This window comes from Candidatus Poriferisodalis sp., from assembly GCF_965203655.1.
Lineage (GTDB): Bacteria > Actinomycetota > Acidimicrobiia > Acidimicrobiales > Poriferisodalaceae > Poriferisodalis.
In genome coordinates this window covers 1-115,343 of the sequence record NZ_CBDBDD010000004.1, presented here as the reverse complement: position 1 = coordinate 115,343, position 115,343 = coordinate 1, and the positions used below count along the sequence as shown (strand labels likewise).

Here is a 115,343-nt window from a genome sequence, read left to right as displayed (position 1 = left end):
TGGAAGCCCGCCGGCATCACCTCCTGCGCACCGTCCTGGCCGACACTGCTCCAACCGATGACGCGCTTCAAGCGGCGGCTCAAGCTGCGAATTGGCGGCCCGCGCCCCGCATCCGGGTACTCGTCGCCCGTGGTCCCGGACGCGACCACTACCGTCGGCACCTCCCCTCAGGCAGCATCGCCGCCGACCTCGATGACGAACTCGTTGCGCTCATTCCCGCCGCTCACGCCACGACCATCCGCAATAGCCCTGCCGACGACGCTGTTGCGGCCCTCGGGCCGCGAACGGCTATCGGCAATTCCGCCTATTCCGCCCGCCTTGCGCGACGCGCAATCGCCCTGGCCCGCAGCAGCCGGCCCGAGTTCATCGACAGCACGAACTGCGAACTGGATCTCGTCGCGTTCGCCGACGTCGCGGCTGCAGAGGCATTCAGCCGCCGTCTCCTGCAACCGATCGAGGACAACCCCCAACTTGTCGAAACGCTCTACGCGTGGCTCTGCCACCATGGCCGGCCGCAGGCCACCGCCCACGCCCTCGGCATCCACCCCAACACCGTCAACTACCGCATGAACCAGATACGCGAGCGTGTCGGCTCGGCCATCGACAGCCCGGACCACCGTCTCGACCTCTACCTCGCAACGCATATCGCAGTCAGCGGCGCTACAGGCCTCAACGGTGAGACGCAATGAGCAACGCCGCCGCGAGCAGCTAGCTAATGTCCGCATGAGGTGCAACTTGCTGACAACTCAGCGGCGCCAAGAACGCCCGGCATGGGATCACCTCGGCCGATGGAGCGTGGCGCTATGCATCTGAGCGCATTCATTCAGGCATCCCCGAATCATCAGATCAAGGGGATGTGGAAGCACCCTTCCGACGAGACGTCGTGGGGGTACCGCACGCTGAACTGGTGGCAGGACTTGGTGCGCACCCTGGAGCGGGGCTGCTTCGACGGGATCTTCTTCGCCGACGTGCTGGGCACCTACGACGTGTACGGGGCGAGTCGCGAGGCTGCGTTGCGCGGCGCGGTCCAGATCCCCGGAATCGACCCCACGCTGCTGATCCCGGCGCTGGCGGCATGCACCGAGCACCTCGGCTTCGCCGTGACTTTCTCCACCAGCCACCACGCGCCGTACCACACGGCCCGGCTGTTCTCGACACTCGACCACCTCACCGGCGGCCGTGTCGGCTGGAACATCGTGACCTCGTACCTGTCCGACGCCGAACGTCAGGGGCTCGGCCAGATCCTCGCCCACGACACCCGGTACGACCGGGCCGACGAGTACGTGGACGTCTGCCTCAAGCTGTGGGAGCAGAGCTGGGACGAAGGGGCGATCGTGCTCGATGCCGAGGCCGACACATTCACCGACCCGGCCAAGGTGCACGAGATCGACCATGCCGGCGAGTGGTTCACGGTGGAAGGGCCGCACATGGTCGAGCCCTCGCCCCAGCGCACTCCGGTGCTGTATCAGGCGGGGAACTCGGCACGCGGCGTCGAGTTCGCGGCCAACACCGGCGAGGTCGTGTTCATGTCGGTACCGGGCAACGACAAGGGCGCTGCCGTGGTGGCGTCGCTGCGCGAGCAGGCGGCCGCAGCCGGCCGCGACCCCGAGCACATCAAGGCATTGCAGGTGGCGCGGGTGGTGGTTGCCGAGACCGACGCCGAGGCCCGGGCGATGCGCGACGAGTGGTCACGACTGTTCTCTGTGGACGGCTACCTGGCTCTGTTCTGCGGCTGGACAGGCATCGACTTGGGCGGTCACCCGCCTGACACGCCGATCGATGACATCGAGGCGAACGCGATCCGCACTCAAGTCGAGCGCTGGAAGCTGGAGGATCCCGACAAGGTCTGGACCGTCGGCGATGTCGCCCGGCGGCTGTCAGACACTGCCGGCGGCCTGGGGTTCGTGGGTTCGCCCACCACTGTCGCCGACCAGTTGGAGGCGTTCATCGAAACCACCGGAGTCGACGGGTTCAACGTGACGACGGCTCCCGTCCCCTGGGGTTTCTCCCAGATCGTCGACTATCTCGTGCCCGAGCTCCAACGACGAGGCCGGTTCCGCACCAGCTACGAGGGCACCACCTTCCGGGAGAACTTCTTCGGCCCCGGCCAGCGTCATCTGCACACCACCTACCCCCGCCTCCGCTGACGCGACTATGGGCACCGCCCCAGGTTCCGATTGGTGACCCCGTCCTCACGGAAAACGGCTACTGACCTCATCACACCCTGCGACATACTGATCCCGAACCGGCGTCCCGAACGACAATGTTCCCCATCTGGGGTACACTCGGGACACGGCGCAGGAGATCGCCCCATGGCCAAGACCGAGACGATCCGTGCTCGCGTTGAACCGGATCTGAAGATGCAAGCCGAGCGCGTCCTTCGCGAACTCGGATTGTCGGCCACTGAGGCGATCACGCTGTTCTATAGGCAGGTAGTGCTCCGGCAAGGCGTCCCGTTCGAAGTCAGCATCCCAAACGCCGAGACGGTCGAAGCGCTGCGCCAGGCCCGGGAACCCGACGAACTGACCGAATACTCAAGTCTCGACGAACTCAAAGCCACGCTGTAGCCCGCAGTGATCCTGCGGACCACAAGTCGCTTTGAGAAAGACCTCAAGCGCGCCAAGCGGCGCGGCAAGGACCTCAACAAGCTGTGGGCCATTCTCGAGGTGCTCGTAGCGGACGGCGAACTGCACTCCCGGCACCGGCCACATCGCTTGTCGGGACAGTGGTCGAACTCCTGGGAATGCCACATCGAGCCTGACTGGCTGCTGATCTGGGATCGTCAAGAGGACGCGCTGGTGCTCGTCCGAACAGGCACCCACAGCGATCTCTTCGGCTAGTCAGAGGTTCGGAGCGGGCCGCTCCGGCTACGTTCGCTTATCCGGGTGCTTTGGTGATGCCGACGCCAATGGACAATCCATGACACGACTCGAGGTCAACCCATGACGCCTGCCACTGAACCGTCGAACGGCTCGGCCCGCGTCAGAGCGCTGGTGGTCGAAGCTGTCGCCCAAGCAGCAGAACTCATTGCCACCCCCACCACAGCCAAGCGGTGGGACCAACCGTCCGCTCTTGGCGGCATGACGGTCGGGGCGCTCTCGGCCCACCTCGTACGCGCCGCTGGCGCCACGATCGCCTACCTCGACCGCACCCCGCCCGACCGGCGTTCCGACGGCGACCTGCTCACCGCGGTCACCTACTTCCATGCCGCGGTCGACTCCCCCATCCACGACCAGATCAAGGATGTCTCCGCCACCGAATCGGCCATCGGTCACGAAGCCACCGTGGCCAAATGCCGCCAACTGGCCGCCGACCTCGAAACACGGCTGGCCGAGGAACCCGACGACCGTCTCGTCGCCGCGCTGGGAGGCCGGCTGCTCACGCTCGACGACTTCTGCCGCACCAGGCTGATCGAAGTGCTCCTGCATCTCGACGACCTTGCCGTCAGCATCGGCGAGCCCCGCCCAGCCACCGACCCCGAAGGCGCAGCCATCATCATCGACATCTGCATCAACATCGCCCGAGACCGCAACGGCGACTGGGGCGTCCTCTACGCCCTGACCCGAGCCGAACGCTCCACGGGAACCGTCTTCCCCGTCTTCTAGCCCCCAACCGAAGGGAATACCCATGTCCACGGGCGACGCACCGACGCCAGGGTGGGACCCGCCGAAGCGGCCGCCCACGGGGGTGGCGGAGGTCGAGCTCGCGAACCAGTTGGCGGACCAACGAGCCTGATGAGCACCGCGAGGTTCAGCGCCGACGAGCTGTACGAGATCGTCGAGACCTACGCGAGCTTCGGCAATCACCACACCGGAACCCCGGCCGATACTCAGACCACCGCCTGGCTGACCGACGTCCTCCGAAGCCTTGGTGCCTCCGTGCACGAAGACCGGTTCGAGTTCGACCGGTTCGTCTGCACCTCCGTGCTGCGGGTCGCCGGCCAAGTGGTGCCTGCGCTGCCCGTTTTCTATTGCGCGGAAGGCAACTGGCAGACCAGGAACCTCTCCGTCGTCGACGTCGATGTCGGCATCGTGGGCAACCCGCGCGGGCTCGACCCCTACCTCAATGCTGACCCTGACGCGGCGGCGCTCGTTATGGCCATCGGTGGGCTCGACGACCATCCCGTGCAGTGCAACCGCGTGCCGCAGATGCCGGCAACTCCCGGGCGCCCTGCAGTGATCATTCCGGGTAACTGGGCCGACCGTGTCCGCGGCGCCGATGCCGAACTGACCTTTGGGGCGACAGTTGAGCCGGATCGCAGCGCCAACGTCATCGCCACATTGGGTGCAGCCGACGCGCCCGCGATCAACATCACCACGCCGCTGACCGGATGGACCCCCGCCGGCGGTGAACGCGGCACCGGTCTCGCTGTCGCGTTGGCGATGGCTGCCGATCTCGCCGCCGATCACCACGTCACGCTCTCGGTGTGCAGCGGCCACGAGATCGATCACATCGGTCTCAAGCACTATCTCGCCAGCCGCGATGTGGCCGGCTGGCCGGTTGTCCATCTCGGCGCATCGGTCGCAGCAATCGAGCCCGATTCGACGGGCCCCGCTGGGCTCGGTGATCAGCGGATGGTGCTCACCTCGGCCAGCGACGAGGTCCGCGACGAGATCGCCCGCCGGGTGCTCGCAGCCAATTGGCGCTTGAGCGAGGCGAATCCGTGGCCGGGCGAAGGCGGCACATGGTTCGAAGCCGGCGCATCGGTGCTGTCGTTCCTGGGCGGATCATCGCTGTTTCACACCACCGCCGACACGGCAGCCGCTGCGACGACGCCGCAGGCCATGGCGCTGGCCGCCGAGGTCGCGATCGACGCGGCCCGGCGCTTCCTCGATGCCCACCGGTAACCGTTCCCAAGAGGCCGCAGCGTCCCGAGTACCTTCACACCCGGCGTGATCGGCCGCCCTTCGATCAAGGTCGACGATCGGCCGTCGACTCGAGGAATCCAAGGCACTGCGACGCATGAACGTGAGCGAAGAAATCCCCACTGAGCTTCAGGCTGCTTCGGAGGCTGCGCTCGAGTGGATCAACGCAACGCAAGAGTCTCACTTCGAGATCACCGGAATCATCGACGTCGAAGACACCGTGGCACGAGCGCGAGCAGGGTCCTTCGAACTGGGCTTGGTGCTGTGCGACGGCAACATCTGTGCCCGCGAGCAGGTGATGGTCGAACAATCAGCCGAGGGCTTTCGAGTGTCGGCCGCCGACGTTGACGATCCGCTGATCCCGCCGCTGCTCGACCCGCCGATCGGAGTGCGCAGCGGATGGCTCAACGCCCAACTCGACAAGCACAAGTTTGTCGTGTTGGTGTTCTACCGCGGGTTGTGGTGACCTCCATGCCGCCACGAGTTGCGTGGCTTTGGAAGATCGGGAGTCGTCGAGGAGATCCGGGCTGCTGGAGGCGAGATCTTCGCCGTCACCAGTGAGCCCCAGAGTCTTGCGAGCGAAGCCCAGGACACATGGGAACTGGAGTATCAGGCGGTAGGCGACCCGCACCACGAGATCCTCGACGACTGCCGTGAGAATGACCGGTTCGATCTCTACATCGGCGACACCGGGGTACTGGAGCGACACTGGTCTTCGCACCCGAACGGCATCTTCCAGGCCGGGATTCTGGCCCTTAGCGAGGACCGACGGGTGCTGTACCGGTGGCACTGTCGCCCGACTCACCAGAACCGTGGCGGCGCCTCCGGTCGAGTCACCGCGTCGCATGTGTGGTCGAGCGTCCGAGACGGGCTAGCCGGCGACACCGACGCCCCATGGGATACCGATCCCCCACTCGACGCCCCAGAGGCCTTCTGGCCGTACTTCGTCGCTCAGCTGTTCGCCCATGGATGGTTCGTCAAGCCGAAGCGATTCCCGCTCGGCCGACCCGACGACAAGCCGTCCGCTCGCATATCCGCGATGAAGCCACGACTCATCGGCTTCGCGGCGGCCTGGGCCATCTGCTTCGTGCTCCTGCCGGCTCGCCGAGTCCTGCTCGCTCTGGTCGGCTACGCCGTAGCCATCACACCAGCAGTCCGCAGGGTGAACCGCGAGTTCCAGCACGTTCCCGCCGGCAGATCACCCGAGCCCGGCGGGCGAAGCCTCGGCACCGAGCCCCCGAAACCCCTCCCTCAACAGGCGGGCCGCTGAGACGAAGAGGCGAGTCGGGTTACTCGAAGGTGCGCCTGGCCGTTTCCCAAGCGTTGATCTTGTCCCAGTCGTACTGCACGCCGAGCCCTGGGCCGGTGGGCACCGCGACGCATCCATCGGCGCCCACATCGTCGAGGCCATCGCCGTACCCGTCGGCATAGATCGGCGGCTGCAGGCAGTTCTGCGATGTGTCGGGATTGACCAGGCCGAGCTCGTAGAACAGCGTGTTGGGAATGGCCGACATGCAGTGCCGGTGCATCGGGCCGGCCGTGTGGAGCTGCACCTCCATACCGATGGCGTCGCAGAAGTGGGCCAGCTTCATCGTGCCGGTGATGCCGCCGTCCAGCTCGGGATCGACGTGCATGATGTCGGTACCACGAGCCAGCACGAAGTCGGCCTTCTGCTCGAATCCCCTGATGTGCTCGGCAATGAGCATCGGCGTGCGGATGAATTCCCGCAGGCGCTGGTGTGCGGCGGCGCTCGACGAGGCATCGCGGTAGGGGTCTTCGTACCAAAAGAATCCCAAGTCATCACACGCCCGACCGACTTCCACGGCATCCATGAATGACCCCAAGGACGACGCAGGGTCGGTCATCAGCTTCATCGAGGACCCGACACGATCGCGAACCGCGGTCATGATGCCGATCTCATTGCTCACGCTGCCGTCGAAGAAGCCGTGGATCTTGTACGCCGGCAATCCGCGCTCCTGGCATTCCTCGGCGAAGTCTGCGTACTTCTCGATGCTGTCGAGGCCGCCGGGCGTCTGCTGTCCCGGAGTCGTGCTCGCATATGCCGGCAGCCGTTCGCGGTACCCGCCCAGCAGCTGGCTGATGGAGGCGCCGTACTTCTTGCCCGCGAGGTCCCACAGGGCGGTGTCGAGTGCTGCGATGCCGACCTTGTCGAAGTGCCGGAACTGGATCTTGAGCAGTTCGAAGATCCGTTCGCGCTGGGATGGGTCCCTGCCGATCAGCAGCGGCGCCATATCGCAGACCTGCGCCATTGCATGTTCGGTTGCGCCGTAGTGGGGTGCGTAGCTGCCCGTGAGACCGTCGTCGGACTCGATCGATACCATGAACTTTGAGACGCTCGTCTCCGCCCCAAGCGAGTACGTCCAGATCGTGGGACCGACATCGCGGAGCTGGTACGTGTAGGCCTGAACGACGATTCGGCTGATCTTGCTCATGATTCACCTCGGTGAGATTCCTGTCGCAGCAGGCGGCGAGCGGCCTCGACGACCACGCCGACGGCACGCTCCTCGGTGGCAGTGATGCGAGCCTCGTCGACGACGGACTCCGACTCGGTGCGCTGGGCGATCACCCCGGCGACGCACCCGGCCCGCCAGCCGTTGGCCGCGCACATCGTGAACAGCGTCGCCGACTCCATCTCGTAGTTGAGTACGCCGATGCGGCGCCACTCGGCCAGGCTGCCCCGCAGCCACCCGACGACATCGCCGGCCACCGTGTCGTAGCGCTCCTGGCCGGGGTAGAAGGTGTCGCTCGACGCTGTGATCCCCACCTGATGGGGAGCGTCGAGGGCGACCGCTGCATCGACCAAGGCCCGGGTGCACTCGAACGAGGAGGCAGCCGGGTACTCCAGCGGAGCGAAATGCCGGCTCGCGCCGTCGAGGCGCACCGCCGCCTGGGTGATGACCAGGTCACCAATCAGCAGATCAGGCTGGATCGAGCCGGTGGTGCCGACCCGCAGGAACGTCCGCACGCCGAGCTGGGCTAACTCCTCGACTGCGACCGAGGTCGACGGCCCGCCGACACCGGTCGAGCAGACCACCACCGGCTGGCCGTCGATCGACGCTCGATAGGTCGTGAATTCTCTCACGGAGGCCAGGTGCGCCGGCTCGTCCATCGTCTGGGCGATCCGCGCCACCCGCGCAGGGTCGCCCGGCACGATCGCGAGCGTTGCCCCGCCCAGATCGGCGGCGGACACGCCTAGGTGCATCACCCGCTCGTCACTCATCACCCGACCCTATTTCTCAGCCGCGCACGACACCGCCGCTGGGGTGTCGGAAGCCGATCCCGGCCGAGATGTCTCGCTGTCGGCGGTCTCTGCCGTTAGTCCACTGCGGCTGGTCGGATGGCTGAAGCCGGCCGGAACGCGTCGATGTATTCGGTCACCGTCGAGATGTACGGCCCGCCGATGAGGTCGACGCAGTACGGGACGGCGGCGAACACGGCGTCGAGGCACTCTGAGATCGCCTTGGGCTGACCCGGCAGGTTGATCACCAGGGCACCGTCGCAGATGCCCGCGGTCTGGCGGGACAGGATCGCAGTCGGCACTGCCTTCAGCGACGCGGTGCGCATCGCCTCGCCGAAGCCGTGCAGCATCTTGGAACAGGCTGCCTCGGTGGCCTCGGGGGTGACGTCGCGCAGCGCCGGACCGGTGCCGCCGGTGGTGAGGATGAGACAGCATCCCGTTGCCGCCAGCTCCCGGATCGCTTGGGCCACCTGGTCCTGCTCGTCGGGAACGAGCGCAGCCTGCGCAGACCATTCCGAGGCCATCACACGCTCGAGATAGTCATGAATCGCCGGTCCTCCCCGGTCTTCGTAGTCGCCGCGGCTGGCCCGGTCCGAGACCGTCACGATGCCGATCAGCGCGTGCGTCGAGAGGTTCTGCATTCCGTCGGAGGTGCTGTTCACGCCGGAACCGTACCGCCCGATTGGGAATAGGTGCCATTCCCATACTCGAAGGTTTGCAGTTGCCCGTCAAGTGCAGTCGGGGCAGATGCCGAAGACGTCGAGCCGGTGAGTGTTGGGCTGGAACCCGCTGGTGTCCAGCGCCTGGTCGAGTGATGTCTGGAGGCTGCGCTCGTCCGCGGCGGGCATGAAGAAGTCGTCGACCGTGCCGCACACGGTGCAGATGGTGTGGTGGTGACGGCCGATGATGTCCTCGGAGAACTCGTAGCGAGTCGGGTCATCGATCCCGACGACACGCCGGACGATGCCTACGCTCTCGAGGTCGGCCATGTTGCGGTAGAGCGAGCTTTGGGTGAGGCGCGGCCGCAGCTCGAGCATCTCGGGGATGGTCGCGGGCCGAGCGGCGCGAACGAGGAGTTCCACGAGTTCTCGCCGACCCTTGGTGTAGAGCTGCCCGGCTTCATTCAGGCGGGCCGACACCAGTTCGTGGGTCTCGGCGAGTCGCTCGCCCATCACTGCATTCTACCGAGGCCTGTTACGCCAGCTTGAAGGCATTGCGCGGCCGCTATGCGGTGACTCGGGCGACGAATGCGGCAATCTCATCGATCACCTCATCCCGGTTGGTCTCGTTCACGAGCTCGTGGCGGGCGCCCTCGTGGAGGCAGATGGTCTTGTCCTGGCTAGGCATCAACTGCACCGCCTCAAGCGAGGTGCGGTAGTCGACAAACGGATCGTCGGTGCCGTGGCAGAACAGCACAGCCATCGTGAGGGCGCTGACCTGGGCCCGGAATCGGTCCAGGGCGATGACCTCGGCTTCGAGCAAGGGCCGCTTGTACTTGCCTCGATAGATGAGCGGATCGGTGGCGTAGGCCTCGACAGCGGCCGTGTCACGGGACATGCCCGAGAAGTCGGTCGTGGCGGGAGGCAGCTCCGGCTGCGCCAAAACCTCCCGGGCCCAGTTCCAGTCGCCGATTACTGCGCCAAGCAGGACGATGCCGGCGACATCGTCGGGGTATTCCTGGGCGAATCTTGAAGCGAGCAGCCCGCCCATCGAGTGCCCGATCATCACCATCGGCAGCTCCGGATGCTCGGCCTGCGCGATGTCGACGAGCGTCCGGAGGTCGTCGACCACGTGTTCGAAGTCGGTGATGAGCGCCCGCTCGCCGTCGCTGCGACCGTGCCCCATGTGATCCTCGCCGTAAACCGCCGCGCCATCGGCCATCAGCCGCTCGGCCAGGTGGCCATAGCGGGCCGCGTACTCCGCGTAGCCGTGCACCACCACCACGATCCGGCGCGCCGGGCCGTCGGGGACCCATCGCTCGTAGTGAATCGACCCCTCTGACCCAACGAACCTCGGCACGGGTGCGGTTCTAGCACCCCCGCGCACCGGCGCCATTCGGCCCAGCCTCGTCCTCAGTCTCGTAGGAACGGTTCTCATTCTGGTTAGAGTTCCTGTCCGGCTTCCATCGTCGAAACACACCCTCATGAGCACGGCACCCGACGACACCCCGCACACCCTGGAACGGGTGGGTGAGGCCAAACTCCCGACGAAGCACGGCCTGTTCACGATCTTCGCCTACACCGGAGAGGGCGCAGGCGAACATGTGGCACTGGTCTTCGGCGATCCGCACTCGCGTCGCGGCGGGGTACCGGTGCGCATGCACTCCTCGTGCGTCACCGGCGACGTGTTCGGTTCGTTGCGGTGCGATTGCGGGCAGCAGCTTGAGCTCGCGATCCAACACGTGACCTCCGCAGGGGCCGGCGCGATCCTCTATCTCGATCAGGAGGGCCGCGGGATCGGTCTCGCCAACAAGATCCGGGCCTACGAATGCCAAGACGCCGGCTTCGACACCGTCGACGCCAACACGACGCTGGGCTTCGAAGCCGACCAACGTGACTACGCGCCTGCGGCCTGGATCCTCCGTGACCTCGGCATCGCTGACGTCGAGCTGCTCACGAACAACCCCCACAAGGCAGAGAGCCTCCGCGAGCACGGGATCGCCGTGGAGCGCGTGCCGCTCGCTGTCGTGCCGAACCTCTACAACCACCGATACCTCGAGACCAAGGCCCGCCGACTGGGCCATCAACTTCCCGCCACGAACGGGCACGACCCGGCGTGGTCACAGCAGCAGAGGAGTTTCCCGACAGATGAGCAGCTACACGCTTGAACCCATGCCGACCACCCTCGTGGGAGAGGGCAGCGTCGCCGATCTCGCCCAGCACGTACGGGCCCACGGCAGCCGCGCCTTCGTGGTGAGCGACCCGGGCGTGCGCGCCGCGGGCGTCCTCAACACCGTCATCGACGCCCTCACGAAAGACGCTCTCGAGTGGTCGGTCTTCGACGACGTCGACCCCAATCCGACCGATGCCAACGTCGCGGCTGGGGTGGAGTCGCTGCGAGGGTTCGGCACCGAGGACGTCGTGATGGTGCTCGTCGGCGGCGGGTCGGTGATGGACTGCGGCAAGTACATCGCCATGGCAGCACCGTCAGGCATCGAGGACTCGTCGCTTGCCTTCTCCCCCGAGCTCGACGACGCCGACCGGATCGACTTCGCCACCCTGGCGCCTCCGGCCCGGGCCAGTGCGCCGTGCGTGCCCACGGTCGCCGTGCCCACCACCTCTGGCACGGCATCGGAAACCAACGGCGGCGGGCTGATCACCCGGACAGAGGACCATCGCAAGCTGACGTTCAGCCACCCGGACGTTCGGCCGCGCGCTGTCGTGCTGGATCCGCTCCTGACCGTCGGGCTTCCGTCGGGTGCCACTGCGGTATGCGGCATGGATGTGCTGACGCACGCCATCGAGGCCTACACGTCCACCGCATCGAACCCCTACGCCGACGGCCTCGCGCTGCAGGCCATCCGGCTCACCGGGCAGTGGCTCCCCCAGGCCGTCGCCGTCGGCAGCGACGTGCAAGCCCGGGCGTCGATGCAGATCGCGTCCCACCTGGCCGGCCGTGCGTTCTCGTCGGGCCCGCTGCTGGGACTCGTCCATGCCACCGGTCATCCCGTCTCGGGCACCTTCGGCGCGGCCCACGGGCAGACGCTCGCCACCATGCTCCCCCACATCATGCGCTTCAACCTCGAGTCGGTCTCCGACCGCTACGCCGACGTGGGCCAAGCGCTCGGCGTTGCCCGCGACCCACTGGCGGCCATCGAGGCAGTCGAGACGCTGTCGGCAACCGTCGGTACCGACCGCAGCCTCAGCGACCTCGGCGCCACGGCGCAGGACATCGACGGGCTCACCACCGACGCGTTGCGCGACCTCATCATTCTGAATACGCCGCGCTACCCGAGCCGGGAAGAAGTCCATGCGCTGTACGAACAGGCGATGTAAGTGAGCCGGCACGACCGTCCTGCTTCTGGGGACCTCAGTAATCTCGCCGGCATGGACGCTGCCGATGCCAAGAACATCGTTCGTGCTGAGATCGACCGCCTGACGCCAGCGCTGCTGGATCTCTCGCACTCGATCCACGCCAACCCCGAACTCAACTTCGAAGAGCACCACGCCCACGAAGCCCTGACCGGCGTGTTGGAAGACAACGGGATCGACGTGACGCGGGGCGCCTACGACATGCCGACGGCGTTCGACGCCCGCGTCGGCGCCGCCGACGGACCCACGGTCGCGGTGCTGTGCGAGTACGACGCACTCCCTGGGATCGGCCATGCGTGCGGTCACAACATCATTGGCTCGGCGGGGCTCGGCGCAGGCATCGCAGTGGCGAAAGTCGCCGAGGCTCTTGGCGGCCGGGTCGCCATTCTCGGGACGCCCGCCGAAGAGGGCGGCGGCGGCAAGGAATTCATGATCCGCCGCGGCGCCTTCGACGATGTCGATCTGGCGATGATGGTGCATCCCGCCGATCGCGACCTCCGCACGTTTCACGCGATCGCCATCCAGCAGCTGCACGTGACCTACGACGGCCAGGCGGCCCACGCGGCTGCCTCACCGCACCGGGGCCGAAACGCTCTCGATGCAGCCGTGCTCGGCTACAACGCGGTCGCTGCGCTGCGCCAGCACATCCGGCCCGACGAGCGGATCCACGGCATTTTCACCGACGCGGGCGACAAGCCCAACATCGTGCCGTCGCGCGCTGCCGCGGAGTGGTACGTGCGCAGCCACAAGATGGCGAGCCTCGAAACGCTCAAGGAGCGGGTGCAGCGATGCCTGCAGGGAGGCGCCGACGCCTCTGGGTGCGAGATGCAGGCCGAATGGATCGACCCGCCCTTCTACGACATGATCGACAACCACCCCCTGCTCGACGTGTACGTGCGCAACGCCATGGACGTCGGGCGTCACCCGCTTCCCTCAGAGGAAGGGTCGATGGTGGTCGGATCGACCGACATGGGCAACGTCAGCTACGCCGTCCCGTCCATCCACCCGATGATCAAAGTCGCCCCCGAGGGCACCCCGATACACACACCGGAATTCGAGGTGTACACGGGTCGCGAGGAAGGCGACCAGGCAGTCATCGACGGCGCGCTCACCCTGGCGCTCACCATGGTCGACTGCCTGTCCAGCGCGGACACTCGCGAAGAGATCCGTGCGGCATTTTCCCCGAGCGCATAGCTTCACCGAACGAACAGCACAGGAGCGTTGCGTTCCATGTCATTGACCCAGTACCGGATTGACCGCGACGGCGCAGACCGTCTGCTCTTCCTCATGCACGGCTACACCGCCGAGCAGCACCACCTTGCGTCGTATGTACCGCTCGTCGACCCAGACGAACGCTTCACCGCGATCGCACCGCGGGGACCGATCGACATGCCCGACGGCGACGGTGCGGGCTGGTGGTCGATCGACCTCGAGACGTTCGAACAGGACATCTCGCGGTTCGTGCCCTCACTCGAGATGCTCGAGTCATTCATCGCTGACGAGGCCGGCAAGGCTGGCGTTCCGCTTGAGCGCTGCATCGTGGGCGGGTTCAGCCAGGGCGGCTATCTCTCGCTGGCGCTCGCCGGCAGGGCGGGTGCGCCCCGCTACGCCGGCGTGTGGGCCATCTGTTGCGGCCTGCCGAGCGCGCCCGGGCTCGACCTCGACCTGTCCAACGGCGACGGCCGGCCGGCGCTCTTCCAATGGGGCACCCGCGACATCTTCATCGGCCAGGAGCAGCCCAAAGAGGTGATCGCGGCCCTGGGCGACGGCGGGTGGAACCTGCGACACCACGCCTACGACATGGCTCACAGCCAGACCATCGAAATGATGGCCGACGCCCGCGAGTGGCTCGCCGGCGTCCTCTGAGCTGTCCTTCTAGACAGCCAGCTTGACCAGGCCTCCGTCGGCCCGACCGACCAGCAGGCTGTCCTCGCTGACCCACCGGAGTCGACTGGTCGCCGCATCGGACTCGAGTGCGGTCACCGGTGACAGGTCCTGGCCAGCACGGGTCGGGGCAGCCCACACGATGGTGCGGCCCTCTCCTCCCCCCGTGGCGACGGTGCTGCCGGACGGATCCCAATCGAGGTCCTCAATGTGGTTGTCATGACCGGAGGCCGCGGCCGGCGCGGTGCCGGCGGGTCCCTTGCCGCCAAAGTCCCACACGGTGATCTCGCCGAGGCACGCAACTGCCAGCCATCGGCTGTCGTGGCGGAACCTCAGCCGCTCGATCTTGGAGGGATAGCCGGACATCGAGAGGTCCTTGCCGCTCCAGAGCCGCCACAGATGCACGGTGGCGTCCTGGGCGCCGGCGCAGGCCCATGCTCCGTCGGGAGACATCGCCAGCGACAGCAGCGACCCCTTCCAGTCAAAGCGACGTCGACGGCCGGTCCGCGGTCCGACGACGTCGTGCCAGCCGATGCCGCCGTATGCGGTCGCACCGACGCGGCTGCCGTCGGCTGACCAGGCGACCGCCGTCACCGTCGAGGGCTGGTCGTCGAAGTCGTGGAGCAGCGCGCCGTCTTGGTCGGTGATGAGCAGGTGCCGGCCGGCGCCGACCGCAAGCACAGGTGCGTTCGGCGACCAGGCCAGTGCCGTCACCCAGGCCGACGCGTCAACGACGCCCTGCGCAGTTCCGGTGCGGTCGTAGATGCGCACGCATCCGTCCTGGCCCCCGACTGCCACGCGGCCGCCATCGGATGACCAGGCAGCGCTCAGCACTCCCATCTCGTGCCGTTCCAGCGCAGTGGCCGAGCCGTCATCGACGTCGATGAGGGAAGCCTCGCCGCGGAGCGACCCGACCACCGCCTGGCCGAGGTCCCGGCAGACCTCGAGCACCTGCACGTAGTCATCGACGTCCACCCGCCATAGCGCGATGGGTGTTGTCCTAGCGTCGGTCATACCAGGCAGGACCTGAAGCTGGCCTCCAATGACTCTCGGTCGAGGTTGCGTCCGATGAACACGAGACGGTTGCGTCGCTTCTCCCCGTCGCCCCACTCCCCTTGGCGCTGGCCGTCAAGCAGCATGTGGACGCCCTGGAACACGTAACGCTCGTCCCAGCCGGCGATCGACAGGATGCCCTTCGAGCGGAAGATGTCGGTGCCCTTGGTACGCAGGAGATCGCCCAGCCATTCGTTCAGCCGGTCGATATCGAGGTCGCCCTCGGCTTCGATCCCCACCGATGTCACGCTGAGGTCGTGCTGATGCTCGGCATCGGGGTCGAGGAACTCGGGATCGTCGGCCAGCACACGATCTAGCGAGAACGCGCCGACCTCGAGGATGGCATCGAGGTCGACCTTTCCGTACTGGGTCCGGATGATCGGTGGCAGTGGGTTGATCTGCCGGATGCGGGTTTCCACATCGCCCAGCTCGTTGTCGTCGGCAAGATCGATCTTGTTGAGCACGACCCGATCGGCGAACGCCAGCTGCTCGACGGCTTCGTTCTCGACCCCTTCGGGCTTCTCTTCGTCCAAGTGCGGAACCAGGTGCTTGGCGTCGACCACCGTGACGATGGCATCGAGCCGCAACTGGGCTGACATCTCGTCGTCGACGAAGAACGTCTGAGCCACCGGTGCCGGGTCGGCCAGCCCCGTCGTCTCGATGAGGATCTGGTCGAAGCGGTCCTTGCGCCGCATCAGATTGCCGAGAATGCGGATCAGATCGCCTCGAACGGTGCAGCAGATGCAACCGTTGTTCATCTCGAAGATCTCTTCTTCGGCATCGAGGACGATGGCATCGTCGATGCCCACCTCGCCGAACTCGTTCTCAATCACCGCAATCCGCTTGCCGTGCTGCTCGGTGAGGATGTGATTCAACAGCGTTGTCTTGCCCGCACCGAGAAAGCCCGTCAGCACCGTTACAGGAACTCGATCATCAACCATGAGTTAGATGGTAATGATTCCCATTCCCGAGTGCACCGTGGCGCCTGTTGGTGCTGCGCTCACTGATGGTCGTCGATGCGGACGGTGAATTCGAGGCCTCCCGTGAAGGGCAAGGTCATCGTGCGGAGCTTGTTGGCGGGGTCATTGAGGAACTCGAAGTAGGGCGCGTAGCCCTCAGCGGACGCGATGGTGTTGTCGGTGACCACGACCGCGCCGGGACGCAGGGCTGGGGCGACCAGCTCCAGCGCGTCGAGCGCGACGTGCCAGATGTCGACGAGCAGGAAGTCGACTGGTCCCCCGCAGTCGACCAGCGATTCACGCAGATCGCCTTCCCGAAGTTCGATCCAAGGGGCGAGACCCGCTTCGGAAAAGTTGGCCCGAGCAATGGCGGCCTTGTCCGGCTCGTACTCGGTGGCGATCACCACGCCGTCGTCATGGCCGTTGTCGCGCACAGCGGCAGCCAAGTACAGCGTGGACACGCCGTGTGACGTGCCGGCTTCGACAACACGACGAGCACCCAGGGCACGGCACACTTGGTAGCAGAATGTCGCCTTGTCCCGATCGAGCGCGACGAGCTTGTCGGCAAAGAACCGGCGCATGTTGTCGTCGAAGCCGCGCTGGCTCCGGTCTTGGCCGCTCAATCGCCGTTGCTCCACAGTGAACGCGGACGTCTCTGCGATCTGCTCGTCACTCTGAGCGTGCAACCGGTCGAGCAGCCCTTCGAGCGCAGAATCATGCGGCGGTGACGTCATGCGGTTCCTCTCCCGATAGCCGTGCGTCGCGGGCCGAGTTCCTCGGCAGCCGACACATAGTCACAGACCCAGGACTGCTCGCACTCCGTCGTCGATGGCATCGACTAAGACCCGCGGCAGCACACCCGCACGCTCCTCAAGCCAAGTGCGTTCGACCAGCTCCAGTCCGAGCGGCACGGCAACGGAGTCGGAGGGCAGGCCGGTCACCGCGGCGTTGAGCAGGACATTGCCGGCGAGACCGGCCCGATCGAGATTCCTGGTCAGCGGCACAACATGGGTTTGCCAGACGTCGACGTTCAGAACGTCCTCAGACGACACGACCACGCACGGCCGGCGCTTGTCGAGGTCGATCCAGTACACCCCGCCGCGCACTACCACGGCGCAGATCGCTCCATCCGCTCGCCGACCTCAAAGGCGTCCGGGGGCACCAGCCCCTCAGGGGCGGCTAGCGCCGCATCCGCTATGAGCTGATCGGCGAAGGACATGGTCGACTTGGCCGCATGGCGCCGGAGCTGATCGGTCACCCACCTCGAGAACGGCACGTGCAGGCTCTCGATGATCGGCACGACGTCATCGGGCACGCTGATCGTCTTATTGGGCACGTACGTATTATACGTACATATTCAGGCGAAGGCTCAGCGAACCAGCAAAAGAACGGCGCTTGGAATGGTGAAGTACGCAGACGGGCTGGCGAACAGGAATGACGCTCGATGCGTTTCGAAGGGCCTCCGGCCGGTGCCCTGTTAGTTTCCGATGAGCGGAGCAAATCCCGCAATGCGTTATCGGGGGAAGGAAGGACGCAATGTCGGATTCGACCGAGTTGGATCCGCGGGGAACCAGGGCAGCGCTCGACGAGGCCAGCCATGCGCCGGGCGCGATCTATGCCAGCCCGGAGATCTTCCGCCGCGAGGTGGATGAGTACTTCAAGCGCGAGTGGCTGTACGTCGGGCGAGTCGAGGAGCTGGCTGATCCGGGCGACTTCATGGCGCTGCGCCTGGTCGGCGAGCCCGTGCTGCTGTCTCGCGACCGAGACTGTGAGCTGCACGCCAACTACAACATGTGCGTCCACCGGGGCGTCGAGGTTGCGTACGGATCGGGCAATCTCAAGGCCTTCAGTTGCCCGTACCACGGCTGGGTTTACGGTCTCGACGGCCAGTTGAAGGGCGCCGCCTACATGGCCGACTCCAAGGAATTCGACGTCGCCGACTGCGCCCTGACGCCGCTGCGGCTCGATGTGTGGCGGGGCAACATCTTCATCAACTTCGACCCCGATGCGAGGCCGCTGGCCGACGCGATGGCCGTGCTCGACGAGGAGTTCTCGTTCCTCGGGTGGGAGAAGTGCCGCCTGGGCAACAAGATCGACATCGACCTGGCGTGCAACTGGAAGTTCGTGCACGAGAACCTGATGGACTTCTACCACGTCGGTGTGCTGCACGCGGGCAGTTTCGGCGCCAACTTCAGCTTCGAGCCCGACCACGTCAACATCAAGCCCGACGGCGGCCTCTCGATCTTCTACAACGCCGGCCCGCCCACCCCGGGGGCCGAGCCGCTGCTGGGCAAGATGCCGTGGCTGGAGGACCGGCCGCACAGCTTTGCCTGCACGGCGTTCAGGGCGCCCAACCTGACGTTCTTCGGCCGCATCGACTGCATCCGACCGATGATCGCGTGGCCGATCGACGAGGGCCACACCCGGGTGGTCATCTACCACCTGTTCCCCGAGGAGTTCTTCGACCGGCCCGACTTCGACGAGACGCTGAAGATCTACCACGACTACCAGATCCTGGTGCTCGAAGAGGATCGGCTGATGATCGAGTCGATGCAGCAGGCGATGAGCTCGCCCGCCTACCGGCCTGGGCGCATGAGCACCCTGGAGAAGGGCATTCACAACTACCTCAACGGCTACCTGGACCGCATTGTCGACGGGGCGACCCCATGACCGCGACGGTTGCGGGCGCAGCCGACGTGCTGATGCGCGACTACATGGCGTTGGAGCCGGGCGAGACCGTCGTGATCACCGCCGACACCGACAGCGACCCGGAGGTGTGGCAGGCGATACACCGGGCATCGCTGCTCGCCGGCGCCAATTCGTCGGTGCTGCTGATCCCGCCGCTGCCGTATCAGGGCCGCCTCGCCGACCCGTACCTCACGCCGGCAGTCTCGGCTGCAGCGCTGGCCGCCGATGTGTGGATCGACCTCACCTTCCCCTACCTCGCCGGCTCGGAACTGCACGATCAGGCGATGGAGAGCAACCACATCCGCTACCTGCTGGGTGCCGACCTGAACGCCGGCGGCCTGCTGAGGCTGTTCGGGCGGGTCGATCTCGACCGCTACTTCGCCGTGCACCACGCCTTCGACGCTCTGGTGAACGACGCCGAGGGCAAGACGGTGCGCATCACCGACAGCGGCGGCACCGACGTGAGCTTCACGCTCGGGGAGCGTGGGTTCTCCAAGCCGAGACGAGCCGACAAGCCCGGCACGGTGTTGGTTCCCGGGCAGTGCACGCTGTTTCCCGAAGTCGAATCGGTGAAGGGGCGCATCGAGATCGGCGCCATCTTTCACGAGTACTACACCTCGCTCGCCGCACCCATGACGCTGGAGATCGACGGCCGCATCCGCTCGGTGACGGGCGGCGGCAACGAGCGCACCGTCGCCGACCGGGCGCTGCGGCGAGCGGGCTCCGACGGCAACTACGGCTACGTCATCCACTTCACCCACGGCATCCATCCCACGGCCCGGGTCACCGGCAGCTCGTTTATCGAGGACACCCGTACCCAGGGCAACAACGCCATCGGCATGGGAATGCCGTGGTGGGATCCCGGCGGCGGTGAGAACCACCCCGATGCGGTGCTGTTCATGCACACCATCGACATCGACGGGCAGCGTGTCGTCGAGGACGGCGCCATCGTGGGCCCTGAGTCATTGGTGGCCCTGGCGGCCGACCTGCAACCGGTCGTCTGAGTCGCCATGAAACCCGCACCGTTCTCGTTTGTCGCCCCCGAGTCGCTCGACGAGGTGGTGCAAGCGCTGGCCGGGCACGGCGACGACGCCCAGATCCTCGCTGGCGGCCAGAGCCTGGTTCCGCTCATGAACCTCCGGCTGGCTCGACCCGAGGTGGTCGTGTCGATCAACCGCTGTCACGAGCTCGACTACATCCGGCTTGTCGACGACCGCCTCGTCATCGGTGCGCTCGTACGCCAGATCGATGCCGAGACCAGCCCGCTTGTCCAGGCCGAGTGCCCGCTGCTGGCCAAGGCTCTCCCCCACGTCGGGCTGCCCGCCACGCGCAACCGCGGCACCGTCTGCGGCAGCCTGGCGCACTGCGACCCGCTGGCGGAGCTGCCGGCCGTTGCGCTCGCGTTGGAGGCCGATCTGGTGCTCACGAGTGCCGCCGGCGAACGTCGGGTGCCGGCCCACGACTTCTTCGTCGCTGAGATGACCACCTGCATCGAGCCGGGCGAGGTCGTTTCGGCGGTCACGTTCGCCCGACAGGACCCAGGCGAGCGAAGCGCCGTAGGGGAAGTCTCGAACGGGGGCCACGTGTTCCCGGTGGGCGGAGTGGCACTGCGGTGGGCCAGCTCGGACGGCATCTGCACGATGGCACGCATCGCGGCGTTCGGCGTCGGATCGGTGGCCCAGCGCCTGGGCGACGCCGAGAGTGCGCTGGTCGGCTCCGACGTCGGCCCAGCGGCGATCGCAGCCGCGGTTGCGGCGGCGCGCAGCGAGGTCGACCCGACCGGTGACATCCACGCCGACGCCGACTACCGGCGGCACCTCGTCGGCGTTCTCCTCGAACGCGGCCTGCTGGAAGGGAGCGTCCATGACTGACGAAGTCGAGGTGACGGTCACCGTCAACGGGCGCACCCGCCAGTCCCGGGTGGAGCCTCGGCGGCTGCTCATCGACTACCTGCGGCACGATCTCGGCCTGACGGGCGCCCACATCGGCTGCGAGCAAGGGGTGTGCGGCGCATGCACGGTGCTGCTCGACGGCCGCACCGCCCGCAGCTGCCTGCACTTCGCTGTGACGGTCGACGGATCGGACATCCGCACCGTGGAAGATCTCGCAGACCTCGACGAGCTGCATCCGATCCAGGAGATGTTCCATCAGAAACATGCGCTGCAGTGCGGCTTCTGCACGCCGGGCTTCCTGCTCACGGCAGTCGAGCTGCTGGAGCGCACCGCCGACCCCGACGAGGCCGCCATCCGGGAGGCACTGATGAACAACGTCTGTCGCTGCACCGGCTACGCCAACATCGTCGACGCGGTGGCCGAGGCCGCGGTGGAGCTGCGACGGAGGAGCCCAGCATGAGCGGCGACCAGAACGGCGCTGTCGGGCAGAGCGTGCTGCGCCGCGAAGACGAGTACCTGCTGCGAGGCCAAGGCCGCTTCGTCGACGACCTGCCTACGCCGCTCAACACCCTGCACCTCGCCTTCGTGCTCAGCCCCTATGCCCACGCCCGGATCACCTCGATCGACACGAGCGAAGCAATGGCGCTCGACGGCGTGGTCGACGTGCTCACCGGAGCAGATCTCGCGGCCATGGTGAAGCCGATCGCCGCCCAGATCGAGCTGCCCGGCTACAGCTTCAACACCCGCGATGTGCTCGCAGTCGACGAGGTGCGGTTTGCGGGCGAGGCGGTGGCTGTGGTGGTGGCTGAGAGCCAGTATCTCGCCGAAGACGGCATCGAGCTGGTGGAGGTCGACTACGAGCCGCTTCCCGCGATCACTGACATTCACGAGGCCACCGATCCCGCCGCCCCGCAGGTCAACCCGACCGTGCCGGGCAACGTCTATTTCGAGGGCCGGTTCGCCACCGACAATGTGGCCGCCGGCTTCGACGCGGCGGCTCACGTCATCGCAGAGGACTTCAACTCGAACCGTGTGACCGCTGTGCCGATCGAGCCCCGCGGGTGCCTTGCGGTGCCCGAGCAGCCGGCCAACCTGGTCTTCTACTCCTCGACCCAGATTCACCATCTGCTGCGGACGGCCCTAGCCGAATTCCTCAATGTTGCGGAGTCGACGCTGCGGGTCGTGGTGCCCGACGTCGGCGGCGGCTTCGGCATCAAGGCGGCGCTGTACCCCGAGGAGTTCGTCTGCGCCGCGCTCGCGCTGCGCCTGCGCCGGCCCGTGAAGTGGATCCAGGACCGTTACGGCGCCCTGCTCACCGACGTGCACGCCCGCGACAACCACTACCGGGTGGAGGCTGCGATCGACGACGACGGCATCGTGCTCGCGCTGCGGGCCGAGATCCGCACCAATGGCGGCGCCTACTCAGCGCTGCCGTTCGGCTGCACTCTCGAAACCACTGGCGGGGCCCGCATGATCGTCGGGCCGTACCGCATCACCGAATACGAGTACACGGCCACCGCCGTCGCAACCCACACGGCGCCCGTGCTGGCCTACCGGGGCGTGGCCCAGCCGGTCTGCTTCATGGCGATCGAGGGCATCATGGATCGGATCGCCCGCCGGCTCGGGCTCGATCCAGCCGAGGTCCGGCTGCGCAACATGGTGCCCACCGCAGAGCTGCCGTGGACCAACATCGTCGGCGTCCGCTACGACACGGGCAGCTTCGTCGAGTCGCTCGAGATGGCGATGGAGATGGCGAACTACGACGAGTTCCGCGCCAGCCAGAGCCATGGCCGACTCGTCGACGGCAAGTACCGGGGCATCGGCATCTGCAGCTTCACCGAGGTGAGCGGCACCGGCGCCCCGGGCTGGCGTGCCCGTGGGCTGACCCGCCTGCCCGGGTTCGACAGTGGCACGGTGAAGGTGGAGCCCACCGGCAAAGTGACGGCCTTCGTGAGCCACGCCCACTCAGGGCAAGGCCACTTCACGACCTTCGCTCAGGTTGTCGCCGACGCGCTCGGGGCCCGGCTGGAAGATGTGACGGTCGTCGAGGGCGACACTGCCGCTGGGCCCTACGGCACGAACACCTTCGCCAGCCGCAGCGCGGTCACGGGCGGCGGAGCGCTGATACGAGCGTCGGAGAAAGCGAGGCTGAAGCTGGCGCGGATCGCCGCGTTCATGCTCGAGTCGACGCCAGAAGACATCGTGGTCGCCGACGGCCGGATGCATGTCGCCGGCGTGCCGAGCCGAGGCCTCTCGTTCCAAGAGGTCGCCGAGACGGCGTACGCGATGAACACCAGCGACCTGCCCGAGGGCGAGAGCTTCGGTGTCGAGGAGACCGACTTCTACGACCCGCCCCTGGTCACCATGGCCAACGCCACCCACATCGCGCAGGTGGCCGTCGATGCCGCAGACGGCACCGTCGACATCGAGGGGTACGTCGTCGTGCACGACTGCGGCCGCGTCATCAACCCGATGATCGTCGACGGCCAGGTGATGGGCGGTGTGGCCCAGGGCATCGGCGAGGCGCTCATGGAGGAGTTTGTGTACGACCCCGACGGCGGGGTCCGCACGGCGACGCTGATGGACTATCTCCTGCCGAGCTCGGTGGACGTGCCCAACTACCAGATCGCTCACATCGAGTCGCCGTCGATCGACACCGTCGGCGGGTTCAAGGGCGTGGGTGAAGGCGGCCTGATCGGCGCAGTGGCCGCGCTCGTCAACGCCGTCGCCGACGCACTGTCCGATCTCGACGTCAACGTCAACACCAAGCCGCTCCGGCCCGCGCTGCTGTCACGCCTCATCCGGGAAGCCGGCGTCTGACCGCGCAGCCTCCTCATCTGAGACAGTCAAACCTGACCGATGCTGCCGAAGGCGCAAAACCTGCCGCGCATAGTCAGACGCAACGCAACCCCTGTGGGGCTGAAGAAGTCGGGCGATCAACTCAGCCGTTTAGGGTGTGCCAATGGGGGAACCGAACTTCGCGAACCGCACGCTGTGGATTGACGACAACCTGCGGGTACTGCGAGGCATCAACAGCGAATGTGTCGATCTGATAGCGACCGATCCACCGTTCAACAGCAAGCGGCTCTACAACGCGCCGTTGGGATCGGACGCAGCGGGAGCGCAGTTTGATGACACTTGGACGTTGGACAGCGTGAAAGCGGAATGGGCTGAGTTGCAGGAGGCTGCCAACCCAGACCTGTTCCACACCATCGTCGGCGCAGGGTTGACGGCAGGCGATTCGATGCAGGCGTTCTTGTCGTTCATGGCGCCGCGTCTCATCGAGATTCACCGCATTCTCAAGCCGACCGGAGCGCTGTACCTGCACTGCGACCCGCACGCCAGCCATTATCTCAAGCAGCTGCTTGATGCGATCTTCGGTGCTCGATACATGAACGAGATCGTTTGGAAGCGCACGAGCACGAAGTCGCTCGGCACGCGCCGCTATGCGCGCGACAGCGACCGAATCCTGTACTACGTCAAGTCAGCTGAGTGGACGTGGAATCAGCAGTACCGGCCCCACGATCCCGAGTACGTCGCCAAGAACTACCGCTACGACGACAACGACGGCTTGGGCCGCTACCGGCTGCAACCTCTGACCGGCGGCAAAGCAGGCGGGCCGGACGCCTACAAGCCGTTCAATGGGGTGCTGCCGTCAAAGGGACGAGCGTGGGCTCCGCCAAGACGCGAACGGTTCCCCACCGAGGCAGGCGAGCGGCTGCCCGGCGACTACGAGACTCTCGGAGTGCTGGACAAGTGCGCTGCACTCGATGCCGCCGACCTGATCTACTGGAGCAAGACCGGGGTTCCCAACTACAAGAGCTTCCTGTCGAACAAGCACGGCAACCCTGCAAGCGACGTCATCGCCCATATCCCGCCCGTGGCGGGCAATGAAAAGACGGATTGGCCAACACAGAAACCGCTCGCCCTCTACGAGCACTTCATCGCCGCGTCAACGAATGAGGGCGATCTGGTGTTCGACCCGTTCGCAGGGTGCGCGACAACGATGGTCGCCGCCGAACGGCTCGGCAGACAATGGGCCGGAGCAGACATTGACGAAGTGGCGACCGGCATCACCCTAAAGCGGTTGCAGGCACACGCTGACGGCTCGGCGTTTCTCGATCTGTCAACCCAGACCGTCACGCTTCCCGCCAACCCGCCGAAGCGCACTGACGACGATGCGCCGCGTAGGTCGCCCAACATCCGCGACGTGCTGTGGCAGGCGCTCGGGGAAGGCGAACGACGATCTTGTGCGGGCTGCGACCGAGCGAAGTACTACGACGACTTCCACCTCGACCACATCACGCCGCGGTCGAAGGGCGGGCAAGACATCGACGCGAACCTGCAACTGCTATGCGCTGCGTGCAACGGCAGGAAGGGCAACCGGCTCACCATGACTGAACTGCGTGCCTCTTGGGGGCTGCCAACAGGCACCCGAACCGAGGTCGAATACAGCGAGTTGGGCGCAAACCACGACCAAGTTGAAGCGTGACAAGCGGGTAACTCGATCCTGACAGGCCCTCCCGCCTCCGAGGACGGCAGTCACTCGGAGACGGGCCGAACCATGTAGGGGTCTTGCATTGGGCCCTGCTCCGGCGCTCAGCAGTCCGGATCGCGGGCAAGCCTCGGCGTGTTAGGCATCCGCCTCAAGGTCTCCGCCCTCTGCGACACCGGACAGGGCCAAGTCCATTGGCTGTGCCCCACTGTGGCCTGTCCCCCTGTTCGTGATCCGGGTTTGTGAGAGTGGTGGCGTGTTGGCAGGGGGCCGTGATGCCATTCGCGTATTCGGTCATCAAGGCCAGGCGTCGCTGCGGCGATGTGATTCTGGCGCCTTACACGCACAGGACCTTCGAAGCGTTCCGGCGATCACGGACTCATGACGGCAGGAGCAGGTGGGTTAGGCTCGTCTTTGTAGGGCAGATTGAGTTCGGCCTTGCAAGGAGGGAAACCCTGATGGCAACGGAGGACGCGGAGGGCGGTGGCGGTGCCGTGACTCAGGATGCCGCCGAGGAGTCGGTGTCTCGACTGCAGCCGATATCCACCGTGAACCCTCAGCGCCCAACTGAGCGTCGGAAGGCCGTCGCTATGGCCAAGCGGATTGTGGCAGCGCCCCGTCAGCGCCGGAAGACAGTTCCTGTGACCAAGAGGGTCGTGGTGGCCCCCCGGCAGCGCCGGAAGGCAGCGGGGTAGCTGTTAGGCGAACAGCCTGCCCCAATGCAGCGCAGCGAGGCCCCCAAGCACTGCGGTGACTCCCACCAAATTCACATAGAGCCACTTCCGGCGGGCGTTGAACTGCAGGTACAGCTCTTGGACGTTGCTGTCGCCCCATAGAGCGAGGTCGCGATACACCGCGTCATCTGTGGGGAACAAGTCAAGATCGTCTCCCTGCGCTACAAGCGTGTGCGGGCTGTCACCAAATGGACCGTCCGGACTTCGCAGCACCGCCAGCACGGCGACGAGGTTGGCGAGCACGCCCGCACCGATCACCGTCATCCACAAAACCGACGGGCTCGCCGAGGGCGGCTTGGTAGTAGGAAATCCGGCCAGCCCGGTGCCCGCAGCGATCACCGCGACGGCGAAGAACGCCATGGCTCTCGTGCGGATGCGGTCCATTTGGGCGTCGAGTGCGGCTCGCCAGCGGACCACTTCCTCGTAGGCCAGCCGGTAGGCGGCCCGCGACTCGGTCGGGTCCGGTTCGTTCACCGGGGCGGGACGCTACCGGCGGCGTCTGCGTCTCATCGATCAGCAGCCACCAGACCGGCAAAATGCCATGTCAAGAGGCCTTTCTGATGGACGCGCCAACCCCCACACTCCAACTCAACCGGTGGACATGGGCTTAGGCTCACCTGCCGCGCCGAGGGAAGGACAGCTGCCCGCCACATGCACATTGAACGAGTGACGATCTCGAATTTTCGGTGCTTTGGCGCTGAGGCGACCACCATTGAGCTTGATGCGGCGTTCACCGCTTTTGTCGGCGCCAATGGCACGGGCAAGACCGCTGTATTCGCTGCGCTCGGCCGCATGTTCGGGGTTTCTCGGGCCGAGCGTCAGGTAGTGCGCGAGGACTTTCATGTTTCGAACGGCGAAGCCGAGGCACCGTCTACGAGGAATCTGTGGATTGAGGCGCTGATTGCGTTCCCTGAACTCGACGACGACGGCGGCACGGCAGGTGCCGTCGAGGAGGGCGACATCGCTGAGCCCGAATCCTTCGGGGGAGCGTCGGCGACCGTGGCGGAGTTCTTTCGGCAGATGGCGGCGACCGAGGAAGGGCAACTGAAGTGCCGATTCCGCCTCGACGCCGAATGGACCGACGATGGCTCGGTGGACGGGACTGTGACCGAGACGTTGCAGGTGATCCGCTCACTGGGCAGCGACTATGACGACGACGACTGCAGCCCGCTGCGGGCAATGGATCGGAGCCGGATACAGATGGTTTATGTGCCGGCTTCTCGCGACGGTGCACGCCATCTCACGGCATTCCTGAAGTCCCGGCTGTGGCAAGCAGGACAGTGGACCCAGAAGTTCCGGGACGCCGTAGCTAAAGCCGCCACCAAGGTCAGCGAAAAGTTCCGCGCCGAGCCCGTCGTGAAGGTGGTCGAAGCAGCGCTGAGCGAACGCTGGAAGCATCTACACCGCGGAGAGTTCGATGCCCAGCCGAAGTTTCACCCGATTGATAGTGATCTCGCACAGCTCGTCAATAAGTCTCAGCTGGTGTTCGACCCCACCGAGTCCGGCCGCGAGCGGGCCGCGGACCAGCTCAGCGACGGCCAGCGCTCACTGCTGCACATTGCCCTTACCGCTGCGACTATCGACATCGAGAGCACGATCGCCTCCGGCGGCCACATGGGCGAGTTCGACTCCGACGCTGTGCAGTTGCCGTCCCTCACATTGCTCGTCGTGGAGGAGCCCGAGAACAGCCTCTCGCCCTACTTCTTGTCGCGCATCGTTTCCCAGATGCTCGACATTGGCGAAGGCGCTCGGGCTCAAGCGCTGGTGTCGAGCCAGTCAGCGAGCGTTGTGGGCCGGGTCGATCCACGCGCTGTGCGCCACTTCCGGCTCGACTCGGATTCCCTCACCGCCGAGGTCCACCGCCTCAAGCTGCCTGCCGACGCCGACGCCGCGGCGACCTACGTTCGCGAGGCAGTGCAGGCTTACCCGGAGCTGTACTTCGCCAAGTTCGTCGTCCTGGGTGAGGGGAGTTCCGAACAGGTCGTCATACCGAGGCTGGCTCAGGCTGCGGGCACCCCGATCGATCAATCCTTCGTAGCAGTGGTGCCCCTCGGCGGACGTCACGTCGGGCACTTCTGGAAGCTGCTGCGCGGACTGGGAATTCCCCATGTGACGCTTCTGGACCTCGACCGTGGCCGGTGGGGCGGAGGCGAGGGGCGGCTTCAAACGGCGTGCCGCGAGCTAGAAGCGGTAGGCATCGAGGCGCTCGGCGGTCTTGACCAATTCGGGAATGCCGAGGATCTCGAGGATCTCGACGATGACGAATTCGAGGCGGTGGTCGCGGCCCTCCAAGATGAGGGTGTGGTGTTCTGTTCGCCGCTCGACCTGGACATGAGCATGCTGAACGCGTTCCCCGACGCCTACAAGCAGACTGAGGAAGGCCACCCCGGGCCACAGGCCAAGCCGGGTTTCAAAGCCGTTCTCGGGGCGCACGGAAGAGCTGACTTCTACGAGTCGCCCGAACAGGACATCGAGTGGGACGAGGAGATGCGGTGGTACCGCTATCTGTTCCTAGGCCGTTCTAAGCCGACGACGCACTTGGGGGCACTTCAGAGACTCGACGACGCAACGCTGCGGGCCGACATGCCCAACGAGCTGAAGGCTGTCGTATCGCGCATCCGCGAAGCGGTCGGCGGCTGAGGTGGGACGCGTCGAGCCGGTCGACTGGGAGCCGGTCGGGATCAGCGAGCTGGAGCCGAACGCATGGGACGCTCTGCGGCACGAAGGGTCGTCATTCGTGGTAGCGGGTCCGGGTGCCGGCAAGACTGAGTTTCTCGCTCAGCGAGCCGACTATCTGTTCCAGACCAGAGCGTGCCCGCCTCCCCACAGCATTCTGGCTATTTCCTTCAAGCGCGATGCCGCCCGGAATCTCGCCGATCGTGTACGCGCACGCACACCCGACTCGATCCACCGTTTCGACTCATTGACGTTCGACGCGTTCACCAAGGGGCTGGTCGACCGCTTCCGCGCTGCCCTGCCCGAACCGTGGACATTGCGCGGCGGCTACCAAGTGAGTTTCCCACGCCAGGCCGAAGTCCGCGGATGCCTTGACGGGCTGGCTTTCAGGTACCCCGACTGGGCAGACGAGATAGCGGAGCTACCACACGACAGCTTCGTCAACAGGATCGTCGGCACCTACAAGCTGCGGGCCGGGGAGCAGAATCCGCGCAATGCTCGCGAGTTGGCTTCGTTGGGCTGGTGGGCGAGCCGCTATTGGTCAGCTGCTCCGCAACGAGTCGACTTCGTGATGCTCAACCGGCTGGCCGAACTGGTGATTCGGAACAACCCGGCCATTCGCCGCGCCCTGCTATTGACCTATCCGTACGTCTTCATCGACGAATTCCAGGACACGACCTTCGCCCAATACTCATTCCTGCGCTCAGTATTCGGGTCCGGACGGACGGTGGTGACCGCAGTCGGCGACAGCAAACAACGCATCATGGGCTGGGCTGGAGCGCGGGGCAACGCGTTCAAGAGATTCAAGACTGACTTTGCCGCGACACGGTTCGAGCTCAACTGGAACTTTCGGTCAGCACCCACGATGACGAGCGCACACCATGTGGTGGCTAAGGCCTTCGACACCGACGTCAGACCAGCAGCGTCCCGAGTCACCGCAACGGTCCAAGGGAACCCAATTGAGATCTGGCACTTCGCCGACGCCCGCGAGGAAGCGCGACGGGTCGCGCAGTGGATCCGCGAGGAAACTGTCGCAACGGGCCACTCCCCCGACCGCTATGCGGTACTCGCCCGGCAGAAGACCGCTGACCTGCAGCCGCTCCTCGAGAACGAGCTCTCCAAGCACGGCATTCGGCTGCGTAATGACGACGGCACCGTCGGCGAACTGCGCCTCCAGGACCTGCTGGCGGACGAATTTGTGAGCAGGACACTCGACATCCTTCGACTCGCCGCAGCCCCCGGCGGCAACGGCGACGCCTGGATGCGCGTCTGCGACCTGGTCACCCGGATGCACGACCACTCGGCAGACGACGGCACTGTCTCTCCGTCGCGTCGCGCTCTCGAGAAGTTCATCGCCGAACGGCGCCAATGGATGCTCGCAAACCCACCTGACGCATCGGCCATCCAGGCAGCTGTCAACGCTGTCGTCGAGTATCTGGGCATCCCGGCGATCCAATCGACGTTCCCCGCCCATCGCCAGCCGGCCTTTCTCCAAGACACCATCGATGCGCTCACAGCCAGGCTCCGAGAAGTGAGCGACAGCGACACCAACTGGACTGAACTGTGCGACCGAGCCGAGGGCCGCGGGGCCGTGCCGCTCATGACGATCCACAAGAGCAAAGGCCTCGAATACCACACAGTTATCTTTCTTGGGCTCGACGACGACCAGTGGTGGTCCTTCAACCAAGACCCAGATGAGGGCATACGGGCCTTCTTCGTCGCCCTGTCGCGCGCAGAGCAACGCGTGATCTTCACGTGCTGCGAAGCGCGTGGTGGGCGCGAAGACATCAGATCGCTCTACGACCTGCTCGACGAGGCCGACGCGGTGATCGTGCGTCCTTGACCCCCACGTTCGACTCAGCCGAGGATCTACTCGGCGCCGACCTCAGCACGTTCTTCACGATCGTGGTGCCGGCAGTCGTTACGGCATAGGCCAACCCGCCCGGCACCGGGCCCCTTCGGCGGAGCATTCGGCACCGATACCGACGCCAGTGCGAATCCAGCTTCACCTGCAAGAACACATGGCGGGTCGCGATGTCAAGCCCAGGGCACGATCAGGTCCCCTGCGCCCGACGCCCCGGTGTGCGCTCTGGTTGTGCGAAAGAGCCGCTCGTCTGGTCAAGCACCTCCCCGGCAGTGAGGTCCCGGTACTGACGGACCAGACCCGCGAGATCTGGCCCACGACGCGGGGCACTGCAAACGATTGCTGCGAGCAGCCGGCTTCGGGTGATGTCTCCAGCGCTTTCCGCAACAAATCTGCGCACTAGCTCATTCAGCAGTTCGTCTACGGGCCCTGGCCACCGGACGTTCGTCTGCAAGACCGGACAACTCTCGACGCGCGTACTCACCGGCGTTGCGTCAGCTTCGCTCATGATGGCGACCAACTATAATATAATCTTCATATGATCCAAACCATGCTGAACGGCTCAGTCCGAAGCGGGCAGAATTCTCTGCGTCAAGACCTCAGACTCTTGACCCTCAACATTTCGGGCCCCTCGGTAGAGCGCGCCGAACGCCTAGCGGCCTTCATGCTTCCGCTGGACGTCGATGTAGCTGTGCTGACTGAGACCCGCGCGAATCTCGGAACTGAGCGGCTGCTGGCCGAGTTCGAGGCTGCGGGCTACGGGATCCAGGCCGTGCTTCCTTCGTCGAAGCGTGAACGCGGGGTTGCTGTGCTGAACAGGACTGGGTCGAGCAGCGGAATCGCAAGCCCCGTGCAAATCGACCTGTCTCATCGTCTCGCGATTGAGGAAATCCGCGAACCTGGCGAGTTCCGCTTGATCGCTGTGTACGTGCCTTCACGGGATGCGACATCGGAGAAGATTGATCGGAAGCGGCGGTTCCTGGATCAGATGATGGATGTGGTTCAGCAGGAGGCGATGGGTGGGCGCGTCGTCTTGATGGGTGATCTCAACGTCGTTGGGCGGACGCACCTTCCGCGTTATCCGGCGTTCAGGGCCTGGGAGTACGACGCACTTGATCACGTCATGGGTCACGGACTCGTCGATGCATTCACGAAGCTCCACCCGGGTGTCCAGGCCCATAGCTGGATCGGCCGTACGGGTAACGGCTACCGATACGACTACGCGTTTGTGTCCGGGGCGCTGACCAAGGCGCTACGAGGATGTGAGTACCTGCATGAGCCGCGATTGCAGGGGTTGTCGGATCACGCGGCGCTGCTGTTGACGCTCTGCGGTGAATCGCTCGCCGCGCAGGCCGCATCGGACATCAGGCTGGCGGCCGCCTAGTTCCGGACTCGAGAGACTTGCCGATTGCTCCGGCGAGGAACGCTGCGGTCTCATCGACGGTTTGTCCGCCGGTATCGGCGGTGATTACCGAGAGTCCCTTGGACTTAAGCCAATCGATGGCCTCTTCGTAGTAGTGCACTTCTCGCTCTTCAATGCCCTCGGACTGCTCGAAGCGAGAACTCCGACTTCGAGCATCGAGACGGCTTCGCAGCACTTCGGGCGATGCAAGCAAGATGACCTGTAGGTCAGGCATGAGGACGTCTGCGTTCATTTGCCACAGGCTCGGAAGGTCCAGTCCGTCCAGTCGCTGCAGGACGAGTGTCGAGGCGATGTGGCGATCGCACAGGACGATGCGACCCTCTGCAAGAGCTGGCTCGATGTCAGTCGCGACCTGGACAAGCCGGTCCGCGACCACCAGTATCGCCAGGCTCAATCCGCTCAGCCGGCTCTCGAAGGACCTTGCGAAACGCCCCAGTTCCGAATCGCTCGGTTGGCGCAGCGTCAACACGTCCGCGCCGCGGCTCCGTAGTTCTCCTGCCAGCTCGGAGACGATGGTTGTCTTGCCGACACCGTTCGGGCCATCAATGGCTACGAATATCGACACTCACTGGCCTTGCGCTGGGGCTGACAGGGCACACGTCGGCATCGAGATCGCCGATGCGGCCGCCGTTGGCGATCACTGCCGCGGGGCATCCCTTGCCGCATCCCGCATTGTGCGCGCACGTCGAGCAGGTGTCGTTGGACCCGACGCGGAACCGGCTGTGAAAGTCGTAGGCCTCAATGCGGTCGACTATGTCCGCGTCGTCGAACAGATTGCCGACGATGAACTCGTCGGCATGGTGCTGCGCGCCCGGGTTCTCGGTGGCGAACACGAGATAGGGGCATACGGTCACATTCCCGTTCACGAAGACGTAGAGGATGTCGCCGGCGATACAAGGCGTCAACGGCTTCGATGAATTCGGAAAGCGCACGAACACTCGCTGCGGGCTGTCACCGTTCGCGGCCCGCTCTAGCTCGGACTGGATCGCGTGCATTCCCTGCTCATCGACCGCCAGCCGCTGGTTGAACATACCCCGTCCAAAGCTGGACAAGGGGTTGAGGAGGAGGTACCGAGCACCCAGTTCGGTTGCTAGTGCCAAGAGTTCCCGGTGCTCGTCGGGCTCCATCAGGTCGTGCGGCGTGCACAGGACGCCGTTCAGAAGCTGCGCGCCGGCGAGGCGCCGAGCGTTCGCGACCGTGTGTGCGAAGGTATGGGGATTCCCCCGGAACTTCCCGTGACTAGAGGCGCGGACTCCGTCCAGACTGACACTGAACTTGATGTGACCCAGTTCGATCGCGCGGTGAATCAGCGTGTCGTCCAGGCTGACGCCATTGGTACATACGGTGACGTCTAGGCCTGCGGCCACAAGGTCACCAAGCATCTCCGGCAGCTCGGGGTGTAGCAGCGGCTCGCCGCCAGTGATGGTGACATTCGCCACACCCGCCGCACATAGCCGTTCGATCACGCGGCGCAGCACCGAGGCCGGCATGTCCTCGCCGTCCTGCGTTGCCGAAACGAAACAGTGTGAGCACCTGAGGTCGCAACGGTCGGTCACCTTCAGCAAGGCCTTGCGACGTCCTGGCTCCGGTCCGGAGCGGAAGAAACACGCGTTCGCAACGGCAGCGTTCGCGATCAGCCGCGAGCCTGCCGCTACATTGCCCGAAGGCTTCTCTGTCAGTTGGGCAGTCATTCCACAGGCTTCCGATTCTTGCGCGAGCGTAGCGCGTGAGATAGCATACTTGCTAATTGTGTATGGTACGTGTTTTCGCATTCGGCAACTATGGTGTTCACGTCTTCGACGAGACGGGCTCGCGGCATCACTTGCCGCATGCTCACGTGAGGCAGGGTGGCAACAACGTCGCAACCGTGTTTCTCTTGTCGATCGAGAGCTCGTTCGGCATGGACAAGCTTCCGCGAGGACTCGTCGACAAGATCAAATCCGAACAGCCAGCATTGCTCGAGGTGTGGGAGGAGCTCAACCGTGACGATTGACGAAGCTACGAGCCCATGGACCGAGCCTGGCTATGGCGACCTCAGCGGAGTCACGCGCAGGGCCGACGAGATCGAAGTGACCTTCGGCAACGGCGATGTGATCCAGATCGCGTCGCGACAGCTCGGGATCCACGGCGACTTCACTGTTGCCCCAGCCGAAGGCGAGGAGTGTCTCGCTATCGCCATCGCTGCCGGTGGCGAGGTACGGACGGTCAGCTGGCTTCAGTTGCGCGCATTGTCGGATCCTGAGTTTGCGCGAGAGATGCGTCGACAGGACGCAGAGGAGGCACGGCGGCTGGGAAGCCGGCTCCGCGCCTTGCGCGAAGATCGCGAATTGAGCCAGAAGGACCTTGCTGCCCTGGTGGGTATGCCGAGCCCGCAGCTCTCAAAGATCGAGAAAGGCAATTCGGATCTCCGCTATTCGACAGTCCAGAGTTTGATCCGCTCATTGGGGGCCACTCTCGCTGACATCTCGGGACCCGATGCTCCGGAGCTATCGCAGAAGGCGATCCGCAAGCACTCGAAGGAACATGGCGTTGACAACGAATTCATGGACCGGCTCTTCAGCTTCACGCCACGTCTCGCTGTTTCCTCCCTGCTCGAGCGAGCTTTCGGGTGGAGTATCCGGGGCTTGGCCGCCGGAACCGTGAGCCAACCGTCTGCAGCCGGTCTCGTGTTCAAGTCCACGAGACAACAGGACGCGTCTGCGTCGCCGCTGGTCTCTCTGGCGCAGCGGGTAGCGGATGTCGTGCACGATCACGCTGTACTGGTGCCGTACCAAGATGTGCCACGTGACGCTGAACAGGTGCGCGTGGAGTTGGGCCGAGGCGCAGTCCAGTTGCCGGCGCTTCTCCGATGGGCTTGGAACAGGGGAATCGCGGTAATACCGCTTCACGGAAAGAAAGGATTCTGCGCCGCTGCGTGGACCGTCGGGGATGCCCCGATGATCGTGCTCAAGGAGACTCGGCCTCTTCCGGCGTTCTGGCTATTCGATCTGGCCCACGAAATTGGGCACATCGCGAACAACCATCTTGATTCCGACGGGATCGTCGACGTAGAAGATCTCCGCCCGGGGGAATCGACACCTGGCATGGACGACGATCAAGAGCGAGACGCCAATGAGTACGCCCTCAGACTGCTGTTGGGCGACTACCGAGCGATCCTGAATGACGTCCGCAAGGAGACCCGAGGCCACTACCTGCGGTTCAAGGATGCGGTAGCGACCGTGGCTCGAAAATGGGAAACGAGCGTTGGTCTCCTTGGAATGGTGGCTGCCTACGAGTTCACTGACATTGGTGAACCCAAGGACCGTTGGGGTTCAGCAACGAACCTTGCGCGCACCGAGGGTGACGGGCGAGCAATCGCAACTCAGTACTTTGTCGAACGTGTCGACTTCAGCCGAATGACAGATCTCGACCGGTGGCTTCTTGACACTGCAGTCGGATCCCCGGAGCAGAAATCCCGCTGAACCACGCAGAGCCTCTCGGAGGCCGGGGCCTACGAGTCGCCGTCGATCGACACCGTCGGGGGGTTCAAGGGCGTCGGTGAAGGCGGGCTGATCGGCGCAGTGGCCGCACTCGTCAACGCCGTCGCCGACGCACTGTCCGATCTCGACGTCAACGTCAACACCAAGCCGCTGCGGCCCGCGCTGCTGTCACGCCTCATCCGAGAAGCCGGCGGCTGATTCCCCGTTGCCGCGCTGCCAATTGCGGCGGCTAGAAGGTGTCGTAGTACTCGCGCTGTTCCCAGTCGGTCACTGCCGCTCCGAACCGTGCCCACTCGAACCGCTTGAGGGCGACGAGGTAGTCGACGATCTCGTCGCCGAGCGTGTTGCGGTAGAAGCCGCTGCGGTCGAACGCGTCGATGGCATCGCCGAGGGTGCGGGGCAGCAGGGGCCCGGCCTCGGCCTCATACGGCGTCTCATTGGGTGGTGGCGCTTCGAGTTTCGATTCGATGCCGTCGAGCCCCGAAAGGATCTGCGATGCGAGGTAGAGGTAGGGGTTCGCGGCGGGGTCGCCGGCGCGGTTCTCGATCCTGGTCGCGGGCCCCGGGGGCTCGTCGATGACGCGCAGCATGGCGCCACGGTGCTGGCGGCTCCACACAATCCGATCAGGAGCGATGCTGTAGGGCCGGTAGCGCTTGTAGCCGGTGATGGTCGGCGTGGTGAGCAGGCAGGACTCCTCGGCGTGGTCGAGAAGCCCGCCGAGGTAGTGCATCGCTGTCTCTGAGAGCGTTTCGCCCGCCGCCGTCGGCGCGAACAGGTTTCGGCCGTCGTCGGCGCTGAGGACCGACTGGTGGAGGTGCCAGCCGGCCGTGAAGGTGTCGTCGCCTGCTGGCCGGGACATGAACGTCGCATGCAGGCCGTGTCGCCTCGCGATCTGCTTGATCGCAGCACGGATCAGGACTGCTTGATCTGCCAGCTCGATGCCGTCGGCGGGAGCGAAGGTGAGCTCGACCTGGCTGGGACCGTGCTCGGCCTCGATGGTCCTGGGCGGCAGGCCCAATGCCGTGAGGTGGCGTTGGATTGGCTCGAGCAGCGGTTCGATCCGGTCGGAGTAGTCCTCAGCCAGCAGATCCCATCCCGGGTGGACGCGTCGGTGGTCGCCAGCGGCCTCATCAACCCGGTAGAGGTGGAACTCGATCTCGAGGCCGGCCCGCAGCCGCAGCCCCCGATCCGTCATCTTCTGATGCGCCTGGGCACAGATGCGGCGCGTCGACAGCTCGATCGGAGCGCCCTCGACGCTGTGCAGGTCACTGAGCATCCACCCGGTCCCGTCCAGCCACGGCAGTACACGGAATGTGGCGGGGTCGGGGACCATGACCATGTCGCGCGCCCCCATGACCGAGGCGAGCGTCGGGCCGCCGTCGGGCTCCCAGAGGCTGAACGCGTAGTGCTGGCCGGTGTCCTTGGTGAGCAGCGAACCCGGAAACGAGACGCCGTTGCGCAACGCATGCGGGATTTGCGCCGCATCGAGCACCTTGCCGTGCAACCGCCCGTGCTGGTCGGCGAACGAGACCCGAACGCTGCGCAGCCCCTTGTCACGGACCTGGTCCTCGACCGCCGCCGCAGCGTCGGCCCAGTCGGCGTCCCAGCGATCTTCAGGCATCGAGGTGCCGGGCATCTCCTAATCCGCCAGCGCGGGCGCCCACCCTGAGGCCTCGCGTCGTCTGGTCTCGAGTTCGCGCCAAGCAGCGTCGAAGTCATCGCCGGTCGTGACGCCGTCGATGGCGCCAGGACCACGGAGCCCGCCGGGGTCGGCCGCGCCGATGAGCGTTTCCGCGTCGGGCCGGCGGAGAGCGGCCAGGTACATGCGGCGATGGGTCCGGATGCCGACATCGGTGGGGCTGAGGTGTTCGGCAGTGCGGTCGAGGATCGGGCCGGGCGACTCGACCGCCCACTGATCGTGAACGTTGATGTCGGCGCCCATGCCGGTGTAGGTGCGCTCGCGCTGCTCGACCGGATCGAACCCCCAATTGTTCGATCGGTCGGCAATCGGGCGGTACTCCGGCAGGGTCACCTGGCTGACGCGCTGCTCGCGCATGACCTCGGCATCGACAGGGTCGCCGTAGCTGACGAACATCGAATACCAGTAGCAGCGGTGATCATCGATGGGGACATGCCATTGGAAGATGCTCATCTCCCGGCTCATCGCGATCGTGATGGCGTTGGGGAAGATGCAGTTCGAGATCCGAACGTGGGTGAACTCGTCCCGGTAGCGGCGCAGCGTCCGGAACCGGAAGCCGAACGGCGTGGGTTCGACCGTGATGTCCGGCGCAGAGGCTTCTCGCATCAGCTCGGCGACGGTCACGTCTGTGTCCGCGATGGTGCCGCGGAACTGCAGCCCATAGGTGCCGTCTTCTGCGCCGAGGAAGCGATGCAAGAACGCGGCATGCGCCGGGTCTATGCCGACCTCGTGGGCCTGCAGCCAGTTGCACCCCCACATGCCCTTGAACGCGAACACCTGCGGGCCCGGCGCGACGAAGCAGTCCAAGCCGGGAAGCTCCGGCGGATCGCCCTCGCCCAGGAATGCCCAGACGATGCCGTTGCGCTCGACCACCGGGTAGTGGACCTGGCACACCCTCGTGTGGAACGTCGATGTCGGCGGCTCCGCGGGGGTCTCGAGACACGCACCGCTCACATCGAAGAGCCACCCATGGAACGGGCAGCGAAGACCGCCGTCTTCTACCCGGCCATAGGACAGATCGACTCCTCGGTGGGGGCAGCGGCGCCCGATCATGCCCAGCCGATCCTGATCGTCACGAAACAGCACGAGGTCCTCCCCCAGCAAGCGAACCGGGACCACCGGCCGGTCGCTGTCGAGTTCCTCCGTGAGAGCCGCCGGCTGCCAGTACCGGCGAAGCACGCCGCCACCCGGAGTCCCCGGGCCGCTCTCGGTCAAGAGTCGGTTCTCATCGGCACTCACCATGCGAGCCTCCCCCAGCCGTGCGTTACGACGACTCACCGTCGTCTATCAGGCGATGCTAAGAGGCTGAGCCGAAGGGCGAAGCCGTGGCCCGAGCGGTGCAGTCGGCTAGAGGCCGAGCGCGACGGCGGCTCGCTCGGTCTGGGCGTCGGTGTCGCCGTGGCTCAGGCAGAACGCCCTAGCGCGCCTGGTGTAGAGCTGCAGGTCGTACTCGGTGGTGTAGCCGATCGCCCCGTGGACGGTGTGGGCGGCATGGACCATGTCGACCATCACCTCGTTCGCGAAGACCTTGGTGCCGGCGACCTCGAGGGTTGCGTCGCGCCCTTGGTCGAGCATCCAAGCGGTCTCTGCGACCAGGAGCCGGCAGGCGTCGGTGTTGATGCGCATGTCGGCCAGCCGGTGGGCCACCGCCTGGTAGCTGCCGATCACCCGCCCGAACTGCTGACGGTTCGCTGCGTACTCCGACCCGAGCCGGATCATCGCTTCGCAGCAGCCGACCGCTTCAGCGGTGGCGAGGACAGTAGCCGCGTCCAATCCGGCGTCGATGGCCCGCTGCGCGGCGCGGCCGCGGGCCAGGACGGCGTCGGCGGGCACAGCCACGTTGTCGAACTCGACGTGGAACAGCGGGTCGCCGCCCGTGGCGCCATGGCGAGCCCACGTCACACCTGCGGCGTCGCGGTCGACAGCGACGACCACAGCTTCGCCATCTGGTGTCGTCAGCGACACGAGCAGCACCTGCGCCACCGACGCATACGGGACCATCGCCTTGGCTCCCGAGATCGTGGCACCGGCGTCTGTCTCGGTGAGGACACTCGAGGAGGCGGATCGCTCGTCGCGCCCAGCCGCGTCGGCCAGTGCGGGCGCGATCACTGCGTCGCTGGTCGCAAGTCTGCTCAACAGGTCGCGGGTCGCCGCCGTCGGCTCGACGGCCCGCAGGAAGGCCGCCGCGAAGCCAGCCGTGGCAACCAGCGGCGTCGATGCGGCAGCCCGTCCGAGCTCCTCGGCCAGCACGCAGAGGTCGGCGAGCCCGGCGCCCCCTCCGCCGATGTCGGCGGGCAGCGCGAGCGTGGTCCAGCCGAGCTCGGCCATCTGAGCCCAAATCTCGGCGTGGACGCCGTCGGCACTCGCCTCGACCTCTCGCACCGTGTCGGCATCGAGCGAGTCGGCCAGAAAGCGCCGGGCGCCGTCCCGGATCATCTCCTGGGTGTCGCTGAGCATGAGATCCATCGCAGTCGCTCCTACCGGGGCAGGCCGAGGCCACGCTGGGCGATGATGTTCCGCTGGATCTCGTTGGTGCCCATGGCGATCGGCTGCGGGATGCTGTGAACCCAGTGATCGTTCATGAGCCCGTCGAGCGGAGCGAGACCGTCACCGGTCGTGAGCTGTCCCCTGGCGCCCACGATGTCGAGACCGATATTGCCGATCAGGATGTTGAGCTCCGACGAGAAGACCTTGCTCACGGCGGGGTCGACGTCGTTCGCGACGCCCGCCGCCATGGCAGAGACGATGCGGTAGCACAACAGCCGCGCTGCCCGGTACCGGGCCTGCAGCCGTACCAACCCCGACCGCACCGACGGGCGCAAGGCCAGCGGCTGGCCGTTCTCGTCCTTCGTGGTGGTCACGTACTCGATCAACGCGTCGAGCAGCACCTTCACCCGGGCGTGAAGCGCAGCCCCGACCCGCTCATGGGCCAGTGTCGACATCGCGACTCGCCAACCGTCACCACGCGGGCCCACCAAGCAGTCATAGGGCACCTCGACATCGTCGAAGAAAACCTCGTTGAACTCCTTGGGACCGCCCATCGAGTCGATCGGCCGGACCGTGATCCCCGGCGTGTTCATGTCGACCAACAGCATCGACAAACCGTGGTGCTTGCGCTCGCCCGGATCGGTCCGGCACAACAACAGGCACCAGTCGGCTGCCGTCGCGTAGCTGGTCCAGATCTTCTGACCGTTCACCAGGAAGCACCCGTCAGCGTCAGTCGCCTTCGTAGACAGCGCTGCCAGATCGGAGCCGGCCTCGGGCTCGGAGAAGCCCTGGCACCACATGACCTCGCCCGCAGCCATCGGCTTGAGGAACCGCTCCTGCTGGTCGGCGGTCCCGAACTCCATCAGCATCGGCCCGATGTAGTTGAGGCTCATGTATTGCGGGCCACGGGGCTCACCTGCCGCCCACATCTCCTCGCGCACCACCATCTGGCTCCACACATCAGCGTCGACGCCGCCGTGCTCGACCGGCCACGACATCGTCAGCCAATCCCGCTCCGCCAACTTCATGCAGAACTCTCGGGTGAACGGATAGATGCGGTCGTCGTCGTGAAACAGGCCCTTCCACCACTCAGGCAGCTCTGCGTCCATAAACGCCCGCAGCTCTTCCCGAAATTGCTCCGCCTCAGCCGGGAATTCGAACTCCATCCCCCACCTCCTCAGCGACCGCGGGCGGTCGGCTCAGCCGTCACGCCGGCGGATAGAGGACAGCCGCGACGAGGAGGTCGCGGAAGATTGCTCGGCGCCCGTTGCGGCCGAGGTCGTCGCGAAGCAACGCGACGGTGTGAACGGTCATAATGAGCTCGACGACTCGCGTGTCGCTGAGACCGGTTCGGACCCGGCCCTGCGCACGCCCACGGGCGAGGACCGCCGACCAACTCTCGAGCACTCGGGCCGCGATCGAGTCGTTGACCCGCAGCAAGAAGCGCTCGGGAGTACCGGCGTGCTCGTGACGGACGATCTCCGCCACGAGGTCGTCGGACTCGCCGGCCTCGACCGAGAACAACGAACCCTCGATCAGCGCTGTCTCGATGTCGTCGTAGGTCGCCAGATGGGCCACGACCGAGGCGTGCAGCTCCGAGAGCCGCCGATCGAGGATCTCGGCGACGAGCGCCGGTCGATCGTCGAACTGCCGGTAGAGCGTTCGCCGCGAAATCCCGGCCTCATCCGCGATGTCGTTCATCGACGTTCGCTGCGGTCCGAACCTCTCGAAACAGCGAACCGCTGCATCGACGATCTTGTCTCGCTCGCTGCTGCCGTTCATCGGCGTCATGAGGTGCTGCCTACGCGGGCGACGGCGAGGTGACCCGCACGACCTGGCCCGGTGTGTGCCCGTTGCTGACTCCGTCCTCGTGTGTGATCTCGCCGTTGACGAGGATGTACTCGTAGCCGCCGGCGTTGCCTTTGCGGCGCCAGTCGCCGTTCGGCATGTCATGGACGATGTCGTAGCGAGTCATGTCGAAGTAGAGGTCATTGAGGTCGTAGACGAGCACGTCGGCCCAGAAGCCCGGCAGGAGCGCTCCACGGTCGTAGATCTGGACCGCACGGGCGGGCTTGAGGCTGAGTTGGAAGTGCATGTCTTCGAGCGTCCGCACGCCTTGCTCGCGAACCAGCCAGATGAGCAGATCGGTCGGGTAGTGACCCATGCCGAAGGCCTTGGTGTGCGCGCCGCCGTCGGATCCCCCGCCGACAACCCCGGCGTGATCGAGGTACGACATTGCTTGAGGGGGCTCCGTGGCGCCGATCGGCGGCGACTTGAGCTGGAGGGCGAGGTCAGTCCGCAGCGCCAGATCCGCCAAGACGGCGACCACTGATTGGCCGGTCTCGGTGGCGATGTCGTTCAGCGTGCGTCCGAGGTGCACCGCGAGGTCCTGGTTCTCGCCGACATCGATCACCGTCTGGCCCGCCAGACCCGACGCGCCGGTGGCTGCGGTGACTTCTGAGAGCTCGGCATCCCAGCTCTCGACGAAGGCGTTGTCGCTCAGCAGTGCGCGAATCCCGTCGTCGTCGGCACAGGCGACGATGCTGCGAACAGCCTTGAACTGACCGCCAGCAGCGTCGAGTTCCCGCACACCGGCCTCGACCCAGCCGCGGTTGAGGAGCGCACCGGCGGTGATGTCGCGACCCATCCCCCGCTGCTCACTGAGCCACTCCAGGTCCGAAGGCACCAGGAAGTCGAGCTGATCGTTGGTGAGGAACGCGTTGTGGATGACCCGCACGCCAGAGCCGCGCGCGAGTTCCGCCAGGCGCTCGGTAATCGAACGGTCACCGAAGATCGCAATCTGCGACAGCACCTGGATGATGCCCTCGCCGCGTTCGACCACCGCACGGCAGATCTCGACGATGGCGTCATGGTCCATCGAGTCGGTCGGCATGGAGGTGCCGTCGTAGTCGACGTGCGTGTTGCCCTCGGCACCCATGGACGACATGGAGACCCCGATCGCGCCGGCGTCCATCGCCTCGTTGATGAGGCGATGGAGCTCGGCCATCTCCTGCGCGTTCGGTGATCGAGTCTTGGCCGCGTCCACGCCCATCACGTAGATCAGCAACGGGTTGAGCGGCAGGTAGGTCGAGACGTTGACGCCCTTCGGCAGAGCCTGGAGCCGGTCCATCCAGTCGGGGAAGGTCTCCCAGTCCCACGGCATCCCAGCCCGTTGATGGGTGACCGGAATCTGTTCGGTTGTCGACATCATCAGCATCGTGCGTTCGGCATCTTGCGCTCTCACCGGCGCGAATCCGAACCCGCAGTTCGCGTTGACCACCGTCGTGATGCCATTGGCGCCTGAGTCGAGACAGTACGGATCCCAGAACAGCGCGGCGTCGTAGTGGCTGTGCTGGGTGACGTGCCCCGGTGCCACGATCTTGCCGGTGGCATCGATCGTGCGGTGTGCCTCGCGGCCGCCCAGCCGCCCGACCTCGGCGACGCGGCCGTCACGGATGCCGACGTCGCCGTAGAAACCCGGCGCGCCAGTGCCATCGACGATGAACCCATTGATGATCAGAACGTCAAACGATGTCGTTGCCGCCACCCTGTCCCCCTCTGTGACTTCCGAAGCGGTACCTGCGCAACCTCTGCGTCCGGACCGTAGCACAGCCTTGGCACTTGGCACACTTGATGCGCAGTGTGCCACCACGCCACCGTCGAACGAAGAAGCTGCCGAGGCGGTCTTGACATAGGCCCGGCGGACCAACCGCCTTTGGCGCTTGTACGCGTCCAGACGATTGGTAGCTTCGGCAGCGAAGCGGACCGACCAGCAATGGCAGGCCAGAGTGGGGGACGCGATGCCGAAGCACCTGACCGACGCCCAGGTCGACCACTACCGCGACCGGGGCTACATCTCGCCGGTCGATCTTCTGACCGAGAGCGAGGCTGCCGAGGCGCGTGCGAAGCTCGAGGCCTACGAGGCTGAGAGCGGCGGCCCGCTCGGCGGCGCTCAGCGTGCCGGCGGTCATCTGCTGTGGACGTGGCTCGATGAACTCATGCGCCACGAGACCCTGCTCGACGCGGTCGAGGACCTGATCGGCCCGGACATCCTGTGCTGGAACTCGATCTTCTGGATCAAGGAGGCGGCCTCGCCCAGCTACGTCGGCTGGCACCAGGACCTCGAGTACTGGGGACTCGACAATGACGAGCTCGTCAGCGCGTGGATCGCACTCTCACCCGCTTCCGAGGCGGCCGGTGCGATGTCGGTTCTCCCCGGAAGCCACCGAGAACTTCTCGACCACGACGAGACCTACCACGCGGACAACATGCTGACGCGGGGCCAGGAGCTCAAGATCGACGTCTCCGAGCGAGAGGTCGCCTCGATGGCACTCGAGCCCGGCCAGATGTCGATGCACAACGTTCGGCTCGCCCACGGATCGGGGCCGAACACCACCGATGACCGTCGCATCGGTGTGTCGCTGCAGTACATGCCGACCCGGACCAAACAGCGCCTCGTCGACTGGGACTTCGCCACCCTCGTGCGCGGCACCGACGACTACGGACACTTCGAGCTGACCCCGCGACCACAGCGAGACTTCGATCCGGTCGCCGTGGAGTTCCACCAGCGAGCCGGCGTGGCACTGCGCGAACTGCTCTACCAGGGTGCCGAGCGTCCGCCCGAACGGGCCCCGACGCTGTAGCACCGCTGCGTCTCGGAGGCGGGAGTTGAACTAGCGTCTCCCAGCGGCCACGAGCGGCGAACGATCGCAGCGAGCAGCTCACGCCGCCAACTGGCGACCGGCCGAGACGCTGCTTGTCACTCGCTGCCGCTTCTTGTCGCTGGCTGCCGTGACGAGCCGATTGCGGTGCGAGAACACCCCTAGGTCCTGTCTCTCATGGTAGGTCCCCGATGACCGCGAGGTCACGGGCGACCGAACAGACTGAGGAGAACGTCGCGATCGTGAACGAGATCGCGCTGTTGAGGCGGCCCGAGAAAACGTCCGTCACGAAGACCGGCCCGCCGGGCATCCGTATGCTGTCTACTTCGACGACGGGGAAACGATGGCTCCGACGAAAAAGAGTCTCTACGAAGAGATCGCACGACAGGCAACACTCGCCGAGGCAGGCGGGCTCGCCAAAGAACGTTCGGTGCTGCTCCTGTGGTTTCTGCGCAACAGGGTTGGGGTGGAGGAACTCGAGGCCTACGACCACGTGTGCGACGGCGATGACGACAAGGGCATTGACGGATTGTTCATTGAGCTGGGCGCCGGCGAGAGCGATCCAGACGTTCTCGTGATCTACCAGTCCAAGTACACGCAATCACATTCTGGCAAGGTCGGCCCAACAGACATCGACCGACTCGCCGGCTCAGCAAACTACTTCGTGAACGCAGACACGTTGAAGGGCCTCATGGACTCCGGCCCGGAACCGACTCTCGTGCAGTTGATCGAAAGGCTCGGACTGATTCGCATGTTCGATGGAGACCAGCCCCCTGAAGTACGGCTGGTGCTAGTGACGACAGGTAGTCTGAACGGCGACGCTAAGAAGAAAGTACAGGCGCTCCAGGCGAAACACGGGGATCACTACATCGACGTCTGGGACCTCAGTCGACTCGGTCCACTCGCGGAAACCGTCAGAGCTCCCGACCGGCTCAAGACAAGAGTATCGGTCTCGGCTGCGAAGTCGCAGACTCTCATCACCGGGACAGGGTCGAATCGCGTCGCCGTCCTTCCCGTGATGGCCAGCGATGTGGCTAGGTGGCCAGGAATTGAGAGCCGCAAGCTGTTCGCATTGAACGTGCGGCATGAGCTCCGAGCCAACCGTGTCAGCCGTGCTCTCGATGGGGCGATTGGTAGGAGCCAGGAACACAGAGACTTCCTCGCCTATCACAATGGAGTCACCGTGGTATGCGACAGCTTCACGGTCGACACAACCGGCTCGATAGAGATCGAGAATCCATCTGTGGTCAATGGAGCTCAGTCTGTTCTGGCGTTTGTGAGGGCCAACAGAGATAGAGCACTGACAGATGACTTGAAGGTCTTCATGAAGATCGTCGAGGTCGGTGGGCGACCTTTGTTAGAAAAAGAAGTCGCGCGACGCTCAAACACCCAGACTGGCGTCAATCCGAGGAATCTCATGGCGAACCATGGAACGCAGCTTCGGCTACAACGGGAGTTCAAGGCGGCGTACCCAGAGACTCTCTACGAGACTCGGCCTGACATACCTAGATCCGGAAATATGGCCATCATCAAGAACGACGAGTCCGCGCAGCTTCTGTGCGCGATCTTCAATGCGTGGCCGTGGCTCGCCATCAAGAAGAACACACTGTTCGAAGCCGAGAATCATCCCCAGGTATTCTCCGAACGGATTCACGCGCACCATGTCGTCTTTGCAGACCAGGTTAAGGCCGCCGTCCAAGCATGCAAAGACGAATTCCCCAAGGTATACCAGTCGAGCTGGCTTCTGACCCGCCTCGTCGCCTGCTACCTGGTGGGTCAGATCATTCGCGAGGATGGGTGCGTGGATGATCTGCTAATGGCGTCTCGGGAGGAGCTCGAGGATCCGGCGGTCATCGCGAGGCTTCCCGAGCTTGCCGGACTAGCGGCAATTTCGCTGGCAGAACGACACGAGAGTCTCGGCAAGGCCGATGACTTCAAGAGCGCATTCAAGAACGAAACGCATCTCTTGGAAATGGCTGCAGCCGCACGCAAAGTACATCGCTTGTCAACGAAGCTTCAGAAGAAGCAGACGAGTGGATAGAGGTTCCCCGGAGCGGGGGCTCCGTTACGACACCTTCATAGCGCCTCATGTTGCGAGCATCGGCACTTGCTGCACCGCACATTGGCAATAACAACTAGAACCTGTTCGGAGGTCAAGTCACCGTCGAGTTCGACGAGCTCTCCGATCAATTGGCTTGACTCGCCTTGAGCCTCGTTGTAGTTTGCCTCTGCTTGTAGGCTAACGAGCTGGCCTTAACTCCTTGGTGAACCTCCGAGCAGTGACCCGACAATCCGTCGACGTTGATCGCGAGCAGAGCGCGAGAATCAATCCCGCCGACGCGAGAGCGCCAGCGGGTTGGGTGGCGGACAGCAAGGAAACGGCACACTTAGTCCCAGTGTGCGAGAGGTCTGATGGGTAGGTCGGAACCGGCCACCCGATTCCATCACCCTCACCCGACTACTGCAAGCACGTGTTGGCAACGCCCCCAAAGCTGGGCAGCGAAGCCGTTGAAGGAAAGCCACTCGTTTGGATACTCGTACGACTCGGGCCCGCTCGTTATGGCTACGCACGTAGCGTCAAGCATCCGTTCCTGGTCTAGGCGCTTGAATGCTGTGGCATAGCGCTCGGCGTAGCTCATCTGGTCGAACTCCGGGTCGACCTTCATGCCCGGGGGGATCGCCTTCCCACCAAGAAGATGCTTCGGATCGGTGGTTTTCCTCGTCTCCTCAACGATCATCAAATAGCCGACCCACGGCCTGAGGCCCGAGATCAGGAATCCACGCTCGTGAGATTTCCATACGTCTGCCGCCTGACCGATGGCTTCCTCAACGCGATTGTTGAAGTTGTTCGCCAGGCTCGATCCCTGCGACTTGGCCTCGACGATGGCGAGAGCGTGCCCTTGGTACTGGAGCACAACATCCCAGGACTTTGTCTCTCGGTAGAAGCCCGGGAGGTACAGCGTGCCGCTGGGGGCTGGATCGGGCTCGATGCCAGCATCCTCGACCACCTGCCGGATCAGCAGCTCGAACGAGGCCATATGTTTGCCGGCCCGGACTGAACCACTAGTGCCACCGTCGCTTCGTCCTGCGAGATTGGCCGCCGCCTGCTGGCTGTGCTTAATCGTCCAGAAATCCTGAATGGCTGCGGCAAACGCCTCTTCGTAATCCGGCACGACAGGAGTCATGAAGACTCCTTGAGTGCTGCCGCCAACGGGACCCTGCGGCTCACGGGGTCGACCCCGTAGAGCGGCCACGCGGCAGCCGAGGCTGCCACTCGGTCCCGCGACCGGAACGCGGACCGAAGGTCGTTGCACACGCGCTCCGACAACGTCTTCGGGTCCGGTACCCGAATCTTCCGCAGGTACTGGGCCTGAAAGCGGTAGGTGCCGCCGCGCATCTTCACGCAGTACGCACCGACGAACAGGTTGGCGACATCGGAGAGCAGGAGTCCGCCAAGAACTTCGAGATCCCACTCGTCGGACACCACGAAGTACAAGTTGTGATGCGGGTAGTGCTTGCCCGGATCCAGCACGGGGTGAGCGGCGGCCTTCATGTCCGGCAACAAGAGCTTCGGACGCGCCTGAAGATTCGGATCGACCTTGTCGATCGTGCGATGCCACTTCTCTGGTTGCCGCTTTGCCACGTGTCGGGCACGGAGGCGCGTGGCATGTGACTCGAGGTAGTTGGCCATGCCAGGGAAGTCGGCTAGGTCAACGAGCCTGCCGCCCTCCCATGGGTTGACCAAGAACCGGCCGCCCCAGGCAGGTTCGCCTGCGACATCTGCGGCGGTCAGCAGTGGCAGGAGCCGGCTGGATTCGATTCCCGTCGCCTGGGCTGTCACGAAGACATCATCACAACCGGTCGCGACACCGATACCGACCCGGGTTCCGGTTCGCGGGTCTTCGATCGGGGCGAAGTGCTCTTCGAGGTATGCGATCAGCTCCAGATCGTTCGGCGCTCCTGCTGGCCAATGCGCCCCGCTGGAGAACCAAGTAGGCAGCTCCGCAACCTCGAAGGAATCGTTAGGCGGAGGCGGATCGGCCTCGGAGTGAGAGAGCCAGGCCACGACCTGCTCGGAGTCGGCGGCACCGAATGAAGCTGACGTGTCGACGATCCGGGCAGGCCCCTGCGGGCCCTTGCGTATTACGGCGATAGCGGGATACGCCGCTACCGGCTCCTCAAAGACATCGACATCGTGCAGTACCACCAAGCTGTCCATGGCGTAGTTGTCAACTACGAGTGAGCGGAGGCGTCCGCCGTACTGATTCCGCATCCAGCGGTCTGCGCAAATGAACGCGAGCCGACCGTCCGGCGCCAGCACCGAGAGACCTCGCTCGAAGAACCCGACGAACACATCAGCCCGGCCGCGCATTGTGGGCAGTTCCCGGCGATAAGCGTCGCTCACCTCGCTCGGCACATTCTCGAGGCGGATGTATGGCGGATTGCCGACGACGAAGTCCGCTTGGAAGCCTCGGTGGTCGGTGAGGAGGAAGTCGTCGGTCCGGACCCACTCCCCAGACAGTCGCTCGGCAATCTCGACGGACTCTCCCAATTCGTGCAGCTTGTCCATCACCGCCTTGCGCGTTTGCTCCGCATTGTGTTCGAGAAGATCAAAAGCCCGGACAGCGCCTTCCATATCGCGCAGCTGTCGGCCGTGGCGTTCGCAGGACTCAGCGAGTCGTTCCACGATCGGGGCGATGAACGCTCCGCACCCACACGATGGCTCGACGATCGCCGCGTCACCAAGGTCCTCGTCAGCTCGGTAGCCCACCAGATCGAGGATCAGCTCAACGACCCAGGGGCGGGTGAACACTTCGCCGTGCTCCCCATCAAGGCCCCGCGTCCAGTCCGGCCTCTCTGTCGCTATATCCATCAACGTCAGTTGCGCAGTCCGGCTCGCTCGGCCCTTCTCCGTCACGTCCAAACTACAACCCTGTGTTTCCATGCGGCGGCACGGTACTGAAGCCCTGTGACAACAATCCCCAGCCTCCCAAGCACACGCCAAGCGTGGGGGACTCTGGGAAGGTGCTGGGTGTCGGAGGGGGACTGTCTTTCCGCAGGTCAGAGGCGGGGTTGAGTCTCCGGTTCCCCCCTGTTCCCCGGGTTCACGTCCTCCGGCCGGCGGCTTGGCTTGCTTGGTCGCCACAGACGAACTGGTGCGCGTGTTGGTCGCCATCGGGAGGTCGCCGGGCCGGAGGAACTCGCCGCGCCTGCTGCGGCGTCCGCTGTCCTGAAAGAGTCGCGCCGACGCGGACATGACAGCCATGATGGTTGCCCGCATGCTCGTCGTCCGTGATGAGAACTGGTTCCGTGGCATCTATGCCGAGACGTACCGGCCGGTGTTGGCCTTCGCCCGCCGCCGGGTCGACTCCACTACTGCTGACGAGGTAGTCGCCGAGACGTTTCTGACCGCGTGGCGTCGGCGCGAAGAAGTACCGGACGGCTCGGAGCGACTGTGGCTGTTCGGCGTAGCCCGCAACATGGTCCGCAACGCCACTCGCTCGAGCCGTCGCCGCGAGCTCCTGCACCAGCGACTGCGCATCGTCCACCCGCCAGAGGTCGTCGACCCGGTCACGCCCAGTGCGGACAGCCGTGTGAGCATGCTGCGCACAGCACTCGACTCGCTGCGCGAAGCCGATCGCGAAGTGCTCATGCTGGTGGCCTGGGAAGAGCTCAGCCATGGCGAGATCGGCCAGGTCCTTGGCATCTCGGCCAATGCCTCGGCAATTCGGGTCCATCGGGCGCGCAAACGACTCGCGGCCCAGTTGCACCGGTCAGATGGCGCTACGGCCGGCGAATCCAACGTGAGGGAACTGCCCCATTCCCGACAAGCACCACCAGACGGGCAGGCGACTGCGCCTGCGGCCCGCCGCGCCATGAGAGGAACTTGCAGTGAAAGGAACTGACTCCCAAGACGAGCTGCTCGCCGAATTGCGGTGGGCCGACCCGGTCGATGCCGATTCGCTCGAGGCTGGGTCCGATCCGGGGCCCGCGCGCCTGCTGCAGACGATCCTGGCAGACACCGCTGACGGCCCGCTTCAGGTCCGAGCGGCAGATCGCCAGCTCCGCTCTGGCTCGCGTGTGAGACAGCGATGGCTGAGTGCGGCGGCGGCTGCCGCGGTGCTCGCCCTCGTCGCTGTGGCGACAGTTGTCGTCTACGACACCGGCACCGGCCGCGATGCGACCGCCGCAGTTCACCAAGCGGTCGAGGCCACCATCGCCATGAGCAATTCAGCCATCTCAACGACGACGGTCACCTTCGACTTCGACGACTTCGCCGAACCATGGGTAGTGAGCGTCGACGCGACCTTCTCAGACTCCGACGTCGAGTACCGGGTCACTCCGGGACCCGCCATGGAGCGGGCGGGCATACCGCAGATGGACCCCTACGCCGAAATCATCGTCAACGGTCAGGCATACCGCTCGGTCGGGAATGCACCATGGGAAGGTCCCATGCCGGTCGCGTCAGAAGGGGCGCAGGGCTCAGCCATCGAGTCCAACCTGACGTTCGGCGTGGCGATCGACGATCTCGGGGATCTCTACGACTTCGTCGATCTCGGCCAAACAGACCTCGACGGGGTCGCCGTTGCGCACTACCGCACCGACGAGACGCCCGCTGGTGCGGGCGCCGGCATGCTGATGTCGCTCGGCATGATCATGATGACGGCGAACCAGGCGCCGATCTCGGGACCCGAACGCGTGCAACTCGACGTGTGGGTGGACAGCGACAACCTCATCCGCCGAGTGAGCTACGGCGCCGTCATCGAGGGCACCGGCTCGTTCGGAGTCGTCACCGAATGGGGCAGCTTCGGGCAGGCCCCGCCCATCACTGCGCCGGCGAACTGAAACCGTCGCAATACTGCAGGCCACTACGCCGGTACCCGGGCGCGGCAACCACACGACTTGGGTCTCACCGTCGACGGAGAAGATCCTTGATTCGCCCGCAGTAGTCGATCCACCAGCCAGCTGAGGTGGTGTGGTCCATCGAGAAGACCACCAGATGGGTGATACCCAACGTCTCCAGCTCCCCGACCTGGTCGAGCCACGGGCCCGGTTCGCCGACCGGTTGCATGATCCGAGCCTCGATGGGAAACGTCGCCGGGTCCCGACCTTCCTCCTCCAGGAATCCTCGCAGCCTGCCGACCGCCTCGGCCACACTCTGATCCGGCATAAGGAGTGCCATCCAACCGTCGGCCAGCGCAGCGGTGCGACGAAGTGCCACGTCACCGTTGTTGGACCCGACCCAGATCGGTATCCGATGCTCCGGTAGCGGATTGATCCCCGTCCCGACCAACGTGTGCCGATCCGATTCGTGGTCGACCAGGGTCTGCGACCAGAGTGCACGCAAGACCGCTATCTGGTCTTCGAGCATGGCGCCGTTTCGCCCGAAGGGCATTCCCATGCCCTCATACTCGTAGTGGTTCCACCCGACGCCGACCCCGAGGCGCAGGCGGCCGCCGCTGAAGATGTCGATGGCCGCCGCCTGCTTGGCCACGAGGGCAGTCTGACGCTGGGGGAGGACCACCACGCTCGTCGCCAGCGTCAGCGATGTCGTGTGGGCCGAGAGGAAACTGAACAAGGTGAGAACCTCGGTGAAGCGGTCGTCAGCCGTGTACGGGGGGCGCTCGAATCCACCACCGGCTGGAGCATCCCACCGCGTCGCTTCGACACCCAGGACGTGGTCGTAGGCGATCAGATAGTCATAACCCAACCCTTCGATCCCCTGGGCGTAGTCCCGGATCTCAGAAGCGTCTGTCCCGAAGGCCCACTGGGGGAACACCGCCCCCACGTCCATGGCCGCTGCAGTTCGCTGTGCCGCTCCCATGCCTCACTCCACACTGTCGCGTCCAACCCGAACGAACCTAGCCAGGCTCTCTGTCGACGCAACGGGTCGCTAGTCGTTCATCCAAGGATTGATGATGTCGACGCCGACACCCGCGAAATCTGCTTCATTTCGCGTGACGACAGCCATGCCGTTCGCCGCAGCATCGGCCTCCAGGACTGCTCGGAGGATTCGACGAGCCTCTTCCTCCATCGAGCAGCCGCTGGATGCCGCTCGCACGCGCAGCCGCCTCTTGACTCGCTCGTCGAGATTTCGGATGGTGACGAATCAGGCCTGTTCGTCGAGCAGTTCGGCCAGATCGTCTTGGACACCCAGCTCGGCTGCCCATCGGTGCATGTAGCTGACATCGAGATTGTTGATGGCAGCGATTTCGACGCAGTCCCGCCATTGGAGCTCAGAGCGCGACTCAAAGCGCCACCGGAGCTTGGCCAACACGACGTCTTCGGGCGCGGCGATCCATGTTTCTATCCCGAGAACTTCAGCGCGGACTCGCCGAGCAATGCGGGACTGGGTGAACGCGTCTTCCGACGGAACGGCGAAGATGTCGACCTTGCCGCCGCTTTGGGGATGAAGGACGTTGAAGGTGCCTCCGGAGGTGACCGCCCGGCGAGCCTCCGACTCCGGGAAGTAGACCTCGCTTCCCCGAAGCGCTTCGAGGACCGCCTCGCCTGAATCGGGCACCAGCAGGACCACGATGTCCACATCGCGAGTCATCCGGGGCGTCCCCCACGCCGCCGCGGCTGTTGAGCCGACCACGACGTAGTCCAGGCCAGCAGACTCAAGGGCATGGACCGTGCGCTCCAGCGCGGCGGTGAGATCGATCAGGGTTCGATTCCCACCGACTCAGGCCAGACTTCGCCGGCGAGCTCAGGGCCATAGCGGGCAACGACAAGACCCAAGAAGACCTCGCTGTCGTCATAATCGGGGTGGCGCATTCGCACCGACCTCTCCTCCATGACCGCACCCGCCTCGTTGAGCTGACGCCATTCCTCAAGCCGCTGCGGAACTGTGCGGGCGCGGACGGCGTCCATCTGACGCCGCCAAACGTGATCAGGCGTGTCCGCCGGACGTCCAGAGGGATTGCGGCGCACCGTCACAGCCCGAATCGTAGTGAACCCCTGTCACATCCATCCCTATCCCGCAAAACCCAGAGAACACCAACTCGCTCTGACTAGTGCTCCTGGGAACTTCTGGGAATCCCTGACATGGTTCCTGGGTGTCGGAGGGGGGACTTGAACCCCCACACCCTTTCGGGCACTAGATCCTTAATCTAGCGCGTCTGCCAATTCCGCCACTCCGACTGAGAGCCCCGAAACCGGCCAGTGGGCAGCCATTTCGGGGCGCATCAGCATAGCGCTGCCGGGCAAATTCTTCGGCAGATTCGGAAACGCTCAGGCCTCGTCGATCGCCGTCGCGAGCGCGTCCAGGCGGCCCGGGTCAAGCTCGCCCCGCCACGACCACACGACGATGTCGACACCGGCATCGAAGAACTCTTGCGCCCCTGCCACGGCCCCCACGACGTCTCCAGCCTCCAAGCTGAGGTGGATCGACCGGTCGATCTCCGCCTGGTCGCGGCCGACACGCTCGCAGTGAGCCTGCAGCACCCCGTCGAGCTCCTGCCATGCGGCGACGTCGTCTGGGAAGAGCATGTCCCACTGGTCGGCGTACTTCGCCGCGGTCCGCAGGGTTCGCACACGGCCCGACCCGCCGATGACGATCGGGATGCGGTCCTGCACCGGCTTGGGCTCGCACCACGCATCAGTCAGCTCGAAGAAGCGGCCCTTGTGCGTGGTCATCGACTCGGTCAGCAGCTTGACGATCACCTCCATGCCCTCTTCGAGCCGGTCGGAACGGTCGCGCAGCGGACCGAGATCGATGCCGTACGCATCGCTCTCCATGAAGTTCCAGCCGGCACCCATCCCCAGCTCGAAGCGCCCGTTGGAGATGTGGTCGAGCGTTGCCGCCATGTTGGCCGTCACCGCCGGGTGACGGTGGTGCATGCCGTTGACCATGGCGCCGATGCGGATCCGCTCGGTCGCTTGGGCCAGCGCCGCCAGCATCGTCCAGCCTTCGAGATTGGGGCCGTCGTACGGCGGTGCCAGCGGATAGAAGTGGTCCCAGTTCCACGCCGACTCGATGACCTCCATCTCGTCAGCGAGCTGCCAGAGCGTCAGGTATTCCGGCCAGGCGGCGTGGTGCGGCGGGGTCTTGATCGCGTGTCGTCCCATCAGGCGAGCAATAGACCGAGTATCAGCGTGGTGAAGCCAAACGAGACTGCTACCACCACCGTGATGCGGCTCAGGTTCTTCTCGGCCACTGTCGAGCCCGCAGCGGTGGAGCCCACGGTGCCGCCGAACATGTCGGACACGCCGCCACCACGGCCGCTGTGCAACAGCACCAAGCCGATCAGACCGAAGGCCGACAGCAGGTGTACCGCTCCGACGATCCACACCATCACGGGCTTGAGGTTACCGGCGCCTCACGCCCGCCCCGAAGGAGCCGCCGGATCGGGCAGGTCGCTACGGCGTGATCGGATGGGTGATCGGGGTGCTGCCCTTGGCGCCGGGTACCCAGCCCTCGATGATGGCGCTGAAGCCGCCCGCTCCCCCGCCGGCCCGTACCACCATGGGCGACCACGGCGGGAGCTTGCGCAAGCCGCCGCTGGCGGCACCCTCGGCCGAGCCGAACACGTGCCCGCCGTCGACCGAGCCGTCCTGGTTGCCCCCGACATCAGCGCCCCGGAGCTGCTGCACGAAGCCCTCCGGCAAGCCCTCGGAGATGTCGCCCGCACCGCACACCGCGAAGTCCAGATCCATCTGCAGCAGCGGATCCAGCTCGTCGTAGAAGCGCTGCTTGGTCCAGCCCGAGTCGGCGAACGTCGACATGTGCTCGGGCGTCATCACCACCATCGCCTCCGTGGGCAGCTTGCGGTTGCCGACGCACAACAGCTGCTGCGCAAGCGTGCGGATGAGCGAGCCGGGCGTGCGGGAGACCTGGTCGATGCAGCCGATCGGGCCGTGCCCGGCAAACAGCGTCACCGTGTCCTGGCCGGGCTCGAACCCGCGGCTCACCGACAGCGGGGGCCAGCCGTCGGGCAGCCCCTCCTCGTCCTCGGCGAAGCACCAGCCCACTTTCGAGGGCGACCCGAGCGCCGAGCGGTCGATGCCGCCGATGCCGGGCTTGCCACCGCCGACGTTGCGGATCACCAGCTGCAGGGCCCGGCCGATCGTGGAGTTGGCCCGGTTGCCCTGTCCGAGCGCGTTCTTGTCGGTGTTCATGCCGATGCGGTTCCGGATGGGGCCGTTCACGATCACGATCGGCCCCGAGAACCACAGCGTGCACAGCAGTCCGTGCATGTTGAACGTGTCGGTGCACGCGGCCTCGACTGCGGCCAGCACGACTGGCAGGTACTCGGGCTTGCAGCCGGCCATGACAGCGTTGACCGCCACCTTCTCCACCGTGCATTCAGCCAGCGCCGGCGGCACCACGGCCACGATCTCCTCGGGCGCCCGGCTGGTTCCCGCCAGCATGGCGGCCACACGCGCCTCGGTGGGCGGCACCACCGGCAATCCGTCTGACCAGCCGCGGTCATACGCCGCCTCGACGGGATCTTCCGCCGATGCCAGCTCCACCTTGCGGCTTGCGAACGATGTGGCGCCGAATCGCAGCGCCAGCTCGTCGGCCAGCAGCGGGTCCACCGACATCGAACCGCAGCCCGGTCGCATGTCGGGCAGCTCGGTGCCGAGATCGTCAGCACCGCTGAGCGCTTCCCAGCTTGTGCGGTCCCAGCCCACGGTGCGGGCCATCTCCCGGCCGTCCATCACGGCCATGAGCGTCGGCACGGTCTCGATCTCGTGGTGCCACGACACGGCCAGGTCGTGGTCATGGACGACCTCGGCTGACTGCCCGCCGAGCGCAGCCATGAACTCGGGGTCGTCCTGGGTGAACACCGTCAGGCGAGTGCCGCTGCGCACGGCATGGTCGACGAGCTCGGCGAGCACCGGTTCGACATCGCGGCAGGTGGGGCAGTCACGCTTGACGAACGCCACCAGCCCGTCGGCCAGGGTCGGCCGGCCGGTGCCGGACACCCCCGAGGGCAGTTCAGTTTCTGCAGGCACGCCGCGACTCTAGGTCCGAGCGGCAGCGGGATTCTCAGGCTCGGCCGCCGGGTCGCCTCGGGCGGCGGAAGCGTTGAAATCTGTCGCTACAGGGGGTGTGCCGCGAACTGCTCGCTTGCCGTGGCGTAGGCCTGCAGAGCCACAGCCGGCCGACGGCGGGGGTCGAGCAGGTTGCTGCCCATGGCATCGAGGTCGTCCGATGCCGGCATGACAATCTCCACACGCTCACTGTCCGTCAAGCTCAGTCGTTCGCATTCGGTGGCCATCCGGCTGGCGAAGCGCAGTGCGCTCCACCCCAGTGTCGTCGCGCCGAAATCCATTGCCGCTGCAATCGGCATCGTCCACGGCCGTGCCGCAGACGGCAGCTCGGCGATGCCCATCGGGGAGCTCACCACGACCAAGTCGTAGGACTCCTCGCGCAGCACATCGAGGTTGTCGGACGAGTGCACTCCCGCATCGATGTACGCAGTGCCGTCGATCTCGACCGGTTCGAAGACCGCCGGCACGGCACATGACGCCGCGACGGCCTCCGCAGGCGTCGCCGGGCCGTCGGCATCGAAGACCACGCGTTGGCTGGCATCGAGATCCACCACCGGAACGCGCAGTCTTGGCCCTGTCGGCCACTCCCCTTCGAACAGCCCGCGCACCATGTCGGCCACGTGCGATGTCGGCACGGCGCCACGGGGCAGCAGCGACGCCAGCGCAGTGCCGGGCGCCACCCGGCCTGGCATCGCCGCAGCGAGCATCCAGATGTGCGGTGCCATCGGCGCTCCGAAGCTGGCGGTGGCCTGACGCTTCGGGCCGCGCCGGGCCCGTGCCGCGCCGAGCAGCCGCTCGCCGTCGGGGCTGAGCGGTTGGCGCGTCTCGCGACGGAACAGATCGCTGGGACTGAGCCCGGCAGCCACCAGGGCCCCCGAGATCGAACCGGCCGAGGTACCGACGATCAGGTCGACCTCCCGAGCATCGATCGCCCAGGTGTCCTCGAGCGCTTTGAGCACGCCGGCATGGAAGGCCCCGCCCACAATGCCGCCGGAGCCCATCACCAGCGCCACGCTGCGGCCTGCCCGAGTGCGTCTGGGCGTCGCTGTCTCGCTCATGGGCTGCGGCGCCCCCGACTCGGCCTCGGACAGCGCCGACTAGCTCTCGACGTCGCTGTGCTCGAGCATCCAGCCGATCATCGAGGGGATCGAGCGCTTTCGGGCACCGTTGCCCACGATGAGGCCGACGTGGCCGGCGGGCAGCCTCATCTCGGTGGCGTCGTCGGAGCCGACCAGCTCGTCGAGGCCGTAGGTGGATTCGGGCGGCACGATGTGGTCGCGCTCGGCGATCACGTTCAGGAACGGCGCCGTGATGTCGGCGAGGTCCAGCTTGCGACCGCCGAGCACCAGGTCGCCGGTCACGAAGCCGTTGCCCTCGTTGAACATCTCGACGGTCTGGATCATCGTGGCGCCCGGGAACGGGATGTGATTGCGGGTCCACGACGTCATCGCCTGGTACGAGCTGAGGAACTTGTCGTCGTCGAGGTGCTCCCAGAAGTCCATGACCGTGCTGAGGTCAGAAGTCGGCGTCAGCAGAGTGAACGACGCCCGCACAGCCTCGGCGGGCACGTTGCCCGTGTGGTCCATCAGGTGTGCCGGATCGATGCCGCCCTCGCCCACGCCGGTCATGGCCGCGGGCATCTTGGTGAAATCCACGGGGGTGGCCATCACCACAAGGTTGCGGATCGGGTCGTCGGGATGACCGGCCGCATACAGCAGCGACAGCAGGCCGCCGTAGCAGTAGCCGAACACGGTGACGCCATTGTGGCCACCCATCTGGTTGACCTTGGCCACCGCCTGGGGCAGCAACTCGTCGCAGTAGGTCTCGAGGGTGTTGTTGGCTTCTTCCTCGTCGGGCACGCCCCAGTCGAGCAGGAACACGTCGAAACCCTCGGCCACGAGCCGCTCGATGAAGCTGTTGCCCGGCTGCAGATCCAAGATGAACGAGCGGCTGACCAGGCTCATCACCAGCAGCAGCGGCGGGCGCACCGTGGGGTTCTCGCTGCGGTAGCGGTACAGCACTGCCTTGCCGTTGCTCCATACCGCGTCGCGGGGCGTCTGGCCGACGGGGGCACGATCGATGCCCATGACGTGGCGGGTCAGGTTCCACCAGCGCCGCATGCCGGTCTCCCACATCTCGGCGTAGGGGGCGAACAGGTCGGACAGGTCGGGCGAGTCGGACTTCTGCGTGTCGCGCTCGGGCGATTCGCGATTAGTGCCAGAGGCGGACTTGGGCTTGATCTTCGTGGTTGCAGGCATGGATGTTCCTTCAATGAGAGGGGGTAGATCAGGAAACTTCGACAGCGGCGGCAGGCTTCTTGGCAGCCGCCTTCCGGGCCGGCTGCGCTGCGCCATTGGTGGCCGGCTCGTCGCCGACGGGAGGAACGGTGGCCACCTCGAAGACGAGGTTCTTCAGGCCCTTCAGCTCCCGATCTACCGCGGCGACCTGCTGGCGCAGCTTGCGCACATCAGTGGCCGCAGGCAGGTTCCAGAAGTGCAGCCACCGCCGGCTGGCGCGCTCGAATTCGGCAGTCAGCGCGCTGGTGACCTTGGCGCTCGCCGCCATGAAGTCGCGGAAGCCGTCCGAGGCTGTGAACTGCTCGAGTCCGGGCGCTACGGCCTTCTCCCATTCGTTATAGATCTCACGCCATTGCTTGGCCATGTGTATTTCCTCCGGAATAAGGGGGGTGTCCGGGTTGCAGTCACGGGGTCCGGCGGCGCACGAGACGCCTGCCGGCGCGAATTGACCAGCCGCCGAGACAGATTCAGCCGCTGCTCAATTGCATGACGCTATGCAATCATATAGAGGTTACGAACTTGCTACACACAGGTTTCACCGACGAAAATTGTGTGACACACTGCAATGACCTGCGGGCGGCAGGCGGGCGGATCGGCTAAGCTATGAAGACAGCCGATGAACATGATCGATCTGGACCAGCAGGGTGCGGGAGACCCAGCGCAGTCCCTTGACAGCGGCACTCGTCGCACCCTCGGACTGCCTCGCGTTCGCGACGCGCGACGTCACAGCGATCCGACGTCCGCCGACTGGGGTGACGACTGGGATCTCGATCACAAGGTCGCCGCGCTGTGGCGCGCGGCTCGACTGGGACCCACCGTCGAACGCCTGCGTCGTCACGTCCTCGGCGGCGGATCGCAGTCCATCGAGCCGGGACAATTCCGTGCGCTCGACGCCGTCGCCGGCAACGGGCCCGCAACCATCAGGACGCTCGCGGACATCATGGACGTGGAACCCAGCACCGTCACCCGTGCGGTCACCAGGCTCGAGACAGACGGACTCGTCTACAAGCGACGAGCCGAACGCGATCACCGAGAGGTGCTGGTAGAGCTGACCGACCTCGGTGCAGCCCGCCACCAGTACTTCGTGGACCGCGCCTATCGCATCTACGAGGAGATCTTCACCGTCTTCGACACCGGCGAGCGTGAGGTTCTTGCAGACTTGCTCGAACGCATGCTCGTGTCGACCGACGCCGCTCTCGCACGGCTCGACGCCCGGGCGCTGTAGCGCCCGCTCTCCGAGGAGATCTCACACCGAATGGTCACGGCTCCCACCGACGCTCAAGCAGGCAGCCGCCCGCCGGAGGGCCGCCGGCCGAGGTCGCCGCTGCGCACCGGTTGCCGGGCAGCCGGGTCGGTAGCCGAGTGGATCCGGGGCCACAACGAGGACGACCTGCCGGCGGTGCGCCAGTCCCCCTCAGCCGCGTGGAAGTGGATGATCGACGAGTGGGCGCTGCAGTTGGAGCTGGCGACGGCCCGCATGCGGATTCCCGACGGATCGTTCCGGCAGCGGCTGCGCTCGGAGCTGGCCGAGGCCCACCGGCTCTATGCCGACTGCGGCTGGTTGGACGACCCCGCCGCCTACCACCGCACTCCCCCGCCGCTCGACACCGGCGTGGACGTGCGCGCCACCTCAGCGGGCGACGCCGACTTCTGGCACGTCCGCTTCCGCAGCGAATTCGAGCCGTGGCCCGGCGAGCCCGGCCGCGACCGCTGGATGAACTACCGGCCGGTCCGCACCACCCACGCATGGATGCTGCAGCACGCCGACCAGCCCCGCCCGTGGGTCGTGGCCGTCAACGGCTACCGCACCGGCGAGGCCGAGCTGGACATGTGGATGCTGTACGCGCACCGCCTCCACCGGCGCTGGGGACTCAACGTGATCGCCGTCGTGCTCCCGCTGCACGGCCCCCGGGCCATCGGCGTGAGCGGCTCACGAGTCGTCCACGCCGGCGCCATGAACACCGTGTTCACCGTGGCACAGGGTGCGTGGGACATCCGCCGGGTGATCGGCTGGGTGCGTGACCAGCACGAAGCGCCCGCCGTCGCGGTGTCCGGCGTCTCACTGGGCGGCTACATGGCAGCCATGACCGCCGCGCTCGAAGACGACCTGGCGGCGGTGATCGCCGGGGTCCCCGAGAGCGACCTGGCGCGCGGCACCCGCCGGCAGGTCGAGCCGCTGCTGCCCCCGTTCTACGAGCAGTGGGGACTGTCATGGGAGCCGTACGAGCAGATCCTCTCGGTGGTGTCGCCGCTGTCGCTGCCGTGCCTGGTGCCGCGCGAGCGCCGCTACATCTATGCCGGGCTGCTCGACCGCTGGGTGCGCCCCGGCAACATCAAGACGCTGTGGGAGCACTGGGAGCGTCCCGACATGCTGTGGTACCAGGGCTCGCACCTGTCCTACCCCTTCGAGCGCGAAGTCACCCGATATGTCGATCGGGCAGCACTCGAGACGTTCGGCCCGCAGCCGGCGTCGCCGCCGCGCTGAGGGCCGCTAGACGCGATCCGGCTGTCCCAGCACGGCCAGCCGGTGCCGAACGACCTTGCCGGTCGTCGTCATGGGCAGCGCATCCACGAAGTGGATGTCGCGGGGAACCATGAAGCTCGGCAGCCGCTCGGCGACCCACGATCGCAATTCGTCCGGATCGACCCGGCGGCGCGAGCGCTCGACGACGAAGGCCGACACACGCTGGCCGAACTCGGGATCGTCCACGCCCACCACGGCCGCCACCTCGACGCCGGGATGGCGGCCCAGCACTTCCTCGACGCCGGAGGGGAAGACGTTCTCGCCGCCGGTCACGATCATGTCGTTGGCACGACCCGAGATGTGCAGCCGACCATCAGCATCGAGGCTGCCGATGTCGCCGGTCGCCATGAGCGTGCCGGCGCGATCGCCGTCGCTGCCGTCGGTGTAGCCGAGGAACTGCGCTGTGCTGGCGAGGTGCACCCAGCCCGCAGTGCCCCGCGGCGCCGGCATCCCGTCATCGTCGAGAATCGTGAGCATGACGCCGTCAGGCGGCCGACCCACGGTGCCGGGAGCAGCCCGCAGATCGGCGGGGTCGGCGATGGTGCCGATGGCGGTCTCCGTCGAGCCGTAGACGTTGTAGAGGCAGTCGCCGTAACGGTCCATCCACGCCCGGGCCAGATCTCCTGAGAGCACGTTGCCGCTGCTGAGCACCATGCGGGGTCGCTGCTGCTGCGGCGGTTCGATCGCCAGATCCAGCATGCGACGCAGCATCGAAGGCACCACCACCAGCGCGTCGTAGCGCCGCTCGCACATCAGCTGGCCGACCTCTGTGGCGTCGAAGCGCCGCCGCATCTCGATCGTGCTGGCAGTGGCCAGGCCGACGACGAGCTGGCTGAGACCCCATGCGTGGAACAGCGGCGAAGCGATGAAGTAGCGATCGCCGAGGCGATAGGGAACCCGCCGCAGCATGCCGGTCCCGCCGACGCGAGTCGTCTTCAGGGGCCGAACAGCGCTCTTGGGCGCGCCGGTGGTCCCCGAAGTGAGCAGCACGAGCTTGGGTCGCCGCGTCGGCGGCGAGCACGGCAGGCCCTCGGCTGCGATGCGGGCCATGGAGCTTTTGCCGTCGCCGTCCGCCATGAAGATGGCGGCCGAAGTTCCCGCCTGCTCGATGACGTCGGCGAACTCGTTGTCGGCGACGATGGCCGCGATGCCGTCGCGGGCACACACCTCAGCAAGATTCGAGGCTGGCAGCGCGGTCGACAACAACACGGTGTCGCAGCCGGCGCGTTCCGCAGCGACAAGCGCCGTGACGAACCAGCGGTGGTTGCGGCACAGGATGCCGACCGCTCCCAGGCTGCCGTCGGGCCTCATGGCCGCGGCTCGCAGCCTCGCTCCCACGCTCGTCGCAGCGCGATCGAGCGCGCGGTAGTCGAGGGAGCCAGCATCGTCGACGACCGCAGTGCGGCCGCCGAACCGCAGCGCAGCGGCTGTGACTGCGGCGGCACTGCCCGTGCCCCACCTGATCGACGCCCACCACCGCGCCGTGTTCAGCGCAACGTCGGCAGCCCCCATGCGCAGGGCCACACTCCACAGGTGGTCGCCTGCTTCGAACACGCCATTCGAACGGGTCGCTGTGCTCACTGTGCTCAGGCTTCGCCGGTGCCGAAGCTGCGGTACACGCCCAGCAGGGCTGCCTTCTGCTCGTCGGTGAGATTGGGATCGGCCTGGACGGCCTCGACGACAGTGGGCACGTCCTCGCGGTCCATCAGGCCCGCATACGACAGCAAGGTGGCGGCCCGCACGTTGAGCGCCTCGGCAAGTGCCTTGAGCACCCGGACGGACGGCTCGTGCAGCCCCCGCTCGATCTGGCTGAGGTACGGATTGGACAGGCGCGCCATCTTGGCCAGCTGACGCTGGCTCAACTCCATCAGCTCGCGCTGAGCCCGGATGAAGTCGCCGAGCTGGTCAAAGCCCGGGAATGGGCTTGCCGACGGCTGATCGTCCGCGTCTGCGGCGTCAGCGTCGGAAGCGGCCATCAGGCCTGGGCATCCTCGCTGGCCCGCTCCCACGCTGCAGCGATGCGAGCGGCGCAGTCCTTGTTGGCCTCGTGAACCCGGCCCAGGAAGCCGAAGTAGGTGTCGATCATCTCGGTCGGCTTGGGCAGGTACTCCGCGAACGGACCGGCGACTGCGGGCACGGCAGCGAGCCATGCCTCGGCGACGCGCTCGTTCATCGAGACGAACTGCTCCTGGGCAGTCTTCATCTGTTCAAGGGTGCGATCTTGCACTTCGCGGATGGAATCAAGAACGGCCATGTGGCTTGCTCCGGTACTCAAGGGGGAAGCGCCGGAGGGGGGTCACCGGCGCTGTTAGAAATAGTACCCACTTCGGGAACAACTTGCAACTTGTTGTTACAGGGCGGCTTGGACTATTCGGGCGAATTGGGTTGGGTCCAGGGAGGCGCCTCCTACTAGGGCGCCGTCTATGTCGGGCTGTGCGAGGAGTTCTTGGGCGTTGGCGGGCTTGACGCTTCCGCCGTACTGAATGCGGAGGTGCTGGCCGGTTCCCCGGCGCATGTCGTCGACTACTTGGCGGACGGTGGCACACATGCCCTGGGCGTCCTGGGGCGAGGCGTTGCGGCCAGTGCCGATGGCCCAGACGGGTTCGTAGGCGACGACCAGGGTCTCGAAGTGGGCCTTGGTCAGCTTGGCGAGGCTTCCCTGCAGCTGGGTGGTGACCACATCGGCGGCACGGCCGGCTTCTCGGTCGTCGAGCGTCTCGCCGACGCAGACGATGGGGGTCATGCCTGCCTTGGCCACGGCCGCTGCTTTTGCGGCGATGAACTCGTCGGTTTCGCCGAACAGGGCCCGGCGCTCGCTGTGACCGACGATGACATAGCTCACGTCCAGCTTGGCGAGCATCGCGGGCGACACCTCGCCGGTGAAGGCGCCCTGGCCCTGGTCGTGGCAGTTCTGGGCGCCGAGCTTGAACTCGAGGCGATCGGCGTCGATGACGGTCTGGCACGAGCGCAGGTCCACGAACGGCGGGTGCAGGCTGATCTCGACCCGGTCGTAACGGTGCCGGGCCAGCTCGTAGCTGAGCTTCTGGCACAGCTGGATGGCCTCGAGGTGATTGAGGTGCATCTTCCAGTTGCCCGAGATCAAAGGCGTTCGGCTCATCGTCGCTCTCCCCTGCTGCCTCAGCGCTGTGGCGAGTCTCGCAGCGCAGCGAGACCGGGCAGATCGCCATGCTCGATCAGCTCGAGCCCCGCCCCTCCCCCGGTCGAGATGTGATCCATGTAGGGCACCAGGCCGAATTGAGCCACCGCCGCCGCGCTGTCGCCCCCGCCGACCACGGCGAATGCGCGGGAATCAGCCATGGACTGCGCAACTGCGCGAGTGCCGGCGGCGAATCGCTCGTCCTCGAACAATCCCATCGGGCCGTTCCAGAAGACGGTGCGGGCATCTGCGATGACGTCGTCGAACTCCGCAGCCGAGCCGGGGCCGATATCGAGGCCACGACACCCATCGGGCAGAGTGCGGCCCATCTGGCGCACGGTGCCGCCGGCATCCAGAGCGGTGATGTCGCTGGGCAGGACGATCCTGGTGCCGCCCCCCAGCAGCCGCTCGCAGGTCTCGATGAAGTCGGGCTCGCACAACGAGTCGCCGACCTGGTGACCCATCGCAGCCAGGAACGTGAAGCACATCCCTCCGCCGATGACCAGCGTGTCGACCACCCCTGCAAGGGCCTCGACGACGCCGAGCTTGTCGCTGATCTTCGCGCCCCCGAGCACCGCCACGAACGGCCGCCGGGCATCAGCACGCAGGCCGCCGATCACCTCGACCTCGCGGGCCAGCAGCCGGCCGGCTGCGCTCGGCAGATGCCGGGGAGGTCCCACGATGGACGCGTGAGCCCGGTGGCTGGCACCGAAGGCGTCATTCACATAGCCGTCGAAGGGAGCTCGCTGTGTTCCGTTGCCGAAGCGCACCACGATCTCACCCGCAACGAGGGCATCGGCGAACGCAGCGTCGTTCGCAGTCTCGCCCGCATGGAAGCGCAGGTTCTCCACCATCTCCACGCCCGGCGCGGATGCGGCGAGCCGTTCGGCTACCGGAGTGAGCGAGAAGCGCTCGTCGGGAGTTCCCGCAGGTCTGCCCAGGTGAGAGCACGCCGTGACCGCCGCACCCCGTTCGGCCAGCCACGACAGCGTCGGCAGTGCCGCACGGATGCGCAGGTCGTCGGCGATCTCACGGCGACCGTCCGGACCTTCGCGCAGCGGCACGTTGAAGTCGCAGCGCACGAGGATGCGGCGGCCGTCGAGCCCGCCGAGCTGCTGTTCGAGATCTTCCAGCGTCGGCAGGGCGCCGCCGCTCGCCTGCAGGCTCATCGATTGCAGGCGATGCCCACGAGGTCGACGAGCCGGTTCGAGTAGCCCCACTCGTTGTCGTACCAGCCGAGGACCTTCACCATGTTGCCCATCACCATCGTCAGCCCGGCGTCGAACACGCAGCTCGCCGGGTTGCCGACGATGTCCGCGCTGACCAGGGGATCAGTGGAGTAGTCGAGCACGCCCGCCAGCGGCCCATCGGCAGCCGCCTGGGCAAAGGCCGCGTTGACCTCGTCGGTGCTGGGGCTTGCATCGAGCACTGCGGTGAAGTCGGTGATGGATCCGTCCGGAATGGGCACCCGCAGCGACGTGCCGTCGAGCTTGCCGGCCATGGCCTGCAGCACCAGACCGGTCGCCCGCGCTGCGCCGGTCGAGGTGGGGATGATGTTGACCGCTGCAGCCCGGGCACGACGCAGGTCGCCATGGGGGCCGTCCACCAGCGACTGGTCGCCGGTGTAGGCGTGGATGGTGGTCATCAGCCCCTGCTGCACACCGAACGCCTGGTCCAGCACCTGCACCATCGGCACGAAGCAGTTCGTCGTGCAGCTTGCGTTCGAGACGACCTTGTGGCTAACAGGATCGAAATCGGCGTCGTTGACGCCGACGACGAACGTGGCATCCGCACCCGATGCCGGGGCGGAGACGATTACGAGCGGTGCACCGGCGTCGAGATGCATCGCCGCCTTGTCGCGAGAGGTGAAGATGCCGGTGGACTCCACCACCACGTCGACGCCGTAGTCAGCCCAGGGCAGGTCCGCAGGGTTGCGCTCGGACAGCACAGGCAGCACCGAGCCGTCGATCGAGATGCCGCCGTCGGTTGCGGCGATGTCGTTCGGCAGGTTGCCGAGCACCGAGTCGTACTTGAGCAGGTGGGCCATGGTGGCGGTGTCGCCCAGGTCGTTGACCGCCACGATCTCGATGTCGCTGCCGGGGCGGTCGGCCGCCCGGTAGAAGTTGCGCCCGATCCGGCCGAAACCGTTGACGCCCACGCGCACGCTCATCTGCTGCCGTCCTCTTCGTCCCGCGAGCCCGCCGGGCTGGCAGCCCCGACTCGATCTGTCGCTAGCTGTCTAGCGGGAGAACAGCGCTCAGCGGGCGATGTCGCGGTGGCGGCAGTGAAGGTCGTGGCCCCGCTCGACGAGCAGGCGGGTCACCTGCTCGGCAATCGCCACGCTGCGGTGCCTGCCGCCGGTGCAGCCCAGCGCGATCGTGAGGTACGACTTGCCCTCGGACCGGTAGGACGGGAGCAGCGATTCGAGCATTGGCATGAGGTGCTCGAGGAATGCTGCGGTCACCCCCTGGCCGAGCACCCAGTCACGCACGCCCGGGTGCAGCCCGGTGTAGGGACGCAACTCGGGCACCCAGTGCGGGTTGGGCAGGAACCGGCAGTCGAACACAAGATCGGCCTCGCGCGGCACGCCGTGCTTGTAGCCGAATGACATGACCGCTGTGCGCATGCCGAGCTCGTCGCCGGTCGCGCCGAACTCGTCGTGCACCCGGTCTCGCAGCTCATGGACGTTCAGGTCGCCGGTGTCGATGACCACATCGGCCATGTCGCGCACATCGGCCAGCAGCTCGCGTTCCAGCTCGATGGCATCGATGACTGAATCCGCTACGGGCTCGGCATTCGGCGACGCTGCGGCATCGGCCCCCGCTTCGGCCAGAGCAGGCAGATCGCCGGTGTGCAGCGGGTGCCGCCGGCGTGTGTCGTCGTAGCGCCGCACGAGCACCTCAGTCGGGGCATCGAGATAGACGACACGCACGGCGGCGTTGAGTTCGCGCAGCTGCTCGATCGCGGTCACCAGATCCTCCCGGTACTCCCGGGTCCCGGCCACCAGCGCCACGCGACGCAGCCGCGCTCGGGGCGAAGCAACCATGTCGGCCACATCGCCGATCAAGTGCGGCGGCAGGTTGTCGATGACGAACCAGCCCAGATCTTCGAGCGCGTTCGCAGCCGTCGAGCGGCCGGCACCCGACAAGCCCGCAACAATCGCGAATTCTGGTCCCCCAGCCATGCCGCCGAGGGTACGGGCGAGGCGCCCGACTCAGGAGCCGGTCTCGACCTCCCCCGGGTGGGTGGCGGCAAACACCGCCTCAGCCACTGCATTGGGCAGCCAGCTCAGAGCTTGCAGGTCGTCGAGCGTCGCCGACTTGACAGCGCCGACGCTGCCGAACTCGCGCACCAGGCGGACCCGCCGCTTGTCCCCGAGACCCGAGATCCCGTCGAGCACACCGCGCTTGAGGGCCTTGCTGCGCAGCTTGCGGTGGTACGACACGGCAAAGCGGTGACTCTCGTCGCGCACCCGCTGCAGCAGGTACAGCGCTTCAGACTGCCGGGGAATCCGCACCGGGTCCGAACGACCGGGCACGAACACCTCCTCGAACTGCTTCGCCAGCGCACACACCGGTATCTGGGAGCGCAGCCCTAGCTCTTCCAGCACGCCCGCTGCGACGCCCAACTGCCCCTTGCCGCCGTCGACCACCAGGAGCTGGGGCGGGTAGGCGAAGCGGCCCTGCTCGGAGGCGGGCAGATCGCGCTCGGCCAGATAGTTCCGCAGCCGCCGCCGGAGCACCTCGTCCATCGCCGCGTAATCGTCGTTGCCCTCGACATCGCGGACCCGGAAGTGCCGGTACTCGCTGCGACGCGGCAGACCGTCCTCCAGCACCACCATCGAGCCCACGTAGTTGGTGCCCTGGAGGTGGCTCATGTCGTAGCACTCGATCCGCAACGGCGGCGTCGCCAGATCCAGGTGCTCAGCCAGCTCGTTCAGCGCGCGGGCCCGGCTGTTGTGATCTGCCCCCCGGCGCAGTCGATGCCGTGCCAACGACTCTCGTGCGTTGTGGCTCGCGGTCTCCATCAACGCCCGCTTGTCGCCGCGCTGCGGGACCCGCAGCGTCACTCGAGAGCCCCGCTGAGAACTCAGCCATTCCTCGTACACCCCCACCTCAGGCGGGAGCGTCGGCACGAGCACCACCTTGGGCCAACCCAGCGGGTTCTCGTCGTGATACAGCCCCGAGAGCACACGGGCAACGAGCTGCGGTCCGTCCAGCTCCTCCACCTTGTCCACGACGAAGCCTCGCTGGCCCATCACCCGCCCCTTGCGCACGAAGAACAGCTGCACGGCGGCTTCGAGTTCGTCGTCACCGATGCCGATGACATCGAAATCCTCGTTGCGAGTTCCGGCGATCTGCTGTTTCTCTATCGCTCGCTTGACGCTGGCGAGTCGGTCGCGCAACCGGGCAGCCAACTCAAACTCGAGCTCGGTCGACGCATCGGCCATGCGCTGGGTGAGATCGTTCACCACCTCATCGGTGTGGCCTTCGAGGAATCGCACCAGCTCGCGCACCAGGCGGTCGTAGTCCTCCCGGCTGATCTCCCCCACGCACGGGCCGGCGCACTGCTCGATGTGGTACAGCAAGCAGGGCCGGCCGAGCCGCTCGTGGGTCGCGAGCTTGCTGTCGCTGCACGTGCGGATCGGAAAGGTGCGCAGCAGAAGGTCGAGCGTCTCACGGATCGCGTAGGCATGCCCGTAGGGCCCGAAGTACCGGTTGCCACGCTTGCGCCGTCCGCGTATCACCATCGCCCGCGGCCATTCGTCTGCCAGCGTCACAGCCAAGAACGGGTACGACTTGTCGTCGCGCAGCCGGACATTGAACCTGGGTTGATGCCGCTGTATGAGGCTGTACTCGAGCATCAGCGCTTCGACCTCGGTGGTCACCTCAATCCACTCGACCGAGGCGGCCGTGGCCATCATCTGCGCGGTGCGATGGTGCAGCCCAGCGGGGTCGCCGAAGTAGCTGTTCAGGCGAGACCTCAGGCTCTTGGCCTTGCCCACGTAGATGATGCGACCGTCCGAATCCAGGAACTGGTAGCTCCCCGGTGCATCCGGTACCGATCCCCCCTCAGGACGCAGGCCCACACTTGCAGACTAAGGAGCCGAGCCCGATATGTGGGTCCGATAGGTGGATACTGCGAGGGCGTGTAGTAAGTTTCGCCGTCGAAAGGTCCGATCTTGAGCTGCCCGCTCTGGCATGCCTCGGGATTGGCATGGTGCGGTCATTCCGCATCTCGTAGCTGCGCAGGAGGCTGCACAATATGGAACTCGCACAGGAGCGGGACTCGGGCACCAACGTCATCAGTCCCGCGGGCCGGGTTGATGGATCAAACTCCGCCGACTTCCACGAAGCGCTCGCCGCAGCCATTGCTGACGACGACAGCCGCGTCATCCTCGACATGGGCGGAATCGATTACATCAGCAGCGCCGGGTTGCGCGTCTTGTTGCTGGTCGCCCAGCGCCTCGGCGGAAGCTCGACACCGTTCGCCGTCTGCTCCCTTGCCGCATCGGTCGACGAAGTGTTCCGCATCAGCGGCTTCAATCAGATCATCACGGTATACGGGACGCTCGACGAGGCGAAGGCGCAACTGGCCTAGCCGCGCCGATGTCCCAACCCTGGCGCATCCTCGTCGTCGACGACGAGCCCGACCTCGAGCCGCTCGTCCTGCAGCGGATGAGGCGTCAGATCCGCGGCGGCAAGTACCAGTTCGAGTTCGCCGGCAACGGCTTGGAGGCACTCGAGAAGCTGCGGGCCGACGACACGATCGACTTGGTCCTGTCTGACATCAACATGCCCCAGATGGATGGGCTCACGCTGCTGTCGCAGCTCAGCTCGCTGGATCAAGACCTGCGAGCGGTGATCATCTCCGCGTACGGCGACATGGGCAACATTCGCACGGCGATGAACCGCGGTGCCTTCGACTTCGTCACCAAGCCTGTCGACTTCGACGATCTGCAGATCACGATCGACCGCACCGTCGAACATCTTCGGCAGTGGCGGGAGGCGACGGCCTCGCGGGACAAGCTGGTCACGCTCCAGAACGAACTCGACATCGCCACGAACGTCCAGCAGTCGATCCTGCCATCGGATTTTCCGGCGACAGCGAAGTACGAGATCAACGCCAACATGGTGCCTGCCCGCAATGTCGGCGGCGACTTCTACGACTATGTCGGCGTCCCGAACGATCGGATGTTCGCAACCGTCGCAGACGTGTCGGACAAGGGCATACCGGCGGCGCTGTTCATGATGTCGAGCCGGACTGCACTCAAAGGTGCGGCGATCGGTACCGGCTCGCCGCGGGAAGCCCTCATCGAGGCAAACCGGGTCTTGCAGGCCGACAACCCGACGCTCATGTTCGTGACGGTCATCATGGCGGTCTACGACCCCCACAGCGGCGAAGTGACCTATTCGAGCGCCGGCCACGATCCGCCGGTGGTAGTGCGTGCCGACGGAAGCGCTGAGCAATTGCCCGCCATGGGAGGCATCGCGCTGGGCGTCGCGCCCGAGGAGCTGTTCGGGGCCAACCTGAAAGAGCACACGTTCTCGCTCGCACCGGGCGAGACGCTGCTGCTCTACACCGACGGTGTCAGCGAGGCCATGAACGTCGAGCACGAGGAATTCGGCACGGCTCGACTTCTCCAGCTCTTCGAGGGCAACGCGCCAAAGAGCGCCGATGAAGCCATGACCGCCGTCTTCGATGCCGTCCACGAGTTCGCCGGGGAGGCCCCCGCCTCGGATGACATCACCTGTCTGGCCCTGCACCGGAGTGCCACACCATGAGGCATGGTCTTCGTAGCGTCGAGATTCGGACTGATCAGCTCCTCGACACCGCACCATGCCGTCGAGCCCTCACCACGGAGCGCCGTACATGCGACGTTCGCTGAACATCACTCCCGTGCCGGGAGCGGCGGCCGCCGAGGCACTGCCGCGCATCGTGGCGTTCGTCGAGGAGATGGCAGAGCTCGATGACTGGGCGCCCGATCTCGTGCTGCGGTCGAATCTGATCCTGGAGGAGCTGATTCTCAACACGCTGACCCATGGCCGCACGAGCGGTCTCAGCGACATCGAGATCACGCTGGAGAGCGGAGTGAACTCGGTCACGATCACCGTGGTGGACGACGGTGCCGCATTCGACCCGCTCAACGACAAGCCCTCGCCGGATACCGAGCTACCGCTCCAAGAGCGGTCGATCGGCGGCCTCGGCCTGCACCTGGTGCGCACCATGGCAGAAGACCTGGAGTACAAGCACGCCGACGGCAAGAATCACCTCACGCTGGTCGCTCGGGCTGGTGCCTGACGGCTCTCGACAGCGCATGCGCCTGCGCCTGTCGGCCAGACAGCGCGCCCGCATCTCGACAGCCGTGCTCGGGGTCGCACTTGCCGTGGTGATTGCCGCGTGCACCGGGTCGGGCACGAGCTCGATCGACGGCAACCGCGGCGGCAGCGGCGGTGGCGATTTCGCCGCACCGGCAGCCCCGACGGTGCCCCAAGGCGGCAGCACCGAGACCGGCGTGTACAGCGATCGAGTGGTGTTCGGGCAATCTGCTGCACTGAGCGGTCCCGCCGCGGAACTCGGCGTCGGCATGCGCTTGGGGATCCTGGCAGCGTTCGAAGAGGCCAACCGGGCCGGGGGCGTCAACGGGCGGCTGCTCGAGCTGAGGTCCCTCGACGACTCATACGAGCCCGAAGCCGCCATTGCCAATACTGCAGCGCTCATTGACAGCAAAGAAGTGTTTGCGCTGATCGGCGCCGTGGGAACACCGACATCCCGCTCCGCAACCCCCGTGGCGGCCGCCGCCGACATTCCCTACGTGGCACCGTTCACGGGGGCCGGGTTCCTGCGGAATGACGACTGGACCAACATCGTCAACCTTCGTGCCTCCTACGCTCAGGAAACCGAAGAGATGGTGGAACGCCTGACAGTCGACTTGGGCATCGAGCGCATCGCCGTGCTCTTCCAAGACGATTCGTTTGGCCGTGCCGGTTACTTCGGCGCACTTGCCGCACTCGAACGGCGCGGCATGGAGCCCGTCGCGATCGGCTTCTACCCACGCAACACCACGGCCATCAAGACAGCGCTGCTGGATCTGAAGGCCGGAGATCCCGAGGCCGTGATCATGGTCGGCGCGTATGAGCCCGTAGGCACCTTCATCTCGTGGTCGCGCAACACCGGCTTCGACCCGGTCTTCATCACACTGTCGTTCGTCGGCGCGAACGCGCTCGCCAACCAACTGGGCGCAGTCGGCGAGGGCGTGCTCGTCACCCAGGTCGTGCCGTTCCCGTTCGACGACTCCACCCCCGTCGTCGCGGCCTACCGGGCCGCCCTGGATCACCTGGGAACCGTGCACGCCGATTTCGATCACGTGGATCCCGATCCGGTTCCCGGCTTCGTGTCGCTGGAGGGCTACATCGCTGGCCGGCTCGCCATCGCCGGATTGGAGCAATGCGGCGTCTCGGTGACGCGCCAGTGCTTCTTGGACTCCATCTTGGGAGCCGACGAACTCGACGTGGACGGTTTCGTGCTGAACTTCGGCGACGGCGCGAGCATCACCGAGGACAACCAAGGCTCGGACGCAGTCTTCGTCACCCAGATCGGATCCGACACCGCCTACCGCGCTCTTGACACGCTGACGAGCACAGATCCATGACCGAGACAGCGTCTACCGACGAGACACCGCCGGGCAGCGACATCGGCGACGAACCCGAACCGGCCATCGAGACCGACGATTCCGTCGGGAGTGCATCCGGGGGCGACGCCTCTGCGGGGCACGGCGAGCTCAAGGACCCCAAGCCGTCGCTGCATCTGCGTATCTCGACGCAGATGTATGCGGGCATCGCCGTGCCGCTGCTGCTGGTGCTGGCCGCGAGCGTGATCGCGTGGATCTCGTTCACCCGGGTCGGCGAGGCGGAGCAGGAAGTCACCGAAGGGGCCATTCCCGAACTCGACGCTGCGTTTGGGGTCGCCGAGTCCAGCAACCGGCTTGTGGCCGGCGGGCCCGCACTCGTGTCCTCCACCCCGGAGGACTTCACCGATGTCGTCGCGGGAATCGCGGCAGCGCGGTCAGAGTTCGAGATCCAGCTGGAGCTGCTGTGGAATCGCGGCACCGGCTCGATGTGGCTCGGCGAGATGCGCGGGTACGCCGCTCAGCTCAACTCCAACATCGCCGCCATCGAATCCGAGATGCCCGAGTACTTCGCACTGGGCCGAGAGGCCGACGAGCTCAGAGCTGAGGTGGATGCCGCCGTGCGCGAGCTTGAGCGCGGGATCGTGCCGGCGCTCGACGACCAGCTCTTCTTTCTCGTCCAGGGACGGCGGCATCTGTGGACGCCCCCGGCGCCCGCGTCGATCCACAGGTCCGACGATGAGGTGCTGCTGTACCGGCGCTGGTCGGCATTGAGCGGTGATGTGTCGCAGACCGACGCCTTGCTGGCGAGCGCATTCAGCGCCTCGGATTCGGCGCTGATCGAACCGCTGCGGGAGAGCTTCGAATCGGCCAGGGACCGCATCGAGATCAACCTGGCCGGGCTGGACGATGCGGCCGGCCCCGAATTCCAAGCTGCGGTTGACCGGCTGATCGCGCTCGGACTCAGCGACGGCAGCGTCTTCGACGTCACACAGCGGCGTCTGCAGATCGAGGAGTCCCAACGCCGCCTGCTCGCCGAGAACCAAGACTTGGGAGTGGCACTGGTCGGCGAGATCGAATCTCTCGTCGGCGCGGTGCAAGCCGACGTGGACGCCACCACTGCGGCCTCGGCGCAGGCGATCAGCACTGGCCGACTGCTGCTCGTGGTGATCAGCGTTGTCGGCATCGTGGGCGCGCTGCTGTTCAGCTGGCTGTTTGTCGGCAAGCGGATCCTGCGCCGCGTCGCCGGGCTTTCGGACCGCATGCGGGCCTTGGCTGGCGGCGATCTGGAGACCCCTGTCGAGACCGGGGGCAGGGACGAGGTAGCCGAGATGGCGGATGCGCTCGAGCAGTTCCGCCAGGCGGCGCTCGAGGTGCAGCGGCTCAACCTCGTCGAAGAGCTCGCCGGCCAGCTCAGCGAGCGCAACGAGCAGCTTTCGCAGACGCTCGCCGACCTCGACCGCGCACAAGACCAAATCGTGGCGAACGAGAAGCTGGCGGCCTTGGGCGAGGTGACCGCCGGTGTCGCCCACGAGATCCGCAACCCGCTGAACTTCGTCAAGAACTTCGCCGAGTCGTCAGACGAGCTGCTCGAGGAACTGCTCGAAGCGATCGCAGATCCCGAGCCGCCCGACGACCAGGCCGATTACATCGCAGAGATCACCGGCGACCTCAAGGAGAACCTGACTCGCATCCGCGGTCACGGCGACCGGGCCAACCGCATCGTGGAGAGCATGCTGATGATGGGCCGGGGCGGCGGCGAGTCGCGCCCCGTGGAGATCAACGCCCTGCTCGAAGAGCACGCCATGCTCTCGTACCACAGCGCCCGGGCGCAGGATGCCGATTTCAACGTGACCATCGAGCGCGACTTCGACCCCGACGTGGGCGAGCTGGAGGTCATCCCCCAGGACATGGGCCGCGTGTTCTTGAATCTGGTCACCAATGCTGGCTACGCGGCGAACGAACGATGGCGAGACCTCGGCGGCGAGCCGGGCAAGATGATCACGGCAGGCGACGGCGACGACACGCCCTACTTCCCGACGATCTGGCTGAGCACCCAGCGCACCGACGAGTCGGCGGTGATCAAGGTCCGCGACAATGGCACGGGCATCCCGCCAGATGTGGTCCAGCGGATCTTCGAGCCGTTCTTTACCACCAAGCCCACCAATGAGGGCACGGGCCTGGGGCTGGCGATGTCGAACGACATCGTGCGAGGCCACGGTGGTCAGATCTCGGTGGAGAGCGAGCCCGGCGAGTACACCGAGTTCACGGTGGAGCTGCCGCTCGAACGCGCGGCACCCGTCGAGCCGATCGAGACCCCCGAACCGACGCCGGCGAGCTGATCGGCAGCGGGGCGCTGCGTCGCTCAGCCGACGAGCGGCGCGAGGTAGCGGCCGGTGTGGGACTCAGGCGTTGCGGCGACCTGCTCGGGCGTGCCTGCGGCCACCACCGTGCCGCCCCCGATGCCCCCCTCGGGACCCATGTCGATGATCCAGTCGGCGGTCTTGATGACGTCGAGGTTGTGCTCGATGACCACCACGGTGTTGCCGCCCGACACCAGCCGGTCGAGCACGCCCAGCAGCCGCCGGATGTCCTCGAAGTGCAGGCCCGTGGTGGGCTCATCGAGGATGTAGATGGTGTGGCCGGTCGATCGCTTCGAGAGCTCGCTGGCCAGCTTGACCCGCTGTGCCTCGCCGCCTGACAGCGTCGTCGCGGGCTGTCCCAGCCGGATGTAGCCCAGCCCGACATCGACGAGTGTCTGCATGTGACGCCGGATGGACGGCTGCGCACTGAAGAACTCCAAGGCGTCCTCGCAGGGCATCCCGAGAACATCGGCGATGGTCATGCCCTTGAATCGGATCTCGAGGGTCTCGCGGTTGTAACGAGCGCCCTTGCACACCTCGCAGGGCACGTAGACGTCGGGCAGGAAGTGCATCTCGATCTTGATGGTGCCGTCACCGGCGCAGGCCTCGCAGCGGCCGCCCTTCACATTGAAGCTGAAGCGGCCCGGCAGGTAGCCGCGCACCTTCGCCTCGTTGGTCGCCGCGAACAGCTTGCGGATGTGATCGAAGACCCCCGTGTAGGTGGCCGGGTTGGAGCGCGGCGTGCGTCCGATGGGCGACTGGTCGATGTCGATGACCTTGTCGAGCGCCTCGACGCCCTCGATGGAGGTGTGGAGCCCGGGCACCCCCTTGGAGGAGTAGATCCGCTGCATGAGCGCCTTGTAGAGGATCTCGTTGACCAACGTGCTCTTGCCCGATCCCGACACGCCGGTCACGCAGATGAAGCACCCCAGCGGGAACTCCACATCGATCTTGCGCAGGTTGTGCTCTCGGGCGCCACGCACGACGAGGCGGTCCAGCCCCAGAGAGCGTCGCGACGGCGGCACCGGGATCTCCCGGACGCCGGCAAGGTACTCGCCGGTCACCGATCCGGGTGCCGATGCCAGCCCATCCACCGGGCCGCTGTAGACGATCTCGCCCCCGTGCTCGCCGGCACCGGGGCCGATGTCGACCACCCAGTCCGCCACCGAGATGGTCTCGAGATCATGCTCCACCACCAGCACGGTGTTGCCGAGATCGCGCAGGTGCAGCAGCGTGTCGATGAGCCGCCGGTTGTCGCGCTGGTGCAGCCCGATCGAGGGCTCGTCCAGCACGTACAGCACGCCTTCGAGACCGCTGCCGATCTGGCTGGCGAGGCGGATGCGCTGGGCCTCGCCGCCGGCCAGCGTTGCCGCCGAGCGGTTCAGCGTGAGGTAGTCGAGGCCCACGTCGAGCAGGAAGTTCAGACGGGCGTCGATCTCCTTGATGATCGGCGCTGCGATCATGCGCTGGCGCTCGGTGAGCTCGAGACCGTCGATGATCTTCGCTGCCTCGCCGATCGATGCCGAGCAGAGCTCGAAGATGTTCCGGCCGGCCACCCGCACAGCCAGCGACACCTCGTTGAGCCGTGCGCCGTGGCATGCCGGGCACGGCACCTCGCGCATGTATCCCTCGATGCGGTTGCGCGACCAGTCGCTCTCGGTATCAGCGTGACGGCGGCGCAGGAACGGGATGACTCCCTCGTAGCGGGTGGTGTAGCTGCGTGAGCGGCCGTAGCGGTTGCGGTAGCGGACCGTGATCTGCTGACCCGACGGCGCACCTTCGAGCAGCAGCGTGCGATGGCCTGGGTCTAGCTGCGACCACGGCACGTCGAGCGGGACGCCATGCTCCTCGCCGACCGCTTCGAGCAGCCGCGTGAACCACTTGCCGGTCGCCCCAGCCCACGGAGCGAGCGCCCCGTCGGCGACGGTCAGCTCGCTGTTCGGCACGACGAGTTCGGGATCGACCTCGTAGCGCGTGCCGAGGCCGTCGCAGGTCTGGCAGGCACCGTAGGGGGAGTTGAACGAGAAGTTCCGAGGCGCCAGCTCCTCGAAGGAGCGGCCCGTCGTCGGCGAGTACAGGTGCTGGCTGAACGTCAGTATTCCCTCAGCGTCGTCCTGGGTGCCGTTCGAGCTCTGCGGCACAACATGGATCCACACGTGACCGTCAGCCAACCCGAGCGCGGCTTCCACCGACTCGGTCAGCCGCTGGAAGATGTCGCCGCGCATCACGAGCCGATCGACGATCACCTCGATGTCGTGGTTGACGTAGCGATCGAGACGCTCGATCTCGTCGACGCTGCCGAGATCCAGCACCTCGCCGTCCACCCGGACCCGCGCGTAGCCCTGGCGGGCGAAGTCGCCAAGCTGGGTGTGGTAGTCGCCCTTGCGACCGCGCACCACCGGCGCCAACACCTCGAAGCGAGACCCCTCATCGAGCTCCAAGATCCGGTCCACGATCTGCTGGGCCGTCTGGCGCTGGACGACTTCTCCCGTCTGGGGGTCGTACTGGATGCCGATGCGGGCGTAGAGCAGCCGCAGGTAGTCGTACACCTCGGTGATCGTCCCGACGGTCGAGCGGGGGTTGCGGCTGGCGCTCTTCTGGTCGATCGAGATCGCCGGCGAGAGGCCCTCCAGGAAATCCACATCGGGCTTGTCCATCTGGCCGAGGAACTGCCTGGCGTAGGCCGACAGCGATTCCACGTAACGCCGCTGCCCCTCGGCGTAGATGGTGTCGAACGCCAGCGACGACTTGCCGCTGCCGGACAGCCCGGTGAACACGATCATGTGATCGCGCGGCAGCTCGACGTTCACGTTGCGCAGGTTGTGCTCCCGCGCGCCGCGGACGACCAGCTTCTCACCCATCGGGGCGAGCCTACCTGTGCCCCCCTGGTGCATCCCGGACACAAACACAAGTTCGAAGACGCCGTCTCGAGCGGCTTGACCGGGGCGCTGGCGAGCAGAACTAGGGTCGCGGTCATGCCATACGAAGTACGAGGAGTCGTGGCGAAGGCAGTGGGCGAACCTGTCAGCGTCGAGACCATCACGGTTCCCGATCCCGGACCCGGCGAGGTGATCGTCGACGTGCAGGCATGCGGCGTCTGCCACACCGATCTGCACTACCGCGAGGGCGCCATCAACGACGAATTCCCGTTCCTGCTCGGGCATGAAGCAGCGGGTGTCGTCTCGGAGATCGGTGACGGCGTCGACGGCGTTGCCGTCGGCGACTTCGTGATTCTGAATTGGCGCGCTGTATGTGGCAACTGCCGGTCGTGTGATCGGGGCCGGCCCTGGTACTGCTTCTCGACGCGCAATGCCGCGCAGAAGATGACGCTGGACGGCGTCGAGCTCTCCCCTGCGCTGGGCATCGGCGCATTCGCCGAGAAGACGCTGGTGGCTGCCGGCCAGGCCACGAAGGTGGATCCGGCGGCACCGCCCGAGGTAGCGGGGCTCATCGGCTGCGGCGTCATGGCGGGTCTCGGCGCGGCGATGAACACCGGCGGCGTCAGCCGCGGCGACAGCGTGGCCGTCTTCGGCTGCGGCGGGGTAGGCGATGCGGCAATCTGCGGGGCACGTCTCGCCGGAGCGCACACGATCATCGGCATCGACATCGACGATCGCAAGCTCGAGTGGGCCCACTCCTTCGGTGCCACCCACACGATCAACTCCTCGCAGCTGAGCAAAGACGAGGTCGTGGCGGCTGTGCAGGAGCTGACGGACGGCAACGGCGTGGACGTTGCCATCGAGGCCGTCGGCCTGCCGCAGACCTATGAGCAAGCCTTCTACGCCCGTGACTTGGCGGGAACTGTCGTGCTGGTCGGCGTGCCGAACCCCACAATGAAGATCGAGCTGCCGTTGATCGAGGTGTTCGGGCGCGGCGGTTCGCTGAAGAGTTCATGGTACGGCGACTGCCTGCCCAGCCGGGACTTCCCGATGCTCATCGACTTGCACCTGCAGCACCGGCTGCCGCTCGAGCAGTTCGTCAGCGAGACCATCGGCATCGACGGCGTCGAGGAGGCCTTCGAGAAGATGGAGCGCGGCGAGGTGCTGCGCTCTGTCGTCATGCTGTAGGCGACCGTCAGACGCCGGCTAGGCGCTGGCGTCGCGCAGGTCCCGGCGGAGTTCCCTGAGCTCGTCTCGCAGGCGAGCCGCGTACTCGAATCTCAGGTCCGCGGCGGCCTCGGCCATCTCCTCCTCCAGCGAGGCGATCAGCCGAGTGAGATCGTCAGCGGGCAAGTCGCCGTACGCGGCCTTCACCCGTTCGGCGTTCACACGGCCCGACACCAGCTTCTCCGGCACCGGGGCCGACTCCGCCGGGCCTCGCAGCACTTCCAGGATGTCGGTGACGGCCTTGCGGATGGTCTGGGGGTCGATGCCGTGCTCGGCGTTGTACGCCTGCTGCAGTCCCCGCCGGCGGTTCGTCTCGGACACCGCACGCTGCATCGACGGGGTGATCTCGTCGGCATACATCACCACCTGTCCGTCGACGTTGCGTGCCGCACGACCGATGGTCTGGATCAGCGATGTCTCGCTGCGCAGGAAGCCCTCCTTGTCGGCATCCAGGATCGCCACCAGGCTCACTTCGGGCAGGTCGAGGCCCTCCCGCAGCAGGTTGATGCCGACGAGCACGTCGAAGTGGCCGAGCCGCAGATCCCGGAGGATCTCGATGCGCTCGATGGTGTCGATCTCGCTGTGCAGGTAGCGCACGCGCACACCCAGCTCGAGCAGGTAGTCGGTGAGGTCCTCGGCCATCTTCTTGGTCAGTGTGGTGACAAGCACCCGCTGCCCGCCGGCCGTGACCCGCTCGATCTCCCCCATCAGGTCGTCGATCTGCCCGCTCGTGGGGCGCACCACGATCTCGGGGTCGACCAAGCCGGTCGGCCGCACGATCTGCTCGACCACTTGGCTGGAGGTCCGCAGCTCGTAGTCGCCGGGCGTCGCCGACAGGAACACCACCTGGTTCAGCCGGTCCATCACCTCGTCAAAGCGCAGCGGCCGGTTGTCCCGGGCCGACGGCAGCCGAAAGCCGTGTTCCACCAAGGTGTCCTTGCGCCGCCGGTCTCCGGCGAATTGGCCGTGCAGCTGGGGCACGGCCACATGGCTCTCGTCGATCACCAGCAGGTAGTCGTCGGGAAAGAAGTCCAGCAGCGTGTAGGGCGGCTCGTCGTACACCCGCCCGTCTAGGTGCATCGAGTAGTTCTCGACGCCGTTGCAGTAGCCCAGTTCGGCCAGCATCTCAAGGTCGTACTCGGTACGCATCCGCAGCCGCTGTGCCTCCAGCAGCTTGTTCTCGTGCTCGAAGAACCGCAGCCGCTCGGCCAGCTCGACCTCGATCTTGCCGATCGCCGCTCGGAGCTTGTCACCGCCGGTCACGTAATGCGAGGCGGGGAAGATCGTGACCTCCTCGAGTTCGCCCAAGCGCTCGCCCGTGACCGGATCGATTCTGCTGATCCGGTCGATCTCGTCACCGAACAGCTCGACCCGCACGAGGAACTCCTCGTATGCGGGATGAACTTCGAGCGTGTCGCCCCGCACCCGGAATCGGCCCCGGACGAGGTTCATGTCGTTGCGCTCGTACTGCATGTCGACGAGGCGGCCCAGCACCGAGCGCTGGTCGACTATCTCGCCCACCCGCAGGTAGAGCATCTGGCGCAGGTACTCGGAGGGAGCGCCGAGCCCGTAGATGGCCGAGACCGATGCCACGACGATGACGTCGCGGCGGGTCAGCAGCGCGGCCGTGGCCGAGTGGCGCAGCCGGTCGATCTCGTCGTTGACGGTGGAGTCCTTCTCGATGTACGTGTCCGACGCCGGCATGTAGGCCTCGGGCTGGTAGTAGTCGTAGTACGAGACGAAGTACTCCACGCGGTTGTCGGGGAAGAACTCACGGAATTCGTTTGCGAGCTGCGCCGCCAGGGACTTGTTCGGCGCGAGCACCAGGGTCGGACGCTGCGTGCGCTCGATCGTCCACGCGATGGTTGCGCTCTTGCCCGAGCCGGTGATGCCGAGCAGCGTCTGGAACCGGTCACCGCGAGTGACTCCCGCTGCCAGCTCGGCCACTGCACGCGGCTGATCGCCGGCTGGATCGAAGCCGGCCGTAACCCGGAACGGATGCGCAGCCGTCGGTTCGGGCAGCCATGGACGCTCCCGGCGGCTATCTGAGTCGGCTGCGTCGGTTGCGTCCTGCTGCGACGGAGCCGCCGAAACCGATGCCATGCCGGAGAGGCTAGGGCCGTGACGCTGGGCCATTCCGCCAGCGACAATGTGCTCGCACGCCTCGGGAACGACGGCGCGGGCGCAGTGCCTCCCTGTGACCGGCCGGTGTGGTTATCCTGCCGCGCTGACCGCCCAATCGACGAATTCTGGGTTGACCACCCGCCTGAGAACGCTCATGAGCCGAGACGACACCGACGCAGACGCGCTTGACGATGACGCGCCCGACGACGCGCTGCTCGACGACGACCTCGAGCCCATGGAGGAAGACCTCGAGGCGGAGGAACTGGGTGTCGACGGTCTCGATAACGAACTCGATGACGATCTGGACGACAACCCTGACGACGTGGACGTCGATGACTCGGCTGCGGACGACGATGATCAGCCCAGCAGCCGCGAAGTCCCCACCGGCGTGCGTCCGACCGACGACGAGGACGACGATGACGACGACGAGGAGCTCGAGGCCGACCTCGGCGAGATCCTCAAGGAGCGTCTGGCCTCCGAAGACGACGACGAGGACGACGACGATGACGAGATCGGCATCGTCACCGGCACGCGCTCGGGGTCAAAGCAGGAAGACGAGATCCTGTGCGAGGGCTGCTTCCTGCTGGTCAAGCCCTCACAGTTCGACACGCGATCGCCAGAGCCGAGCTGTCCTCACTGCGGAACCCCGATCGTCTACTGATTGTTCGGCTCCGGCACGTGCGGGAGTGCGCTCGCCCACGCGAACGCCGCGTCGACAGCGATCTCCAACTCGTCGACGCTGCCCGAATTGTCGATGACCCAGTCGGCAATCGCTAGGCGCTCGTCGCGCGGCAGCTGAGCGGCGATGCGCGCCCGCGCGTCGTGGGCAGAAAAGCCACGCGCGTCCACGAGCCTCCGTACCGCTAGGTCGATCGGCGTGTCGACCACCAATATCCCGCTCGTCGGATAGCGCGGCTGCTGCCCCTTCGCCAAGCCTTCGCCCAGCAGGGGAATGTCCAGCACGACCAGCCGATCCGTTCCGGCGAGTTCGCCGAGCCTGCGCCGTATCTCACGCCCCACGGGCGGATGGGTGATGGCGTTCAGGTCCGCAAGCGCTTCGCTGTCCGAGAACACCAGATCGGCTACCGCGCCCCGGTCCAGCGTCCCATCGGACGCAACGATGCCGGAGCCGAAACGCTCCACCATCTGCCCGAACACCGGGCTCGACGGCACCTGCTGCTCGCGGACGATGGCGTCGGCGTCGATCAGCGCGGCACCACGCCGCACGAACCCTGCTGACACCGTGCTCTTGCCGCTGCCGATTCCGCCTGTCAGACCGATCGTGATCATCGACCCAGACGGCAACCAGCGATGCTCGGCGGCGGAGGGGAGTCGTTACGCGGGCTGGGGGTCGCCTTCGGGCTCGGCGCCGTCGGCACCCTGGTTCTCGTAGTGCGCGAGTGCTTGGCGGTAAGCCTCCTCGCCATGCTCCTCGTAGTACTCGCGCCAAGCCCGCTCGGCTTCTGATTCCTCGCCGTCGGACGGGGTCTCGTAGCTGAATTCGCCGATGAAATTGCCTTCCTCGTCGTACGCGTGATCGCCGAACGCCTCGCGGTATTCCTCCGCAACGACGCCGCCTTCGGCCGCTTGCTTGATCGACAGGCTGATGCGCCGGCGCTGCAGGTCCAGATCGATGATCTTCACCCACAGCTCCTCGCCCGGGGTGACGACCTGCTCGGGCAGCTCGACATGGTGTGCCGACATCTCCGAGATGTGCACGAGGCCTTCGATACCGTCGCCGACCTGTACGAACGCGCCGAACGGCACGAGCTTGGTGACCCGCCCGTACACGAGCTCTTCGACCCGGTGGGAGCCAGCGAAGGCTTCCCAGGGATCCTGCTGGGTGGCCTTGAGCGACAGTGAGATGCGCTCGCGTTCCCGGTCGATCTCGAGCACTTCGACGGTCACCTCGTCGCCGATGTTGACGACCGAACTGGGGTGATCGACATGCTTCCAGGACAGCTCCGACACGTGGATGAGACCGTCCATGCCGCCGAGGTCGACGAAGGCGCCGAAGCTGACCACCGACGACACGCGCCCGGTCCGGCGCTCGCCCTTGCGGAGATCGCGCAGGAACCCCTCGCGCTCTTCCTTGAGACTCTCCTCCAGCCAGGCACGCCGGCTGAGCACCACATTGTTGCGGTTCTTGTCGAGCTCGATGATCTTCGCTTCGAGCTCCTGGCCGACATAGGGGGCGAGATCGCGTACCCGCCGGAGCTCCACCAGCGACGCCGGCAGGAAACCGCGCAGGCCGATGTCAACAATCAGACCGCCCTTGACCACCTCGATGACGGGGCCCTTGACGACCCCATTGGACTCGCGGATCTCCTCGATACGGCCCCAGGCTCGTTCGTACTGTGCCCGCTTCTTGGACAGGACCAGCCGGCCGTCGGGATCCTCCTTCTGCAGGACGAGCGCCTCGATCTGATCGCCGACCTCGACGACTTCGGAAGGGTCGATGTCGTGACGGATCGAGAGTTCGCGCGACGGGATGACACCCTCGGACTTGAAGCCGATGTCCAGCAGCACCTCGTCGCGATCAACCCGCACGATGGTGCCGGCCACGATGTCGCCGTCGTCGAACTCGACGATGGTCTGCGCGACTGCCTCCTCGAACGGGGTATCGCCTAGGTCATCAATCGTGACGGTCCTCGGCACGTATTCGCCTGCATCGGTGAACGTGCCGAATTCGCTGTCCGAAGCGCCGTTCGCCCCGTCGCCGCCGGCACTGCTGCTCACCGCTGATTCTGGGGAAGCCTCTGGGGGATGATCTCCGGCGGCTGGGTCTTCGAGATCTGGAGCGGGGGCGGGGGCGAGTGCGTCTGTCACGGCGGGGGGTGCTCGGGTAGGAGGTACGGGCGCCGGCGGCCGAGCGTGCCGCTCGCAGCGCACGGCAAGGCTATCGGGACTCTCCAGATCAGCCCCCGGCGGTGCTGCCGCTTAGCCCTTGGCGTCTGCCCAGGTGGAGCCGACCGCCACATGCACCTCGAGCGGCACCGCCAGATCGGCCGCGTTGCGCATCACGTCGACCGTCAGCTCAGTCACCTCGGCCGACTCCGACGGGTGGACTTCGAGGATCACCTCGTCATGCACCTGCAGCACGAGCCGGCTCGCAGCGGAGCGGGCCTGTAACGCTGCATCCAGCCGGACCAGCGCGACCTTGAAGATGTCCGCTGCGAGGCCTTGGATCGGTGCGTTCATGGCCTGACGCTCGGCGGCTTGCCGCACCCGGAAATTGCGCGAGCTCAACTCGGGCAAGGGGCGCCGCCGGCCGAACGCAGTCTCGGTGTACCCCTGCTCCCGGCTCTGGTCGACAACGTTCTCCATGAACGACCGCACGTGCGGGAAGGCTTCGAAATAGGCGTTCAGGATTCCCGCCGCCTCGTCGGTCGGCACTCCGAGCCGTTGCCCGAGCCCGTAGGCCTCCATCCCGTAGGCGAGGCCGTAGCTGACCATCTTCGCCACGGACCGCTGCTGGGGCGAAACGTCGCCGCCGGAGATGCCGAACAGCGATGCCGCAGTCGCACTGTGGATGTCATGACCTGCCTCGAAGGCAGACACGAGTCCGGGATCGCCTGAGAGGTGTGCTATCACCCGCAGCTCGATCTGGTTGTAATCGGCGATCAGCAGCTCGAAGCCGCTGGCCGGCACGAAGGCGCGCCGAAACAGACGGCCCTGCTCTGTGCGCACCGGGATGTTGTGCAGGTTCGGGTCCTCGGAACTGAGCCGGCCGGTACGGGCCACCGTCTGGTTGAACGTCGCATGGATGCGATTGTCCGTGCTGACGCACTCCAGCAGGCTGACGCCGTAGGTCGAGCGCAGCTTCTCGACTTCCCGGAAAGCCAAGAGCCGATCCACGATCGGGTGCTCGCCCCGCAGCGACTCCAGCGCAGCCGCGCTCGTGGAGTAGCCGGTCTTGGTCTTGCGCTGCGGCGTCAGCCCCAAGTCTGTGAAGAGCACCTCGGCGAGCTGCTTCGGCGAGTTGACGTTGAGGTCGTCGCGACCGGCCAGCCGCCGTACGTCGGTCTCCAGTGCCGCGACCTCGTCGGTGAGGTGATCGCGCAGTGACTCCAGCTCGGAGCGGTCGACGCCGATCCCGGCATCTTCCATGCGCGCGAGAACCCCGATCAGCGGCCGCTCGATGTCCCGGTACAGGTCCGACATGCCCAAGTCGGCGAGCTGCCGGGCGAGCACTGGTGCCAGCATCGCTACCGCGAGAGCGTCGCGTCCCGCCGCGGCGCTGTCGAGTGGGCCGGCGCCTTCAGGATCGTCGAAGCCCAGCTGTCCCTCGGTGTCGGCGCCCTCGATGTGCACACCGCAATGGCGCCTCAGCAGCGCGCTGAGTTCATCGCGGCCTTCGGCGGGCACGATGAGGTACGCAGCGATCGAGGTGTCCATCTCGAGCCCGCCGAGCGCGGCTCCAGCGTCGCCCCCTGCGTCGAGCGGCGCCAGCGCCCGCATGAGCGGCTTTGCCTGGTGGACGTTGACCCCGGGACCATCGGTTCCCACCACGGACGCGAATGCGGCGGCGATCTCGGTGTCGGAGAGGTGTTCGGCGGCCAGAGCGAGCACCGCGCCCGACGGAGGGTCGACGGCGATCGCGAGCGCATCGAGCGAACCGTCGAGCGCGAGCACGCATCCGAGCGCAACCGGATCGTCGCGCTGGGCTATCTCGTTGAGCACCGAGACGATGTCGGCGCTGTCATCGCCGGGCACGAGGTGCACCTCGGCAAGCTGCGGGGCATCAGCACCGGCGGGATCCGGTGCCAGCACGCCGTCGAGCGCCGTGCCGATCAAGGCCTCGCGGAGCCTGGCGTGCAGGCTGCCGAACTCCAGGAATTCGAAGGTGCGCGTCACGTGCTCGGTGTCGAATCCGTCCCACGCAAGATCTGAGGGCGTGATATCGACTGGGGCATCGACGCGCAGCGTCATCAGCTCGACGTTGCTGCGCACATCATCGCTGTGCGCCGCCAGGTTCTCCGCCAGCTTCGGGGTCTGGTCTGCCGCCGCAGCGAGCAGCGCTTCGGTGCTGCCGTACTTGTTGAGCAGCTTGGCGGCTGTCTTCTCGCCGACGCCGGGGACGCCCGGCAAGTTGTCGGAAGGGTCGCCGCGCAGCGCGGCGTACTGTACGTAGAGATCCGGCGTGACGCCCGTCCGCTCAGCGATGCCCGCCTCGTCGTAGAGCGCATAGTCGGTCACACCGCGCCGGTTGTAGAGCACGCGGACGTGCGGGTCCGCCACGAGCTGATACACGTCGCGGTCGCCGCTGACGATCAGTACGTCGTCCCCGCGCCCGGACGCTTCAGCCGCCAGGGTGGCCAGCAAGTCGTCAGCCTCGAAGCCCGCGCAGTCCACCGCCGGGATGCTCAACGATTCGAGCACCTGCCGGACAAGTCCGAGCTGGTCGATGAGAGTGTCCGGCGTCTCGTCGCGGTGCGCCTTGTAGTGCGGTGCAGCCTCGTGCCGGAACGTCGGCTCGGGCCGGTCGAAGCACACAGCGATCGCGTCTGGCCCGTGGTCCCGCACCAGGTTGATGAGCATGGAGGTGAACCCGAACACGGCGCCGGTGGGCTGGCCGGAGCGGGTGGCCATGTCGGGGGGCACGGCGTAGAACGCCCGGTACGTGAGGGAGTTCCCGTCGAGCAGCAGCAGCTTCGACATCGGGTTTCTCCCATCTTGACGACACCACGGTCGCCCCGGGTGCTCGGGCTCGGCTCGGGCTGAATCGATTCGGGCTGGCTCGGCTTGGATTGGCGGTTCAGGGTGTCAGCAGACCGTCGATGATCTGCTGCGCAATGTCCCGCATTTTCGCACGATTGGCCATCGCCGTACTCCGGATGAACTCAAAGGCATCCTGCTCGGGAAGACCGAAGTCGTCCATCAGCAGGCCCTTGGCACGCTCCACCGCTTTGCGGGTCTCCAGCTTCTCCTCGAGGCTCTCCACTGTGTCTTCGAGCTCTCGCATCTCGGTGAACCGACCCCAGGCCACCTCGATCGCCGACACCAGCTCTTCCCGCTGGAACGGCTTGACCAGATACGAGAGCACGCCAGCGTCTCGTGCCTCCTCGATGAGGTGCCGCTTGCTGAATGCCGTCAGAATGAGTACTGCGGAGGTGCGATCACCAGCAACCTCTCGCGCCGCATCCAAGCCGTCCCGCCCGGGCATCTGAATATCGAAGATGCACACCTCGGGCTGGTGCTGGCGAGCCAGCTCCACTGCCTCGTCCCCGCGGCCGGTTTCCGCCACGACGACGTATCCCTCGTCTTCAAGCATCTCGCGCAGATCGAGCCGGATAATGGCCTCGTCCTCTGCGATCACGACTCGCTTGGACACTCGCGCTCCCCTCGCGGCTAGATCGAACGGGTGGGCAGTACCGGCCCGGTAACTGCGGGTCGGTCAGCCTACCGGTCGGGCTGTGAGCCCTCTGCGGAATTCTGCATCTCGCATCAGCCTCGTGGTGCCCGGGGCGGGATTCGAACCCGCACGCCCGCGAGGGCAGAGGATTTTGAGTCCCCCGTGTCTGCCGTTTCACCACCCGGGCCGTGGGGCCGCTCAGCGTACCTAGGGCCCGAGCGGCCCGTGAGCCCGTGTCCAACAGAAATTGGGAACAAGAGCGGGGCCATTGCTTCATTGTCGCTGTCGGACCGGATTGGCACCTACCCTTTCGGGAAGTTCAGTTCAGCGCGCCACGGCCCGGGCATCGGCCCGGTCTTTTTGTTCCGGCGCTCTGGGGGAGGCCGAGTGCTCGCATTCACATTCCCAGGCCAGGGCTCACAACAGCAAGGCATGGGTGAACCGTGGAAGGCGCACGAGTCGTGGGAGCTGGTCGAAGAGGCCTCAGACGCCTGCGGGCGCGACGTCGCAGCGCTGTTGCTCGAAGCTGACGCAGACGAGCTGCGCCACACGCGCAATTCACAGCTCTCGACCTTCGTGCTGTCGATGGTCGTGCTCGACGCAGTCGAGCGGACCGGCACCACCTTCTCTTGTGCGGCCGGTCACTCGCTAGGCGAGTACAGCGCCCTGACCGCGACCGGTGCGCTGGCCTACGACGACGCAGTCCGGCTGGTGGCCGAACGGGGCGAGGCCATGCAGGTCGCCGCTGACGAGCAAGAGGGAACCATGGCCGCCGTGCTGGGCCTCGACGACAACCTCGTCGCCGAAGCCTGCGATGCCACGCCAGGCGATGTCTGGGTCGCCAACTTCAACGCTCCCGGGCAGGTCGTTATCGCGGGTGCACCCGATGCCGTGGCCGTGGCGGGCGACGCCGCCAAGGAGGCCGGCGCCAAGCGCATCATGGGTCTGCCGGTCGGAGGCGCCTTCCACACACCGTTCATGCAGCCGGCACGAGATCGTCTGCGTAAGGCGCTGGCCGAGGTCGAGATCCGCGACCCGAGCGTGCCGGTCGTGGCCAACGTGGACGCACTCGCGCGAGACGGCGCAGATGAGTGGCGCACATTGCTGGCCCAGCAGCTCACCAGCCCGGTGCTCTGGCGAGCCAGCCTGCACGCGCTGGCCGACTCGGGCGTCTCCGCCTATACCGAACTCGGTCCCGGCAAGGTGCTGACGGGCATGACCAAGCGCACCCACAAAGGCACAACTGCCCTGTCGGTGAGCGCTCCCGCCGACATCGACGCGCTGATGGAGGCGCTGGCAGTCGACGCCCCCGCAGCACCGACGGTGCTGGGCGGCGAGAACCTCTACGTCACCGAGCGGCTCATCGTCAGCCCGTGCGCCGGCGTCTTCACGCTGGCCGCCGGCGTCAGCGACGGCCAGCAGATCGGTGTCGGCGATGTGATCGGGCAGGTCGCAGGGGAGGAAGTGCGGTCTGCGTTCGCGGGTACTGTCATGGGGATCATGGCCGTGGAGGGTGAACGCGTCACCGCACGGCAGCCCGTCGCGTGGCTGCGCACACCGATCCGCAACTAGACGGCGGCAGCTGAAGGGGAGGCCACAGATGACGCTCACCGTGGGCAATGCATCCAGCGCGCGCATTGTCGGCATCGGGACGGCGCTCGGCGAGCGTGTCCTCACCAATGACGACCTCGCAGAGATGGTCGATACCTCCGACCAGTGGATCCTCGAACGCACCGGCATTCGCCAGCGCAACATCGGCGGCACAACGGCCGGCCTGGCAGCATCTGCCGGCGCCGCCGCGATGGAGGCCGCCGGTGTCGATCCGTCCAGCATCGACATGCTGATCCTGGCCACCACCACGCCGGATCGCTGCGTTCCCGCCTCGTCCTCACGGGTGCAGGAGGCCCTGGGCCTCGACTGCGGGGCCATGGACGTGAACGCGGCCTGCTCAGGCTTCGTGTATTCGCTGGTGGCCGGTCACGGCATGATCGCCATGGGCCACGAGCGGGTGCTGGTCATCGGCGCCGAGGTGCTGTCGCGCATCACCGATTGGACCGACCGGGCCACATGCATCCTGTTCGCCGACGGTTCGGGCGCCGCGGTGCTCGAGCGCAGCGAGCAGGGATCCGACCTGTTGGGCTGGCACGTCTCCAGCGACGGCTCGATGGAAGAGCACCTCTACTGCGAGCACGACGGGTACATCCAGATGGCCGGCCAAGCAGTGTTCAAGAAGGCTGTGCTGGTCATGGAGGAGTCGGCCCGCCAATCGATGAAGCAGGCCGGCTTGACCGCCGACGACATCGACGTCGTCGTCCCCCACCAGGCCAATGTCCGCATTGTCGAGACGGCCTGCAAGCGTCTCGGCATCCCCTACGACAAGGCCGCGATGGTCATCGAGCGCACCGGCAACACGTCGTCCGCCTCGATTCCCCTCGCACTCGACGATGCCGTGCGCAGCGGCCGGATCAACGAAGGCAACCATGTGCTGCTGGTCGGGTTCGGCGCCGGAATGACCTCGGCCTCGGCGCTGCTGCGCTGGTCCGGCGCCCCGGCACTGGCTGTGTGACCCTGCGCCGACGACTGCGTACCGCCGACATGACTCCCCCACCCACGAGTCGATGAACTCGCGCAATGCCGAGCCGCGCACGGTGCTGGTCACCGGCGGCAGCCGTGGCATCGGTCTCGCCGCGGCGCAACGGTTCGCCGACGAGGGCCACCGGGTTGCAGTCACGAGCCGCAGCGGGGCGCCCGACGACGACCGGCTGCTGTGGATCGGCTGTGACCAGGCCGACAGCGACGCCGTGGATGCCGCGTACCAGACCATCGAGGCAGAGCTGGGCCCGGTGGAGGTGCTCGTTGCCAACGCCGGCATCACGCGCGATCAACTCGTGCTGCGGATGGCGGACGAGGACTTCGAAGCAGTCGTGGACACGAATCTCAACGGTGCCTACAGGATGGCCAAGCGAGCAGCCAGGCCGATGCTGCGAGCCCGCTGGGGACGGCTGATCTTCGTGTCGTCGGTGGTCGGGCTGCTGGGCTCGGCCGGTCAGGTGAACTACGCCGCGTCCAAGGCGGGACTGGTGGGCATGGCCCGCTCGCTGGCGCGCGAACTGGGTTCGCGCAGCATTACATCCAATGTGGTTGCCCCCGGGCCGGTCGCCACCGAGATGTTCGGGGCCCTCAACGACTCGCAGCAAGCGGCCATCACCGATGCCGTGCCGCTGGGCCGGGTGGCCGATCCCGCGGAGATCGCCGCCGCTGTGACGTTTCTGGCCTCTGAGGAGGCCGCGTTCATCACCGGCGCGGTGATACCGGTTGACGGCGGCTTGGGCATGGGCCACTGAGCCCGCCGCGCCAGGATCGAACCTGACACCGGCCGGCGCCCATCGACGACCGCACACCGGCGAAATGCGACCAGAACCTGCCCAGTAGGGTCGTACACTTCGCACGCGCACGGTCACCGGGAAATCGTGCAGGTGACGCCCACACATGAGGGGAACAGCATGAGCGACACGTTGGATCGATTCCGGGACTGCGCCGTCGAGGTGCTGGCCGTGGATCCCACACAAGTCACGCCCGAGGCCAGCTTCGCTGACGATCTCGACGCCGACAGCTTGGATCTCGTCGAGCTGGTGATGGCTCTGGAAGAGGAGTTCGACATCAGCGTGGACGAGGAAGAACTCGAGGACGTCACGACCGTCGCGCACGCAATCGAGCTGGTCGAATCGAAGCTGTGAGCGCCAAACAATGAGCGATGGCCGGCGGGTCGCGGTCGTCGGCCTGGGCGTCGTCTCGTGCGCCGGGTCCAGCGTGGACGACTTCTGGCAGGGACTGAACTCCGACCCGCCAGAAGGCGAGCGCCGCGTCGTCGACTTCGATCCTGCCCCCTTCTACGACAACCCCAAGGAAGCGCGACGGGCTGACCGGTCGGTCCAGCTCGGCATGGCATCGGCCGCGCAGGCCATGGCCGGCGCCGGCGAGCTGGCGTCAGATCCCGACCGCTGTGGGGTGATCTACGGCACGGGAGTCGGCGGGCTGCAGACCTTCGAAGACCAGGTGCTGGTCCTCGATCGCAAGGGCGCACGCCGTGTCTCCCCCTTCATGGTGCCGATGATGATGCCCAATGCGCCCGGGGCAGCCATCTCGATGCGGTACGGGCTGGCCGGCCCCTGCGAAGTGCTCACCACGGCCTGCGCCGCGGGAACACACGCTCTGGGCTACGCGGCGCGCCTCATCCGGCTGGGCGTAGTCGACGTCGTGGTGGCGGGGGGCTGCGAGTCGGTCATGACGCCGGTCGGCACCGCAGGCTTCGTGAACATGACCGCCCTGTCCAACAGCGGCATCTCGATGCCCTTCGACAAGAACCGCGACGGGTTCATGATGACCGAAGGCGCCGCCACCTTGGTGCTCGAGGAATGGGATTCGGCCGTCGCACGGGGGGCCACCATCTGGGGCGAGATCCTGGGCACTGCCTCCAATGCCGACGCGCACCACATCACTGCGCCCGCCCCCGGGGGCGCGGGTGCGCTTCGGTGCATGCAGCTCGCCATCGACGACGCCGGCTTGGAGCCGGGCGACATCGTGCACGTGAATGCCCATGGCACCTCTACCGCGCTCAATGACGCCGCCGAGGCCGAGGCGCTCAACAAGCTGTTCGGCCCCAACGGGCCGCTGGTGACCTCCACCAAGGGCGTCACCGGTCACGCACTGGGTGCCGCAGGCGCCTTGGAGGCCATCGCGGTGCTGCTGTCGATGCGCCACCGCAAGATCCCGGCCACTGCCGGCTGGACGACGCCCGATCCTGAACTCGCCGAATTCCGGCTGGTGACCGGAGAGGCTGCCGACTGGGAGCCGGGGCCGTCGCTCAGCAACTCGTTCGGCTTCGGCGGCCACAACGGCTGCATCGTGATCGGCCCCGCCTAGGCGTTGGAACAGAGCATCCTGCCGCCGTCGCGGCGGACGCGCGCCTAGATGCTGTCGTACGTCGCGGTCTCGATGGCTTCGTACAGCGAGTACGAGCGGGGATCTGCGAAGGGCACCTGCTGGCTGATGTAGCAGCCTGCCACCTGGTTCTGCAGGTCGATCCAGAAGTACGAGTTGGCCAGCCCGGCCCACATGAGGCCCCCGGCGGGCCGACCGGTCGGGGCCGGTTCCTCGTTGATCTGGAATGTCAGGCCCCATGACTTCTCGACACCGGGGAAGAACTCGGCATCGAACGAGAACGGCGGTGCGGCAGTGGGAAGCATGGTGACGCGCAGGTCGCCCATCGCGTTGGTGATCATCTGCGCGTGGGTGTCGGGCGACACGATCTGGCTACCGTTGAGGCTGCCGCCGTTCAGCATCATGGCCAGGAAGCGGCAATAGTCGTCGACGGTGGAGTACAGCCCGCCGCCGCCCATCTCGAACTCCGGCTCCTGGGGGATCTCGAAGGGCATCTCGAACAGCGAGCCGTCCTCATCGCGGGTGTGCATCGCTGAGATGCGCGAGCGCATGCCGTCGCTGATCTTGAAGCCGGTGTCGGTCATGCCCAGCGGCCCGAAGATGTGCTCAGCCATGTACTCGCCCAGCGACTGCCCCGACGCAGCCTCCACCATCTGACCTGCATGGTCGATGCCGGTGCCGTAGAACCAGCGGTCGCCAGGGTCGAACAGCAGCGGGATGGTCAGCGTCTGCTTCTGGCACTCGATGACGCCAGGCGTCTGTGTGACCTCTTCGTACTGGCCGAGTTCGGGGCTCCAGATGTCGTAGCCCATGCCCGCGGTGTGGGTCAGCAGGTGGCGCAGGGTGATGTCGCCGTTGCGGGCGCGGGTGACCGGGTTGCCGTCGTCGTCGAAGCCGGTCAGCACATCGAGCTCGCCGAGCAGTGGCACAACCTCTGCAGCCGGTCCGTCGAGCGAGAGTCTGCCCTGTTCGACGAGCTGCATCGCCGCCGTTCCGGTGACGGCCTTGGTCATCGAGGCAATCCAGCAGACGGTGTCATTCGACATCGCCACGTCGCTGTCTGCGCCGCGGGTGCCGGCCGCAGCCGAGCAGATCTCGCCGTCGGCGCCGATGACTTTGGCGACCGCTCCCACGACGTCGCCATCGGCGACGCCACGATCGAGAATCCCTTGAACTGTGTCTGCGAGCGACATGACTGGCTCCTGTCAGATTGAGCAGCGGTGCGCAGGGACCCAGCGGGCCCTGCGAGCGCGACGCTAGTTCGGAGCGGGCGCACGAACGACGCCGGTCGCGGGCTGCGCGAGACTCCGTCATACGCAACCAACAAGCAGGGGGCACCCCATGACCGAAACGCAGCAATTGGCGCTCACGCAAAGACACATCGTCCATTCCGATCTGATGGACTTCGACTTCGAGATCACCACGCAGGGTCCGCCGATCGACTGGCCCGAGCCGCTGGCGGTCGTGTATCAAACCGATGCCAATTTCAACGCCGGATTTGCATGCGACGTGTCGACGATGCTGCTGATGGGCGGCGAAATCCCGCCCATCTTGACGGTGGCCATCGGCTATCCGGTCGGTGCTGACATCGTGTTCGTGACCGGGCGCCGTATGTACGACTTCTCCCCGACGTCGGACGAGTGGCAGCTCGAGCAACTCAATGCGTCGCCGCTGGTGGAAATGGACGTTGTGGGCGGCGGAGCGCCGCTGTTCGCACGCTTCATGAGCGAAGAGCTGTGGCCCTGGCTGCAGGAGAACTTCAATGTGTCCGACGACCGCACCTATGTCGGTGACTCGATGGGCGGGCTGTTCGGGTGCTACACGCTGTTCAACCACACCGGGTTCTTCAACCGGTACGTCATCGGCAGCCCGTGGATCTGCTGGGATCATCCGCTGGTGTTCGACTATGAGTCTGCCTATGCGGAGGCCAACGACGATCTGGACGCCGTCGTGTACCTCGCCGCCGGCGGCGCCGAGGATGTCTTGAGCCCGGCGTTCGACCCGAACGCCACAGCGATCTTCGAGCAGGCTCGCACCGCAGAGCACACCGCCCGCCTAGGCGAACTGCTCGCAGGCCGGAACTATCCCAATCTGCGACTGAAGACGATGATCTGGGAAGAGGAGACTCACTTCACTGTGCCCTACGCCTTGATTTCGCACGGACTGAGGTGGGTGTTCAGCGCCGGGTGAGCCGCAACTGCACGGCCGCCGCCGGCAGCGCCGGCCACCCCACGTGAGGATCCTCCGAGCAGTTGCAGCGAGCACCGCCGTGCTGGCGGTTGCATGCAGCACCAGCACTGTGCGGGTCGCGCCTCCCCCTCCCACTTCGACGGACGCGCCAGCGGTCATGCAGCCGGCAACGACCGAAGCCCCATCCGGTCGAGCGGAGCGCGAGGTCACGCCGCCGACGGCGCTGGTCGATTCGACCGCGGCAGCGACCACCGCTGCGACAGCAACGACTGCCGTGCCTCCGACAACGGCACCGCCGGATCTGAGGTGGACGCTGTTGGCGGGCGGCGACGTGCTGATGGACCGCAGCGAGGCCGCAGGCATAGACCCGTTCGCCGGCATCGACCCGCCTCTGGCGTCGGGCGACATCGCGCTGGTGAATGTGGAGATGGTCATCAGCGACCGTGGCGAGCCCCGCGAAGACAAGGAGTTCACCTTCCGGGCACCGCCGTCTGCCGCGTCTCGTATCGCGGCGGCTGGGATCGATGTCGCCAATCTCGCCAACAACCACGCCGCCGACTACGGGCCCGAGGCCCTGCTGGACACCGTCGATCTGCTGGAGGCCAAGGGAGTGATCGCCCTCGGGGCGGGTGCGACCAGCGCCGACGCCTACCGGCACCGCATCGTCGAAGTGCGTCCCGGCGTGCGTGTGGCATTCGTGGGCGCCTCGATGGTGGTGCCGCTCGGGTTTCCGGCCACCGGGACCCGCCCGGGCGTCGCCTCGGCGTACCAGCGGGACCGGGTGCTGGCCGGCGTGAGGACGGCAGCGAGCGAAGCCGAGGTGGTGATCGCTGTCGTGCACTGGGGCGTCGAGCGGATGACCTGCCCCGACGGCCGCCAGCGCGACTTCGCATTCCAGCTGCTGCAACACGGCGCCGATGCAGTCATCGGCCATCACCCGCACGTGCTGCAGCCCGTCGTGCTCGACGAAGGCAAGCTCGTGGCCTATTCGCTGGGCAACTTCGTGTGGCACTACCGGTCGGGCATCACCGGCGACACCGGTGTGCTGCAGATCGACTTCGACGGTGCCGAGATCGTGGGCTGGTCGCTGTACCCGCACCAGCTCGACATCAACGGCGCGCCCATGCCTGCCGGCGACGGCTCCCGGGTGAACCGGATCGTCGACATCGTCTCGGGCAACTGTGCGCGACATCAGCCGCCACCGACCACCGCTGCCGCAGAGCCCGAGACTGACGCCGAGGACGAGGCCGAGTCGGAGGATGAATCGGAGGGCGAAGCAGACGGCGAGACAGACGGCGAGAGCGATGCTGAGACAGACCCCGAGGACGAGACCGAGGCTGAGTCAGACGCCGACTCAGACGAAGAGTCCGAGTCTGAGCCTGAAGCGAACGGCGGCTGAGCCGATCAGGCGAGCACTTCGGCCGCTGCGAGATCGGCGATCCGGTCGGCGTCGTAGCCCAGGAACTCGGTGAGCACTTCGTAGTTGTCCTCACCGAGGCACGGCCCGCCTCGCCACACCACCGGCGGAGTGCGGGACATGCGCGTCCGGCAGTTCTGCGTCCACATCGTGCCGCGATGGCTCTGGGGCACGTTGATGTGGTGCTCGCGGGCAGCGAACTGCGGGTCATCGCAGCAGCCCTGGGCGTTGTTGACCGGGTAGGCGTCGATGCCGACGGCCTGCAGTGCCTCGGCCGCGTCGGCGTTGCTGCGCTCTGAGGTCCATGCTGCGATCGCCTCATCGATCTCGGCTGCACGTTCCCGCCGGGCAGCCTGATCCCAACCGGCTGCGCCATCGCCAGCAAGGCCGATCGTCGCAGCCAGCGCCGCCCACCGGTCGTCGGTGCAGGCGATCGCCATCCACTGATCCTCGCCCGCGGTCGGGTACACGCCATGCGGGCTCATGTGGGGATCTTCGTTGCCGCACCGCTGCGGGTCACGGCCGTTGATCGAGGCATCCAGGATGGCCGGCGCCAGGTAGTGCAGCGCCGCCTCGGTCTGGGAGATGTCGATGTAGCAGCCGGTGCCGGTGCGATCCCGCCGCTCCAGCGCAGCCATCAGCGACGACACGATCACCCGCGGCGCCAGGAAGTCGGTGTAGGGGCCGTACGGACCAGCGGGGCCGCGGTCGGGCCATCCGGTGATCTCGTAGAAGCCGGCGATCGCAGCCGCCATGAAGCCGTATCCCGCGAGGCTGGAGTACGGACCGCTCTGGCCCAGCAACGAGCTCGACAGCATGATGAGCCGGGGGTTGATAGCCGAGAAGTCCTCGTAGCCGTAGCCCATGCGCGCAGCCGCCCCCGGCGCCCATGACTCGGTGGCGATGTCGGCCCAGCGGATCAGGTCCTCCACCACCGCGCGGGACTCGGGCTTGCTGAGGTCCAAGCTCAGGCTGCGCTTGCCCGCGTTGTAGACCCCGTAGCCGACGCCGTTGTCGGGGTGCGGATCCTCGTCCACGAAGGGGTTGACCGTGCGCATCGTGTCGGGCCGGCTCTCGGTCTCGACCTTGACGACGGTGGCGCCGTAGTCGGCCAGGATCCGCACCGCCGACGGCGTGGCGATGACCCAGGAGAATTCGACCACTTTCAGCCCGGCGAGGGGCAGGTCGCTGCCGTCAGAGACAGGCCCGCCACTGGCCGCAACAGCAGTTGCCGCGAACGGCTGGCGCGCCGTGTCGACCGTGTCGTTGTCGGCGCCAAGCTGCGGCACTGCGAGCTGGCGCTCGGGGGCGTCGTGGCTGAAGTGCACGAGCGGCCCGCAGTAGCGGGCGGTGCGTGCGTCGTCGAACTCGACATCCCGCCAGAACCCGCGATCCGCGAAGTGCGGGTTGGTCAGCAAGTCGCTGACCAGCGCCGACGGCGTGATCAGCAGGTTCCGATCGAAAGCCGCTGCCCACAGCTCCTCGCTGGTCTTGGTCGCGAGGAAGCGGGCGTGGGTCGCGAACGACTTGGCGATGATCTCGGGCGAGCGCTGACCTCCCAGCACCTCGGCCGCGACGGTCTCCCAGTCGACGGCTTGCAGCTCCTCGTCGGCGAACCCCTCCTCTGCCTCCCATTCCACGAGCCGTTGGGTGAACGGCGCGAAGGCGGCGCCCATCAGGGCGACGCAGATGGTGTTGCCGTCCGCGCACGGGAACAGCATCGGGATGTCGATGCCGCCGAGGCTGAGCCCGCCTGCGAGGCGTTCGACGGCGTTGGCGTTGACGCGCGGCGACAGGTTCTGCGGCTGGCCGTGCGTCATGGATTCCATCGCAGAGATGTCGACGTGCTGGCCCCGGCCGCTCCGCTGTGCCTCGCGCAGTGCGATCAGCGTTGCGGCGGCGGCATCGCCGGCAGCCTGCAGGAAGCTCTGGGGAACACCCGAGACACGCACGGGAGCGCGATCCTTGTCGCCGCTGGCGTGCAGGAAGCCGCTGCCGGCCACCGCTGTCAGGTCCGAGCCTGCCCACGTGCTGCGGGGACCGGTCGAGCCGAACGGCGTCACCGATGCGCAGACGATGGCGGGATTGACGGCCGCCAGATCGTCATAGGCGAGACCCAGCGACGCCATGTGGCCGACCGGGCCGTCCTCGATGAGCGCATCCGCGCCCGCGACGAGGCCGAGCAGGCGCTCGCGGCCCTCAGCGGTCGACAGGTCTGCTGTGACGCTCTGTTTGCCCTGGTTGTAGGCCCAGTGAGCCAGCGAACGCTCAGGGTCGGGCTCGTCGTCGACAAAGGGACCGCTGTGGCGGCTCTGCACGCCATCGGGCGGTTCGACGCAGATCACCTCCGCGCCCAGGCTGGCGAGCATGTAGCCCGCGAACTGGCTGATCCCTTGGCACAGGTCGAGTACCCGGTAGTGCTGCAACATCTGATCCGCTCGCTTCCTGCGGCTCCATCCGCATGCCGGACATGGATTCTTCCGCGTCCGGACCGCCCATGCGAACCCCGGGGCTGCATGCGCTGCGCCCGGAGGCGAGACTGTGCGCCGCCCGAGCGGCTGTCCCAGCCGACGGGCACGAGCAGGGAGTTGACGATGGCGTCGATTGCGACCGATCGCATGGTGGAGCGTGCAGAGCTGCTGGAGTTCGTGCGGGAGCGGCATCACGGCGTGCTGCTGACGCTGCGGCGAGACGGCCGCCCCCAGGCATCGCTGGTCACCATGGGGGTCGACGAGGCCGGCGATGCGGTGCTGGTGAGCAGCTACCCCGACCGGGCCAAGTCGCTCAACCTGCGGCGCAACGCCCAGGCCTGGGTTCTCGTGATGTCAGATGCATGGAACGGCGAGTGGGTGCAGCTCGAGTGCCGTGGCGAGGTGGTGGACCTGCCCGCAGCCATGGACGGGCTCGTCGAGTACTTCCGTGTCATCAGCGGCGAGCATTCCGACTGGGACGAGTACCGCGAGGCCATGAAGCACCAGGACAAGGTGCTGCTGCGCCTGCACATCGAGAGCTGGGGGCCGATCTCCAAGGGCGGCTTCCCCGCTCGCCTGGTCTCGGAATAGCAGCGATCCGCGCGCTGGTGGGCTAATCGGCGTCGAGCTGGCGGACCAGGGTGACGGGGGCACGGAGGCGGTAGCTGTCCTCGAGCCAGTCGGCGAGATCGTCGAGATCCACGTCGGCCAGGCGCACGAGCACTGCGCCGTAGCCGTCGTAGTGCGGCACGGTGAACAGCACGCCCGGGTGGTTGTCGAGCAGCACCTGCTTCATCTCCAACTCACAGAACAGCACCAGCACCTCGGTGTCGTGCACGGAATCGCGGTTGTATTCGCGCTCGCCCCACATCCGACACACCAGCTTCTTGCGGACCTTGAGCGCAGGCGTGCCGTACGACGTCGACTCGATCACCTCCGGCAGGGCCGTCCCCAGCCGCAGCACATCGTCAAACGTCGCCATCGCCCGCCTGCGCCTCGTGCCGGTTGCCGGTCTCAGCGCCCAGGTAGGCGGCCTGCACCGCAGGATCGGCTTGCACCTCGTCGGGCGTGCCGGCACTGATGACCTGGCCTTGATCGAGCACATAGATCCGATCGCTGATGCCGGTGATGAAGTTGAGATCGTGGTCGATCACCAGCACGCCGGCGTCGACCGCGGCGGCCATATGCCGGACGGTGCGGATCATCTCGTCAGATTCGGCATCGCTCATGCCGCTCGTGGGCTCGTCCAGCAGCAAGAAGGCGGGTGCCATGGCGGCGGCGCGGGCCAACTCCAGCCGTCGCGCACTGCCGTAGTCAAGCTCACGGGCCCGTCGATCTCGCACGTCCCACAAACCAGCTTCCGCAACGAGTGCATCGACCGCGGGGTGAGATCCTGGTCGATGCTGTGCTGCCACACGGCTAGCCAGCTCGACGTTCTGGCGCACGGTCAACGCCTCGAACAGCCGCAGATTCTGGAACGTGCGCACCAGTCCTGCACGCGCGATGTCGTGGCTGGGTGCACCGGTCAGCTCTCGCTCGCCCACGCTGAACCAGCCCGTTGTCGGCGCGACGATGCCGGTGATCACATTGACCAACGTCGTCTTGCCGGCCCCGTTGGGGCCGATCAAGCCCACGACCTCGTCTGGCGCAACGGTGAGACCTGCACCATCAAGCGCACGGAAACCGCCGAAGTCCACGGCGAGATCGTGCACCTCCAGGGCCGCGCCCTCGTGGTCGACCTCGGCATGCAGCCCCACCGGCGCGACTTCGGCGAGAGGCTCAGGCCGCTCTTCGGACTTGCGGCGCCGCCACCAGCGCCAAAGCCATGCGTCCAGCTCCCAGTCCCCCAGCAGTCCGTTCGCCCGGAGAATCATGAACCCCAGCATCGCTGCGCCCAAGAAGATCTGGGTCAGCCCCTCACGCAGCAGCCAGTCGACCACCGGGGCGTCGAGGCTCGCGCCAAAAAACTCGAAGCCGTCGCTTGCGAACCGTCGAGTCAGCTCTCGGCCTGCCGTGATGATCACGACGCCGCTGAGCGCACCGGTAACGCTGTTCCGGCCGCCCACGATCAGCATCACCAGAGTCAGCAGCGTGTAATCGAAGAAGAAGAACTTAGGTGTGATGTTCCCGATGTCGTACACACGCAACGACGCCGCGACCGCAACCACCAGCACCGACAGCAGCAAAGCGGCCATCTGGCCGGCAACCGGGTTCACGCCCATTGCCCTCGCGGCCAAGTTGTCCTCTCGGGCCGCTTGGGCGAGACGGCCGATCCGGCTTTGAGCGAACAATCGCGCCACCACGATCACGGCCACCAGCACGGCATAGATGGCGGTGCGCCCTTCCAGTGTGTTGCCGATGCGGAACGAGAGCCCTGCCCGGTCGCCGCCGGTCAGATCGGTCCAGTTCAGTGCGAGCTCGTGCGTGACGAACAGCAGCGCCAGCGTGATGACGGCTGCGGAAACGGAGCCCGATTTCGCGCCCGACCGCGCGAGACCCCAGCCGACGACGACCGCCGCGGCCAGCGTCACCAGCGCTGCCACTGCAGTGGCTTGAACCGGTGTCAGGTGCACCTCATTCAGGCCCCATGGGGCGTTGCGGATGACGGTGCTCTTCCGGGCCGGCTCAATCGCCAATACGGCAAAGGCGTAACCCGCGACCGCAGCGAAGCCGATATGGCCGAACGAGAAAACGCCCGTATTGCCGATGTAGATCTGCAGACCCACGACCATGATGGCGTCGATCAGCATGGCGGTGACCAACTTGTCCGCGGTAGCTCCTCCAGCCGCGCTGTACGCCGCCCCACCGACGATCAGCACTGCCGCGAGCAACGCCGCCCCGGTCATCGGGAACGCCACGTCTCGGCGCATGTCTGCGAACGATCCGGGGAGCTTCACGGTCGCGCCCTACACCCGTTCGGCGCGGCTCACCGTGATGAGCCCGCCCGGCCGGAAGATGAACAGCAGCGCAATGAGCACGAATACGACACCGTCGGTGAGGCCGGCAATGCCGTCGGGCAGCCGCGATCGCAACAGGACCTCGGCGAGGCCCAGCACCAGCCCGCCCAACACGGCGCCGCGCAGGCTGCCGAGTCCGCCGATGAGCGCAGCCAGCACGCCCTTGAGCATGGGTGTGATCCCCGCCGATGGAGTCGTTTGACCGGCTCGCATCAGCCAGAAAATGGCTGCGATGCCGGCGAGAACCCCCGACAAGGCAAATGCTCCGCGGATCACGCGATCCGACTTCACGCCCATGAGGCGCGCCGCATCGAAGTCCTCGGCTGCGGCGCGCAGCGACAACCCGAACATCGTGCGCTGCAGCACTGCCGCGGTGGCCGCCAACGTCAACGCCGTGACGGCAATCACGACCACGTCGAATACCTCGATCGTGACGGGACCGATATCGAACGTGTTGGTGATCCAGCGCGGCCGATCGAAGTTCCGTACCGAGGCCGACACGTACATGAAGAACAAGGCCTGCACCACAAAATGAACGCCGAATGAGGTGAGCAGCATCGTGAAGTCCGCTGCGCCGCGCACCCACCGAAAGGCGATCTGCTCGATTGCCAGTGCGGTGCCGACGCTCACGAGAATGACGAGGGGTGCTATCCAGTACCAACTCAACCCTGCGGAAAAGACCCAATAGGCGACATAGCCGCTCACGGTGATCAACTCCCCGTGAGCAAAATTGAGCAGGTGCATCACCCCGAAGATCACCGCGATGCCAAGCGCGAGCAGCGCGTAAATGCTCCCCCGACCCAATCCGTCGATCACATTCTGCGCGAGCTCGGTCATGGACCAACATCCTCGGTGCCGCCGGCGACGCCACCCACGAACGTCTCGAACAGATCGGATCGGCGCGCCAATTCAGCCCCGCTGCCCGACGCCGCCATTTCACCGCTGCGCAGCACGTACGCGCGGTCGGAGACCTCAAGCATGCGGGCAGCATTCTGCTCGACAACCAACAGTGTCCTGCCCTGAGTTCGCAACTGGTCGATCAGCTCGAACACGACATCCACCAGCACGGGCGCGAGACCAAGCGATGGTTCGTCCATCATCAGCAGGCGCGGACGCGACATCAGTGCGCGTGCGATCGCGAGCTGCTGTGCTTCGCCGCCAGACAGGTAACCCGCTGGTGTGTTCCACTTCTGGCGCAGCACATCGAACAGGTCCGCTATCTCGTCGAGCATGACGGGCCGTTCCCGTCCCCGCAGCGTGGCAGCACCCACCCGCAGGTTCTCCACAACCGTCAGATCCGTAAAGAGACGGCGGTGCTCGGGCACGAGCGCTACGCCCAGTCGCAGAAGCCGATCCGGCGCAAACCCCGTGATGTCGATGCCGTCAAGCCGCACGTGCCCCGATGCTGGGTGGAGCAAACCGGCAACGGTATTCAGCAGTGTGGTCTTGCCGGCACCATTCGGCCCGATCAACCCGACGACCTCACCGCCCGACACCGAGAGGCTGACGTCGCGCACGGCCGAAATCGAGCCGTAGCGGACTGTCAGCCCATCGATGTCAAGCATTGCCTATGCCGAGCAAGCAGGGCACAGCACGCAGGCGGAGTCAGCGGGCACGGAATCCCTGTGACAGAGGCCGGGCACGGCGATCCGCTGCCCGTTGGCTACTCCCAGTTCGCGACGAGCGTGTCGACTCCGCCGACCACCCTGTGGATGGACACGGGCTTGTCGGGAATGCCGTTCGTTCCGGCATAGCCCATCGCTCCGGTGAACCCTTCAAAGCTCTCGATTGCCGCAACGGCCGCTCCGATCTCGACGGGGTCGTCAGACCCGGAATCGAGCATGCCTTGGATGCCCAAGAGCATCGAGTCGGCATACAGGCCGGCGAACGTGCCCGATTCGAGCTGTTCGCCATGACGGCCCGCATAGCTCTGCAGCAACAGGTCGATGCGGCCACCTGGCTCGGCGAAGGCGTGGGTTGTGTGCACCATGCCCTCCGACTCTTCGGGCGCAGCAAACAGCAGGCCGGTGGCCTCGAACGCATCTGTGCCGAGGTACGTGATCTCGGCGAGGCCCTGCGCCTCGAGCTGGCTTCGCAGCGCCGTGACCTGGAATGCGAGCATCGCCGAGTACAGGACCTCGTCGCCCTGTGCAATTCCTGCGAGTTCGTTCACTTGCGCCGAGAAGTCGACGTCTTCGATCGGCACGTAGTTCTGATCGGAGATGACTTCGCCGCCGCCGGCTTCGAACACCTCGGTGAAGATCTCGGGGTTGTAGCCGAAGTAGGGGCCAGGCGAACTGAAGGTGATCGCCCTGGTATGTCCTTGCTCGAGGGCCCATTCGGCCGCCGCTGTGGCCTGCCGCGTGTCGTCGAACGTCACCAGGAATGAGTTGGCACCGACATCGGGAAGGCTCGGCTCTGTCGACGCTGCAAAGAACACCGGGACGTTGCCCTCGGTGACCTGCAGCACGGGCTGGCCGAAATCGGCGAACGGCGGACCGATCAGGAAGTGGGCGCCGAATTCGAGCAGGTCCTGAGTGGCTCGGGCCGTGACTTCAGGGTCTCCCTGGATGTCCTGAACGGAGACATCGACCGGCCTTCCACCGACGCCGCCGATGCAGTTGATCAAGTCCGCGAGGTGGGTGACCGCCTGGCTGCCGGGGATATCGGCGAAACCCGAGACCTCGCCGAAGTCCATGGCCATGCCGACACGGATCGGATCGCCAGAAGGTGCATCGACGCAGTTGTCGAGATCGGCTGCCAACGCCGCGTCAATGTCGACGTGCGTCGCCATCTCAGCCATGGCTTCGGTCGGCGCTGGCGCCTCGGTGGCGACCGGGGCCTCCGTGGCCGCCGGCTCGGCCTCGGTTGTGTCGTCGTCGCTGCATGCTGCGCCGAGCAGAGCAACGGCAGCCAGCAAGGCCAGGATGCGTCGTTTCATGGTGGAACCCTCCCATGGTTCGCGCCGATGCTAGCCCTGCCCGGATGAGAGCTCGTATAGCTTCTGCTGAATCCGGGGAAGGAACGAACCATGGCCAATGAACGCGTCCGGATGCTGTGGCCCGATCATCTCGGTCTCGCCCGGGGCAAGTACCTGCCCGCGTCCCTGGCCCACGGGGGCACCGGCCACGCTGCGGCCGTCTACAGCTTGGCCTACGACCGCTCGTTCATCGCTGCGCCCGGATCGGGCGTGCTCGACGGCTTTCCCGACATGCACGCCACCTTCGAGGCGGGCGACCTGCGCCCCGGCTGGGACGACGACCGCACCCAGGTGGCCGTGTGCGACCTGTCCCAAGGGGGCGAGCCGTTCCGCTACTCGGCCAGGTACGCCCTGCGCAAGGCGATCGCCGACTGGGAGGCCCTCGGCTACCGCCCCATGGTGGGCATCGAGTTCGAGGCCTACGTGCTCGAGCACACCGACGAGCACGGTTGGCAGCGCTGGCACACGCCCGAGTCGTACGTGTACGGCACGGGGCGCTTCGTGGACCCCATCGGGCTAATGGACGAGATCACCGACCTCGCCGCGGCCAGCGAGATCATGCTCGAATCGGTGAACGCCGAGTTCGACTCGGGCCAGTTCGAACTGACTCTGCGCTACACCGAGGCGCTGCGGGCAGCGGACGACGCGTTCCTGTTCAAGGTGCTGGCCCGTGAGCGGGCCATGGACCACGGCCGGCGGCTCACGTTCTTGGGCAAGCCGTACGCCGAGCTGGAGGGCAACGGGGTTCATGTGAACTTCTCGCTGCTCGACGCCGACGGCAACAACGCCCTTGCCGATCCCGGCACCGGCGACGGGCTGTCGGAGCTGGCGAAGAGCTGCTTGGCCGGGCTGTGCGCCCATCACCAGGGGCTCACCCCGTTGTGTGCTCCCACGGTGAACGCCTACCGGCGGTTGCGGCCCTTCACCTTCAGCGGCCGGCGGGCGAACTGGGGCTACGACCACCGTGTGGTGGGCACCCGCGTCCCGTCCGAGCGAGGCGAACGCACACGCATCGAGTCACGCTTGGCCGACGGCACCTGCAACGTCCACACGGCGATCGCCGCAGTGCTGCAGGCGGCTCGCCTCGGCGTGATCGACGAACTGCCCTGCCCAGAGCCGGAGACCAACGACGGCATGGAGGCATGGAACACCGAGGTCACCTCGGCGCTCAACCTGACCGACGCCTTGGACCATCTGCGTGCCGACACCGCACTCGCCGATGCCGTCAGCAGCGACCTCGTCGACAACTTCCTCGCCATCAAAGACGCCGAGTGGGAGCGTTACGTAGCCGCCGTAGGCGAACCTTCCGACGAGATCAGCGAATGGGAGATCAACGAGTACCTCCCCTACCACTGAATGTCCCTTTCCACGATCTGCCGCTTGTAATCTCGCCCGTATCCATGAACGACAAGAGGCCGAATAATGGGTGATTCAGCACGTACCCCGACCCCACCTGCACCTATGTTCGGGGGGGGGTCCCGCCCCTGCATCGCCGTCGGCGCTCTCGCCGTCCTGATCGTCACGCTCTCGCTGTTCGCGCTCTCGCCCCCGCCCGCCCAAGCACAGGATGCGTCGTCTGACGCCAGCCTGCGCGACCTGTACATCTCCGGAGCCCCCTTCACCGAGCCCTTCGACCCGGCACGCACCGAGTACGCCGCCACCGTGGGGCAGAACCAGTCCACAGCCTTCGTGCGGGTACGGGTGAACCACTCGGAGGCCACTGCGGCGGTCCCCGGCACGCGGTCGATCCCCGGTGGCTGGTTCATCGTGTCGCTGGACCCGCGGCCCGCGAACATCACGGTGCTGGTTACGGCGGCGGACGGCTCGACGACGCGCACCTACACCATTGGCATCGACGGCCAGCTGCCGGCGGCGTCCACGCCCGAGGAGACCGCGCCCGAGGAGACCACGCCGACTCCGGAGCCGGTGGTGCGGACACCGGAGCCGGACACCCAGCCCGAATTGCAGCGGCAGGATGCGCCGCCCTCCAGCGACGCGACCCTGAGCCGACTTCAGATATTCATGACGGACAATACCGGCCCAGACGCCGGCTGGTACGTGACCCCCAAGGGTTCGGCCTTCACGCTGACTCCGGCCTTCGACCCGCAGATCACCCAGTACGAGGTGCGGATACCGGAATCGGCCTACTCATCCGCGGAAGACACATTTGGGAACGGCCCGCGGATCACGGCGGTGGTGGCGTCGGACGCGCCGGCGCCGGTGACGTTCCTGGTGACGGGCAGGCGGCTGGGCGGTGAGACGCGGGACCCGAAGCGGGCGCCGGTCCGTCCGGAGACTCACCCGGCCACTGCCGTAGGGGAGGGCGAGGGCAACGGGCCGTGGGCCAGCGGGCCTTGGGCGACGCCGCCGGGGTACACCTGGGTCGACGTGAAGGTGACCGCGGCCGACGGCAAGACGGTGAAGACGTACAGCGTGAAGGTGGAGTACGGGCCGACCGGAGACCCGCGGAACGTGAAGCTGACGCCGGGAGACGGGCAGCTGACGCTGACCTGGGAGCATCCGGCGTCGGGAAAGGCGCAGAACTACTTCGCCCGCTGGCGGAAGGCGGGGACGACGACCTGGCTGAACACCGGTCAGCGGGACACGGCACTGGATAGCGCCATCACTGGCGCGGAAGGCGGCGCGTGGGTCTGGAGCCAGGGATCCCACCCGCTGACCTACACCATCACCGGGCTGGAGAACGGAGTGGAGTATGAGGTGCAGTTGGAGGCCCTGGTGGGCGGCGGGCGCAACATCGACCGCAATGTGCCTGACGAGCGCAAGGACGACTGGCTGGCCGGCGGCTGGGTGGCGGCGCGACAGACGCCGGTCAAGCCCAAGACTGAGCTGACCATCACGCCTGCCAACCCCACGCGGGAGTACGGGGGCACGGACGACCTGAGCTACACGGTGGGCGGTCTGGCGCCGGGCGACGCGGCGGCCAGCGTGGTTACGGGAGCGCTGGCTCGGGCGACCGGCGAAGACACGGGCAGCTACGCCATCAACATGGGGACGCTGGCGATCGCCGGCGCCTACGCGGACAAGTACACGCTGCCGTCCAGTCCGTCCGTCGCGACCTACGCCATCACGGCCAAGGAGATAACGGCAATCAGCGGCGTGACCGTGAATAGCCGGACGGCGGACGGAACCACGGACGCGACCTTCGACACCGGCAATGCCCGGGGAACGGGCGTCTTGTCATCGGAGCTTGCCGACTTTCGAGCGGGCGGTCTGCAAGTGAGCGGGTCGTTCAATGCCGCGACTGCGGGAACGCACGACGTGAGCGTGACCTACTCGCTACAGGACCACGGCTCGTTCAAGGCAAGCAACTACACCCTGGCCTCCACGACCGACACGCTGAGGGGAGAGATCACAAATGCGGGCATCCACCTCTCCCCCACCGAGGATGACGGCGTGCTGCGGTTCTCCGAAGGTCGAATGATCGGCGATTCCAGCATTGTCGGCTTTACCAAACTGATACGTCCCGTGACCGTGACGCAAGGAATGACCGCCGTTCATTACATCGCTCTGAAGCATCCTCCCACGGCTGACGTGACGATCACTCTGAAAATGGATCCACCGTCATTCTTTGAGAAGGCCTACCACGTCCAGCGTTCTGCCCATTTCAGCGCCAGCAGCTACCAGCCGGGGGCAGTTGGAGAAGCGTTGGGATATGTCGTGACTCACGATGCCATCGGCACCTTCACCATTACGTACGTGGGAGTCAGCGACGACCCGCGTTACAACGGCGACCTGGACACGATTACGGTTCAGGTGATCCGCGCCAAACCGGGCGAGTGTCGCACGCTCGCCGCTCCGTCCGTATCCATTGACGAACGCGGTGAGGTTTGGGCCACTTCCGGGCCGGGCACTTGTGCCGGGCGCATCGTGGATGGCTATACGGTTGAGGTCAGCGAGAACGACGGCCCGTGGAAATTCTTGGACAATTACGTTACGCCGCGTTCGCCCGGACACGCGAGAAAGCCGACTTCGAAGTCATTCAGGGAGGCCACTACGCTCCCTGATGCAGCAGTCAACGGCGCCGAGTACCGGGTCAGGGGTCGAGGCAACACCTCGGAGGAATACGCGGGTCCTGTCAAGTACCCAACCGACTGGCTGACAACCAAGTTCACCTTCACCGGCGAAGCGGCCGTTATCGTCGGCGCGCCGGTGCGGCAGCCCGGAGCCCAGCTCCCCAATGGCAGCACCGACTACGACGTGGACGACGACGGACTGATCGAAGTGTCCACGCTGGCGCAGTTGAACGCCATGCGCTGGGATCCGGACGGAAACGGCTATGCGTATTTGTTGGATCCATACGCCGTCGCCTTCCCTGACGCCATGAACGGCATGGGCTGTCCGTCGTCATGGTGCTCCGGCTATGAGCTGGCCAACGACCTGGACTTTGACACCAACGGGAACGGCGAGGCCGACGCCGGCGATGCCTATTGGAATGGCGGCGCGGGCTGGCATCCCGTGGGCGTTGCCTGCTGGAGGTACGGCTCGGACTGCCTCGGTTCCGGCCCGTTTACCGGCGTGTTCGAAGGCAACGGCAACGTGATCCGCAATCTCTACATCAACCGGACCGCGACGGCGTGGGGCTGGTGGCGCGACCGCTCGTATGAAAATCAGGGTTTGTTCGGCGCGTCCCGGGGAGTGATCCGCAACGTCGGACTGGAATCAGTGAACGTCACGGGCACGAAGCACGTTGGCGGAATGGTCGGATTGAATCGCGGGAGAATCATCCGCAGCTACGTGACCGGGTCCATAACCGGACCGCACGCTGCGGGTGGATTGGTTGGACGGTTGTTCAACGGTTCGATTATCGAAAGCTACTCCACGGCCAGCGTGGTTGGACTCATGCCGCAGAGCTGGAATGGGAAATATATCGGCGGTCTCGTCGGGTACAACGATGACGGCGCCGTCATCGCCAGTTACGCCGCGGGCCGTGTGTCCGGTCAGGCCTTGGCCACGGGCGGCCTCATCGGATACGGCACCGTGAAGAGCTCCGTGACTGCCAGCTACTCCACCAGCGTCGTGTCCAGCTGGGGCTCACTCACCACCGGGCTGGGTCGGGGCGGCAACGCCGTCAGCAGCTATTGGGATACCCAGACCTCCGGTCAGAGCGGCAGCTCCCTGGGCGCGGGCAAGACCACCGCCGAGTTGCAGGCGCCAACCGGCTACACCGGCATCTACGCCAACTGGAACCGGGACCTCGACGGCGACGGCAACGGGGATGATCCCTGGGACTTCGGCACGGGCAGCCAGTACCCGGTACTGAAGAACACCGGCCCCAGCGTGGCCGGCCAGCGTCCGGAGTCGTCGGATGATCCCGCTGCCGAGCAGCCGACATTCCGCGACAGGGACTACGACGCAGACGACGACGGGCTGATTGAAGTGTCCAACCTGGACCAGCTGAACGCCATCCGCTGGGACGAAGATGGCGACGGTTCGGCAGGGAAAATCGAGAACTGGGTCGTCGATGTCGACGGTTCACTCGTGATCGACGGTGATGTTGACCGCCATGCCATCGCCTTCCCCAACGCGGCGCCGGGCATGGGCTGCCCTTCCTCGGGCTGTATCGGCTATGAGCTGGCCGCCGACCTGGACTTTGACACCAACCGCAACGGCGCGGCCGACGCCGGCGATGAGTACTGGGACGGCGGCTCGGGCTGGTCTCCTATCGCTCTAACGGGCTTCACCGCCGTGTTCGAGGGCAACGGTCACACCATCCGCAACCTGTTCATCGACAGGTCTAGCGATGCGAACGTCGGGCTGTTCGAGGCGGTTGTCATCCCCGCAGTCGTCCGCAACGTTGTGCTGGAATCCGTTGACGTGACCGGTGGCGAACGGGTCGGCGGTCTGGCCGGCCAGGCCAGCGGTACCATCAGCGGCGTCAGCGTGAGCGGAAGTGTGTCGGGCGAGAGCGCCGTAGGCGGGTTGGTGGGACATACCCTGCCGTCCGGCGTCGTCACCGGCAGCCACTCGACGGCGAGCGTAACCGGAACCAAGCCGCGCAGCGAGGGCGGCCGGGACGTGGGCGGCCTGGTGGGCTACAACGCGGGCGCCGTCCGAGCCAGCTACGCCACCGGCGCCGTGTCCGGCAAGGCCAACAACACCGGCGGCCTGGTGGGGTTCAACAGCGGCGCCGTCATTGCCAGCTACGCCCGCCTGGACGTGACCGGCAGCGGCCGGTACATCGGCGGGCTGGCGGGCAGCCACTACGCGGGAGCAATCACCTTCAGCTACGCGGCCGGCGCAACGGCGGGCGGCACGGACGCGGGCGGCCTGGTGGGCCACCGCGGCGGCTCAATCACCGCCAGCTACTGGGATTCAGACGAGTCCCAGGCCACCGGACCCGGCGGCGAGGGCAAGACCACCGCCGAGCTGCAGACTCCCACCGACTACACCGGCATCTACGCCAACTGGAACGTGGACCTCGACGGCGACGGCAGCGCCGACGACCCCTGGGACTTCGGAACGTCGTGCCAGTACCCGGTGTTGAAGTATGGCGGCCTCAACCCCGACGACCAGAGCTCGCCGTGCGGGCCCGCCACGGTGAAGGTGGAGGCTGCGCCGGTGGAGGATGCCCCGGTGGAGGATGCCCCGGTGGAGGATGCCCCGGTGGAGGAGGAGACCGTCCCGGCGGCCCCGCCGACGCCGGGACAGACCGAGCCGTACAACGTGCAGGTCACGCCGGGCGACGGCACGCTCACCGTCACCTGGACGGTCGCGCCCCGCGAGGGGCTCGAGGACGACGCGATACGCCACGCCCTGCGCTGGAGCCAGCAGTCCGGCGTCTGGGCCAACCCGCCGGGACCGTCGGGCGCTGCTGAGGACGGCATCGTGGTCGAAGGCGGAGTCGCGTCCTACACCATCACCGGTCTGGACAACGGCGTGGCGACGGGGGTCTTCGTGCGCTCATTCACCGACGGCAGCTACTCGGAACGCAGCGAGCACTCCAGCCAGTGGGTGCGGGTCAAGGGCGAGCACACCACCCCCAAGGCCGCCGGGTAGCCGGGAGCGGCAGATGCCGGGTGCCGCGCCGGCACACGACACAAATCCGAACGCATTTGTTCCGCATGAGCTACTTGGGAGCGTTCGGTGCGCGCGTCGCGCTGTTGTATCCGCACTCGCGCTTTTGAGTTTGCATTGCGCTTTGTGAATCGCACTGCGCTTTGCGTTGCAGCTAGACTGCGGTCATGAAGGACTTGCTCGGACGTCCGATGGACGCCAACCGTGCAGGGAACCTGTTCACACCCGGCTTCGGGTTGCCGCCGCATCGCCTCGTGGGACGCGAAGACGACCTCAGAGAACTGCAGGACGGCCTCGGCGCCGGTCCGCGGGACCCGAGGTTCACTTCGGTGATCATCGGGCACCGCGGTTCCGGCAAGACCGTGCTGCTGAGCGAGATCCGGGGCATAGCCGCCGAAGCCGGCTGGGTGATCTTGCGGGCCGATGCCACCACCGCGAATCTGCAAGACCGCATCGACGCCGAAATCCGCGAGTTCGCGAACCCGGCAGTCGCAGGCGATCTCGTCGAGGAACGCTCCCCCAGCGAGACGACCGCAGCCTTGCATGCCGGCCCGGTGGGTCTGTCGCGGCGGCTTTCCAAGACCGTACACAACACTCGAAGCCTCACCAAGAAGCTCGAAATCATCGGGAATCACGCAGCCGAACGCGGGTCGGCGGTGCTGCTGTGCGTCGACGAGCTCCAAGCCGGACATCGAGACGAACTGCGACGGCTGGCATCGGACCTGCAGCGGCTCACCAAAGAGGACGGGCTGCCGATCGCTTTCATCGGCGCCGGCCTGCCTGCCATGCAGGACACAATCCTGCGCGACCCCAAGATGACCTTCTTCCAACGATGCCATCCGCAGCATCTCGCCCCACTCCCCTATCCGAGCGTGCTGTCGTTCTTCAAGCAGACCATTGCCGACGCAGGAGGCTCCTGCGACACGGCAACACTCGAACGGATGGCCGACGCGACGGACGGCTTCGCATATCGGATGCAGCTCATCGGCCGACGCGCTTGGACTATCTCCGGAGCACCGGACCGTCCCGTGGACATGACGTCCGCCGAGATGGCCGTCACAGCCGCCGAACGGCACCTGCGAACGCAGGTGTACAGCGACATCTGGGACAGCCTCGATCAGATAGACCGTCATGTGCTGCGCGTGGCAGCCGAGCATGGCGGCACGGTGCCTCGCAGCACCTTGGGCGCCGCCGTGCCTGCGTCAGCGAGCAGCCTTGCCACAAGGCTGAATCGGCTCAGACGCCTCGGCGTCATCACCCGCGACGCAGACTCGCCGCAAGCCGACGTGCGTCTCGGCACGCTCGCACCGCTGGACTTCGTCAACGAGCAACTCGAAGAAGCAGCCAGCCTCGAAAGCGGTGCTTCAGCCGAACTGGCAGTGTCCGTCGCAGCGCGCCGCACGGCGGCTCCGCGATGCGGACGGCGACTCAAGACCAAAGACGCTTACTGCATTCTTCGAGCCGGGCACAGCGGCAACTGCCGATCTCGCTGAACCCCCAAACGAGGCTCTGAGAAGGCGACGGGCGCACGCTGCATCCTCCCCGCACCATGAGGGCGATTCCTCACGTGTGCGGAGTGTGCGGCCGCGGCGCAGCCGGCATGTTCGTGTCCACGGTCTGCGGCTTGTAGTCTCGCCCGCATCAATGACCGTATAAAGAGAGATGAAGGATGAATGATGAGCGATCCGGCACGTACCCCGACCCCACCAGCACGCATGTACGGGGGGGGGGGGGTAGACGTTCCGCCCTCAAACTGACCCTGGCCGCAGCGGCCAGCGCGCTCATGGTCAGCACCGCGCTCACGTTGCCCGCCCAGCCAGCCCAGGCGCAGGACGACAACCGGCCGTCAGTGCAATTCGCCGAAGTCACCTACGTCATCGAGGAAAACGACGCGAGCGGGCTCAACGTCGGGGTGACGATCTCTCCGGCGCTGACCACCGCGAGCCGGGTCAAGTTCACCACCAGCGGCCCCGCCATCCGCAACGTGGACTACACCGTTACCGGGCTGCGCAGGCACACTGTTCCCGGGGCCTACGGAGCCGTGACCCACACCGAGTATGTGGACCTGCCGGCAGGTGCGACGCAGGTGCTCCTCCAGGTCCGGGTCATCCCGGACGATATCGTGGAGGAAAATGAGGACATTTTCTTCACCCTGACATCCATCGACACGACCAATGCGCCCTACAAGATCGGCGCTCCAGCGTCCACCAATGTCGTGATGCTTGACAACCTGAATGCCGGCATCAAGCAAGACCACCTCGCGGTGTCGGGCGCGCTGCCCTGGACGGCGACGCTGACGGTGAGGGACGTGTCCCACGAGCGCGGCAGCGACCCCATGGTGGTGCGCAAGCAGAAGGGCCCCGCCGGCCAGTACATCCCGTGCGGCGCCACCAGTGAGTGGGGCGCGGGCGCCTTCGGCGCCAACGAGCGCTGCCAGAACAACTTCGTGTACGAGCGGGTGGCGCTGAGCGAGGTGACCGGCACGACGAGCTTCCCCATGGTGGGATGCCAAAACGGCAAGAGCGGCGGGCAGTGTCTCCCGCAAGGCAACAATGCGCTCTCGGACAACGGCTTCGTCGACGGCGGGTCGGCGCACAGGGTCCTCGGCGTGGTCCTGAGCGGCGGGACGCTGTCCCTCTCGTTCGACCGGCCCCTCTCGGACGCCTTGAAGGCGGTCGCAAAGCTGACCGTGGACGGCAGCACCGAGTTTCGGCTGGCGGACGCGACGGGCATCGACGGCTCTTACCAATGGGGAAACACGGGGCTGAGCTGGACCACTGACCCCGCCCAGTCGGTGTCGCTGCGCCTGGAGCGGGTGTCGCAGCAACGGGGCGGCGAGGGGCCGAGCTCCGGCGACGAGGAGCAGCGCGACCCGCTGACGGCATCGTTCGAGAAGGTGCCCGCGACGCATGACGGGCAGTCGGCGTTCACGCTGGACGTGCGTCTGAGCGAGACGGTGGGCAAGTTCAGCCGGTCGCCGCGCGCGTCGTCGTTCGCGGTGACGCAGGGCCGGGTGACGGGCGTGGAGCAGATCGGCGCCGGGCTGTGGCGGGTGACGGTGCGGCCGGCGTCGCCTAGCGCCGTGGTGACGGTGACGCTCGCGGGCGGGCGGGACTGCGACCACGAGCCGTCGGGCGCGGTGTGCGCGCGGGACGGGCGGGCGCTGTCGAACACGTCGTATGCGAGGGTCGCGGCGGATCCGCAGCAGCAGCAGGCGGTGCTGACCACGCCGCGGGCGGCAACCCAGACCGTGGCGGCGGCGTTCGGCAAGGTCCCGGCGGAGCATGACGGGCGGACGGCGTTCGCGCTGGACGTGCAGTCGGGCGCCAAGCCCGCTGCCGACGCGTTCACGGTGACGAACGGGACGGTCACGGGCGTGGAGTCGCTGGACCCGGTGCTGTGGCGGGTGCGCGTCAAGCCGAAGTCCTGGAAAGACGTGACAGTCGCCCTCGGCGACGCGTCAGCGAAGGTCCCTGGCCCGGCGCGCATCCGAGCCCAGGACGCCCGGGCGAAAGAAGGCAAGCACGCCTCGCTCGACTTCACGGTGACGCTGAGCCGCGCGGCGTCGGGGCCGGTCTCGGTGCACTACGCGACCAACGACGGCACGGCAGCGGCAGGGGCGGACTACACCGCCGCGTCGGGCACGCT

Annotated in this window: 101 protein-coding genes and 2 tRNA genes (1 of these 103 running past the window's edge); 48 read left to right on the top strand and 55 right to left on the bottom strand. The window is 66.3% G+C overall.

Annotation, left to right across the window (positions count from 1 at the left end; genetic code table 11):
• From ACOGW9_RS03250 to ACOGW9_RS03215, 8 genes are all read left to right on the top strand, one after another.
• Positions 1-689 carry the 3' portion of a PucR family transcriptional regulator gene (locus ACOGW9_RS03250; protein ID WP_419908321.1) on the top strand. 460 nt of this gene lie to the left of the window's left edge, so only the last 689 of its 1,149 coding nucleotides appear in the window; the start codon falls outside the window, past its left edge; the stop codon is at positions 687-689.
• A gap of 81 nt (positions 690-770) precedes the next feature.
• Positions 771-2,147 carry an LLM class flavin-dependent oxidoreductase gene (locus ACOGW9_RS03245; protein WP_419908319.1) on the top strand — a complete coding sequence of 459 codons (1,377 nt, stop codon included), beginning with the start codon at positions 771-773 and terminating at the stop codon, positions 2,145-2,147.
• A 165-nt stretch (positions 2,148-2,312) separates the two neighbouring features.
• Complete coding sequence (locus ACOGW9_RS03240) at positions 2,313-2,567, top strand: type II toxin-antitoxin system RelB/DinJ family antitoxin (protein ID WP_419908318.1); 255 nt, start codon at positions 2,313-2,315, stop codon at positions 2,565-2,567.
• 6 nt (positions 2,568-2,573) lie between these two features.
• Positions 2,574-2,840 (top strand): type II toxin-antitoxin system YafQ family toxin, encoded by a 267-nt coding sequence (locus ACOGW9_RS03235; protein WP_419908316.1) that lies wholly within the window; start codon positions 2,574-2,576, stop codon positions 2,838-2,840.
• Positions 2,841-2,942: 102 nt separating this feature from the next.
• The gene (locus tag ACOGW9_RS03230) at positions 2,943-3,605 is read left to right on the top strand and encodes a maleylpyruvate isomerase N-terminal domain-containing protein (protein WP_419908314.1); all 663 of its coding nucleotides are present in this window, start codon (positions 2,943-2,945) and stop codon (positions 3,603-3,605) included.
• Positions 3,606-3,734: 129 nt separating this feature from the next.
• Complete coding sequence (locus ACOGW9_RS03225; RefSeq protein ID WP_419908312.1) at positions 3,735-4,847, top strand: hypothetical protein; 1,113 nt, start codon at positions 3,735-3,737, stop codon at positions 4,845-4,847.
• Between the two features lie 115 nt (positions 4,848-4,962).
• Entirely contained in the window at positions 4,963-5,331 is a 369-nt protein-coding gene (locus tag ACOGW9_RS03220; protein ID WP_419908310.1) for a hypothetical protein, read from the top strand.
• A gap of 18 nt (positions 5,332-5,349) precedes the next feature.
• Complete coding sequence (locus ACOGW9_RS03215) at positions 5,350-6,135, top strand: hypothetical protein (RefSeq protein WP_419908308.1); 786 nt, start codon at positions 5,350-5,352, stop codon at positions 6,133-6,135.
• A gap of 19 nt (positions 6,136-6,154) precedes the next feature.
• Here ACOGW9_RS03215 and ACOGW9_RS03210 read toward each other — a convergent pair whose 3' ends face one another.
• From ACOGW9_RS03210 to ACOGW9_RS03190, 5 genes are all read right to left on the bottom strand, one after another.
• Positions 6,155-7,318, bottom strand: a complete 1,164-nt coding sequence (locus ACOGW9_RS03210) for an enolase C-terminal domain-like protein (protein WP_419908306.1) — start codon at positions 7,316-7,318, stop codon at positions 6,155-6,157.
• Complete coding sequence (udp, locus tag ACOGW9_RS03205; RefSeq protein ID WP_419908304.1) at positions 7,315-8,106, bottom strand: uridine phosphorylase; 792 nt, start codon at positions 8,104-8,106, stop codon at positions 7,315-7,317. The genes ACOGW9_RS03210 and udp overlap by 4 nt, the downstream gene beginning before the upstream one ends.
• A gap of 95 nt (positions 8,107-8,201) precedes the next feature.
• On the bottom strand, positions 8,202-8,765 hold the full coding sequence (gene mog / locus ACOGW9_RS03200; protein WP_419908730.1) for a molybdopterin adenylyltransferase: 564 nt from the start codon (positions 8,763-8,765) through the stop codon (positions 8,202-8,204).
• Positions 8,766-8,852: 87 nt separating this feature from the next.
• On the bottom strand, positions 8,853-9,296 hold the full coding sequence (locus tag ACOGW9_RS03195; protein ID WP_419908302.1) for a Fur family transcriptional regulator: 444 nt from the start codon (positions 9,294-9,296) through the stop codon (positions 8,853-8,855).
• A gap of 52 nt (positions 9,297-9,348) precedes the next feature.
• The gene (locus ACOGW9_RS03190) at positions 9,349-10,143 is read right to left on the bottom strand and encodes an alpha/beta hydrolase (RefSeq protein ID WP_419908300.1); all 795 of its coding nucleotides are present in this window, start codon (positions 10,141-10,143) and stop codon (positions 9,349-9,351) included.
• Between the two features lie 124 nt (positions 10,144-10,267).
• Between ACOGW9_RS03190 and ribA the strand changes: the two genes are divergently transcribed.
• The 4 genes from ribA to ACOGW9_RS03170 are packed head-to-tail and all read left to right on the top strand — an operon-like array spanning position 10,268 to position 14,021.
• The gene (ribA, locus tag ACOGW9_RS03185) at positions 10,268-10,951 is read left to right on the top strand and encodes a GTP cyclohydrolase II (protein WP_419908298.1); all 684 of its coding nucleotides are present in this window, start codon (positions 10,268-10,270) and stop codon (positions 10,949-10,951) included.
• A complete protein-coding gene (locus ACOGW9_RS03180; protein WP_419908296.1) occupies positions 10,932-12,119 on the top strand; it encodes an iron-containing alcohol dehydrogenase family protein in 1,188 nt (395 codons plus the stop codon). The genes ribA and ACOGW9_RS03180 overlap by 20 nt, the downstream gene beginning before the upstream one ends.
• A 51-nt stretch (positions 12,120-12,170) precedes the next feature.
• Positions 12,171-13,349: a M20 family metallopeptidase gene (locus tag ACOGW9_RS03175; RefSeq protein WP_419908294.1), complete on the top strand. Its 1,179-nt coding sequence runs from the start codon at positions 12,171-12,173 to the stop codon at positions 13,347-13,349.
• Between the two features lie 36 nt (positions 13,350-13,385).
• A complete protein-coding gene (locus ACOGW9_RS03170) occupies positions 13,386-14,021 on the top strand; it encodes an alpha/beta hydrolase (protein ID WP_419908292.1) in 636 nt (211 codons plus the stop codon).
• A 9-nt stretch (positions 14,022-14,030) separates the two neighbouring features.
• Here ACOGW9_RS03170 and ACOGW9_RS03165 read toward each other — a convergent pair whose 3' ends face one another.
• The 5 genes from ACOGW9_RS03165 to ACOGW9_RS03145 are packed head-to-tail and all read right to left on the bottom strand — an operon-like array spanning position 14,031 to position 17,387.
• On the bottom strand, positions 14,031-15,014 hold the full coding sequence (locus tag ACOGW9_RS03165; protein WP_419908290.1) for a WD40 repeat domain-containing protein: 984 nt from the start codon (positions 15,012-15,014) through the stop codon (positions 14,031-14,033).
• Positions 15,015-15,049: 35 nt separating this feature from the next.
• Entirely contained in the window at positions 15,050-16,033 is a 984-nt protein-coding gene (locus tag ACOGW9_RS03160) for a CobW family GTP-binding protein (protein WP_419908288.1), read from the bottom strand.
• A gap of 59 nt (positions 16,034-16,092) precedes the next feature.
• Positions 16,093-16,785 carry an O-methyltransferase gene (locus tag ACOGW9_RS03155; RefSeq protein WP_419908286.1) on the bottom strand — a complete coding sequence of 231 codons (693 nt, stop codon included), beginning with the start codon at positions 16,783-16,785 and terminating at the stop codon, positions 16,093-16,095.
• A gap of 60 nt (positions 16,786-16,845) precedes the next feature.
• The gene (locus tag ACOGW9_RS03150; RefSeq protein ID WP_419908284.1) at positions 16,846-17,163 is read right to left on the bottom strand and encodes a type II toxin-antitoxin system PemK/MazF family toxin; all 318 of its coding nucleotides are present in this window, start codon (positions 17,161-17,163) and stop codon (positions 16,846-16,848) included.
• Positions 17,157-17,387, bottom strand: a complete 231-nt coding sequence (locus ACOGW9_RS03145) for a hypothetical protein (RefSeq protein ID WP_419908282.1) — start codon at positions 17,385-17,387, stop codon at positions 17,157-17,159. The genes ACOGW9_RS03150 and ACOGW9_RS03145 overlap by 7 nt, the downstream gene beginning before the upstream one ends.
• 200 nt (positions 17,388-17,587) lie before the next feature.
• Between ACOGW9_RS03145 and ACOGW9_RS03140 the strand changes: the two genes are divergently transcribed.
• From ACOGW9_RS03140 to ACOGW9_RS03115, 6 genes are all read left to right on the top strand, one after another.
• Entirely contained in the window at positions 17,588-18,721 is a 1,134-nt protein-coding gene (locus tag ACOGW9_RS03140; RefSeq protein WP_419908280.1) for an aromatic ring-hydroxylating oxygenase subunit alpha, read from the top strand.
• The gene (locus tag ACOGW9_RS03135) at positions 18,718-19,743 is read left to right on the top strand and encodes a hypothetical protein (protein WP_419853772.1); all 1,026 of its coding nucleotides are present in this window, start codon (positions 18,718-18,720) and stop codon (positions 19,741-19,743) included. The genes ACOGW9_RS03140 and ACOGW9_RS03135 overlap by 4 nt, the downstream gene beginning before the upstream one ends.
• Positions 19,744-19,749: 6 nt before the next feature.
• A complete protein-coding gene (locus tag ACOGW9_RS03130) occupies positions 19,750-20,610 on the top strand; it encodes an FAD binding domain-containing protein (RefSeq protein ID WP_419853773.1) in 861 nt (286 codons plus the stop codon).
• Complete coding sequence (locus ACOGW9_RS03125) at positions 20,603-21,091, top strand: (2Fe-2S)-binding protein (RefSeq protein ID WP_419853774.1); 489 nt, start codon at positions 20,603-20,605, stop codon at positions 21,089-21,091. Before ACOGW9_RS03130 ends, ACOGW9_RS03125 begins: the two co-directional genes overlap by 8 nt.
• Positions 21,088-23,451, top strand: coding sequence for a xanthine dehydrogenase family protein molybdopterin-binding subunit (locus tag ACOGW9_RS03120; protein WP_419908277.1), 2,364 nt, complete (start codon positions 21,088-21,090; stop codon positions 23,449-23,451). The genes ACOGW9_RS03125 and ACOGW9_RS03120 overlap by 4 nt, the downstream gene beginning before the upstream one ends.
• Before the next feature lie 142 nt (positions 23,452-23,593).
• On the top strand, positions 23,594-25,123 hold the full coding sequence (locus tag ACOGW9_RS03115; protein WP_419908275.1) for a DNA methyltransferase: 1,530 nt from the start codon (positions 23,594-23,596) through the stop codon (positions 25,121-25,123).
• A 701-nt stretch (positions 25,124-25,824) separates the two neighbouring features.
• Here the strand turns inward: ACOGW9_RS03115 and ACOGW9_RS03110 are convergent.
• A complete protein-coding gene (locus ACOGW9_RS03110; protein ID WP_419908273.1) occupies positions 25,825-26,334 on the bottom strand; it encodes a hypothetical protein in 510 nt (169 codons plus the stop codon).
• Positions 26,335-26,511: 177 nt separating this feature from the next.
• On the opposite strand from ACOGW9_RS03110, the gene ACOGW9_RS03105 reads away from it, so the two are divergent.
• From ACOGW9_RS03105 to ACOGW9_RS03095, 3 genes are all read left to right on the top strand, one after another.
• On the top strand, positions 26,512-28,500 hold the full coding sequence (locus tag ACOGW9_RS03105) for an ATP-dependent nuclease (protein ID WP_419908271.1): 1,989 nt from the start codon (positions 26,512-26,514) through the stop codon (positions 28,498-28,500).
• A 1-nt stretch (position 28,501) separates the two neighbouring features.
• Entirely contained in the window at positions 28,502-30,379 is a 1,878-nt protein-coding gene (locus ACOGW9_RS03100; RefSeq protein ID WP_419908269.1) for a UvrD-helicase domain-containing protein, read from the top strand.
• A 559-nt stretch (positions 30,380-30,938) separates the two neighbouring features.
• Positions 30,939-31,784 (top strand): exodeoxyribonuclease III, encoded by an 846-nt coding sequence (locus tag ACOGW9_RS03095; protein ID WP_419908267.1) that lies wholly within the window; start codon positions 30,939-30,941, stop codon positions 31,782-31,784.
• Here ACOGW9_RS03095 and tmk read toward each other — a convergent pair.
• Both tmk and ACOGW9_RS03085 read right to left on the bottom strand, forming a co-directional pair.
• Complete coding sequence (gene tmk / locus ACOGW9_RS03090) at positions 31,765-32,388, bottom strand: dTMP kinase (protein WP_419908265.1); 624 nt, start codon at positions 32,386-32,388, stop codon at positions 31,765-31,767. The two genes, ACOGW9_RS03095 and tmk, sit on opposite strands and share 20 nt — an antisense overlap.
• Complete coding sequence (locus ACOGW9_RS03085; RefSeq protein ID WP_419908263.1) at positions 32,366-33,514, bottom strand: radical SAM protein; 1,149 nt, start codon at positions 33,512-33,514, stop codon at positions 32,366-32,368. The genes tmk and ACOGW9_RS03085 overlap by 23 nt, the downstream gene beginning before the upstream one ends.
• Positions 33,515-33,690: 176 nt before the next feature.
• Between ACOGW9_RS03085 and ACOGW9_RS03080 the strand changes: the two genes are divergently transcribed.
• On the top strand, positions 33,691-33,816 hold the full coding sequence (locus ACOGW9_RS03080; protein WP_419908261.1) for a hypothetical protein: 126 nt from the start codon (positions 33,691-33,693) through the stop codon (positions 33,814-33,816).
• Complete coding sequence (locus tag ACOGW9_RS03075; RefSeq protein ID WP_419908259.1) at positions 33,806-35,284, top strand: helix-turn-helix domain-containing protein; 1,479 nt, start codon at positions 33,806-33,808, stop codon at positions 35,282-35,284. The genes ACOGW9_RS03080 and ACOGW9_RS03075 overlap by 11 nt, the downstream gene beginning before the upstream one ends.
• A gap of 247 nt (positions 35,285-35,531) precedes the next feature.
• On the opposite strand, the gene ACOGW9_RS03070 is transcribed toward ACOGW9_RS03075, so the two are convergent.
• The 6 genes from ACOGW9_RS03070 to ACOGW9_RS03045 form a co-directional block, all read right to left on the bottom strand.
• Positions 35,532-36,938 carry a glutamine synthetase family protein gene (locus ACOGW9_RS03070; protein ID WP_419908257.1) on the bottom strand — a complete coding sequence of 469 codons (1,407 nt, stop codon included), beginning with the start codon at positions 36,936-36,938 and terminating at the stop codon, positions 35,532-35,534.
• Between the two features lie 3 nt (positions 36,939-36,941).
• Positions 36,942-38,243, bottom strand: coding sequence for a Rieske 2Fe-2S domain-containing protein (locus ACOGW9_RS03065; RefSeq protein ID WP_419908255.1), 1,302 nt, complete (start codon positions 38,241-38,243; stop codon positions 36,942-36,944).
• A gap of 105 nt (positions 38,244-38,348) precedes the next feature.
• Complete coding sequence (locus ACOGW9_RS03060; RefSeq protein WP_419908253.1) at positions 38,349-39,467, bottom strand: acyl-CoA dehydrogenase family protein; 1,119 nt, start codon at positions 39,465-39,467, stop codon at positions 38,349-38,351.
• Positions 39,468-39,478: 11 nt separating this feature from the next.
• A complete protein-coding gene (locus ACOGW9_RS03055; protein ID WP_419908251.1) occupies positions 39,479-40,654 on the bottom strand; it encodes an acyl-CoA dehydrogenase family protein in 1,176 nt (391 codons plus the stop codon).
• Between the two features lie 40 nt (positions 40,655-40,694).
• Positions 40,695-41,279, bottom strand: a complete 585-nt coding sequence (locus ACOGW9_RS03050) for a TetR/AcrR family transcriptional regulator (protein ID WP_419908249.1) — start codon at positions 41,277-41,279, stop codon at positions 40,695-40,697.
• Between the two features lie 10 nt (positions 41,280-41,289).
• Positions 41,290-43,035 (bottom strand): N-acyl-D-amino-acid deacylase family protein, encoded by a 1,746-nt coding sequence (locus tag ACOGW9_RS03045; protein WP_419908247.1) that lies wholly within the window; start codon positions 43,033-43,035, stop codon positions 41,290-41,292.
• A 253-nt stretch (positions 43,036-43,288) separates the two neighbouring features.
• Between ACOGW9_RS03045 and ACOGW9_RS03040 the strand changes: the two genes are divergently transcribed.
• On the top strand, positions 43,289-44,131 hold the full coding sequence (locus ACOGW9_RS03040; protein WP_419908245.1) for a phytanoyl-CoA dioxygenase family protein: 843 nt from the start codon (positions 43,289-43,291) through the stop codon (positions 44,129-44,131).
• Positions 44,132-44,324: 193 nt separating this feature from the next.
• On the opposite strand, the gene ACOGW9_RS03035 is transcribed toward ACOGW9_RS03040, so the two are convergent.
• Entirely contained in the window at positions 44,325-44,459 is a 135-nt protein-coding gene (locus tag ACOGW9_RS03035) for a hypothetical protein (protein WP_419908243.1), read from the bottom strand.
• 33 nt (positions 44,460-44,492) lie between these two features.
• On the opposite strand from ACOGW9_RS03035, the gene ACOGW9_RS03030 reads away from it, so the two are divergent.
• Positions 44,493-46,190 (top strand): AIPR family protein, encoded by a 1,698-nt coding sequence (locus ACOGW9_RS03030; protein ID WP_419908241.1) that lies wholly within the window; start codon positions 44,493-44,495, stop codon positions 46,188-46,190.
• Between the two features lie 409 nt (positions 46,191-46,599).
• Here ACOGW9_RS03030 and ACOGW9_RS03025 read toward each other — a convergent pair whose 3' ends face one another.
• Positions 46,600-47,334, bottom strand: a complete 735-nt coding sequence (locus tag ACOGW9_RS03025; RefSeq protein WP_419908239.1) for a PaeR7I family type II restriction endonuclease — start codon at positions 47,332-47,334, stop codon at positions 46,600-46,602.
• Positions 47,331-49,022 carry an Eco57I restriction-modification methylase domain-containing protein gene (locus ACOGW9_RS03020; RefSeq protein ID WP_419908237.1) on the bottom strand — a complete coding sequence of 564 codons (1,692 nt, stop codon included), beginning with the start codon at positions 49,020-49,022 and terminating at the stop codon, positions 47,331-47,333. Before ACOGW9_RS03020 ends, ACOGW9_RS03025 begins: the two co-directional genes overlap by 4 nt.
• Before the next feature lie 406 nt (positions 49,023-49,428).
• On the opposite strand from ACOGW9_RS03020, the gene ACOGW9_RS03015 reads away from it, so the two are divergent.
• Together ACOGW9_RS03015 and ACOGW9_RS03010 are read left to right on the top strand one after the other, a co-directional pair.
• Entirely contained in the window at positions 49,429-50,055 is a 627-nt protein-coding gene (locus tag ACOGW9_RS03015) for an RNA polymerase sigma factor (protein WP_419908235.1), read from the top strand.
• Complete coding sequence (locus tag ACOGW9_RS03010) at positions 50,042-50,995, top strand: hypothetical protein (RefSeq protein ID WP_419908233.1); 954 nt, start codon at positions 50,042-50,044, stop codon at positions 50,993-50,995. Before ACOGW9_RS03015 ends, ACOGW9_RS03010 begins: the two co-directional genes overlap by 14 nt.
• Before the next feature lie 64 nt (positions 50,996-51,059).
• Here ACOGW9_RS03010 and ACOGW9_RS03005 read toward each other — a convergent pair whose 3' ends face one another.
• The 11 genes from ACOGW9_RS03005 to ACOGW9_RS02955 all read right to left on the bottom strand — a co-directional run bounded on the left by ACOGW9_RS03005 (position 51,060) and on the right by ACOGW9_RS02955 (position 58,810).
• Positions 51,060-51,974 (bottom strand): LLM class F420-dependent oxidoreductase, encoded by a 915-nt coding sequence (locus ACOGW9_RS03005; RefSeq protein WP_419908231.1) that lies wholly within the window; start codon positions 51,972-51,974, stop codon positions 51,060-51,062.
• Positions 51,975-52,043: 69 nt separating this feature from the next.
• Positions 52,044-52,211 (bottom strand): FitA-like ribbon-helix-helix domain-containing protein, encoded by a 168-nt coding sequence (locus ACOGW9_RS03000; protein WP_419908229.1) that lies wholly within the window; start codon positions 52,209-52,211, stop codon positions 52,044-52,046.
• Positions 52,212-52,259: 48 nt separating this feature from the next.
• On the bottom strand, positions 52,260-52,706 hold the full coding sequence (locus tag ACOGW9_RS02995; RefSeq protein ID WP_419908227.1) for a hypothetical protein: 447 nt from the start codon (positions 52,704-52,706) through the stop codon (positions 52,260-52,262).
• A 107-nt stretch (positions 52,707-52,813) separates the two neighbouring features.
• Positions 52,814-53,089: a hypothetical protein gene (locus ACOGW9_RS02990; protein ID WP_419908225.1), complete on the bottom strand. Its 276-nt coding sequence runs from the start codon at positions 53,087-53,089 to the stop codon at positions 52,814-52,816.
• A 120-nt stretch (positions 53,090-53,209) separates the two neighbouring features.
• Positions 53,210-53,293, bottom strand: a tRNA-Leu gene (locus ACOGW9_RS02985).
• A 90-nt stretch (positions 53,294-53,383) separates the two neighbouring features.
• Positions 53,384-54,220 (bottom strand): TIGR03560 family F420-dependent LLM class oxidoreductase, encoded by an 837-nt coding sequence (locus ACOGW9_RS02980; RefSeq protein ID WP_419908223.1) that lies wholly within the window; start codon positions 54,218-54,220, stop codon positions 53,384-53,386.
• Positions 54,220-54,447 (bottom strand): preprotein translocase subunit SecG, encoded by a 228-nt coding sequence (secG, locus tag ACOGW9_RS02975; RefSeq protein WP_419908728.1) that lies wholly within the window; start codon positions 54,445-54,447, stop codon positions 54,220-54,222. The genes ACOGW9_RS02980 and secG overlap by 1 nt, the downstream gene beginning before the upstream one ends.
• A 64-nt stretch (positions 54,448-54,511) precedes the next feature.
• Complete coding sequence (locus ACOGW9_RS02970; protein ID WP_419908221.1) at positions 54,512-56,110, bottom strand: thioredoxin; 1,599 nt, start codon at positions 56,108-56,110, stop codon at positions 54,512-54,514.
• An 86-nt stretch (positions 56,111-56,196) separates the two neighbouring features.
• The gene (locus tag ACOGW9_RS02965) at positions 56,197-57,207 is read right to left on the bottom strand and encodes a patatin-like phospholipase family protein (RefSeq protein WP_419908219.1); all 1,011 of its coding nucleotides are present in this window, start codon (positions 57,205-57,207) and stop codon (positions 56,197-56,199) included.
• Positions 57,208-57,246: 39 nt separating this feature from the next.
• Positions 57,247-58,407, bottom strand: a complete 1,161-nt coding sequence (locus ACOGW9_RS02960; RefSeq protein WP_419908217.1) for an alpha/beta fold hydrolase — start codon at positions 58,405-58,407, stop codon at positions 57,247-57,249.
• Between the two features lie 28 nt (positions 58,408-58,435).
• Entirely contained in the window at positions 58,436-58,810 is a 375-nt protein-coding gene (locus ACOGW9_RS02955; protein ID WP_419908215.1) for a poly(R)-hydroxyalkanoic acid synthase subunit PhaE, read from the bottom strand.
• A gap of 252 nt (positions 58,811-59,062) precedes the next feature.
• Between ACOGW9_RS02955 and ACOGW9_RS02950 the strand changes: the two genes are divergently transcribed.
• Both ACOGW9_RS02950 and ACOGW9_RS02945 read left to right on the top strand, forming a co-directional pair.
• A complete protein-coding gene (locus ACOGW9_RS02950; protein ID WP_419908213.1) occupies positions 59,063-59,671 on the top strand; it encodes a MarR family winged helix-turn-helix transcriptional regulator in 609 nt (202 codons plus the stop codon).
• Between the two features lie 30 nt (positions 59,672-59,701).
• Entirely contained in the window at positions 59,702-60,931 is a 1,230-nt protein-coding gene (locus tag ACOGW9_RS02945; protein WP_419908211.1) for an alpha/beta hydrolase family protein, read from the top strand.
• A gap of 6 nt (positions 60,932-60,937) precedes the next feature.
• Here ACOGW9_RS02945 and ACOGW9_RS02940 read toward each other — a convergent pair whose 3' ends face one another.
• From ACOGW9_RS02940 to uvrC, 8 genes are all read right to left on the bottom strand, one after another.
• Entirely contained in the window at positions 60,938-62,551 is a 1,614-nt protein-coding gene (locus ACOGW9_RS02940; RefSeq protein WP_419908209.1) for an AMP-binding protein, read from the bottom strand.
• A 5-nt stretch (positions 62,552-62,556) separates the two neighbouring features.
• Positions 62,557-62,946, bottom strand: a complete 390-nt coding sequence (locus tag ACOGW9_RS02935) for a helix-turn-helix domain-containing protein (RefSeq protein WP_419908207.1) — start codon at positions 62,944-62,946, stop codon at positions 62,557-62,559.
• The gene (locus ACOGW9_RS02930) at positions 62,946-63,173 is read right to left on the bottom strand and encodes a hypothetical protein (RefSeq protein WP_419908205.1); all 228 of its coding nucleotides are present in this window, start codon (positions 63,171-63,173) and stop codon (positions 62,946-62,948) included. Before ACOGW9_RS02930 ends, ACOGW9_RS02935 begins: the two co-directional genes overlap by 1 nt.
• Before the next feature lie 147 nt (positions 63,174-63,320).
• Positions 63,321-64,088: a triose-phosphate isomerase gene (gene tpiA / locus ACOGW9_RS02925; RefSeq protein ID WP_419908203.1), complete on the bottom strand. Its 768-nt coding sequence runs from the start codon at positions 64,086-64,088 to the stop codon at positions 63,321-63,323.
• Between the two features lie 20 nt (positions 64,089-64,108).
• Positions 64,109-65,269: a phosphoglycerate kinase gene (locus ACOGW9_RS02920; protein ID WP_419908726.1), complete on the bottom strand. Its 1,161-nt coding sequence runs from the start codon at positions 65,267-65,269 to the stop codon at positions 64,109-64,111.
• A gap of 23 nt (positions 65,270-65,292) precedes the next feature.
• A complete protein-coding gene (gene gap, locus ACOGW9_RS02915; RefSeq protein WP_419908201.1) occupies positions 65,293-66,297 on the bottom strand; it encodes a type I glyceraldehyde-3-phosphate dehydrogenase in 1,005 nt (334 codons plus the stop codon).
• A gap of 87 nt (positions 66,298-66,384) precedes the next feature.
• Positions 66,385-67,311, bottom strand: a complete 927-nt coding sequence (rapZ, locus tag ACOGW9_RS02910; RefSeq protein ID WP_419908199.1) for an RNase adapter RapZ — start codon at positions 67,309-67,311, stop codon at positions 66,385-66,387.
• 30 nt (positions 67,312-67,341) lie between these two features.
• Positions 67,342-69,216, bottom strand: a complete 1,875-nt coding sequence (uvrC, locus tag ACOGW9_RS02905) for an excinuclease ABC subunit UvrC (RefSeq protein ID WP_419908196.1) — start codon at positions 69,214-69,216, stop codon at positions 67,342-67,344.
• A 176-nt stretch (positions 69,217-69,392) separates the two neighbouring features.
• Here uvrC and ACOGW9_RS02900 point away from each other — a divergent pair, with 176 nt between their 5' ends.
• The 5 genes from ACOGW9_RS02900 to ACOGW9_RS02880 all read left to right on the top strand — a co-directional run bounded on the left by ACOGW9_RS02900 (position 69,393) and on the right by ACOGW9_RS02880 (position 75,098).
• Complete coding sequence (locus tag ACOGW9_RS02900) at positions 69,393-69,728, top strand: STAS domain-containing protein (protein WP_419908194.1); 336 nt, start codon at positions 69,393-69,395, stop codon at positions 69,726-69,728.
• 8 nt (positions 69,729-69,736) lie between these two features.
• Positions 69,737-70,912: a PP2C family protein-serine/threonine phosphatase gene (locus ACOGW9_RS02895; RefSeq protein ID WP_419908192.1), complete on the top strand. Its 1,176-nt coding sequence runs from the start codon at positions 69,737-69,739 to the stop codon at positions 70,910-70,912.
• Between the two features lie 88 nt (positions 70,913-71,000).
• Positions 71,001-71,429 carry an ATP-binding protein gene (locus tag ACOGW9_RS02890; protein WP_419908190.1) on the top strand — a complete coding sequence of 143 codons (429 nt, stop codon included), beginning with the start codon at positions 71,001-71,003 and terminating at the stop codon, positions 71,427-71,429.
• Complete coding sequence (locus ACOGW9_RS02885; RefSeq protein ID WP_419908188.1) at positions 71,422-72,780, top strand: ABC transporter substrate-binding protein; 1,359 nt, start codon at positions 71,422-71,424, stop codon at positions 72,778-72,780. The genes ACOGW9_RS02890 and ACOGW9_RS02885 overlap by 8 nt, the downstream gene beginning before the upstream one ends.
• Positions 72,777-75,098 (top strand): sensor histidine kinase, encoded by a 2,322-nt coding sequence (locus ACOGW9_RS02880; protein WP_419908186.1) that lies wholly within the window; start codon positions 72,777-72,779, stop codon positions 75,096-75,098. The genes ACOGW9_RS02885 and ACOGW9_RS02880 overlap by 4 nt, the downstream gene beginning before the upstream one ends.
• Positions 75,099-75,121: 23 nt before the next feature.
• On the opposite strand, the gene uvrA is transcribed toward ACOGW9_RS02880, so the two are convergent.
• On the bottom strand, positions 75,122-77,980 hold the full coding sequence (uvrA, locus tag ACOGW9_RS02875; protein WP_419908184.1) for an excinuclease ABC subunit UvrA: 2,859 nt from the start codon (positions 77,978-77,980) through the stop codon (positions 75,122-75,124).
• A gap of 114 nt (positions 77,981-78,094) precedes the next feature.
• Here uvrA and ACOGW9_RS02870 point away from each other — a divergent pair, with 114 nt between their 5' ends.
• On the top strand, positions 78,095-79,186 hold the full coding sequence (locus ACOGW9_RS02870) for an S-(hydroxymethyl)mycothiol dehydrogenase (protein WP_419908182.1): 1,092 nt from the start codon (positions 78,095-78,097) through the stop codon (positions 79,184-79,186).
• An 18-nt stretch (positions 79,187-79,204) separates the two neighbouring features.
• Here the strand turns inward: ACOGW9_RS02870 and uvrB are convergent, their stop codons facing one another.
• Entirely contained in the window at positions 79,205-81,328 is a 2,124-nt protein-coding gene (uvrB, locus tag ACOGW9_RS02865; protein ID WP_419908180.1) for an excinuclease ABC subunit UvrB, read from the bottom strand.
• A gap of 175 nt (positions 81,329-81,503) precedes the next feature.
• On the opposite strand from uvrB, the gene ACOGW9_RS02860 reads away from it, so the two are divergent.
• Positions 81,504-82,010 (top strand): hypothetical protein, encoded by a 507-nt coding sequence (locus ACOGW9_RS02860; protein ID WP_419908178.1) that lies wholly within the window; start codon positions 81,504-81,506, stop codon positions 82,008-82,010.
• Here the strand turns inward: ACOGW9_RS02860 and coaE are convergent.
• The 5 genes from coaE to ACOGW9_RS02835 form a co-directional block, all read right to left on the bottom strand.
• Entirely contained in the window at positions 82,004-82,639 is a 636-nt protein-coding gene (gene coaE / locus ACOGW9_RS02855) for a dephospho-CoA kinase (protein WP_419908176.1), read from the bottom strand. The genes ACOGW9_RS02860 and coaE overlap by 7 nt on opposite strands.
• Before the next feature lie 45 nt (positions 82,640-82,684).
• Positions 82,685-84,007 (bottom strand): 30S ribosomal protein S1, encoded by a 1,323-nt coding sequence (gene rpsA / locus ACOGW9_RS02850; RefSeq protein WP_419908724.1) that lies wholly within the window; start codon positions 84,005-84,007, stop codon positions 82,685-82,687.
• A gap of 282 nt (positions 84,008-84,289) precedes the next feature.
• Positions 84,290-87,010, bottom strand: coding sequence for a DNA polymerase I (polA, locus tag ACOGW9_RS02845; RefSeq protein ID WP_419908174.1), 2,721 nt, complete (start codon positions 87,008-87,010; stop codon positions 84,290-84,292).
• A 97-nt stretch (positions 87,011-87,107) separates the two neighbouring features.
• A complete protein-coding gene (locus ACOGW9_RS02840; RefSeq protein WP_419908172.1) occupies positions 87,108-87,683 on the bottom strand; it encodes an ANTAR domain-containing response regulator in 576 nt (191 codons plus the stop codon).
• Positions 87,684-87,805: 122 nt separating this feature from the next.
• Positions 87,806-87,891, bottom strand: a tRNA-Leu gene (locus ACOGW9_RS02835).
• On the opposite strand from ACOGW9_RS02835, the gene fabD reads away from it, so the two are divergent.
• From fabD to ACOGW9_RS02810, 5 genes are all read left to right on the top strand, one after another.
• Complete coding sequence (gene fabD / locus ACOGW9_RS02830; RefSeq protein ID WP_419908170.1) at positions 87,867-89,276, top strand: ACP S-malonyltransferase; 1,410 nt, start codon at positions 87,867-87,869, stop codon at positions 89,274-89,276. The genes ACOGW9_RS02835 and fabD overlap by 25 nt on opposite strands.
• 28 nt (positions 89,277-89,304) lie before the next feature.
• Positions 89,305-90,270 (top strand): beta-ketoacyl-ACP synthase III, encoded by a 966-nt coding sequence (locus ACOGW9_RS02825; RefSeq protein WP_419908168.1) that lies wholly within the window; start codon positions 89,305-89,307, stop codon positions 90,268-90,270.
• A 52-nt stretch (positions 90,271-90,322) separates the two neighbouring features.
• On the top strand, positions 90,323-91,048 hold the full coding sequence (fabG, locus tag ACOGW9_RS02820; protein WP_419908166.1) for a 3-oxoacyl-ACP reductase FabG: 726 nt from the start codon (positions 90,323-90,325) through the stop codon (positions 91,046-91,048).
• Positions 91,049-91,207: 159 nt separating this feature from the next.
• Positions 91,208-91,441 carry an acyl carrier protein gene (acpP, locus tag ACOGW9_RS02815; protein ID WP_419908164.1) on the top strand — a complete coding sequence of 78 codons (234 nt, stop codon included), beginning with the start codon at positions 91,208-91,210 and terminating at the stop codon, positions 91,439-91,441.
• Positions 91,442-91,451: 10 nt separating this feature from the next.
• Positions 91,452-92,627: a beta-ketoacyl-[acyl-carrier-protein] synthase family protein gene (locus ACOGW9_RS02810; protein WP_419908162.1), complete on the top strand. Its 1,176-nt coding sequence runs from the start codon at positions 91,452-91,454 to the stop codon at positions 92,625-92,627.
• Between the two features lie 44 nt (positions 92,628-92,671).
• Here the strand turns inward: ACOGW9_RS02810 and ACOGW9_RS02805 are convergent, their stop codons facing one another.
• Positions 92,672-93,838, bottom strand: coding sequence for a serine hydrolase domain-containing protein (locus ACOGW9_RS02805; protein WP_419908160.1), 1,167 nt, complete (start codon positions 93,836-93,838; stop codon positions 92,672-92,674).
• Between the two features lie 148 nt (positions 93,839-93,986).
• On the opposite strand from ACOGW9_RS02805, the gene ACOGW9_RS02800 reads away from it, so the two are divergent.
• A complete protein-coding gene (locus ACOGW9_RS02800; protein WP_419908158.1) occupies positions 93,987-94,835 on the top strand; it encodes an alpha/beta hydrolase in 849 nt (282 codons plus the stop codon).
• Between the two features lie 157 nt (positions 94,836-94,992).
• Positions 94,993-96,234, top strand: coding sequence for a CapA family protein (locus tag ACOGW9_RS02795; RefSeq protein WP_419908156.1), 1,242 nt, complete (start codon positions 94,993-94,995; stop codon positions 96,232-96,234).
• Between the two features lie 5 nt (positions 96,235-96,239).
• On the opposite strand, the gene ACOGW9_RS02790 is transcribed toward ACOGW9_RS02795, so the two are convergent.
• Positions 96,240-98,681: a CaiB/BaiF CoA transferase family protein gene (locus ACOGW9_RS02790; RefSeq protein ID WP_419908154.1), complete on the bottom strand. Its 2,442-nt coding sequence runs from the start codon at positions 98,679-98,681 to the stop codon at positions 96,240-96,242.
• 165 nt (positions 98,682-98,846) lie between these two features.
• On the opposite strand from ACOGW9_RS02790, the gene ACOGW9_RS02785 reads away from it, so the two are divergent.
• Positions 98,847-99,314 carry a PPOX class F420-dependent oxidoreductase gene (locus ACOGW9_RS02785; protein WP_419908152.1) on the top strand — a complete coding sequence of 156 codons (468 nt, stop codon included), beginning with the start codon at positions 98,847-98,849 and terminating at the stop codon, positions 99,312-99,314.
• A 22-nt stretch (positions 99,315-99,336) separates the two neighbouring features.
• Here ACOGW9_RS02785 and ACOGW9_RS02780 read toward each other — a convergent pair whose 3' ends face one another.
• The 5 genes from ACOGW9_RS02780 to ACOGW9_RS02760 all read right to left on the bottom strand — a co-directional run bounded on the left by ACOGW9_RS02780 (position 99,337) and on the right by ACOGW9_RS02760 (position 104,621).
• Positions 99,337-99,705, bottom strand: a complete 369-nt coding sequence (locus ACOGW9_RS02780) for an MmcQ/YjbR family DNA-binding protein (protein ID WP_419908150.1) — start codon at positions 99,703-99,705, stop codon at positions 99,337-99,339.
• The gene (locus ACOGW9_RS02775) at positions 99,692-101,620 is read right to left on the bottom strand and encodes an ATP-binding cassette domain-containing protein (RefSeq protein WP_419908148.1); all 1,929 of its coding nucleotides are present in this window, start codon (positions 101,618-101,620) and stop codon (positions 99,692-99,694) included. Before ACOGW9_RS02775 ends, ACOGW9_RS02780 begins: the two co-directional genes overlap by 14 nt.
• 9 nt (positions 101,621-101,629) lie before the next feature.
• The gene (locus ACOGW9_RS02770) at positions 101,630-102,517 is read right to left on the bottom strand and encodes a branched-chain amino acid ABC transporter permease (protein ID WP_419908146.1); all 888 of its coding nucleotides are present in this window, start codon (positions 102,515-102,517) and stop codon (positions 101,630-101,632) included.
• A complete protein-coding gene (locus ACOGW9_RS02765; RefSeq protein WP_419908144.1) occupies positions 102,514-103,245 on the bottom strand; it encodes an ABC transporter ATP-binding protein in 732 nt (243 codons plus the stop codon). The genes ACOGW9_RS02770 and ACOGW9_RS02765 overlap by 4 nt, the downstream gene beginning before the upstream one ends.
• 98 nt (positions 103,246-103,343) lie before the next feature.
• Positions 103,344-104,621 (bottom strand): ABC transporter substrate-binding protein, encoded by a 1,278-nt coding sequence (locus tag ACOGW9_RS02760; protein WP_419908142.1) that lies wholly within the window; start codon positions 104,619-104,621, stop codon positions 103,344-103,346.
• A gap of 90 nt (positions 104,622-104,711) precedes the next feature.
• Between ACOGW9_RS02760 and ACOGW9_RS02755 the strand changes: the two genes are divergently transcribed.
• From ACOGW9_RS02755 to ACOGW9_RS02740, 4 genes are all read left to right on the top strand, one after another.
• Complete coding sequence (locus tag ACOGW9_RS02755) at positions 104,712-106,016, top strand: glutamine synthetase family protein (RefSeq protein WP_419908140.1); 1,305 nt, start codon at positions 104,712-104,714, stop codon at positions 106,014-106,016.
• Positions 106,017-106,121: 105 nt separating this feature from the next.
• On the top strand, positions 106,122-111,677 hold the full coding sequence (locus ACOGW9_RS02750) for a GLUG motif-containing protein (protein ID WP_419908137.1): 5,556 nt from the start codon (positions 106,122-106,124) through the stop codon (positions 111,675-111,677).
• A gap of 185 nt (positions 111,678-111,862) precedes the next feature.
• Positions 111,863-113,188, top strand: coding sequence for an AAA family ATPase (locus ACOGW9_RS02745; RefSeq protein ID WP_419853829.1), 1,326 nt, complete (start codon positions 111,863-111,865; stop codon positions 113,186-113,188).
• 290 nt (positions 113,189-113,478) lie between these two features.
• Positions 113,479-115,343 (top strand): Calx-beta domain-containing protein (locus ACOGW9_RS02740; RefSeq protein ID WP_419908135.1); only part of this gene is annotated, 1,865 nt, incomplete at its 3' end.

Coding starts and splice junctions, on each gene's coding strand:
- ACOGW9_RS03115 (WP_419908275.1), top strand. CDS start 23,594: ATGGGGGAACCGAACTTCGCGAACCGCACGCTGTGGATTGACGACAAC.
- ACOGW9_RS03015 (WP_419908235.1), top strand. CDS start 49,429: ATGCTCGTCGTCCGTGATGAGAACTGGTTCCGTGGCATCTATGCCGAG.
- ACOGW9_RS02935 (WP_419908207.1), bottom strand. CDS start 62,946: ATGGCCGCTTCCGACGCTGACGCCGCAGACGCGGACGATCAGCCGTCG.
- ACOGW9_RS03040 (WP_419908245.1), top strand. CDS start 43,289: ATGCCGAAGCACCTGACCGACGCCCAGGTCGACCACTACCGCGACCGG.
- ACOGW9_RS02785 (WP_419908152.1), top strand. CDS start 98,847: ATGGCGTCGATTGCGACCGATCGCATGGTGGAGCGTGCAGAGCTGCTG.
- ACOGW9_RS03020 (WP_419908237.1), bottom strand. CDS start 49,022: ATGGATATAGCGACAGAGAGGCCGGACTGGACGCGGGGCCTTGATGGG.
- ACOGW9_RS02800 (WP_419908158.1), top strand. CDS start 93,987: ATGACCGAAACGCAGCAATTGGCGCTCACGCAAAGACACATCGTCCAT.
- rapZ (WP_419908199.1), bottom strand. CDS start 67,311: ATGGCTGGGGGACCAGAATTCGCGATTGTTGCGGGCTTGTCGGGTGCC.
- ACOGW9_RS02860 (WP_419908178.1), top strand. CDS start 81,504: ATGAGCCGAGACGACACCGACGCAGACGCGCTTGACGATGACGCGCCC.
- ACOGW9_RS02930 (WP_419908205.1), bottom strand. CDS start 63,173: ATGAAGACTGCCCAGGAGCAGTTCGTCTCGATGAACGAGCGCGTCGCC.
- polA (WP_419908174.1), bottom strand. CDS start 87,010: ATGTCGAAGCTGCTGCTGCTCGACGGGAACTCCCTCACGTACCGGGCG.
- ACOGW9_RS03035 (WP_419908243.1), bottom strand. CDS start 44,459: ATGCCCGGCGGGCCGGTCTTCGTGACGGACGTTTTCTCGGGCCGCCTC.
- ACOGW9_RS03160 (WP_419908288.1), bottom strand. CDS start 16,033: ATGGTTGATGATCGAGTTCCTGTAACGGTGCTGACGGGCTTTCTCGGT.
- ACOGW9_RS03225 (WP_419908312.1), top strand. CDS start 3,735: ATGAGCACCGCGAGGTTCAGCGCCGACGAGCTGTACGAGATCGTCGAG.
- ACOGW9_RS02955 (WP_419908215.1), bottom strand. CDS start 58,810: ATGGCCAAGCAATGGCGTGAGATCTATAACGAATGGGAGAAGGCCGTA.
- ACOGW9_RS02880 (WP_419908186.1), top strand. CDS start 72,777: ATGACCGAGACAGCGTCTACCGACGAGACACCGCCGGGCAGCGACATC.
- ACOGW9_RS02795 (WP_419908156.1), top strand. CDS start 94,993: ATGCAGCCGGCAACGACCGAAGCCCCATCCGGTCGAGCGGAGCGCGAG.
- ACOGW9_RS02755 (WP_419908140.1), top strand. CDS start 104,712: ATGGCCAATGAACGCGTCCGGATGCTGTGGCCCGATCATCTCGGTCTC.
- ACOGW9_RS03050 (WP_419908249.1), bottom strand. CDS start 41,279: ATGACGCCGATGAACGGCAGCAGCGAGCGAGACAAGATCGTCGATGCA.
- ACOGW9_RS03210 (WP_419908306.1), bottom strand. CDS start 7,318: ATGAGCAAGATCAGCCGAATCGTCGTTCAGGCCTACACGTACCAGCTC.
- ACOGW9_RS02760 (WP_419908142.1), bottom strand. CDS start 104,621: ATGAAACGACGCATCCTGGCCTTGCTGGCTGCCGTTGCTCTGCTCGGC.
- ACOGW9_RS02945 (WP_419908211.1), top strand. CDS start 59,702: ATGGTCACGGCTCCCACCGACGCTCAAGCAGGCAGCCGCCCGCCGGAG.
- ACOGW9_RS02790 (WP_419908154.1), bottom strand. CDS start 98,681: ATGTTGCAGCACTACCGGGTACTCGACCTGTGCCAAGGGATCAGCCAG.
- ACOGW9_RS03005 (WP_419908231.1), bottom strand. CDS start 51,974: ATGGGAGCGGCACAGCGAACTGCAGCGGCCATGGACGTGGGGGCGGTG.
- ACOGW9_RS02965 (WP_419908219.1), bottom strand. CDS start 57,207: ATGAGCGAGACAGCGACGCCCAGACGCACTCGGGCAGGCCGCAGCGTG.
- ACOGW9_RS03130 (WP_419853773.1), top strand. CDS start 19,750: ATGAAACCCGCACCGTTCTCGTTTGTCGCCCCCGAGTCGCTCGACGAG.
- ACOGW9_RS02770 (WP_419908146.1), bottom strand. CDS start 102,517: ATGACCGAGCTCGCGCAGAATGTGATCGACGGATTGGGTCGGGGGAGC.
- fabG (WP_419908166.1), top strand. CDS start 90,323: ATGAACTCGCGCAATGCCGAGCCGCGCACGGTGCTGGTCACCGGCGGC.
- mog (WP_419908730.1), bottom strand. CDS start 8,765: ATGCAGAACCTCTCGACGCACGCGCTGATCGGCATCGTGACGGTCTCG.
- ACOGW9_RS03125 (WP_419853774.1), top strand. CDS start 20,603: ATGACTGACGAAGTCGAGGTGACGGTCACCGTCAACGGGCGCACCCGC.
- ACOGW9_RS03195 (WP_419908302.1), bottom strand. CDS start 9,296: ATGGGCGAGCGACTCGCCGAGACCCACGAACTGGTGTCGGCCCGCCTG.
- ACOGW9_RS02825 (WP_419908168.1), top strand. CDS start 89,305: ATGACGCTCACCGTGGGCAATGCATCCAGCGCGCGCATTGTCGGCATC.
- ACOGW9_RS03240 (WP_419908318.1), top strand. CDS start 2,313: ATGGCCAAGACCGAGACGATCCGTGCTCGCGTTGAACCGGATCTGAAG.
- ACOGW9_RS03065 (WP_419908255.1), bottom strand. CDS start 38,243: ATGGTGAGTGCCGATGAGAACCGACTCTTGACCGAGAGCGGCCCGGGG.
- ACOGW9_RS03105 (WP_419908271.1), top strand. CDS start 26,512: ATGCACATTGAACGAGTGACGATCTCGAATTTTCGGTGCTTTGGCGCT.
- ACOGW9_RS03180 (WP_419908296.1), top strand. CDS start 10,932: ATGAGCAGCTACACGCTTGAACCCATGCCGACCACCCTCGTGGGAGAG.
- ACOGW9_RS02960 (WP_419908217.1), bottom strand. CDS start 58,407: ATGCCTGCAACCACGAAGATCAAGCCCAAGTCCGCCTCTGGCACTAAT.
- ACOGW9_RS03175 (WP_419908294.1), top strand. CDS start 12,171: ATGGACGCTGCCGATGCCAAGAACATCGTTCGTGCTGAGATCGACCGC.
- ACOGW9_RS02805 (WP_419908160.1), bottom strand. CDS start 93,838: ATGTCGCTCGCAGACACAGTTCAAGGGATTCTCGATCGTGGCGTCGCC.
- ACOGW9_RS03170 (WP_419908292.1), top strand. CDS start 13,386: ATGTCATTGACCCAGTACCGGATTGACCGCGACGGCGCAGACCGTCTG.
- ribA (WP_419908298.1), top strand. CDS start 10,268: ATGAGCACGGCACCCGACGACACCCCGCACACCCTGGAACGGGTGGGT.
- ACOGW9_RS02745 (WP_419853829.1), top strand. CDS start 111,863: ATGAAGGACTTGCTCGGACGTCCGATGGACGCCAACCGTGCAGGGAAC.
- coaE (WP_419908176.1), bottom strand. CDS start 82,639: ATGATCACGATCGGTCTGACAGGCGGAATCGGCAGCGGCAAGAGCACG.
- acpP (WP_419908164.1), top strand. CDS start 91,208: ATGAGCGACACGTTGGATCGATTCCGGGACTGCGCCGTCGAGGTGCTG.
- ACOGW9_RS03030 (WP_419908241.1), top strand. CDS start 44,493: ATGGCTCCGACGAAAAAGAGTCTCTACGAAGAGATCGCACGACAGGCA.
- ACOGW9_RS03095 (WP_419908267.1), top strand. CDS start 30,939: ATGATCCAAACCATGCTGAACGGCTCAGTCCGAAGCGGGCAGAATTCT.
- ACOGW9_RS02895 (WP_419908192.1), top strand. CDS start 69,737: ATGTCCCAACCCTGGCGCATCCTCGTCGTCGACGACGAGCCCGACCTC.
- ACOGW9_RS03135 (WP_419853772.1), top strand. CDS start 18,718: ATGACCGCGACGGTTGCGGGCGCAGCCGACGTGCTGATGCGCGACTAC.
- secG (WP_419908728.1), bottom strand. CDS start 54,447: ATGGTGTGGATCGTCGGAGCGGTACACCTGCTGTCGGCCTTCGGTCTG.
- udp (WP_419908304.1), bottom strand. CDS start 8,106: ATGAGTGACGAGCGGGTGATGCACCTAGGCGTGTCCGCCGCCGATCTG.
- ACOGW9_RS03085 (WP_419908263.1), bottom strand. CDS start 33,514: ATGACTGCCCAACTGACAGAGAAGCCTTCGGGCAATGTAGCGGCAGGC.
- ACOGW9_RS03070 (WP_419908257.1), bottom strand. CDS start 36,938: ATGCCCGGCACCTCGATGCCTGAAGATCGCTGGGACGCCGACTGGGCC.
- ACOGW9_RS03230 (WP_419908314.1), top strand. CDS start 2,943: ATGACGCCTGCCACTGAACCGTCGAACGGCTCGGCCCGCGTCAGAGCG.
- ACOGW9_RS03060 (WP_419908253.1), bottom strand. CDS start 39,467: ATGGATCTCATGCTCAGCGACACCCAGGAGATGATCCGGGACGGCGCC.
- ACOGW9_RS02995 (WP_419908227.1), bottom strand. CDS start 52,706: ATGACTCGCGATGTGGACATCGTGGTCCTGCTGGTGCCCGATTCAGGC.
- ACOGW9_RS02890 (WP_419908190.1), top strand. CDS start 71,001: ATGCGACGTTCGCTGAACATCACTCCCGTGCCGGGAGCGGCGGCCGCC.
- ACOGW9_RS03245 (WP_419908319.1), top strand. CDS start 771: ATGGGATCACCTCGGCCGATGGAGCGTGGCGCTATGCATCTGAGCGCA.
- ACOGW9_RS03140 (WP_419908280.1), top strand. CDS start 17,588: ATGTCGGATTCGACCGAGTTGGATCCGCGGGGAACCAGGGCAGCGCTC.
- ACOGW9_RS03055 (WP_419908251.1), bottom strand. CDS start 40,654: ATGGAGTTCGAATTCCCGGCTGAGGCGGAGCAATTTCGGGAAGAGCTG.
- tpiA (WP_419908203.1), bottom strand. CDS start 64,088: ATGAGCCGAACGCCTTTGATCTCGGGCAACTGGAAGATGCACCTCAAT.
- uvrA (WP_419908184.1), bottom strand. CDS start 77,980: ATGGGTGAGAAGCTGGTCGTCCGCGGCGCGCGGGAGCACAACCTGCGC.
- ACOGW9_RS02870 (WP_419908182.1), top strand. CDS start 78,095: ATGCCATACGAAGTACGAGGAGTCGTGGCGAAGGCAGTGGGCGAACCT.
- ACOGW9_RS02810 (WP_419908162.1), top strand. CDS start 91,452: ATGAGCGATGGCCGGCGGGTCGCGGTCGTCGGCCTGGGCGTCGTCTCG.
- ACOGW9_RS02950 (WP_419908213.1), top strand. CDS start 59,063: ATGAACATGATCGATCTGGACCAGCAGGGTGCGGGAGACCCAGCGCAG.
- ACOGW9_RS02750 (WP_419908137.1), top strand. CDS start 106,122: ATGTTCGGGGGGGGGTCCCGCCCCTGCATCGCCGTCGGCGCTCTCGCC.
- ACOGW9_RS03155 (WP_419908286.1), bottom strand. CDS start 16,785: ATGACGTCACCGCCGCATGATTCTGCGCTCGAAGGGCTGCTCGACCGG.
- ACOGW9_RS03220 (WP_419908310.1), top strand. CDS start 4,963: ATGAACGTGAGCGAAGAAATCCCCACTGAGCTTCAGGCTGCTTCGGAG.
- ACOGW9_RS03025 (WP_419908239.1), bottom strand. CDS start 47,334: ATGACTCCTGTCGTGCCGGATTACGAAGAGGCGTTTGCCGCAGCCATT.
- ACOGW9_RS02980 (WP_419908223.1), bottom strand. CDS start 54,220: ATGGGACGACACGCGATCAAGACCCCGCCGCACCACGCCGCCTGGCCG.
- gap (WP_419908201.1), bottom strand. CDS start 66,297: ATGAGCGTGCGCGTGGGCGTCAACGGTTTCGGCCGGATCGGGCGCAAC.
- ACOGW9_RS02765 (WP_419908144.1), bottom strand. CDS start 103,245: ATGCTTGACATCGATGGGCTGACAGTCCGCTACGGCTCGATTTCGGCC.
- uvrB (WP_419908180.1), bottom strand. CDS start 81,328: ATGGCATCGGTTTCGGCGGCTCCGTCGCAGCAGGACGCAACCGACGCA.
- ACOGW9_RS02780 (WP_419908150.1), bottom strand. CDS start 99,705: ATGGCGACGTTTGACGATGTGCTGCGGCTGGGGACGGCCCTGCCGGAG.
- ACOGW9_RS03120 (WP_419908277.1), top strand. CDS start 21,088: ATGAGCGGCGACCAGAACGGCGCTGTCGGGCAGAGCGTGCTGCGCCGC.
- ACOGW9_RS02900 (WP_419908194.1), top strand. CDS start 69,393: ATGGAACTCGCACAGGAGCGGGACTCGGGCACCAACGTCATCAGTCCC.